This is a genomic window from Mesobacterium hydrothermale (genome assembly GCF_035818635.1).
In the GTDB taxonomy this organism is placed as follows: Bacteria; Pseudomonadota; Alphaproteobacteria; order Rhodobacterales; family Rhodobacteraceae; genus Mesobacterium_A; species Mesobacterium_A hydrothermale.
Genome location: NZ_JAYLLH010000010.1, coordinates 1 through 111,369, shown reverse-complemented (window position 1 = coordinate 111,369; position 111,369 = coordinate 1). Strand labels below are relative to the sequence as shown.

The 111,369-nt window shown below is 62.5% G+C and carries 119 protein-coding genes, 4 tRNA genes and 1 pseudogene (1 of these 124 only partly in view); 85 read left to right on the top strand and 39 right to left on the bottom strand.

Going from position 1 to position 111,369, the window contains the following annotated elements; all coding sequences use genetic code 11:
• A protein-coding gene (locus VK792_RS09460; protein WP_326297224.1) for a phosphoenolpyruvate carboxykinase crosses the window boundary here: on the bottom strand, window positions 1-587 show its 5' end (the start). Its footprint begins 1,012 nt before the window's first position; 587 of the gene's 1,599 nt are visible here — the first part of the coding sequence; its start codon is at window positions 585-587; its stop codon lies beyond the left edge, outside the window.
• A 380-nt stretch (window positions 588-967) separates the two neighbouring features.
• On the opposite strand from VK792_RS09460, the pseudogene VK792_RS09455 reads away from it, so the two are divergent.
• The 7 genes and pseudogenes from VK792_RS09455 (at window position 968) to VK792_RS09425 (ending at window position 6,360) form a co-directional block, all read left to right on the top strand.
• Window positions 968-1,659 (top strand): annotated as a pseudogene (locus tag VK792_RS09455) (response regulator transcription factor).
• 3 nt (window positions 1,660-1,662) lie between these two features.
• Entirely contained in the window at window positions 1,663-3,387 is a 1,725-nt protein-coding gene (locus tag VK792_RS09450; RefSeq protein WP_326297223.1) for a sensor histidine kinase, read from the top strand.
• A 51-nt stretch (window positions 3,388-3,438) separates the two neighbouring features.
• Window positions 3,439-3,828, top strand: coding sequence for an HPr kinase/phosphorylase (locus tag VK792_RS09445; RefSeq protein ID WP_326297222.1), 390 nt, complete (start codon window positions 3,439-3,441; stop codon window positions 3,826-3,828).
• 4 nt (window positions 3,829-3,832) lie between these two features.
• A complete protein-coding gene (gene rapZ / locus VK792_RS09440; protein ID WP_326297221.1) occupies window positions 3,833-4,738 on the top strand; it encodes an RNase adapter RapZ in 906 nt (301 codons plus the stop codon).
• Between the two features lie 15 nt (window positions 4,739-4,753).
• The gene (locus tag VK792_RS09435; RefSeq protein ID WP_326297220.1) at window positions 4,754-5,161 is read left to right on the top strand and encodes a PTS sugar transporter subunit IIA; all 408 of its coding nucleotides are present in this window, start codon (window positions 4,754-4,756) and stop codon (window positions 5,159-5,161) included.
• Complete coding sequence (locus VK792_RS09430; RefSeq protein ID WP_326297218.1) at window positions 5,154-5,432, top strand: HPr family phosphocarrier protein; 279 nt, start codon at window positions 5,154-5,156, stop codon at window positions 5,430-5,432. Before VK792_RS09435 ends, VK792_RS09430 begins: the two co-directional genes overlap by 8 nt.
• A 37-nt stretch (window positions 5,433-5,469) precedes the next feature.
• Entirely contained in the window at window positions 5,470-6,360 is an 891-nt protein-coding gene (locus VK792_RS09425) for a lysophospholipid acyltransferase family protein (protein WP_326297217.1), read from the top strand.
• Between the two features lie 135 nt (window positions 6,361-6,495).
• On the opposite strand, the gene VK792_RS09420 is transcribed toward VK792_RS09425, so the two are convergent.
• Entirely contained in the window at window positions 6,496-7,371 is an 876-nt protein-coding gene (locus VK792_RS09420) for a 3-hydroxybutyryl-CoA dehydrogenase (RefSeq protein ID WP_326297216.1), read from the bottom strand.
• 159 nt (window positions 7,372-7,530) lie between these two features.
• Between VK792_RS09420 and VK792_RS09415 the strand changes: the two genes are divergently transcribed.
• Complete coding sequence (locus tag VK792_RS09415) at window positions 7,531-8,400, top strand: DUF6473 family protein (RefSeq protein ID WP_326297215.1); 870 nt, start codon at window positions 7,531-7,533, stop codon at window positions 8,398-8,400.
• A 25-nt stretch (window positions 8,401-8,425) separates the two neighbouring features.
• Here VK792_RS09415 and VK792_RS09410 read toward each other — a convergent pair whose 3' ends face one another.
• Entirely contained in the window at window positions 8,426-9,352 is a 927-nt protein-coding gene (locus tag VK792_RS09410) for an FAD-binding protein (RefSeq protein WP_326297214.1), read from the bottom strand.
• Window positions 9,352-10,110: an electron transfer flavoprotein subunit beta/FixA family protein gene (locus VK792_RS09405; RefSeq protein WP_326297213.1), complete on the bottom strand. Its 759-nt coding sequence runs from the start codon at window positions 10,108-10,110 to the stop codon at window positions 9,352-9,354. Before VK792_RS09405 ends, VK792_RS09410 begins: the two co-directional genes overlap by 1 nt.
• Window positions 10,111-10,319: 209 nt before the next feature.
• On the opposite strand from VK792_RS09405, the gene VK792_RS09400 reads away from it, so the two are divergent.
• A complete protein-coding gene (locus VK792_RS09400; RefSeq protein ID WP_326297212.1) occupies window positions 10,320-10,796 on the top strand; it encodes a GyrI-like domain-containing protein in 477 nt (158 codons plus the stop codon).
• Here VK792_RS09400 and VK792_RS09395 read toward each other — a convergent pair.
• Both VK792_RS09395 and VK792_RS09390 read right to left on the bottom strand, forming a co-directional pair.
• Window positions 10,793-11,914, bottom strand: a complete 1,122-nt coding sequence (locus tag VK792_RS09395; RefSeq protein ID WP_326297211.1) for a M48 family metallopeptidase — start codon at window positions 11,912-11,914, stop codon at window positions 10,793-10,795. The two genes, VK792_RS09400 and VK792_RS09395, sit on opposite strands and share 4 nt — an antisense overlap.
• Window positions 11,911-13,098 carry a DUF898 family protein gene (locus VK792_RS09390; RefSeq protein ID WP_326297210.1) on the bottom strand — a complete coding sequence of 396 codons (1,188 nt, stop codon included), beginning with the start codon at window positions 13,096-13,098 and terminating at the stop codon, window positions 11,911-11,913. The genes VK792_RS09395 and VK792_RS09390 overlap by 4 nt, the downstream gene beginning before the upstream one ends.
• A gap of 150 nt (window positions 13,099-13,248) precedes the next feature.
• Between VK792_RS09390 and VK792_RS09385 the strand changes: the two genes are divergently transcribed.
• Both VK792_RS09385 and VK792_RS09380 read left to right on the top strand, forming a co-directional pair.
• Entirely contained in the window at window positions 13,249-14,034 is a 786-nt protein-coding gene (locus tag VK792_RS09385) for a hypothetical protein (RefSeq protein ID WP_326297209.1), read from the top strand.
• A gap of 4 nt (window positions 14,035-14,038) precedes the next feature.
• A complete protein-coding gene (locus tag VK792_RS09380; protein WP_326297208.1) occupies window positions 14,039-14,698 on the top strand; it encodes a Fe2+-dependent dioxygenase in 660 nt (219 codons plus the stop codon).
• 35 nt (window positions 14,699-14,733) lie between these two features.
• Here VK792_RS09380 and VK792_RS09375 read toward each other — a convergent pair whose 3' ends face one another.
• Entirely contained in the window at window positions 14,734-17,049 is a 2,316-nt protein-coding gene (locus VK792_RS09375; RefSeq protein ID WP_326297207.1) for a DNA topoisomerase IV subunit A, read from the bottom strand.
• A gap of 172 nt (window positions 17,050-17,221) precedes the next feature.
• Here VK792_RS09375 and VK792_RS09370 point away from each other — a divergent pair, with 172 nt between their 5' ends.
• From VK792_RS09370 to VK792_RS09355, 4 genes are all read left to right on the top strand, one after another.
• Window positions 17,222-17,788 (top strand): SH3 domain-containing protein, encoded by a 567-nt coding sequence (locus tag VK792_RS09370; protein ID WP_326297206.1) that lies wholly within the window; start codon window positions 17,222-17,224, stop codon window positions 17,786-17,788.
• Between the two features lie 37 nt (window positions 17,789-17,825).
• Entirely contained in the window at window positions 17,826-18,659 is an 834-nt protein-coding gene (locus VK792_RS09365) for an SDR family NAD(P)-dependent oxidoreductase (RefSeq protein ID WP_326297205.1), read from the top strand.
• Between the two features lie 69 nt (window positions 18,660-18,728).
• Complete coding sequence (locus VK792_RS09360) at window positions 18,729-18,932, top strand: twin transmembrane helix small protein (protein WP_326297204.1); 204 nt, start codon at window positions 18,729-18,731, stop codon at window positions 18,930-18,932.
• A gap of 20 nt (window positions 18,933-18,952) precedes the next feature.
• Entirely contained in the window at window positions 18,953-19,525 is a 573-nt protein-coding gene (locus tag VK792_RS09355) for a cob(I)yrinic acid a,c-diamide adenosyltransferase (RefSeq protein ID WP_326297203.1), read from the top strand.
• A gap of 4 nt (window positions 19,526-19,529) precedes the next feature.
• Here VK792_RS09355 and VK792_RS09350 read toward each other — a convergent pair whose 3' ends face one another.
• Entirely contained in the window at window positions 19,530-20,894 is a 1,365-nt protein-coding gene (locus tag VK792_RS09350; RefSeq protein WP_326297202.1) for a cytochrome P450, read from the bottom strand.
• Between the two features lie 123 nt (window positions 20,895-21,017).
• On the opposite strand from VK792_RS09350, the gene VK792_RS09345 reads away from it, so the two are divergent.
• The 4 genes from VK792_RS09345 (at window position 21,018) to VK792_RS09330 (ending at window position 24,886) form a co-directional block, all read left to right on the top strand.
• A complete protein-coding gene (locus tag VK792_RS09345) occupies window positions 21,018-21,674 on the top strand; it encodes a hypothetical protein (protein WP_326297201.1) in 657 nt (218 codons plus the stop codon).
• Between the two features lie 151 nt (window positions 21,675-21,825).
• Window positions 21,826-23,001, top strand: coding sequence for an elongation factor Tu (gene tuf, locus VK792_RS09340; protein WP_326297187.1), 1,176 nt, complete (start codon window positions 21,826-21,828; stop codon window positions 22,999-23,001).
• 105 nt (window positions 23,002-23,106) lie between these two features.
• Window positions 23,107-24,102, top strand: coding sequence for a zinc transporter ZntB (locus VK792_RS09335; RefSeq protein WP_326297200.1), 996 nt, complete (start codon window positions 23,107-23,109; stop codon window positions 24,100-24,102).
• Window positions 24,103-24,226: 124 nt separating this feature from the next.
• Entirely contained in the window at window positions 24,227-24,886 is a 660-nt protein-coding gene (locus VK792_RS09330) for a CatB-related O-acetyltransferase (protein ID WP_326297199.1), read from the top strand.
• A gap of 64 nt (window positions 24,887-24,950) precedes the next feature.
• Here VK792_RS09330 and VK792_RS09325 read toward each other — a convergent pair whose 3' ends face one another.
• The gene (locus tag VK792_RS09325; RefSeq protein ID WP_326297198.1) at window positions 24,951-25,193 is read right to left on the bottom strand and encodes a hypothetical protein; all 243 of its coding nucleotides are present in this window, start codon (window positions 25,191-25,193) and stop codon (window positions 24,951-24,953) included.
• Window positions 25,194-25,639: 446 nt separating this feature from the next.
• Between VK792_RS09325 and VK792_RS09320 the strand changes: the two genes are divergently transcribed.
• From VK792_RS09320 to VK792_RS09275, 10 genes are all read left to right on the top strand, one after another.
• Window positions 25,640-25,715 (top strand) — tRNA-Trp (locus tag VK792_RS09320).
• Window positions 25,716-25,823: 108 nt separating this feature from the next.
• Window positions 25,824-26,021 (top strand): preprotein translocase subunit SecE, encoded by a 198-nt coding sequence (gene secE, locus VK792_RS09315; RefSeq protein ID WP_326297197.1) that lies wholly within the window; start codon window positions 25,824-25,826, stop codon window positions 26,019-26,021.
• Window positions 26,022-26,212: 191 nt separating this feature from the next.
• Window positions 26,213-26,746, top strand: coding sequence for a transcription termination/antitermination protein NusG (gene nusG / locus VK792_RS09310; RefSeq protein ID WP_326297196.1), 534 nt, complete (start codon window positions 26,213-26,215; stop codon window positions 26,744-26,746).
• Window positions 26,747-27,024: 278 nt separating this feature from the next.
• The gene (gene rplK / locus VK792_RS09305; RefSeq protein WP_326297195.1) at window positions 27,025-27,474 is read left to right on the top strand and encodes a 50S ribosomal protein L11; all 450 of its coding nucleotides are present in this window, start codon (window positions 27,025-27,027) and stop codon (window positions 27,472-27,474) included.
• A gap of 1 nt (window position 27,475) precedes the next feature.
• On the top strand, window positions 27,476-28,174 hold the full coding sequence (gene rplA, locus VK792_RS09300) for a 50S ribosomal protein L1 (protein WP_326297194.1): 699 nt from the start codon (window positions 27,476-27,478) through the stop codon (window positions 28,172-28,174).
• Between the two features lie 359 nt (window positions 28,175-28,533).
• Window positions 28,534-29,046, top strand: a complete 513-nt coding sequence (gene rplJ, locus VK792_RS09295; RefSeq protein ID WP_326297193.1) for a 50S ribosomal protein L10 — start codon at window positions 28,534-28,536, stop codon at window positions 29,044-29,046.
• Window positions 29,047-29,118: 72 nt separating this feature from the next.
• Window positions 29,119-29,499 (top strand): 50S ribosomal protein L7/L12, encoded by a 381-nt coding sequence (gene rplL / locus VK792_RS09290; RefSeq protein WP_326297192.1) that lies wholly within the window; start codon window positions 29,119-29,121, stop codon window positions 29,497-29,499.
• A gap of 580 nt (window positions 29,500-30,079) precedes the next feature.
• Window positions 30,080-34,216 carry a DNA-directed RNA polymerase subunit beta gene (rpoB, locus tag VK792_RS09285; RefSeq protein WP_326297259.1) on the top strand — a complete coding sequence of 1,379 codons (4,137 nt, stop codon included), beginning with the start codon at window positions 30,080-30,082 and terminating at the stop codon, window positions 34,214-34,216.
• Window positions 34,217-34,317: 101 nt separating this feature from the next.
• The gene (rpoC, locus tag VK792_RS09280; RefSeq protein ID WP_326297191.1) at window positions 34,318-38,559 is read left to right on the top strand and encodes a DNA-directed RNA polymerase subunit beta'; all 4,242 of its coding nucleotides are present in this window, start codon (window positions 34,318-34,320) and stop codon (window positions 38,557-38,559) included.
• Between the two features lie 194 nt (window positions 38,560-38,753).
• Entirely contained in the window at window positions 38,754-39,653 is a 900-nt protein-coding gene (locus tag VK792_RS09275; RefSeq protein WP_326297190.1) for a DMT family transporter, read from the top strand.
• Here VK792_RS09275 and VK792_RS09270 read toward each other — a convergent pair.
• Entirely contained in the window at window positions 39,623-40,429 is an 807-nt protein-coding gene (locus VK792_RS09270) for a glycosyltransferase (RefSeq protein WP_326297258.1), read from the bottom strand. The genes VK792_RS09275 and VK792_RS09270 overlap by 31 nt on opposite strands.
• A 390-nt stretch (window positions 40,430-40,819) precedes the next feature.
• On the opposite strand from VK792_RS09270, the gene rpsL reads away from it, so the two are divergent.
• The 14 genes from rpsL to VK792_RS09200 all read left to right on the top strand — a co-directional run bounded on the left by rpsL (window position 40,820) and on the right by VK792_RS09200 (window position 50,969).
• The gene (gene rpsL / locus VK792_RS09265) at window positions 40,820-41,191 is read left to right on the top strand and encodes a 30S ribosomal protein S12 (protein ID WP_005862801.1); all 372 of its coding nucleotides are present in this window, start codon (window positions 40,820-40,822) and stop codon (window positions 41,189-41,191) included.
• Between the two features lie 12 nt (window positions 41,192-41,203).
• A complete protein-coding gene (gene rpsG / locus VK792_RS09260) occupies window positions 41,204-41,674 on the top strand; it encodes a 30S ribosomal protein S7 (protein WP_326297189.1) in 471 nt (156 codons plus the stop codon).
• Between the two features lie 14 nt (window positions 41,675-41,688).
• Window positions 41,689-43,812 carry an elongation factor G gene (gene fusA / locus VK792_RS09255; protein WP_326297188.1) on the top strand — a complete coding sequence of 708 codons (2,124 nt, stop codon included), beginning with the start codon at window positions 41,689-41,691 and terminating at the stop codon, window positions 43,810-43,812.
• A 90-nt stretch (window positions 43,813-43,902) separates the two neighbouring features.
• Window positions 43,903-45,078: an elongation factor Tu gene (gene tuf, locus VK792_RS09250; protein ID WP_326297187.1), complete on the top strand. Its 1,176-nt coding sequence runs from the start codon at window positions 43,903-43,905 to the stop codon at window positions 45,076-45,078.
• A 148-nt stretch (window positions 45,079-45,226) separates the two neighbouring features.
• Window positions 45,227-45,535 carry a 30S ribosomal protein S10 gene (rpsJ, locus tag VK792_RS09245; protein ID WP_326297186.1) on the top strand — a complete coding sequence of 103 codons (309 nt, stop codon included), beginning with the start codon at window positions 45,227-45,229 and terminating at the stop codon, window positions 45,533-45,535.
• A 15-nt stretch (window positions 45,536-45,550) separates the two neighbouring features.
• A complete protein-coding gene (rplC, locus tag VK792_RS09240; protein WP_326297185.1) occupies window positions 45,551-46,276 on the top strand; it encodes a 50S ribosomal protein L3 in 726 nt (241 codons plus the stop codon).
• Window positions 46,273-46,890 carry a 50S ribosomal protein L4 gene (gene rplD, locus VK792_RS09235; RefSeq protein ID WP_326297183.1) on the top strand — a complete coding sequence of 206 codons (618 nt, stop codon included), beginning with the start codon at window positions 46,273-46,275 and terminating at the stop codon, window positions 46,888-46,890. The genes rplC and rplD overlap by 4 nt, the downstream gene beginning before the upstream one ends.
• Entirely contained in the window at window positions 46,887-47,183 is a 297-nt protein-coding gene (locus VK792_RS09230) for a 50S ribosomal protein L23 (RefSeq protein ID WP_326297182.1), read from the top strand. Before rplD ends, VK792_RS09230 begins: the two co-directional genes overlap by 4 nt.
• Before the next feature lie 353 nt (window positions 47,184-47,536).
• Entirely contained in the window at window positions 47,537-48,379 is an 843-nt protein-coding gene (gene rplB / locus VK792_RS09225) for a 50S ribosomal protein L2 (protein ID WP_326297181.1), read from the top strand.
• A 3-nt stretch (window positions 48,380-48,382) separates the two neighbouring features.
• On the top strand, window positions 48,383-48,661 hold the full coding sequence (gene rpsS, locus VK792_RS09220; protein ID WP_326297180.1) for a 30S ribosomal protein S19: 279 nt from the start codon (window positions 48,383-48,385) through the stop codon (window positions 48,659-48,661).
• Between the two features lie 3 nt (window positions 48,662-48,664).
• On the top strand, window positions 48,665-49,045 hold the full coding sequence (gene rplV, locus VK792_RS09215; protein ID WP_326297179.1) for a 50S ribosomal protein L22: 381 nt from the start codon (window positions 48,665-48,667) through the stop codon (window positions 49,043-49,045).
• Window positions 49,045-49,755, top strand: coding sequence for a 30S ribosomal protein S3 (rpsC, locus tag VK792_RS09210; RefSeq protein WP_326297178.1), 711 nt, complete (start codon window positions 49,045-49,047; stop codon window positions 49,753-49,755). The genes rplV and rpsC overlap by 1 nt, the downstream gene beginning before the upstream one ends.
• Before the next feature lie 13 nt (window positions 49,756-49,768).
• The gene (rplP, locus tag VK792_RS09205) at window positions 49,769-50,182 is read left to right on the top strand and encodes a 50S ribosomal protein L16 (protein WP_326297177.1); all 414 of its coding nucleotides are present in this window, start codon (window positions 49,769-49,771) and stop codon (window positions 50,180-50,182) included.
• A gap of 163 nt (window positions 50,183-50,345) precedes the next feature.
• On the top strand, window positions 50,346-50,969 hold the full coding sequence (locus VK792_RS09200; RefSeq protein ID WP_326297176.1) for a TIGR02466 family protein: 624 nt from the start codon (window positions 50,346-50,348) through the stop codon (window positions 50,967-50,969).
• A 21-nt stretch (window positions 50,970-50,990) separates the two neighbouring features.
• Here VK792_RS09200 and VK792_RS09195 read toward each other — a convergent pair whose 3' ends face one another.
• Window positions 50,991-51,371, bottom strand: a complete 381-nt coding sequence (locus tag VK792_RS09195; protein ID WP_326297175.1) for a hypothetical protein — start codon at window positions 51,369-51,371, stop codon at window positions 50,991-50,993.
• Between the two features lie 261 nt (window positions 51,372-51,632).
• Between VK792_RS09195 and rpmC the strand changes: the two genes are divergently transcribed.
• From rpmC to VK792_RS09045, 30 genes are all read left to right on the top strand, one after another.
• The gene (gene rpmC / locus VK792_RS09190) at window positions 51,633-51,833 is read left to right on the top strand and encodes a 50S ribosomal protein L29 (RefSeq protein ID WP_326297174.1); all 201 of its coding nucleotides are present in this window, start codon (window positions 51,633-51,635) and stop codon (window positions 51,831-51,833) included.
• Window positions 51,834-51,847: 14 nt separating this feature from the next.
• Window positions 51,848-52,078 carry a 30S ribosomal protein S17 gene (rpsQ, locus tag VK792_RS09185; protein WP_326297173.1) on the top strand — a complete coding sequence of 77 codons (231 nt, stop codon included), beginning with the start codon at window positions 51,848-51,850 and terminating at the stop codon, window positions 52,076-52,078.
• Window positions 52,079-52,157: 79 nt separating this feature from the next.
• On the top strand, window positions 52,158-52,526 hold the full coding sequence (gene rplN / locus VK792_RS09180; RefSeq protein WP_007427594.1) for a 50S ribosomal protein L14: 369 nt from the start codon (window positions 52,158-52,160) through the stop codon (window positions 52,524-52,526).
• Window positions 52,526-52,837 (top strand): 50S ribosomal protein L24, encoded by a 312-nt coding sequence (gene rplX / locus VK792_RS09175; RefSeq protein WP_326297172.1) that lies wholly within the window; start codon window positions 52,526-52,528, stop codon window positions 52,835-52,837. Before rplN ends, rplX begins: the two co-directional genes overlap by 1 nt.
• Window positions 52,830-53,390: a 50S ribosomal protein L5 gene (gene rplE / locus VK792_RS09170; protein WP_326297171.1), complete on the top strand. Its 561-nt coding sequence runs from the start codon at window positions 52,830-52,832 to the stop codon at window positions 53,388-53,390. Before rplX ends, rplE begins: the two co-directional genes overlap by 8 nt.
• A 14-nt stretch (window positions 53,391-53,404) precedes the next feature.
• Window positions 53,405-53,710, top strand: coding sequence for a 30S ribosomal protein S14 (gene rpsN, locus VK792_RS09165; protein WP_326297170.1), 306 nt, complete (start codon window positions 53,405-53,407; stop codon window positions 53,708-53,710).
• Window positions 53,711-53,722: 12 nt separating this feature from the next.
• The gene (gene rpsH / locus VK792_RS09160) at window positions 53,723-54,115 is read left to right on the top strand and encodes a 30S ribosomal protein S8 (protein ID WP_326297169.1); all 393 of its coding nucleotides are present in this window, start codon (window positions 53,723-53,725) and stop codon (window positions 54,113-54,115) included.
• A 12-nt stretch (window positions 54,116-54,127) separates the two neighbouring features.
• Window positions 54,128-54,661, top strand: coding sequence for a 50S ribosomal protein L6 (rplF, locus tag VK792_RS09155; RefSeq protein WP_326297168.1), 534 nt, complete (start codon window positions 54,128-54,130; stop codon window positions 54,659-54,661).
• 11 nt (window positions 54,662-54,672) lie between these two features.
• On the top strand, window positions 54,673-55,032 hold the full coding sequence (gene rplR, locus VK792_RS09150) for a 50S ribosomal protein L18 (RefSeq protein ID WP_326297167.1): 360 nt from the start codon (window positions 54,673-54,675) through the stop codon (window positions 55,030-55,032).
• Between the two features lie 137 nt (window positions 55,033-55,169).
• Window positions 55,170-55,745, top strand: a complete 576-nt coding sequence (rpsE, locus tag VK792_RS09145) for a 30S ribosomal protein S5 (protein WP_326297166.1) — start codon at window positions 55,170-55,172, stop codon at window positions 55,743-55,745.
• A gap of 3 nt (window positions 55,746-55,748) precedes the next feature.
• A complete protein-coding gene (gene rpmD / locus VK792_RS09140) occupies window positions 55,749-55,937 on the top strand; it encodes a 50S ribosomal protein L30 (RefSeq protein ID WP_326297165.1) in 189 nt (62 codons plus the stop codon).
• 313 nt (window positions 55,938-56,250) lie between these two features.
• Window positions 56,251-57,459 carry a cytochrome P450 gene (locus VK792_RS09135; protein WP_326297164.1) on the top strand — a complete coding sequence of 403 codons (1,209 nt, stop codon included), beginning with the start codon at window positions 56,251-56,253 and terminating at the stop codon, window positions 57,457-57,459.
• 380 nt (window positions 57,460-57,839) lie between these two features.
• Entirely contained in the window at window positions 57,840-58,313 is a 474-nt protein-coding gene (gene rplO, locus VK792_RS09130; RefSeq protein ID WP_326297163.1) for a 50S ribosomal protein L15, read from the top strand.
• Between the two features lie 112 nt (window positions 58,314-58,425).
• Window positions 58,426-59,793, top strand: a complete 1,368-nt coding sequence (gene secY / locus VK792_RS09125) for a preprotein translocase subunit SecY (RefSeq protein WP_326297162.1) — start codon at window positions 58,426-58,428, stop codon at window positions 59,791-59,793.
• Entirely contained in the window at window positions 59,790-60,431 is a 642-nt protein-coding gene (locus tag VK792_RS09120) for an adenylate kinase (RefSeq protein WP_326297161.1), read from the top strand. The genes secY and VK792_RS09120 overlap by 4 nt, the downstream gene beginning before the upstream one ends.
• A 252-nt stretch (window positions 60,432-60,683) precedes the next feature.
• Window positions 60,684-61,052, top strand: a complete 369-nt coding sequence (rpsM, locus tag VK792_RS09115; RefSeq protein ID WP_326297160.1) for a 30S ribosomal protein S13 — start codon at window positions 60,684-60,686, stop codon at window positions 61,050-61,052.
• 15 nt (window positions 61,053-61,067) lie between these two features.
• A complete protein-coding gene (gene rpsK, locus VK792_RS09110; RefSeq protein WP_326297159.1) occupies window positions 61,068-61,460 on the top strand; it encodes a 30S ribosomal protein S11 in 393 nt (130 codons plus the stop codon).
• A gap of 118 nt (window positions 61,461-61,578) precedes the next feature.
• A complete protein-coding gene (locus tag VK792_RS09105; protein ID WP_326297158.1) occupies window positions 61,579-62,595 on the top strand; it encodes a DNA-directed RNA polymerase subunit alpha in 1,017 nt (338 codons plus the stop codon).
• A 189-nt stretch (window positions 62,596-62,784) separates the two neighbouring features.
• Window positions 62,785-63,204, top strand: coding sequence for a 50S ribosomal protein L17 (rplQ, locus tag VK792_RS09100; RefSeq protein WP_326297157.1), 420 nt, complete (start codon window positions 62,785-62,787; stop codon window positions 63,202-63,204).
• 313 nt (window positions 63,205-63,517) lie between these two features.
• Window positions 63,518-64,588, top strand: coding sequence for a 3-deoxy-7-phosphoheptulonate synthase (locus tag VK792_RS09095; RefSeq protein ID WP_326297156.1), 1,071 nt, complete (start codon window positions 63,518-63,520; stop codon window positions 64,586-64,588).
• Between the two features lie 92 nt (window positions 64,589-64,680).
• On the top strand, window positions 64,681-66,060 hold the full coding sequence (locus tag VK792_RS09090) for a trypsin-like peptidase domain-containing protein (protein WP_326297155.1): 1,380 nt from the start codon (window positions 64,681-64,683) through the stop codon (window positions 66,058-66,060).
• Window positions 66,061-66,064: 4 nt separating this feature from the next.
• Window positions 66,065-67,372: a replication-associated recombination protein A gene (locus tag VK792_RS09085; RefSeq protein WP_326297154.1), complete on the top strand. Its 1,308-nt coding sequence runs from the start codon at window positions 66,065-66,067 to the stop codon at window positions 67,370-67,372.
• Between the two features lie 138 nt (window positions 67,373-67,510).
• Window positions 67,511-67,891: a fluoride efflux transporter CrcB gene (crcB, locus tag VK792_RS09080; RefSeq protein ID WP_326297153.1), complete on the top strand. Its 381-nt coding sequence runs from the start codon at window positions 67,511-67,513 to the stop codon at window positions 67,889-67,891.
• Complete coding sequence (locus VK792_RS09075) at window positions 67,888-68,931, top strand: RluA family pseudouridine synthase (RefSeq protein WP_326297152.1); 1,044 nt, start codon at window positions 67,888-67,890, stop codon at window positions 68,929-68,931. Before crcB ends, VK792_RS09075 begins: the two co-directional genes overlap by 4 nt.
• Window positions 68,928-69,602 carry an HAD-IA family hydrolase gene (locus tag VK792_RS09070; RefSeq protein ID WP_326297151.1) on the top strand — a complete coding sequence of 225 codons (675 nt, stop codon included), beginning with the start codon at window positions 68,928-68,930 and terminating at the stop codon, window positions 69,600-69,602. Before VK792_RS09075 ends, VK792_RS09070 begins: the two co-directional genes overlap by 4 nt.
• A complete protein-coding gene (locus tag VK792_RS09065; protein ID WP_326297150.1) occupies window positions 69,599-70,309 on the top strand; it encodes an ATP12 family chaperone protein in 711 nt (236 codons plus the stop codon). Before VK792_RS09070 ends, VK792_RS09065 begins: the two co-directional genes overlap by 4 nt.
• A 207-nt stretch (window positions 70,310-70,516) precedes the next feature.
• A complete protein-coding gene (locus VK792_RS09060) occupies window positions 70,517-71,536 on the top strand; it encodes an amino acid ABC transporter substrate-binding protein (RefSeq protein ID WP_326297149.1) in 1,020 nt (339 codons plus the stop codon).
• A 152-nt stretch (window positions 71,537-71,688) separates the two neighbouring features.
• Entirely contained in the window at window positions 71,689-72,954 is a 1,266-nt protein-coding gene (locus tag VK792_RS09055; protein ID WP_326297148.1) for an amino acid ABC transporter permease, read from the top strand.
• Between the two features lies 1 nt (window position 72,955).
• Window positions 72,956-74,272, top strand: coding sequence for an amino acid ABC transporter permease (locus VK792_RS09050; protein ID WP_326297147.1), 1,317 nt, complete (start codon window positions 72,956-72,958; stop codon window positions 74,270-74,272).
• An 11-nt stretch (window positions 74,273-74,283) separates the two neighbouring features.
• Window positions 74,284-75,075 carry an amino acid ABC transporter ATP-binding protein gene (locus VK792_RS09045; RefSeq protein WP_326297146.1) on the top strand — a complete coding sequence of 264 codons (792 nt, stop codon included), beginning with the start codon at window positions 74,284-74,286 and terminating at the stop codon, window positions 75,073-75,075.
• A 242-nt stretch (window positions 75,076-75,317) separates the two neighbouring features.
• Here VK792_RS09045 and VK792_RS09040 read toward each other — a convergent pair whose 3' ends face one another.
• From VK792_RS09040 to rpmH, 11 genes are all read right to left on the bottom strand, one after another.
• The gene (locus VK792_RS09040) at window positions 75,318-75,809 is read right to left on the bottom strand and encodes a SixA phosphatase family protein (protein WP_326297145.1); all 492 of its coding nucleotides are present in this window, start codon (window positions 75,807-75,809) and stop codon (window positions 75,318-75,320) included.
• The gene (locus tag VK792_RS09035) at window positions 75,800-76,468 is read right to left on the bottom strand and encodes a ferredoxin (protein WP_326297144.1); all 669 of its coding nucleotides are present in this window, start codon (window positions 76,466-76,468) and stop codon (window positions 75,800-75,802) included. The genes VK792_RS09040 and VK792_RS09035 overlap by 10 nt, the downstream gene beginning before the upstream one ends.
• Window positions 76,465-77,355, bottom strand: a complete 891-nt coding sequence (gene argB, locus VK792_RS09030; RefSeq protein ID WP_326297143.1) for an acetylglutamate kinase — start codon at window positions 77,353-77,355, stop codon at window positions 76,465-76,467. Before argB ends, VK792_RS09035 begins: the two co-directional genes overlap by 4 nt.
• Before the next feature lie 98 nt (window positions 77,356-77,453).
• The gene (yihA, locus tag VK792_RS09025; protein ID WP_326297142.1) at window positions 77,454-78,110 is read right to left on the bottom strand and encodes a ribosome biogenesis GTP-binding protein YihA/YsxC; all 657 of its coding nucleotides are present in this window, start codon (window positions 78,108-78,110) and stop codon (window positions 77,454-77,456) included.
• The gene (locus VK792_RS09020) at window positions 78,107-78,850 is read right to left on the bottom strand and encodes an MOSC domain-containing protein (protein WP_326297141.1); all 744 of its coding nucleotides are present in this window, start codon (window positions 78,848-78,850) and stop codon (window positions 78,107-78,109) included. The genes yihA and VK792_RS09020 overlap by 4 nt, the downstream gene beginning before the upstream one ends.
• Complete coding sequence (gene yidC / locus VK792_RS09015) at window positions 78,847-80,682, bottom strand: membrane protein insertase YidC (protein WP_326297140.1); 1,836 nt, start codon at window positions 80,680-80,682, stop codon at window positions 78,847-78,849. Before yidC ends, VK792_RS09020 begins: the two co-directional genes overlap by 4 nt.
• Window positions 80,683-80,801: 119 nt before the next feature.
• Window positions 80,802-82,337, bottom strand: coding sequence for a bifunctional diguanylate cyclase/phosphodiesterase (locus VK792_RS09010; RefSeq protein ID WP_326297139.1), 1,536 nt, complete (start codon window positions 82,335-82,337; stop codon window positions 80,802-80,804).
• Window positions 82,338-82,398: 61 nt separating this feature from the next.
• Window positions 82,399-83,283 (bottom strand): tRNA 2-thiocytidine(32) synthetase TtcA, encoded by an 885-nt coding sequence (ttcA, locus tag VK792_RS09005; protein ID WP_326297138.1) that lies wholly within the window; start codon window positions 83,281-83,283, stop codon window positions 82,399-82,401.
• Between the two features lie 56 nt (window positions 83,284-83,339).
• A complete protein-coding gene (gene yidD, locus VK792_RS09000; protein WP_326297137.1) occupies window positions 83,340-83,561 on the bottom strand; it encodes a membrane protein insertion efficiency factor YidD in 222 nt (73 codons plus the stop codon).
• Window positions 83,558-83,992, bottom strand: a complete 435-nt coding sequence (gene rnpA / locus VK792_RS08995; protein WP_326297136.1) for a ribonuclease P protein component — start codon at window positions 83,990-83,992, stop codon at window positions 83,558-83,560. The genes yidD and rnpA overlap by 4 nt, the downstream gene beginning before the upstream one ends.
• A 26-nt stretch (window positions 83,993-84,018) precedes the next feature.
• Window positions 84,019-84,153, bottom strand: coding sequence for a 50S ribosomal protein L34 (rpmH, locus tag VK792_RS08990; RefSeq protein WP_005980833.1), 135 nt, complete (start codon window positions 84,151-84,153; stop codon window positions 84,019-84,021).
• A gap of 283 nt (window positions 84,154-84,436) precedes the next feature.
• Between rpmH and VK792_RS08985 the strand changes: the two genes are divergently transcribed.
• Genes VK792_RS08985 through VK792_RS08975 form a run of 3 tightly spaced genes read left to right on the top strand, consistent with a single transcriptional unit; the run spans window position 84,437 to window position 87,996 of the window.
• Window positions 84,437-85,171, top strand: a complete 735-nt coding sequence (locus VK792_RS08985) for a TVP38/TMEM64 family protein (RefSeq protein WP_326297134.1) — start codon at window positions 84,437-84,439, stop codon at window positions 85,169-85,171.
• A gap of 2 nt (window positions 85,172-85,173) precedes the next feature.
• Window positions 85,174-86,604: a dihydrolipoyl dehydrogenase family protein gene (locus VK792_RS08980; RefSeq protein ID WP_326297133.1), complete on the top strand. Its 1,431-nt coding sequence runs from the start codon at window positions 85,174-85,176 to the stop codon at window positions 86,602-86,604.
• A gap of 9 nt (window positions 86,605-86,613) precedes the next feature.
• A complete protein-coding gene (locus VK792_RS08975; RefSeq protein ID WP_326297132.1) occupies window positions 86,614-87,996 on the top strand; it encodes a sensor histidine kinase in 1,383 nt (460 codons plus the stop codon).
• Window positions 87,997-88,086: 90 nt separating this feature from the next.
• Here the strand turns inward: VK792_RS08975 and VK792_RS08970 are convergent, their stop codons facing one another.
• From VK792_RS08970 to VK792_RS08950, 5 genes are all read right to left on the bottom strand, one after another.
• On the bottom strand, window positions 88,087-88,797 hold the full coding sequence (locus VK792_RS08970; protein ID WP_326297131.1) for an alpha/beta fold hydrolase: 711 nt from the start codon (window positions 88,795-88,797) through the stop codon (window positions 88,087-88,089).
• Complete coding sequence (pcaD, locus tag VK792_RS08965) at window positions 88,790-89,578, bottom strand: 3-oxoadipate enol-lactonase (RefSeq protein WP_326297130.1); 789 nt, start codon at window positions 89,576-89,578, stop codon at window positions 88,790-88,792. The genes VK792_RS08970 and pcaD overlap by 8 nt, the downstream gene beginning before the upstream one ends.
• A gap of 14 nt (window positions 89,579-89,592) precedes the next feature.
• Window positions 89,593-90,561 carry a threonine ammonia-lyase gene (locus VK792_RS08960; protein WP_326297129.1) on the bottom strand — a complete coding sequence of 323 codons (969 nt, stop codon included), beginning with the start codon at window positions 90,559-90,561 and terminating at the stop codon, window positions 89,593-89,595.
• Window positions 90,562-90,746: 185 nt separating this feature from the next.
• Window positions 90,747-91,568 carry an alpha/beta fold hydrolase gene (locus tag VK792_RS08955; protein WP_326297128.1) on the bottom strand — a complete coding sequence of 274 codons (822 nt, stop codon included), beginning with the start codon at window positions 91,566-91,568 and terminating at the stop codon, window positions 90,747-90,749.
• Window positions 91,568-92,251 (bottom strand): haloacid dehalogenase type II, encoded by a 684-nt coding sequence (locus VK792_RS08950; RefSeq protein ID WP_326297127.1) that lies wholly within the window; start codon window positions 92,249-92,251, stop codon window positions 91,568-91,570. The genes VK792_RS08955 and VK792_RS08950 overlap by 1 nt, the downstream gene beginning before the upstream one ends.
• A gap of 160 nt (window positions 92,252-92,411) precedes the next feature.
• Here VK792_RS08950 and VK792_RS08945 point away from each other — a divergent pair, with 160 nt between their 5' ends.
• From VK792_RS08945 to VK792_RS08935, 3 genes are all read left to right on the top strand, one after another.
• Entirely contained in the window at window positions 92,412-92,840 is a 429-nt protein-coding gene (locus tag VK792_RS08945) for an FKBP-type peptidyl-prolyl cis-trans isomerase (protein ID WP_326297126.1), read from the top strand.
• A gap of 194 nt (window positions 92,841-93,034) precedes the next feature.
• Window positions 93,035-93,334, top strand: a complete 300-nt coding sequence (locus VK792_RS08940) for a hypothetical protein (RefSeq protein WP_326297125.1) — start codon at window positions 93,035-93,037, stop codon at window positions 93,332-93,334.
• Between the two features lie 25 nt (window positions 93,335-93,359).
• Entirely contained in the window at window positions 93,360-94,625 is a 1,266-nt protein-coding gene (locus VK792_RS08935) for a M24 family metallopeptidase (protein WP_326297124.1), read from the top strand.
• Between the two features lie 55 nt (window positions 94,626-94,680).
• Here VK792_RS08935 and metG read toward each other — a convergent pair whose 3' ends face one another.
• From metG to VK792_RS08920, 3 genes are all read right to left on the bottom strand, one after another.
• Window positions 94,681-96,393: a methionine--tRNA ligase gene (metG, locus tag VK792_RS08930; protein ID WP_326297123.1), complete on the bottom strand. Its 1,713-nt coding sequence runs from the start codon at window positions 96,391-96,393 to the stop codon at window positions 94,681-94,683.
• A 123-nt stretch (window positions 96,394-96,516) separates the two neighbouring features.
• Window positions 96,517-97,740, bottom strand: coding sequence for an MFS transporter (locus tag VK792_RS08925; protein WP_326297122.1), 1,224 nt, complete (start codon window positions 97,738-97,740; stop codon window positions 96,517-96,519).
• 79 nt (window positions 97,741-97,819) lie between these two features.
• Complete coding sequence (locus tag VK792_RS08920; RefSeq protein ID WP_326297121.1) at window positions 97,820-98,701, bottom strand: hypothetical protein; 882 nt, start codon at window positions 98,699-98,701, stop codon at window positions 97,820-97,822.
• Window positions 98,702-98,840: 139 nt separating this feature from the next.
• Between VK792_RS08920 and VK792_RS08915 the strand changes: the two genes are divergently transcribed.
• The 4 genes from VK792_RS08915 (at window position 98,841) to VK792_RS08900 (ending at window position 103,624) form a co-directional block, all read left to right on the top strand.
• Window positions 98,841-98,916: transfer RNA gene (locus tag VK792_RS08915), tRNA-Thr, on the top strand.
• 130 nt (window positions 98,917-99,046) lie between these two features.
• Window positions 99,047-99,457, top strand: a complete 411-nt coding sequence (locus VK792_RS08910; protein WP_326297120.1) for a hypothetical protein — start codon at window positions 99,047-99,049, stop codon at window positions 99,455-99,457.
• Between the two features lie 1,610 nt (window positions 99,458-101,067).
• The gene (locus VK792_RS08905) at window positions 101,068-103,278 is read left to right on the top strand and encodes a DUF4214 domain-containing protein (RefSeq protein ID WP_435404837.1); all 2,211 of its coding nucleotides are present in this window, start codon (window positions 101,068-101,070) and stop codon (window positions 103,276-103,278) included.
• 145 nt (window positions 103,279-103,423) lie between these two features.
• Window positions 103,424-103,624 carry a DUF6324 family protein gene (locus tag VK792_RS08900; RefSeq protein WP_326297118.1) on the top strand — a complete coding sequence of 67 codons (201 nt, stop codon included), beginning with the start codon at window positions 103,424-103,426 and terminating at the stop codon, window positions 103,622-103,624.
• Here VK792_RS08900 and VK792_RS08895 read toward each other — a convergent pair.
• From VK792_RS08895 to rlmB, 8 genes are all read right to left on the bottom strand, one after another.
• Window positions 103,621-104,064 (bottom strand): MmcB family DNA repair protein, encoded by a 444-nt coding sequence (locus tag VK792_RS08895; protein WP_326297117.1) that lies wholly within the window; start codon window positions 104,062-104,064, stop codon window positions 103,621-103,623. The two genes, VK792_RS08900 and VK792_RS08895, sit on opposite strands and share 4 nt — an antisense overlap.
• Window positions 104,065-104,391: 327 nt before the next feature.
• Window positions 104,392-104,715, bottom strand: coding sequence for a hypothetical protein (locus tag VK792_RS08890; protein WP_326297116.1), 324 nt, complete (start codon window positions 104,713-104,715; stop codon window positions 104,392-104,394).
• Window positions 104,716-104,832: 117 nt separating this feature from the next.
• Window positions 104,833-105,402 (bottom strand): HdeD family acid-resistance protein, encoded by a 570-nt coding sequence (locus VK792_RS08885; protein WP_326297115.1) that lies wholly within the window; start codon window positions 105,400-105,402, stop codon window positions 104,833-104,835.
• A 78-nt stretch (window positions 105,403-105,480) separates the two neighbouring features.
• Complete coding sequence (gene nusB, locus VK792_RS08880; RefSeq protein WP_326297114.1) at window positions 105,481-105,957, bottom strand: transcription antitermination factor NusB; 477 nt, start codon at window positions 105,955-105,957, stop codon at window positions 105,481-105,483.
• Window positions 105,954-106,505, bottom strand: a complete 552-nt coding sequence (locus tag VK792_RS08875; RefSeq protein WP_326297113.1) for a 6,7-dimethyl-8-ribityllumazine synthase — start codon at window positions 106,503-106,505, stop codon at window positions 105,954-105,956. The genes nusB and VK792_RS08875 overlap by 4 nt, the downstream gene beginning before the upstream one ends.
• Entirely contained in the window at window positions 106,505-107,647 is a 1,143-nt protein-coding gene (ribB, locus tag VK792_RS08870; protein ID WP_326297112.1) for a 3,4-dihydroxy-2-butanone-4-phosphate synthase, read from the bottom strand. The genes VK792_RS08875 and ribB overlap by 1 nt, the downstream gene beginning before the upstream one ends.
• Window positions 107,648-107,708: 61 nt before the next feature.
• A complete protein-coding gene (locus VK792_RS08865; RefSeq protein ID WP_326297111.1) occupies window positions 107,709-107,990 on the bottom strand; it encodes a hypothetical protein in 282 nt (93 codons plus the stop codon).
• Between the two features lie 10 nt (window positions 107,991-108,000).
• Entirely contained in the window at window positions 108,001-108,783 is a 783-nt protein-coding gene (rlmB, locus tag VK792_RS08860; protein ID WP_326297110.1) for a 23S rRNA (guanosine(2251)-2'-O)-methyltransferase RlmB, read from the bottom strand.
• 138 nt (window positions 108,784-108,921) lie between these two features.
• Here rlmB and VK792_RS08855 point away from each other — a divergent pair.
• Together VK792_RS08855 and VK792_RS08850 are read left to right on the top strand one after the other, a co-directional pair.
• A tRNA-Tyr gene (locus VK792_RS08855) sits at window positions 108,922-109,005 on the top strand.
• 1,043 nt (window positions 109,006-110,048) lie between these two features.
• Window positions 110,049-110,123, top strand: a tRNA-Glu gene (locus tag VK792_RS08850).
• A 196-nt stretch (window positions 110,124-110,319) separates the two neighbouring features.
• Here the strand turns inward: VK792_RS08850 and VK792_RS08845 are convergent.
• Window positions 110,320-111,369, bottom strand: a 1,050-nt coding sequence (locus VK792_RS08845) for a type IIL restriction-modification enzyme MmeI (protein ID WP_326297109.1), incomplete at its 5' end; no start/stop codon positions are given.

Here is a 111,369-nt window from a genome sequence, read left to right as displayed (position 1 = left end):
CCAGCATATTCGGTGCCGCCGATCAGGATCATCTTCTTGTCGAAGTTCATCGCGATGACGGTTTCGGTGCGGCAGTTGTGACGCTCCGGATTGGCTTGGAAGGTGGGGCAGTTGATCACGGTCCAATCGGCGGTGAAGCTGTCCAGATCCTCGCGCGCGGGGCGGCGCATCATGTGGCGGATGAACACGCCATGCCAGGCCAGTTCGGTCACGAAACGCACGTCGATGGCGTATTTCGGATCGGCACCGCCGGTCAGGTCCTGCACGAAGTAGTCCTTGCCGGCCATATGGGTCAGCATGTCTTCGTAAAGCGCGTCAAACCCTTCGGGCGACATCTCGGCGTTGTTTTCCCACCAGATGGTGTCTGCCACGCTGTCGGTCTTGACAATGTGCTTGTCCTTGGGCGACCGGCCAGTGAATTTGCCCGTGGTGACCAGGAAGGCACCGCCCTTGCCAAGCGTGCCTTCGCCTTTTTTCAACGCTGCCTCGATCAGCGCCGGCTCCATCAGGTTGTAATAGACATTGCCCAGCCCCTCGATTCCCTGGTCTTCCAGCCGGAAATTGGGGTTCACCCGTCCAAATGTCATATGCCAAGCTCCTCAAACCGCGCCTTTTGGGCGGCGTTCCGTTATTGCTGGCGCCGATCAGCGCCGCCTTCCGCTGCGTCGTACAGGGGATGGCGCGGTTTGTATCACGGGGCTTTATGACAGGAACAGGGCGCAATAGCGCAGTTAGCGATAGCACGCCGGGTTTAGCGCAACCAAGTTTCGCCTGAGGCGGGAGTGTGCGGCGTAAGTGAGGCAATTTAGCCATTCATTACGAAATTTTCGGTCTGATGGGCGAGCGACTCGACCGTGATTCGCACTTAGGGATTGTTGTAAAGTGAAAAAAGCGGCATAGTGCCAAAAAAATGCTGGCAAATGCCACGCGCAGTGCAGGTCAAAAAGAGCAGTATAAGGAAAATGCCATGTCCAAGATCGCCCTTGTGGACGATGACAGGAATATTCTGACATCGGTGTCTATGACGCTCGAGGCGGAGGGGTTCGAGGTCGACACGTATAACGACGGTCAGGCCGCGCTTGACGCGTTCAACAAGAAGATGCCCGACATGGCGGTCTTCGACATCAAGATGCCGCGCATGGATGGCATGGATTTGCTTCAGCGTGTGCGTCAGAAATCTGCCATGCCGGTGATCTTCCTGACCTCGAAAGACGATGAGATCGACGAGGTGCTTGGCCTGCGCATGGGGGCTGACGACTATGTCAAGAAGCCCTTCAGCCAGCGCCTGCTGGTCGAACGTATCCGCGCGCTGCTGCGCCGTCAGGACGCGATGTCGTTGCCGATACCGAGGAAAGCAAGATCATGGTCCGCGGCCATCTTTCGATGGACCCGTTGCGCCACGCCGTGACCTGGAAAGGTCTGGAAGTATCGCTGACCGTGACGGAATTCCTGCTTTTGCAGGCCCTGGCACAGCGCCCCGGCTTCGTCAAATCGCGCGATCAGCTGATGGACGTGGCCTATGACGATCAGGTCTATGTCGATGACCGGACCATCGACAGCCACATCAAACGTCTACGCAAGAAGATGCGGTCGGTCGATCCGGAGTTTTCGGCGATCGAGACACTGTACGGCATCGGGTATCGTTACAACGAAGAGTAAGCCATGGCGCTGGCCGAAAGGATCAATATGCGCGGTGGTGGCGGACACTCCGATGATGCGGACGTTGTTCTGGGCGACGATTGGGTCGCCCCGGACAGCACCGTGGAAAAGGAAATGCAGGCGCATCGCGCGCGGCGTGGCCTGTTCTCGCTCAACCGCTCTCCGCTGACACGCAAGATCATCACGTTCAACCTGATCGCGTTGAACGTGCTGGTTGCGGGAATCCTGTATCTCAATTCCTCGCGCGACAGCCTGGCGATCCAGCGTGTCGACAGCATGGTGACCGAGGTCGAACTGATCGCCGATGTGTTCGAGGCGCAGTTCCCGGCCAGCCCGCAAGTCAACCTTGGCACCGGCGAAGGCATTGATGTTGACGGTACCCTGCGCGGCATGGACTTGCCGGCCGGGGTGCAAGTGCTGGTTTTCGACACGGCCGCATTCCTGGTGGGCGAAGGCATGGGCCGCCAGATCAAGACGGTAACCGCTGAAAACGATCCCAGCGAACAGCCGACGGTCATTACCGATTTCCTGAACGGCCTTTGGCAGACCGTTGCAGGCCTGTTCAGCCTGTTCGACGACACGCCGCAAATGTCGCTGGAAGAGCGGCTGCGCGACATGATCCAGTCCGGTGATCCGACCTTGACCCGCGTCGAAAGCGGCACTGGCGATCAGGGCCAGACCCTGTTCACCGCCGTTTCCCCGGTGCGGCAGGGCGATGCCATTGTCGGCACCATCGGTCTTGTCGCACCGGCGGCTGAAATCGATGCCGCAGTGCGTGCCGAACGTGAACGTGTCCTGCAGATGTTCATGATCGCCACGCTGGTGTCGATTGGCCTGTCGCTGATCCTGGCGTCGACGATCGCCAACCCGATTTCCGATCTTGCCGACGCTGCCGAAATCGGTCGCGACCGCAACACATCGAACGTGGCCAAGGGCCGTATCCGCATTCCTGACCTGACCGCGCGGCCCGATGAAATCGGACGGCTGTCGGGGGCTTTGCGCGGCATGGTCGGGGCGCTCTACGACCGGATCGACAGCAATGAACAGTTCGCCGCCGACGTGGCACATGAAATCAAGAATCCCTTGGCATCGCTGCGTTCGGCCATCGGCTCTTTGCGCATGGTCAAGAAAGATGAACACCGCGAAAAGCTGATGACGGTCATCGAACATGACGTGCGTCGCCTTGACCGCCTTGTCAGCGATATCTCCAACGCCTCGCGTCTGGACAGCGAACTGGTCAAGGAAGAAGAGGTTGAATTCAACCTGCTCGACATGCTCGACAACCTCAGCCAGTTCCTGGGTGAAGACGCGCGCAAGAAAGGGATTGAGTTCATCACCGATCTGCCCGACCGCCCGATCAACATCCATGGGTTGGAACCGCGACTGGCGCAGGTCTTTGTCAACCTGATCACAAACGCGATTTCCTTCTGCGAGGATGGCGATGCGATCCGCCTGTGGGCGCGGCGCCGGGACAACCGCGTTCTGGTGGTGGTCGAAGACACCGGACCCGGCATTCCCGAAGATGCGCTGGCCAAGATCTTCAAGCGGTTCTACACCAGCCGCCCGGACAGTGACTTCGGTAACAATTCGGGCCTTGGCCTCGCGATTTCGAAGCAGATCGTTGAAGCGCATGGCGGCGTGATCTGGGCCGAAAATATCCGCCCGACAGAGGTCGATGCGACCTCGGAACCGCTGGGCGCACGTTTCGTTGTCGGCCTGCCGGTGTGATCCGGCAGGGTGGCTGACGCCAAGCCCCCTTGTGTCCTTCATGCCAGCGCCGTGGCGCTGAACGACCGTGGCCTGCTGATCCGGGGGGCGTCTGGCAGCGGCAAATCGACCTTGGCGCTGGATCTGATCGCATTGGGCGCGACGTTGGTCTCGGATGATCGGGTGATGGTGTCGCTGCGCGACGGGGCGCCTTGGATGACCGCGCCGCAATCGCTCTCTGGCCTGATCGAAGCGCGCGGTATCGGCATCCTGCGCGCGCCCGCCTGCAGCGGGGCCGCCATTGCCGCGGTTGTCGACATGGACGCCACCGAAACAGACCGATTGCCGCCGTTTCGGAAAACCGCTCTCCTGGGGGTCGATCTGCCCTTGCTTCACAATACCGCGCGCGCCAGTTTTGCGGTGGGTGTGATGCACTACCTTCGATATGGGCGCAAGGCATAGGGCGATGACAGACAATCTGGGCGACCGACAAAGTGTGATCCTTGTCACCGGGCCTTCGGGCGCCGGGCGTTCGACCGCGCTGAATGCGCTGGAGGACGCAGGGTTCGAGACCATCGACAACCTGCCGCTGAACCTTGTGCCGCGCCTGCTGGACGGGCCAAAGATGCCGCGCCCGCTGGCCCTGGGGATTGATGTGCGCAATCGCCAGTTTTCGCCAGAGGCGCTGACCGAACTCTTTGGCCAGCTCAGTGGGCGGAACGATGTTGCCCCCGAATTTCTGTTCCTGGATTGTGCCCCGGACGTACTGCTCCGGCGGTATTCCGAAACGCGGCGCCGTCACCCGTTGGCCCCGCAGGAAACCCCGGCCGAGGGCATCGCGCGGGAATGCGCGCTACTGGAGCCGATCCGTGCCCTTGCTGACGTGCTGATCGACACCGGCCAGATGACCCCGCACGATCTGCGCGCCCGGGTGCAGGAACTCTTTGCCGCTGCCGCCCAGTCGGCCCCCGCCGTATCGCTGATGTCTTTTTCCTACAAACGCGGCCTGCCACACGGTGCTGACGTGGTGCTGGATTGCCGATTCCTGCGCAACCCGTTCTGGAACCCGGGCCTGCGCAGTCTGACCGGGCAGGATCCGCGCGTTGTCGACTATGTTCAGCAAGACGACCGGTTCCAACCGTTCCTTGATCAGGCGCTGGGGTTGGTCAGTTTCCTACTGCCGGCCTTCCAGGAGGAAGGCAAAGCCCATGTCTCCATCGCCTTTGGGTGTACCGGAGGGCAACACCGGTCGGTTGCCGTAACGGAAAAGGTGGCGCATGGCCTTGCACAGCAGGGCTGGCAGGTGTCAATTAGGCATCGAGAAATCGAACGGCGCGGTCAAGCCACCGTCCCGCTGCCGTCCTCAACCTAGCCGGAGCACGCCAGCTTGATCGGGATCGTTATTGTCGCCCACGGAGGCCTGGCACGCGAATACCAAAGCGCGCTGGAACACGTGGTGGGCCAACAGCCAGGGGTGATTGCCATCGCAATCGATGCCGGGCACGACCGTCAGATCAAGCAGCGCGAGATTTGTTCCGCCGCCGATGCGGTGGACAGCGGAGAGGGCGTTGTGATCGTGACCGACATGTTCGGCGCGTCACCTTCGAACCTGTCGCTGATGGCTTGTATGCCCGCCAATCGTCGCATCCTTTACGGCATGAACCTGCCAATGCTGATCAAGCTCGCCAAGAGCCGCCACCTTGCCGTTCCGGACGCGGTGCGCAAGGCGCTGGAGGCCGGGCGCAAGTATATCGACAGCCAGAACATCTCACCGAGCCAGGGCCCGCATGACTGATTCCGTAACGCGAAAGCTGAAGATCGTGAACGAAAAGGGGCTGCACGCACGCGCCTCGGCCAAGCTGGTGGAAGTCACCGAAGGGTTTGATGCAACGGCAGAGGTCTGCAAGGACGGCTTGTCCGCCTCGGGCGACAGCATTATGGGGCTTTTGATGTTGGCAGCCTCGAAGGGAACCTTTATTGAGGTCCAAACCTCAGGTCCCGACGCCCCGGCTCTTGCCGACGCGATCGAGGCGCTGGTGGCAAATCGGTTCGGAGAAGACTGCTAGGGCCCCCCGTGTGCGGGCCCGCAGATGGTGGTGAAACATGGCGGAACGGGGTATCGTGGACAGCGCGCCGCAGAACAGTGCCGGGCATGGCACGGCGCCGGCCAACGCCCCCTATGACAAGCGCAAGCTGAGCTACGCCAACACCTTCACGAACCCGTGGAAGGCCAACACCATCCGCGCGATGGAATGGCTGACCGGCAAGCTGCCGTTGCTGCGCATGGTGCGCAAGTTCGAAAAGATGGGCCCCGCCGAAGGTCAGGCATTCTGGCGCCAGGCGTTGAACATCATGCAGATTGACCTGCAAACCCCGGCCGAACAGATCGCACGCATCCCCGCGACCGGCCCGGTGATCGTGGTGGCCAACCATCCGCACGGGCTGGTGGATGGCATGATCCTGGCGGAACTGATCGGCCGCGTGCGCGAAGACTACAAGATCCTCACCCGTTCCTTGTTGACCGGCGTGAAGGAAATCGAACAGTACATGATCCCCGTTCCCTTCCCGCACGAGCAAGACGCCCGCGAACAAAGCCTGACAATGCGCAAACGCGCGATGGACCACCTGGCAGAGGGCGGCGTGATCGTCCTGTTTCCCTCCGGTGTGGTGGCCTCGTCGGAAACCTGGTTCGGCCCCGCGATCGAGGCAGGCTGGAACCCGTTTACCGCCAAGATGATCCAGCGGTCCGGCGCCACGGTGGTGCCGATCTATTTCCCTGGCCAGAACAGCCGCGCCTACCAGATCGCGAACAAGCTCTCGGCAACCCTCCGGCAGGGCCTGCTGATCCACGAGGTTGTGCACGCATGCAAGAAACCTCAGGCCCCCGTAGTCGGTCAGCCGATCACCGCCGAAGAGGTCAAGGCATTCAAGGGTGGGCAGCGCGAATTCGTGGCATGGCTGCGCGATATTGTCCTGAGCCTCAGAACCAGCTGACACCTCAGGCCGCGCCCGCACCCCTGTCTTTGGTTGCACAAATACCTCGGGGGTTTGGGGGCAGCGCCCCCAACAGGCGCGCTTTCGCAGAAGGCGCTCCCCGGTCGGATCGCGCCGCGATCCGAAACCGAACGGTCAGCGGGTCGGAACCGGCACCTCGCCACGGTAATCATAAAATCCGCGTCCGGTCTTGCGGCCCAGCCACCCGGCTTCGACGTATTTCGTCAGCAGCGGGCAGGGGCGGTACTTGGTATCGGCCAGCCCGTCATGCAGCACGTTCATGATCGCAAGGCAGGTGTCCAGTCCGATGAAATCGGCAAGTTCCAACGGCCCCATTGGGTGGTTTGCGCCCAGTTTCATCGACTGGTCGATCGAATTCACGTTGCCCACCCCTTCGTACAGCGTATAGACCGCCTCGTTGATCATCGGCATCAGGATGCGATTGACGATAAACGCCGGGAAATCCTCGGCGCTGGCTGCGGTCTTGCCAAGCCTTTCCACCACGCCAAGACAGGTCTTGTAGGTTTCCTGATCCGTTGCGATCCCCCGGATCAGTTCGACAAGCTGCATCACCGGCACCGGGTTCATGAAGTGGAACCCCATGAACTTCTCGGGTCTGTCGGTACCGCTGGCCAGCCGCGTGATCGAGATGGATGAGGTGTTCGAGGTCAGGATCGTGTGCGGCTGAAGATGCGGCAGAAGCGCCGCAAAGATCTTGTGCTTTGTCTCTTCGCGCTCGGTTGCGGCCTCGACCACAAGGTCGGTCTTGCCGAGGTCGGGCAGATCCAGCGTGGTCTTGATCCGTCCCATGGCGGCCCGCATCTCGTCGTCAGAGATCTTGCCGCGGCTGGCTTGTCGGGCAAGGTTCCTTTCGATCAGAGAAACGGCATTTTCCAGCGCCTCGGAGCTGATGTCGTTCAGCAGAACGTCATACCCGGCCAATGCCATCACGTGGGCAATCCCGTTGCCCATCTGGCCAGCGCCAACGACCCCGATAGACTGGATTTCCATGTCTGCCCCTCTTGCAATGTCCGCGTCAGCATAGGCAGGCGGACCAGCCGGTTGCAAGGGTGGGTCGCTAAAACGCGAATAGCTTTTTCGCTTTAGCAAATTGGCAAGACCCGTGTCCGATTCTTCCGCGTGTGGGAAACGACAATTCGGGTGGGTGCCATGAACCATGTTGCCGGGGGCCGCGAAGGCCTTGAATACTATCCATGCCGCTATGGCGGCTCGCGTGTGCTGTTCCGCGGCCCACGGCGCAAGCTGGACGGGTCTTTCGTTGCTGTGCTGGGCGGGACGGAAACCTATGGCCTGTTCATCGCCGATCCGTACCCGGCGCTGTTGGAACGGCTGATCGGAAAAACCTGCGTGAATTTCGGCTGTATGAACGCCGGTCTAGACGTGTTCCTCAACGATACAGAGGTGTTGAACGCGGCCAAGGGGGCGGACGTGACGGTGGTGCAGATTCTTGGCGCGGCGAACATGTCGAACCGGTTCTATTCCGTGCATCCGCGCCGCAATGACAGGTTTCTCAGGGCGTCGTCACGCCTGACCGCGTTGTTCCCGGACATCGATTTTTCCCAGTTCAGCTTTACACGCCACATGCTGGGGCATTTGCAGCAGCTATGTCCGCAGCGATTTGCCGAGGTGGTCGAAGAGCTTCAGGTTTCGTGGTTCGCGCGGATGGTGCGGCTGATCGGGCTGTTGCAGGGCCGCGTCGTCCTGGCCTGGTTCGCAGCGCAGCCGATGCCGGACTCTGCAATGCCTGACCATGGGCAACAGGCGTTGTTTGTCACCCGCGAGATGGTCGACAGGCTTACGCCTCGGGTTGATGCCGTGCTGGACCTGACCGCCAGCGACCGGGCCCTTGGGCGCGGCACACGCGGCATGGTCTTTGCCGAAGGCGACAGCCCCGCCGCCGAACGGCTGATGGGGCCGCTGGCCCATCAAGAGGCGGCACAGGCATTGGCTCCGGTGGTCTTGGAGTTGCTGGCCGCAACGCAAAGGCCCGCCACCGGGGCGGGCCTTCGGATTTCATAGGGCGGGTTTTGGCCCGCGTCCGCGCCTACAGCTTCTCGGTCAGTTCCGGAACGGCGTCGAACAGGTCGGCCACCAGGCCAAAATCAGCGACCTGGAAAATCGGCGCTTCTTCGTCCTTATTGACGGCCACGATGATCTTGCTGTCCTTCATGCCGGCCAGGTGCTGGATCGCACCGGAAATGCCGACGGCGACATAAAGCTCGGGTGCCACGACCTTACCGGTCTGGCCCACCTGCCAATCGTTCGGTGCAAAGCCCGAATCGACCGCTGCACGCGACGCGCCAACGGCGGCGCCCAGCTTGTCTGCCAGCTTTTCGATCAGGGCAAAGTCCTCTTCGGACCCAACGCCACGGCCGCCCGACACGACGATTCCGGCCGAAGTCAGTTCCGGACGGTCGCTTTCGGCGACCTTGTCCTCGACCCATTCGGACAGGCCCGCGCTGGCTGCCGTATCGACAGCCTCGACCGGGGCGGAATTGCCGGTTGCGGCGGCGTCAAAGCCGGTGGTCCGGATCGACATCACCTTGACCGGGTCCGAAGATTTCACCGTCTGGAGCGCGTTACCGGCGTAGATCGGACGCTCGAAAGTGTCGGCATCAATGACCGCGGTCACATCGGTCAGCACCATCACATCCAGCAGCGCGGCCACGCGCGGCAGCACGTTCTTGGCGTCGGTCGTGGCCGGTGCGGCGATGTGGCTGTAGTCACCCGCCATGCCGACAATCAGATCGGCAACCGGCTCGGCCAGCATGTGGCAAAAGCCGTGATCGCCCGCGAACAGAACCTTGGACACGCCGGTGAGCGTGGCCGCCTCGGCTGCGGCGGCATCGCCACCCTGACCCGCCACCAGAACATGCACATCGCCCAGGCCCGCAACCGCGGTCACCGCCTTGGAGACGGCATCGGTCGCCAGAGCGCCGTTTGTCACTTCGGCAAGAAGAAGAACCGCCATCAAACCACTCCTGCTTCCTTGAGTTTCGCCACCAGCTCGTCGACCGAGCCTACCTTGATCCCGGCAGCCCGCTCGGACGGCTCGGTGGTTTTCACGATTTCAAGCCGCGGGGTGACATCGACGCCGTAGTCGGCGGCGGTCTTTTCATCCAGCGGCTTCTTCTTGGCCTTCATGATGTTCGGCAGCGAGGCATAGCGCGGCTCGTTCAGACGCAGGTCGGTCGAGATGACCGTGGGCATCTTCACCTTGACGGTCTGCAGGCCGCCATCCACTTCGCGGGTCACCACTGCATGATCGCCGTCCACGTCCACCTTGTTGGCGTACATGGCCTGACTCCAGCCCAGCAGCGCCGACAGCATCTGCCCGGTGGCGTTCATGTCGTTGTCGATCGCCTGCTTGCCACAAAGAACGAGGCCCGGCTCTTCTTCTTTGGCCACGGCGGCCAGGATCTTGGCCACAGCCAGCGGCTCGATGTCCTGGTGCACGTCATCGGCAGCAACCACCAGGATCGCGCGGTCGGCGCCCATGGCCAAAGCCGTGCGCAGGGTTTCCTGGCTTTGCTTCACACCGATGGACACGGCCACGATCTCGGTCGCCTTGCCGGCCTCTTTCAGGCGGATGGCCTCTTCGACGGCGATTTCGTCGAACGGGTTCATCGACATTTTGACGTTGGCAAGATCGACGCCCGATCCATCCGCTTTCACGCGGACTTTCACGTTGTAGTCGATCACGCGTTTGACAGGTACGAGCACCTTCATTTTCGCGTTCCTCTTCCTGGTTTCGCGCAGGCGGGCCTGCGACTCCTGCAAATCTTTCGACGGGTGATACCCAACAGTGGTCCGTCGCAACAGGCCAAAATCGTCACGTTAGCGCCAACCGACGTCGCGTTTTTCGGGAAAGGGGCGACGGTTTGCCCAAACACTGCTAAGATCAGGGGCAACCCAGGTGTGAAACCAAGGGAAAGCTCATGCGCAACATTCCGTCCCCCGAGGTCATCGAGATGCCGCAACGTGTTCTTGTGGGGCAGGGCGACCGGTACACGATGGAAACCCGCGACAAGATTCCCGCCCAATGGGAAGCGTTCTTTGCCGCCGGTTACGACATCGCCAACGCCGTGCCCGGTGCCATGTTTGGCGTCTCGACCGAGGCGGACGGCAACGGCGGGTTTCGGTATTTCGTGGCCCGCGAAGTGTCTGAACTTCCGGCGACCCTGCCCGAGGGCACCTGTGCGGTGACGCTGTCGTCCGGCACCTATGCCGTGCTGCGCCGGTTCGGCCCGATCTTTCGCCTGCCACAGGACTTGGATTGGATGTTTTCCGACTGGCTGCCGGCCTCGGACTATCACCAGCGCGAAGGCGCGGTGTTCGAATGCTATCCCGACGATCCGCGCAATGGCCCGGACGGCATGGCCTATGAACTGTGGGTCCCTGTTACGCCGCGCTAATCGCAGATCCCCTGCAATGCCTGCCATTCACGGTCGGTCAGCACCGGTTCTGTCAGGAACTCTGCAGGCGTTGCGGCCCTGGCCGATGCGATCCGGTCGCCAAGGTCAGGATGGCTGAGGAAGTGTTTTTCCATTTCGGTCGGTTCGGGGCCAAGCGCCCGGAATCGCGCGAACATGTCGGCCAGGGCTGACGGCGCGATGCCCGCGCGGATCAGCAGATCCTGGGCAAAGGTGTCCGCATGCGATTCGGTTTCCTGGCTGTATTGCGCGTCGATCAGACGTTCGGTGAGAAACAGCACCATCGCGCCCCCGGCGAAATCCCCGAACAACAGTCCCAACACCCCGATCGACCCGGCAGACCGCAGCGCGTGTCGGGTGGGATCTCGGCTGATGACGTGCCCCATTTCATGGGCAAACACCGCCGCGACCTGTTCGGCGCTGCCGGCGTTGTCCAGCAGCCCGCGAAAAAACACGAGATATCCGCCCGGAAGGGTAAAGGCGTTGACCATGCCGTGATCCAGGACGAAGACAGTCAGCTCCGGCGCATCCGGCATCACGCTGGTCAGCCGGGTCTCGATCTTCTTCAGTGCGGCGGTGCCATCGACGCTGGTGCAGGTGCGCACACCCTGGAGTCCGGTTTCATCCAGCGCGCTGCGAATCTGGTCCAGCGTGGCCTCCGCCAGGGCGCGTTCGCCTTCAGGGGGAATGAAATTGGCCAGTTGGTTCGCCATGGTCGGCACCAGTACGAAAATGATCAGCGCGACCGACGCCACCGCTCCGAACGCCCAGCCCGTCAGCCGCAGCCGGTTCGTCACCGGGGCGCTTCGGGTGCGGTAGGGCAGGCGAGGGGCAAGTGACCGGTTGCGCAGGATCACCCGACGCAGGGTATTGCCGCGTTCGCGCAGCACCATCATGTCATTTCCGGCCTGATCGGGGATTTCGCGGATGTCCGTCAATAGCCAGCGCACGCGGATGTCTTCGCCGATGATTTCCAGCTTGGCCGACAATTCGTCGATGCGCAGCGTGACCGGGTGCGGCGTGGCGCTGTGGCCATCCAGATATTCGGCGGCCTCTTCGTACGGTTCGGGGGCGATGTCGGTACGAAACAGCGTGCTCATATCGATGCCCCCACATCCAGCGCTTCGGCAAAGCCTTCGGCCTGTTCGGCTGCGTCCCGCGGGCGCTGGGTGATGCTCAGCAGACTGGCTGGTTCAATCAGCGTCAACGTGCGGGCGTAGTGTTTGATCGTTGGCATCGTGACAAACGTATGGGTCAATGCCGACCAAAGCAGGAAAATGCTGAAATACAGCATGGCCGAAACCGCGACCAGCACCCAGCGCGACTGATCTGCCACCCAGCCCCCGGTGCCCAGCGACAGTTCGGCGGCGGTATCGGGGGACTGAACCACCAGCAGCAGGATGAACAAGGCGGTTCCGGGAATGGCGATCACGAATGTGGCCAGCACATAGCCAAGCGCGTAGATGCCCAGCACCGCCCCGGCGCTTGGTCGCATCTCAAGACTGCAGCCGGCCAGGTGCTTGTGCCGGGTCAGTACCGCCAAGCCGTTCACCTTGAAAGCGAAATACCCGTAGAGCAAACCGCCCATGCCAAGGACGGACAGGCCAGTACCCGGGCCGATCTGTTCCGCCACGAACAAAACCGCTGCCACGATCAGCATCAGTACCGAAATGATCAGTGGCCGCATCGGGCGGTAGAGCATTGTCCAGCGCCCGCCCTGGTGCATCCGTTCGGTGCCGAAATAGGTGCGGTCGGTGATGTATTTTTCGAGCCGGAACACCATGAGCGGCGCCAGAATGCCAAGGCTGACAAGGGTCAGCCCCCAGTACAGCAGCGCCCGCCCGGCATAGCCCCAGGCCCCGGGTTCCAGCCCGAACCGCAACCCCATCCAGCGGGTCCGCGCCAGTACGTAACGCCGTGATCGGAACTGCGCGTAAAACCACAGCGGGACCACGCCAACAAAACTGGCGGTATAAGCGACGAAATTGTCCTGGAAGAACGAATAGCTCAGGAACATCAGCAGCAGGTTCACGATGCCGATGTAGAACGCCAGGACTACCACCGCGATCAGAAAGCCCAGCAGTTTTTCGAACGGGTCGCCAACATATTCCAGCGGATAGCCCCCGGGACGGATCGCCGACCAATACCAGCGCCGCAGCCGTGTCTTCATCCAGAACCGGTAAAACCCCAACGTCAGCACGGTCAGCATGCCGGTCTTCAGCGCCAGCCAGAAGACGCGCGATTTCTTACCGACGAACTGTGTACCGACAACGTTTTCGCTCATGCCTGTACAGTGCCGCAATCGTCGCCGCGCGCCAATTGCCACGCGCAGGTTTTTCACGCCCTATGCACGAGGGTCACGATTCGGTGTGTGGATTGACGCCAGCGGGGGAATGAATTACTGACTATTTTAGTCAGCTAATGGGAGCCAATGATGACGGATGACACCCCCCGGACAGTTCGCCCGCGCATGTGGGCCGGACTTGCCCTTGTCGGAGCCGCTGTGACCACGGCAGCCTGTCCGGCCCAAGCAGGCCCCGAAGGTGCCAAGCTTTGGCTTGCGGCCGGGACCGCCGCAAGCGGTGAAGGCGGCGAGGGCGGTGAAGGCGCCGCACCGGAAACAGCCAGCCCCGACGCGGCGTTGCAGATCGAACTCGCCAAGCTTGAGGCGCACATGCTGGCCGTGCGCGCGCTTTACGATGAGGGCGAGGTCGACGAAGCCTCGGCCATCGCCAACCACCCTGAGGCGGAATTCATGGACGGGCTGCGCACGCGGCTGGTGCTGGCGCATGTGCCCGATGCCGTCACCCCTGCCATCGCAGAAGTTACAGAGTCGTTCTACGACGAAGCCGGGGCAGAGGTGATTCACGCGGCCATCGACCGGTCCATCGCGACGATCCGCGCTACGCAGGCCAAAGGGCCTGGTGGAGATCGGGCGCGGTTCGAGGCAATGACCCAGGTGGCCAAGGACGCCGCAGCGGAATTTGCCTATGGTGTCGAACAGTCCGACCCGGTGGCCATGCTGGAAGGCCGCGCTTTCCTGACCTCTGCGCGGTCGCTGGCCGCAGCGATGCCGGACAACCACAAGCCTGCGCAAAAGGTGATTGCAATCTGCGATGAGGTCTTGCCGATGATGGCGGCCGGCATAAAGTCTGCGGACCCGTCCGCTGTTTATGGCGCTGCTGCTCGGATCGAGATCGCCGGGCTGAAGGTGCGCTAGGCCCATGTTTCTGGCCATCGAAAACGTTCTCTGCCCAGCAGAGGTTGCGGCGATCCGGGCAGAAGCCGCAGAGATGACATTCGACGATGGCCGGGTGACCGCCGGGCGCTTTGCGCAACAGGTCAAGGCCAACGCACAGGCCGCCCCGTCGCCAGAGCTGGAGGCCGTGCAGGCCAAGGTACAGGCGGCGCTGATGGCGCACCCGGTCTTTGCCTCTGCCGCGCGTCCGCGGGCGATGACCCGGCTGATCCTGTCGCGCTATCGCGCGGGGCAAACCTATGGGTTGCATGTTGACGATGCGCTGATGCAGGGGGTGCGGACGGACCTGTCGTTCACCTTGTTCCTGTCCGACCCCGACAGCTATGACGGCGGCGCGCTGGAAATCGAGGAGCCGCTGGAAACCCGCGCGATCCGCCTGCCTGCGGGCAGTCTGATCCTGTATCCGTCAACCACGCTGCACCGGGTGTCGCCGGTCACGCGCGGCGAACGGCTGGCGGTGGTTGGCTGGGTGCAAAGCTGGATCCGGTCACCCGGCCAGCGCGAGGTTCTCTTCGACCTCGACCGCGCGGTGCAGCAGGTTCATGCGCAGGACGGCAAGACCGCCCTGTTCGACACGTTGACCAAGACCCGGTCCAACTTGCTGAGGATGTGGGCCGAGGGCTGAGTGGACCGCCCCCAGGCGCAGTTGCGTGGCGGGCGTCAGGTGAACTTGTTGTCCCGGGGGAAGCCGCGCGGCGCCATGCGACCGCTGCTGGCGCGTTTGCCAATCCATTCTGACAGGTCGCTTTCGGTACGGGTGCGCCCCGCCGGATCCAGCCAGGTCAGCCCGTCGGCAAACGTAAAGGTGGTCGCATCGGACAGGCCGCCGTCCTTGTATTTCTGCAACCGGACCCCCTTGCCCCGGCCCATTTCCGGCAGTTCGTCCGCCATGAAGACCAGGACCTTGCGGTTCTGCCCGACAACGGCAACGGCATCGCCATTGACCGGCTTGCACAGCAGCGCGCGCGCGCCATCGCGGACGTTCAGCACCTGCTTGCCCGCGCGGGTCTGCGCCACAACGTCGTTTTCCGGCACAATGAACCCATCGCCCGCGTCCGAGGCAACCAGCAACCGCCGATCGGGTTGGTGAATCAGGAACGACAGGATCTCTGCCTCGTTCGGCAGGTCGATCATCAGGCGCAAGGGTTCACCCATGCCACGCCCACCCGGCAAGTTGGCCGCCGACAGGGTATAGAACCGCCCGTTCGAGCCAAAAACCAGCAGCCGGTCGGTGGTTTCCGCGTGGAAGATGAACCGCGGGCGATCGCCGTCCTTGAACTTCAGGTCCTGGGACAGGTCAATGTGGCCCTTCATTGCGCGGATCCAACCCATCTGCGAACATACAACTGTGATCGGTTCGCGGTCGATCATCGCCTCAAGCGGCACTTCCTCGACCTCACCGGCCTCGGCAAAGGTGGTGCGTCGCGCGCCGCCGGGTGCGTCCTTGCCAAAGGCCTTGCGCACCTCGCGCAGCTGATCGGCAATCGCCTTCCATTGCAGGTCGCCGGAGTCCAGCAGGTCTTCCAGCCCGGCGCGTTCTTCCATCAGCTTGTCGCGTTCGGCGACCAGTTCCATCTCTTCCAGCTTGCGCAGCGACCGCAGGCGCATGTTCAGGATCGCCTCAGCCTGCACGTCGGTCAGGCCCAGTTCGTCCTCGGTCGCGACGGTGGCAGGGGGGACATAGTCGGCCTCTGAAAGGGCGCGGACGTGGTCCTTGCCCCAGTCTTCGCGCATCAAGGCGTCCTTGGGCGACTCGTCATAGCGGATGATGTCGATCACACGGTCAAGGTTCAGGAAGGCGACGATCAGACCTTCCAGCACTTCCAGCCGGTGGTCGATCTTTTCCATCCGGTGTTCGGCCCGCCGGATCAGAACCTCGCGCCGGAAATCAAGGAAGGCGCGCAGCACTTCCTTCATCGAACAGACCTTGGGCGTCACGCCATCGATCAGCACATTCATGTTCAACGAAAAGCGGATCTCCAGGTCGCAATTGCGGTAAAGCATGCCCATCAGCACATCTGGATCGACATTCTTCGACCGAGGTTCCAGTACGATGCGGATGTCATCTGCGGATTCGTCACGTACGTCGGCCAGGATCGGGGTCTTCTTGGTCTGGATCAACTCGGCGATGCGCTCGATCAGTTTGGATTTCTGCACCTGGTAGGGGATTTCGGTCACTACCACTTGCCAGGTGCCCCGGCCCAGGTCCTCGACCTCGTAGCGGCAGCGCAGACGAAACGCGCCACGCCCGGTGGCATAGGCCTTGGCAATCGAGTCCTTGGGTTCGACGATGATTCCCCCGGTCGGGAAATCGGGGCCGGGGACGTAGTTCAGCAACGTCTCGTCGCGCGCATCGGGGGCCTTGATCAGGTGCAGGCAGGCATCCAGCAATTCCCCGATATTGTGAGGCGGAATGTTGGTCGCCATACCGACCGCGATCCCGCTGGAGCCGTTTGCCAGAAGGTTGGGATAGGATGCGGGCAGAACCACAGGTTCCTGCAACCGTCCGTCATAGTTCGGGCGAAAATCGACGGCATTTTCGTCAAGCCCGTCCAGCAACGCCTCGGACATGATAGTCATGCGGGCTTCGGTGTAGCGGCTGGCGGCGGGGTTGTCGCCGTCGATGTTTCCGAAATTGCCCTGCCCGTCGACCAGCGGGTAGCGGATCACGAAATCCTGCGCCAGGCGCGCCATGGCGTCGTAAATCGCGGCGTCGCCGTGCGGGTGGAAATCCCCCATCGTATCGCCGCTGATCTTGGCCGATTTCAGAAACCCGCCGGACGCCGTCAAGCGAAGCCGGCGCATGGCGTAAAGAATCCGGCGGTGGACCGGCTTCAGCCCGTCGCGCGCATCGGGCAGCGCGCGGTGCATGATCGTCGACAGCGCATAGGTCAGATACCGATCGCCGATCGCGCGCCGCAAAGGTTCGGCCACGTCGCGGGGGCCGATATTGGTGTCATTATGCTGCTCGTCCATAGATGCTGTGATACCGTTGCGCAGATGCCCCGGCAAGCGGAGCGGGGAAAATTAATTTCCCTTCACCCTTTGGGCCGTTGGCGGGAATCTGCTAGAAGTGTGGGACGGGACCGCACCCGTCTGCTCGCGGCCCGGTAGAAATGACATGTAAGGTATTGGGGGGTATCGCGGTATGACGCGGTTCATTCTGTTGACGTTCGGGTTCCTGGGCTGGACTTGGTATGAAATGTCCGGCGGGTCTGAATTCGAACCGAAATCGGCCGAGGTTGCCGAGGTCCAGACGGAGGAATTGCAGTCCGTTTCACGAGCATCCAGCACGCTTGACCTGACATCGGTCGCCGTTGTCGAACGTGTCGCAGCACCTGCGCCGGAAAAGGTGGCCGCTGTGGTGGTCTCTGAACCCGCGCCGGTCAGTGCGGACACGGCCGCCGCCCCCGCATCGCAACCTGTGGTGGCGGATGCCGTACCCGTGGTCGTACCTGAACCGGTCGTCGCCATTGCCGAACCCGAACCGGTGACCGCGCCTGCCCCGCTGTATCTTGATTTTCGTGAAATCACGGGCAATCGCGTGAACATGCGCAATGGGCCGGGTACGAACTATGCCGTGCTGGCGCGTTTGAGCCGAGGTGACGAGGTCGTGGTTCTGGACGATTCTGGTGACGGTTGGCTGAAACTGCGCGTTGTGGGCGACAACCGCGTGGGCTGGATCGCCGATTTCCTTGTAACGGCGTCGAACTGATCTTGCAGCTTGCTGCGTGCGCGTTATCAGGGCGCGCATGACACAGAAACCTTCGATCCTTGTCACCGGGTCCTCTTCGGGCATCGGCTATGACGCCATCCACGGGCTGCGCGCACGGGGCTGGCGCGTCTTTGCCTCCTGCCGGCAGGAAAAGGACTGCGACCGGTTGCGGGCCGAGGGTTTCGAAAGCCCGCGCATCGACCACACCGATCCCGCCAGCATCGAAATCGGTCTGGCCGAGGTGCTGGCCGCGACCGGCGGCACGCTGGATGCGCTGTTCAACAACGGTGCCCACGGCACACCCGGCGCGGTCGAGGACCTGCCCGCCGGCGCCTTGCGCGAGATCTTCGAGGCCAATGTCTTTGGCCTGCACGATCTGACCTGCAAAGTGATCCCGGTGATGCGCGCGCAGGGGCACGGGCGGATCGTCAACCATTCGTCGGTCCTTGGGTTGGTGACGCTGCGCTGGCGTGGTGCGTATGTTGCAACGAAATTCGCGCTCGAAGGTCTGACCGATACACTGCGGGTCGAGATGCGGGATACCGACATTCACATCGTTACCCTGAACACCGGGCCGGTCACGTCGAAGATCCGCGTCAATTCGATTCCGCATTTCGAACGCTGGGTAGACTGGCAGCACTCGGCGCGCGCGGACCAGTACCGCGACAGTCTGCTCAAACGCCTGTACGAAGATCGCGGCCCCGACCGGTTCGAACTGCCGCCGTCGGCGGTGACAAAAAAGCTGATTCATGCCTTGGAAAGCCGTCGGCCAAAGCCGCGCTATTATATCACCACGCCAACCTATATCATGGGACTGGCGCGACGGCTGCTGCCGACCCGGCTTCTGGACTGGGTGATCGCCAAGGGCTGATTGCCGCGTTCGCTTTTTGCCCGTGGTCCGCTACATCGTGCCGCCAGGCCACACTGACAGGAGAGTGCCATGAAAGACGATCCGCTGTTTATCCTTGTCGCCGTCTCTATGCTGGCGGTCGTCGGCATTCTGATGTTCGGCATCGCAAGCTTCGCCAAGGGTGGGGCGTTCAACGCCAAGTATTCGAACCGGGCGATGCGCTGGCGGATCATCGCCCAGTTCATCGCGGTGGTTCTGATCGTCGGATTCACCTGGATCCGGCACAAGGGCTGAAACAGGCAAGAGGGCAGGCAATGGTTGTTCTGAACAAGATTTACACCAAGACCGGGGACGCAGGTGAAACCGCGCTGGGCAATGGGGCGCGCGTCGCCAAGCATTCAATGCGCGTTGTGGCCTATGGCACTTCGGACGAACTGAATTCCGTCGTCGGCCTGGCGCGCCTGCACGCGACAGGCGATCTGGATGCCCAGTTGGCGCATATCCAGAACGACCTGTTCGACCTTGGGGCGGACCTGTGCGTGCCCGACATGGAAAAGGACGCTGATCGCGACTACCCGCCGCTGCGCATGGTCGCCGAACAGGTGACGCGGCTGGAACGCGAAATCGACGCGATGAACAAGCGGCTGGAGCCGTTGCGCAGCTTCATCCTGCCGGGCGGGTCGGCGCTGTCGGCGCATCTGCACCATTGCCGCACGGTTGCGCGTCGTGCGGAACGGCTGACCGTCGAACTTGCGACCATGGAAGCGGTGAACACCGAGGCGGTGAAATACCTCAACCGACTGAGCGACTGGTTCTTCGTCGCCGCGCGCATCGCCAATGATGATGGCCGCGCCGATACGCTTTGGGTGCCGGGCGCGAACCGGTAACGGCTCAGACCGGTTCCGCGTTCAGCCAAACCCCGCCTTCGGGGCGCAAAGTGATGATCATCACCGGGCGCGGCTCTTTGCCGGGCACCGGGGTGAAGCGAAATCCCGACAGCAGGCTGGCCAGGATGATGACCGCCTCTTGCAGCGCGAAACTGGCGCCGATGCAGATGCGCGGGCCATCACCGAAGGGCAGGTAAGCAAAGCGTTCGGGCTTGTCCGTCCATCGGTCGGGGACAAAGCTGTCGGGCCGGTCCCACAGCAGTTTGTGCCGGTGCAGCGCATAGATCGGGATCATCACCGTGTCGCCCTTCTGCACCGCGCGCCCGCCCAGCACATCGGGTTTCTGCGCGGTTCGCGACACCAGTGCCGCAGGTGGATAAAGCCGCAGCGCCTCGTCCACGATCTTACGAATGAACGGCAGGTTTTCCACATCCGCGCCATCGGCAATCCGGCCCTTGAGCACGGCGTGCGCTTCGGCGCGGGCGCGGTTCTGGACCTCTTGATCGAAGGCACAAAGGTAGAGCGACCACGCAAGCGTCAGCGCCGTGGTTTCATGCCCGGCCACGATAAAGGTCAGCAGGTTGTCGCGCAGTTCCGCCGTGTTCATCTGCCGTTTGGTTTCCGGGTCTTCGCCCGCCAGCAGCAGGTCCAGCAGATCGGGAATGCCGGCCGGGCCGCGCGCCTTGCGGTCGTCGATGGCGCGGTCTGCCACCTGCTTCATCTCTTTCAGCGGGCCACCGGACATCACCCGCCCGGGGCGCGGCACCCAGTCGGGCATTCCCAGCATGTCAAAAAGCGAGATCTTGCCCGCCGCGGCAATATAGCCGTCGATGGCGCGGTGCACCCCGTCGCGGTCAAACGCCTCTCCTCCGGAAAAGGTCACGTCGGAGATCACCTCGAATGTCGTGGTGACCATCTCATCCGCCACGTTGACCGCGCCCGGTCCAGCATTTGCGATCCGGGAAACCGCGCGGTCGGCGGCATGGCTCATCATCGGTGACAGATTCAGCACGTTGCGCGCCGAAAACACGGGCGCCGCCGCGCGCCGTTGCCAGCGCCAATGCGCGCCCTCGGCAATAAAAAGCGACTCGCCGATTGCGGGACGCAGCAGGTTCTTGGTGACAAGTGACTTGGGGTAGTCGTCCAACTTTTCGATCAGCATGCGCCGGATCGCCTGCGGGTCCATCACCATGTGCCAGCGCGCACCGGTGCGACCAGATATCATGGGCTGTCGTGTGGCCAGTTCCGGGATGATCTCCAACACGTTCTGGCGCACCTTGCGCAGGCTGCCCCACAGCCCCAGCGGGCGCGTGACCAGCGGCACCCTGACGGGCATGACGCGTGCGGTACGCGGCGAAAGATCGTTCATGACAACACCCGTAGGCAACCTGCCCCTAACATAGGGCGCAACCTGGCGGTCGGAAAGACCGGGCCGATTGCGCCGGGCGCACCCTTCGGCTATCCAGACCCGGTTGCCAGAGAGGGGGGCCCGATGCGCCGACTGTTTCTTGTCTTTTCGATGCTGCTTGGCCTTGCCGCTTGCGCAGCATCGACCGACGACCTTGAAAAGCCGGGGGAACCGCTGGGCGATTTCCGTCTTGGACATGCCGGGATCGTGGCGCCCAATCTGGAAAAGCTGCTGGTGTCGCGCGATGCGACGAAAGAGGAATGGATCGCCGCGGTCGACACCGCGGTCGAAAAACGGTTCCGCCGCTTTGAGGGCGACAAGTATTACCACCTGGGGATCAGCGTCGAAGCCTATTCCCTTCCGCCGCCCGTGGTCCCGGGCAAATCGGCGCTGGCGCTGCGGGTCACTGTCTGGGACGACGCCGCTGGCAAGAAGCTGAACGAAGAGACCGAAGTCATCAGCGTCATCAAGGTGTTCGAATCGCGGCTGGCCAACACCCGCGAAGACCAGATTCGCATTCTGGCGGACGATGTCGCGCTGGAACTGGAAAAGTGGATGCGCAAGATGCAGGCCGAAAAGGGCTGGTTTGGCGGGCTTGAGGCCAACGACCGCTTTGGCCAGGTGCCCGCGCTTGTCCCCGAAAGCGTTGCCCCCGAAACGCCAGCAGTGCCCGAAGCCCAGGCGACGGAAACCACCACGCAAGAGCCCGCCGCCCTGCCGGAAACGCCCGCCGAAGGCTAGCCCGGGGCGGCAAGCCGACCCCTGTCGGCGGCGAAGTGATGCGTCGCCGGGAACTGTTCAGGTAGTGCTTGATTTTCCCTGTGTCACCCAATAAACGGCCCGCGATGAAACCCGGGTCAGGGGACCCCCAAACCACGAGGCGTGTGGAGAGATGGCAAAGGAAAAGTTTGAGCGCGGCAAGCCGCACTGCAACATCGGCACGATCGGTCACGTTGACCACGGCAAGACGACGCTGACGGCTGCGATCACGAAGTATTTCGGTGACTTCAAGGCGTATGACCAGATTGACGGCGCGCCGGAAGAGAAAGCCCGCGGGATCACCATCTCGACCGCGCACGTGGAATACGAAACCGACGCGCGTCACTATGCGCACGTCGACTGCCCCGGCCACGCCGACTACGTGAAGAACATGATCACCGGTGCGGCGCAGATGGACGGCGCGATCCTGGTTGTGAACGCGGCTGACGGCCCGATGCCGCAGACCCGCGAGCACATCCTGCTGGGCCGTCAGGTCGGTATTCCGGCGATGGTGGTGTTCCTCAACAAGGTCGACCAGGTTGACGACGAGGAACTGCTTGAGCTGGTGGAAATGGAAGTGCGCGAGCTGCTGTCCGAGTACGACTTCCCGGGCGACGACATTCCGATCATCGCGGGTTCCGCGCTGGCGGCGATGGAAGGCCGTGACCCGGAAATCGGCGAGAACAAGATCCGCGAACTGATGGCAGCGGTTGACGCGTACATCCCGCAGCCGGAGCGCGCGGTTGACCAGCCGTTCCTGATGCCGATCGAAGACGTGTTCTCGATCTCGGGCCGCGGCACGGTTGTGACCGGCCGTGTCGAGCGTGGCGTGATCAACGTGGGTGACACCATCGAGATCGTCGGCCTGAAGGACACGCAGACCACCACCTGTACCGGTGTTGAAATGTTCCGCAAGCTGCTGGACCGCGGGGAAGCCGGCGACAACATCGGCGCGCTGCTGCGCGGCATCGACCGCGAGGCGGTTGAGCGTGGCCAGGTGCTGTGCAAGCCGAAATCGGTGAACCCGCACACCAAGTTCGAAGCCGAGGTCTACATCCTGACCAAGGAAGAAGGCGGCCGTCACACGCCGTTCTTCGCGAACTACCGTCCGCAGTTCTACTTCCGGACCACCGACGTGACCGGGACGGTTGAGCTGCCGGAAGGCACCGAGATGGTGATGCCGGGCGACAACCTGAAGTTCACCGTCGAGCTGATCGCACCGATCGCCATGGAAGACGGCCTGCGCTTCGCCATCCGCGAAGGCGGCCGCACCGTCGGTTCGGGCGTCGTCTCCAAGGTCATCGAATAAGACCTGGACCGCAACGGCCACACCATGTTCCAAGGGCCGCCCGAACCGGGCGGCCCTTTCCTTTTGCTCTAGGCGCGGATTGCCCGTGGTCGTAATCTTGACCGCATGAGCGATATCCATTCCCAGGCAGATCATCCGATTTCCTGTGCCTTCGTGCTGGACGGGGCCGACGCCGGCCAGCCGCTTGAGGGCGCGCGCGTGCCTGACCTGTTGCGCGCCGATACGCTGGCCTGGGTGCATCTGCGGGCCCAGAACCCGCAAACGCCCGACTGGATCGCGGAAAACCTGTCCTATCTCGACGCCAGCATCGTCGATGCGCTGGTGGCCGAGGAAACGCGCCCCCGGGTGACCCGCGTGGGGGACGGGCTGATCGTGATCCTGCGCGGAATCAACATGAACACCGGTCAGGATCCCGAGGACATGGTCTCGGTCCGGCTCTGGGTTGACCCGCACCGCATTGTCAGCCTGTCGCGCCGACGGGTGCATGCCGTCGGCGACATCGCCGAATCGCTGCGCCTTGGCACGGGACCAACCGACGCGGCGGACTTTCTGGTGCGCCTTACGGAACGGCTGAATTTCCGGATCGAGGATTTCTGGAGCGGGCTGGAAGAACAGGCCGACATGCTTGAGGAAGAGGTGCTTTCCGACAGCCCGCCCGAAGACATCCGTCCCCGGCTGATCGAACTGCGCCGTCGCGCGATCATCTTGCGCCGTTATCTTCAGCCGCAGCGGGATGCGATGCGGATGTTGCAGACGGGCTATCCCGACTGGCTGGAACCCGAAGACCTGCGCCATCTCGCCGAGGAACTGGATGCGTTGGAGCGGATCGTGGAAGACGCAGATGCGATGCGCGATCGTATGGCGCTGGTACGCGACGAGCTTGCCTCGCAGTTGTCGGACCGGCTGAACCGAAACATGTACCTGTTGTCGATCCTGTCGGCACTGTTCCTGCCGCTGGGCTTTCTGACCGGCCTGTTCGGCATCAATGTGGCGGGGTTGCCCGGGGCCAGTACGCCCGGCGCGTTCTGGGTGTTCTCTGGCGCGTTGGTTTTGCTGGTGGCGCTGCAGATGGTGATCCTGCGGCGGCTGCGCTGGATCTGACCGGGCCACCCTTTCGGTTTTGTACGTAACCTGCTAAGGTTTCGTCCGAAACCGATGGAGGGTGACATGGACAAGACCGCGATCTGAATCGTTTTTCCGAAACGCTTGCAGACCCGGAGGTCCCATGCCTGCCCAATTTCCTGCGCCGGACGTGCGCAACCCTGTCATCCTGCCGGATGGCACAGCCCACCCGGGCACCGTTTTCCTGAAACCCGTGATTGAGCACCCCCGCATCGAGGTGGGCGACTACACCTATGCCAGCGCGCATCACCCACCCCAGGACTGGGGGGCGACGCTGGCGCCTTATCTTTTTCCGTTCTCGCCGGAAAAGCTGGTGATCGGCAAGTTTTGTCAGATCGCCAGCGGTGTGCAATTCATCACCGCCTCGGCCAACCATCGGTATGACGGGTTCTCGTCTTATCCGTTCGCCATTTTCGATGGTGCCACCGCGCCGGGTCGCCCGTCGATGCCGGGACCGGGCCGGGATACCATGGTTGGTCACGATGTCTGGATCGGTGCCGGCGCCATGATCCTGCCAGGCGCCGAAATCGGCAATGGCGTGATCATCGGCGCGGGCAGCGTTGTGGGCGGACGGATCCCCGCCTACAGCATCGTCGGCGGCAATCCGGCACAGGTGCTACGCCCGCGGTTTGCGCCTGAAATCGTCACAGAGCTGCAAAAACTGTGCTGGTGGGATTGGCCCATCGACCGCATCCTGCAATCCGAAGCGGCGATCTGCGGCGGCGATCTGGACGCCTTGCGCAAAGCGGCGGCCCGTTACTGACGGGTCGCCGCTCTGAGGGATCAGCGCAAGATCGGGAACCTTGCGGCTGGTTGGCCGGAACCTGTTACGAGTGTTCCAGCCAGCCGCGCACGAAGTCGAACTTCTCGCTCTCGGTCCGGCCGGAGTGGATGTACGACAACAGCGTTTCCATGTCCTGCGGGCTCAGGCCCGTGACATCGTCACCGGGGGCATAGTGCTGGATGATCGCCAGGTCACCACTGGTGACATTGACGTCGGACGTTGTTGCGTATGCTACCCCGGTCAGGGTGGCCAGAGCAAGTGCGGAGGTCAGGATGAGGTTTTTCATGGTCTTGGTCCTTTCTGTTTGTGGCCCCGGTCTGGGGGCCGGTAACCATGTTTTTGTCCGTCGGCACTCTGTGTCGGCCACGCTGAAGTGGGGTACGAGCCGCCCGATTTGAAATCACGAATTGCGCGCGCCGGGTCGCGTGACCGTGCCCTTGAACGGAAGCGGGCAGGCACAGGTAAAGCGGATCAGCCGGGCGGGGTGCGGGTTTTAGAGCGACGCAAGACACCCTTTTACCCAATCGCGTGAACCGGCGAGAGCGGAGGTGAAAACCATGTGATCGCGACAGGAAAAAATTTCGTGCTCGCGGAAATTTTCCCGTACCCAGGGCGTGGCTGATCCACCGAAGGCCCAGATCGCCCCGGGCCATATCCTCGGAACCGTGCGAGATTTCGTGTCATGCCCTCTTGATTACCCTTCGGGCATCGGCTAATCCCCGGCTCGGCCTTAGGGGTATAGCTCAGCTGGTAGAGCGACGGTCTCCAAAACCGTAGGTCGCGGGTTCGAACCCTGCTGCCCCTGCCACTTTCAGACATTCGATGTCCGTTTGACCTGTCGCGGGCTTGTTTCCTTGGCGGGGCGCGCGTATATCGCCGCAAACTGATATCCATTCGCGCAACGGAAGGCTGCTCCATGGCCACGAAAAACCCCATCCAGTTCATCCATGAAGTCCGCGCCGAAGTCGCCAAGATCGTCTGGCCGTCGCGCCGCGAGGTCATGCTGACGACGATGATGGTGTTCATCCTGGCCGCGCTGACCGCCACGTTCTTTTCGCTGGTCGATATCGGTATCCGCGAAGGGCTGAAGGCCGTACTGTCAATGCTTGGCTGAGCCTGGCCAACAGGAAGACCGCGGGACGCTCTTGAATTCGCTGCGACCCGCGGGTAGGGACATGCAACTTCCCAAAGCGAGGCGTGCACAGATTCGTGTCGCACGCCGCTTTTCGTTTTGGGTGACCGCGATGGGCGGTCGTAATGACGACAGCCGGAACATACCGGCACAGGACAAGGGTTTGGGACCAGATGGCGAAGCGGTGGTATTCGGTCAGCGTGCTCTCGAATTTCGAGAAGAAAATCGCCGAGCAGATCCGGCAAGCTGTGGAAGAGCAGGGGTTGCAGGATCAGATCGACGAGGTTCTGGTTCCGACCGAGGAAGTGATCGAGGTGCGTCGCGGCAAGAAGGTCACGACCGAACGCCGCTTCATGCCTGGGTACGTGCTTGTGCGGATGGAAATGTCCGACCGTGGCTATCACCTTGTGAACTCGATCAATCGGGTCACCGGGTTCCTGGGGCCGCAAGGCCGCCCGATGCCGATGCGCGATGCCGAGGTCGAGGCGATCCTTGGCCGCGTCGCCGAAGGCGAAGAACAGCCGCGCACCCTGATCCGGTTCGAGATCGGCGAAAGGGTCAAGGTCAACGATGGCCCGTTCGAAGGGTTTGATGGCATGATCGAGGAAGTCGATGAAGACAACCAGCGCCTGAAGGTGTCGGTGTCGATCTTTGGTCGCGAAACCCCGGTGGAGCTTGAATTCACCCAGGTGACGAAGCAGGGTTGATCTGCCGCCAGGACAGACAAGCAAAAGGCGCCGGTCAGGCGCCTTTTTTGTGTCCGGGTTTGTATTCGGGGCCTGTTTGGCGTTGCCACTGTTTCGCCGGGGCCAAGACCCCTTGCGTTTTGGGGCGCGCTGCCCTATTCGGCGCCTTCATGCTGGCCGGGGCGACTCGGGTGGTGTGCCAAACGTGGGAGGCGAGGGTTTCGCGAAACCCGGACCAGACCACGCAACATAACCTGCCCAAGGGACGCGTCCCAAGGGTGTTGTAAAGGAGAACGCCGATGGCCAAGAAGCTCGCCGGCAAGATGAAGCTGCAGATCCCTGCAGGCAAAGCCAACCCGTCGCCGCCCGTGGGCCCCGCCCTGGGTCAGCGCGGCATCAACATCATGGAATTCTGCAAGGCGTTCAACGCCAAGACGCAGGAAATGGAGCCCGGCGCGCCGTGCCCGACCGTGATCACCTATTATCAGGACAAGTCCTTCACCATGGACATCAAGACGCCGCCGGCGTCCTATTTCCTGAAGAAAGCTGCTGGCCTGAAGCCCGTTGGCAAGCGCAACCGTCCGCGCGGTGCCGAAAAGCCCGGCCGTGAAACCATTGCGACCGTGACCACCAAGCAGGTGCGCGAAATCGCCGAGGCCAAGATGAAGGACCTCAACGCGAACGACGTGGAAGCCGCAATGCAGATCATCCTGGGCTCCGCGAAGTCCATGGGCATCGAGGTGAAGTAAGATGGCAAAACTCGGAAAACGCACCCGCGCCGCCCGTGAAGCATTCGCCGGCAAAGACGACCTGACGGTCGAAGAAGCCGTCGCACTGGTGAAGTCCAACGCCAACGCAAAGTTCGACGAAACCGTCGAGATCGCGATGAACCTGGGCGTCGATACCCGTCACGCAGACCAGATGGTGCGCGGTGTGATCGGCCTGCCCAACGGCACCGGTAAAACCATGCGTGTCGCCGTGTTCGCCCGTGGCCCGAAAGCTGACGAAGCAACCGCCGCCGGCGCCGATATCGTCGGTGCAGAAGACCTGATGGAAACCATTCAGGGCGGCACGATCGACTTTGATCGCTGCATCGCAACCCCGGACATGATGCCGATCGTCGGTCGTCTGGGTAAGGTGCTTGGCCCGCGCAACCTGATGCCGAACCCGAAGGTCGGCACTGTGACCATGGACGTGGCGCAAGCCGTCAAGGACGCCAAGGGCGGCCAGGTCCAGTTCCGCGCTGAAAAGGGCGGTGTTGTGCATGCAGGCGTCGGCAAGGCATCGTTCGACGAAGCCAAGCTGGCCGAAAACATCCGCGCCTTCGTCAGCGCTGTTGCAAAGGCCAAGCCGTCGGGCGCCAAGGGCACCTACATGAAAAAGATCGCGCTCAGCTCGACCATGGGTCCGGGTGTGACGATCGCAGTGGACTCGGCCAACGTCGAGTGATCTGCGGATCGCAAACGATCGGGAAGGGCGGGGCGAAAACCCCGCTCTTTTCTTTTTGGGCACAGGTGTTTTTGCAGTGGGCCAGGGGATTTTCCGACATCGCCCCTTCACAATTGAAAGCAAAAGGCCTATTGCGCAGGCACGGGGTTTCGTGACGATTCGCGGAACCCCTATTTCGTCCGAGACGGTGGGTTGGCAAAAGCCTGTAATTCCTGCCTGAGGCGGGACCAGACATTCGTTCCGGGACTTCACTCCGGGGGCGCGTGGCGACGACCCGAATTCGGACCATCAGGTCAGGCCAACCGGTCTGGCTGAAGAGAGCCGGAGGGGTCGCCCCCTCCAATAACTGGAGTGAAACTGTGGATAGAGCCCAGAAAGAGAAAGTGGTCGAGGAACTCGGCCAGATCTTCGAAAGCTCTGGCGTCGTGGTGGTTGCCCGCTACGAGGGTCTTACAGTTGCCGAGATGCAGGATCTGCGCGGTCGCGCCCGTGAGGGTGGCGCTCAGGTTCGCGTCGCCAAGAACAGGCTCGCCAAGATTGCCCTGGAAGGCACCCCCGCTGCAAGCATCGGGGAATACCTGCTGGGCATGACCGTGATCACCTATTCCGAAGACCCCGTGGCAGCTGCCAAGGTGGTCGAGGGCTTCGCCAAGGACAACAAGAAGTTTGAAATTCTTGGCGGCAACATGGGTGGTACCGCACTGGACCGCGCCGGTGTGGAAGCTGTGTCGAAGATGCCGTCGCGCGAGGAGCTTATCGCTACCATCGCAGGCATGATCGGCGCACCGGCTTCGAACATCGCCGGGGCCATTGGCGCACCTGCTTCGAATATCGCCAGCATTCTTTCGACCATCGAAGAGAAAGCTGCGTAAGGCAACTTTGGGAACCGCGTGGGGCAAAAGCCTGGACGTTGGAACACAACTTAGAAACGGAAAGAGTCTGAAATGGCTGATCTGAAAGCACTTGCTGAGCAAATCGTCAACCTGACGCTGCTGGAAGCACAAGAACTGAAAACCATCCTGAAGGATGAGTACGGCATCGAGCCCGCCGCCGGCGGCGCCGTCATGATGGCAGCAGCACCGGGCGCAGACGCCGGCGCAGCTGAAGAAGAAAAGACCGAATTCGACGTCATCCTCGTCGACGCCGGCGCATCCAAGATCAACGTGATCAAGGAAGTCCGCGGCATCACCGGTCTGGGCCTGAAAGAAGCCAAGGAACTGGTGGAAGCCGGTGGCAAGGCCGTGAAAGAGCAGGTTTCGAAAGCCGAAGCCGAAGAGCTGAAGGGCAAGCTGGAAGCAGCTGGCGCCAAGGTCGAGCTCAAGTAATTTCGGTCTTCGGACGGAAATTCGCAGGCGCTCCGGAAACGGAGCGCCTGTTTTCGTTTCCCTGTTTCGGTGTGGTGGGGTGCTGTGCACGCACGCCACAAATGACCTGTCCAGCCCTTTAATTTTACCTCTGGGGGCGTGTTGGGCGGCGCGCAGTCTTGACGTGTGCGGCGGAGTTTGACACCTTAAGCGCACGCAGAAATGTCGCAAATCCCCGGCTGGGGACTTGCGCTCGTGGCGTTCACGGAATATTCGGTAGTCTCTTGCGGGTTCGTTGATTCGAAGCCGCTGTTGTCATTTGAGATATCGGGAGCCCGTCCAGCGCATATATATCCAGCTGTATTCCCCAGATACCTCAGGCAAGGTTCTGAAAAATCAAGGAAATATAGCGATATTCCGACAGTCCCCGGCTTGAAAAGCCCCTTCGCGAAGGGGTTTCTCAAGGCAGGGAGCAAAAAGATCGAGTGGTGCACGGTGGGACGTGTGCCGAGAATGGATCGTGTTGTTTGCCGTCACTGACGAAGCGCGCCGAGCCCGACGACGCGTTTTCTCGACGAGATATCGAAAGGTGACATACGTCATGGCGCAAAGCTTTCTTGGTCAGAAACGTCTTCGCAAATACTACGGCAAGATCCGTGAAGTGCTGGAGATGCCGAACCTCATCGAGGTTCAGAAATCCAGCTATGAACTGTTCCTGAAATCCGGCGATCAGCCCCAGCCCACCGAAGGTGAAGGCATCATGGGCGTGTTCCAGTCGGTCTTCCCGATCAAGGATTTCAACGAAACCGCCGTTCTGGAATTCGTCAACTACGAGCTGGAAAAGCCGAAGTACGACGTCGATGAATGCATGCAGCGCGACATGACCTACAGCGCGCCGCTGAAGGTCACGCTGCGCCTGATCGTGTTCGATGTCGACGAGGATTCCGGCGCCAAGTCGGTGAAGGACATCAAGGAACAGGACGTGTTCATGGGCGACATGCCGCTCATGACTCCCAACGGCACGTTCATCGTGAATGGCACCGAGCGCGTCATCGTTTCCCAGATGCACCGTTCGCCGGGCGTGTTCTTCGATCACGACAAGGGCAAGACGCACAGCTCGGGCAAGCTGTTGTTCGCCTGCCGGATCATTCCCTATCGCGGGTCTTGGCTGGACTTCGAGTTCGACGCCAAGGACATCGTGTTCGCACGCATCGACCGCCGCCGGAAACTGCCGGTGACGACGCTGCTGTATGCTCTGGGTCTCGATCAGGAAAGCATCATGGATGCTTACTATGAGACCGTGAACTTTTCGCTCGAACGGAACCGCGGCTGGAAAACCCAGTTCTTCCCCGAGCGTGTGCGCGGCACCCGACCGCAGTTCGATCTGGTTGACGCCGACACCGGAGAGGTGATCTGCGAAGCCGGCAAGAAAGTGACCCCGCGCGCCGTCAAGAAGATCATCGACGAGGGCAGGATCACTCACCTGCTGGTTCCGTTCGAACACATCGTCGGCAAATACGTCGCCAAGGACATCATCAACGAAGACACCGGCGCGATCTATGTCGAAGCCGGGGATGAGCTGACCTGGACCGTCGACAAGGACGGCGAAGTGACTGGCGGGTCGCTGAAGGATCTGCTGGATGCGGGCATCACCGATATCCCGGTTCTGGACATCGACAACATCAACGTCGGTCCGTACATGCGCAACACCATGGCGATGGACAAGAACATGAGCCGCGACGGCGCGCTCATGGATATCTATCGCGTCATGCGCCCGGGCGAGCCGCCGACCGTCGAAGCCGCATCGGCCCTGTTCGACACGCTGTTCTTTGACAGCGAGCGTTATGACCTGTCGGCCGTGGGCCGGGTCAAGATGAACATGCGCCTGGCGCTGGACAAACCAGACACCCAGCGCACGCTTGACCGTGATGACATCGTGCAGTGCATCAAGGCGCTGGTCGATCTGCGCGACGGTCGCGGCGACATCGACGACATCGACCACCTCGGCAACCGCCGGGTGCGTTCGGTAGGGGAACTGATGGAAAACCAGTACCGTGTCGGTCTGCTGCGGATGGAACGCGCGATCAAGGAACGCATGTCGTCGGTCGAAATCGACACCGTCATGCCGCAGGACCTGATCAACGCGAAACCGGCCGCTGCCGCCGTGCGCGAATTCTTCGGCTCGTCGCAGCTGTCCCAGTTCATGGACCAGACCAACCCGCTGTCGGAAGTCACGCACAAGCGGCGCCTGTCGGCGCTTGGCCCGGGTGGTCTGACGCGTGAGCGCGCCGGCTTCGAGGTGCGCGACGTGCACCCGACGCACTATGGCCGGATGTGCCCGATTGAAACGCCGGAAGGCCCGAACATCGGTCTGATCAACAGCCTTGCCACCTTTGCCCGCGTCAACAAGTACGGTTTCATCGAAACTCCGTACCGTGTGGTGAACGATGGCCAGGTGACCGACGAAGTCCACTATATGTCGGCCACCGAAGAAATGCGCCACACCGTGGCACAGGCCAACGCGACGCTGGACGAGAACGGCAAGTTTATCAACGAACTGGTGTCGACCCGCAAATCCGGTGACTACACCCTCAGCCCGCGCGAAAACGTGGACCTGATCGACGTGTCGCCGAAGCAGTTGGTGTCGGTCGCGGCCTCGCTGATCCCGTTCCTGGAAAACGACGACGCAAACCGGGCTCTGATGGGTTCGAACATGCAGCGTCAGGCGGTTCCGACCCTGCGCGCCGAAGCGCCGCTGGTCGGTACCGGGATCGAAGGCGTGGTTGCCCGTGACTCGGGCGCGGCCATCATGGCCAAGCGCGCCGGGATCATCGACCAGGTCGACGCGATGCGGATCGTGGTTCGCGCCACCGAAGACCTGTCGCCGGGCGATCCGGGCGTTGACATCTATCGGATGCGCAAGTTCCAGCGCTCGAACCAGAACACCTGTATCAACCAGAAGCCTCTGGTGAAGGTGGGTGACAGGGTTGGCAAGAACGAGGTCATCGCGGACGGTCCGTCGACCGACATGGGGGAACTGGCGCTTGGCAAGAACGTCATCGTCGCCTTCATGCCGTGGAACGGCTACAACTACGAAGACTCGATCCTGATTTCCGAACGGATCGCCAAGGATGACGTGTTCACCAGCGTGCACATCGAGGAATTCGAAGTCGCCGCCCGTGACACCAAGCTTGGCCCGGAAGAGATCACCCGCGACATTCCGAACGTCGGTGAAGAAGCGCTGCGCAACCTTGACGAGGCGGGCATCGTTTACATCGGTGCGGACGTAGAGCCGGGCGACATTCTGGTCGGTAAGATCACCCCGAAGGGTGAATCGCCGATGACCCCGGAAGAAAAGCTGCTGCGCGCCATTTTCGGCGAAAAGGCATCGGACGTGCGCGACACCTCGTTGCGGGTGAAGCCGGGCGATTTCGGCACGGTGGTCGAAGTGCGCGTGTTCAATCGTCACGGCGTGGACAAGGACGAACGCGCCCTGCAGATCGAGCGTGAAGAGGTCGAGCGCCTGGCGCGTGACCGCGACGACGAACTCGCGATCCTCGACCGCAACATCTATGCCCGTCTGAAGGACATGATCCTAGGCAAGATCGCGGTGAAGGGTCCCAAGGGCGTCAAGGCGAACTCGGAAATCAACGAAGAGCTGCTCGAAACCCTGACCCGCGGTCAGTGGTGGCAGCTGGCGCTGAAGGACGAGGACGACGCCAAGATCGTCGAGGCCCTGCACGACCAGTACGAAGCCCAGAAACGTGCGCTGGACGCCCGGTTCGAGGACAAGGTCGAAAAGGTCCGCCGTGGCGACGACCTGCCCCCGGGCGTGATGAAGATGGTCAAGGTGTTCGTGGCGGTGAAGCGCAAGCTGCAGCCGGGCGACAAGATGGCCGGCCGTCACGGCAACAAGGGTGTGATTTCGCGCGTGGTGCCGGTCGAGGACATGCCGTTCCTTGCCGACGGGACCCCGGTCGATTTCTGTCTGAACCCGCTGGGCGTGCCGTCGCGGATGAACGTCGGTCAGATCCTTGAAACCCATATGGGTTGGGCCGCACGCGGACTGGGCATCAAGATCGACGACGCGCTGCAGGACTATCGCCGGACCGGCGACCTGACCCCTGTGCGCGAAGCGATGCAGCTGGCCTATGGCGAAGAGGTCTATAACGAAGGTCTCAAGGACATGTCCGAGGACGAACTGGTCGAAGCGGCCAGCAATGTCACCCGGGGTGTGCCGATCGCGACGCCGGTCTTCGACGGCGCGAAAGAGGCTGATGTGAACAACGCCCTGACCCGCGCAGGCTTTGACACCTCGGGCCAGTCGATCCTCTTCGATGGCCGCACCGGCGAGCAGTTCCAGCGTCCCGTGACCGTGGGCGTGAAGTACCTGCTCAAGCTGCACCACCTGGTCGACGACAAGATCCACGCGCGGTCCACCGGCCCGTACAGCCTGGTCACCCAGCAGCCGCTGGGCGGGAAGGCGCAGTTCGGCGGTCAGCGTTTCGGGGAAATGGAAGTTTGGGCCCTGGAAGCCTATGGCGCTGCCTACACCCTGCAGGAAATGCTGACGGTGAAATCGGACGACGTGGCAGGCCGGACCAAGGTCTACGAGTCGATCGTCAAGGGCGAAGACAACTTCGAGGCCGGCGTGCCGGAATCGTTCAACGTTCTCGTCAAGGAGGTCCGCGGCCTGGGCCTCAACATGGAACTCCTGGATGCGGAGGAGGAAGAGTAACGGCAAGGGCGGGGTTTCCCGCCAGCTGCCAGACACTCTCGGCACGGCGGGAACACCCGCCGCGCCGGTCCCCCGCTTCCCTCTGAATTTGTGAGGAACTTATGAACCAGGAACTGACCAACAACCCGTTCAACCCGTTGACCCCGCCCAAGGTCTTTGACGAGATCAAGGTGTCGCTGGCGTCGCCCGAGCGGATCCTTTCGTGGTCCTACGGCGAGATCAAGAAGCCGGAAACCATCAACTATCGCACGTTCAAGCCGGAACGCGACGGCCTGTTCTGCGCCCGTATCTTTGGCCCGATCAAGGATTACGAATGCCTTTGCGGCAAGTACAAGCGCATGAAATATCGCGGCGTCGTCTGCGAAAAATGCGGGGTGGAAGTGACCCTGCAGAAGGTCCGCCGCGAACGCATGGGCCACATCGAACTGGCCGCGCCCTGCGCCCATATCTGGTTCCTGAAGTCGCTGCCCTCGCGCATCGGCCTCATGCTGGACATGACGCTGCGCGATCTGGAGCGGATCCTCTATTTCGAAAACTATGTGGTGATCGAACCCGGTCTGACCGACCTGACCTATGGTCAGCTGATGACCGAGACCGAGTTTCTGGATGCCCAGGACACCTATGGCATGGACGCCTTCACCGCCAATATCGGTGCCGAAGCGATCCGCGAGATGCTGGCCAATATCGACCTGGAATCCGAGGCGGAAACCCTGCGCGCGGATCTCAAGGAAGCCACCGGTGAACTGAAGCCCAAGAAGATCATCAAGCGGCTGAAGGTTGTGGAATCCTTCCTGGAATCCGGCAACCGCCCGGAATGGATGGTTCTGACCGTGATCCCCGTGATCCCGCCGGAACTGCGTCCGCTGGTGCCGCTGGACGGGGGCCGCTTCGCGACCTCTGACCTGAACGACCTGTATCGCCGGGTGATCAACCGGAACAACCGCCTCAAGCGGCTGATCGAACTGCGCGCGCCCGACATCATCGTCCGCAACGAAAAGCGGATGCTGCAGGAATCCGTCGACGCGCTGTTTGACAACGGCCGTCGCGGCCGCGTCATCACCGGTGCCAACAAGCGCCCGCTGAAGTCGCTGTCCGACATGCTCAAGGGCAAGCAGGGCCGGTTCCGTCAGAACCTTCTGGGCAAGCGAGTCGACTTCTCGGGCCGTTCGGTCATCGTGACCGGTCCGGAACTCAAGCTGCACCAGTGCGGGTTGCCGAAGAAGATGGCGCTGGAACTGTTCAAGCCCTTCATCTACTCGCGGCTGGAGGCCAAGGGCCTGTCCAGCACCGTGAAACAGGCGAAGAAGCTGGTCGAAAAAGAGCGTCCCGAGGTCTGGGACATCCTGGACGAGGTCATCCGCGAGCACCCGGTTCTGCTGAACCGCGCGCCCACGCTGCACCGTTTGGGCATTCAGGCGTTCGAACCCACGCTGATCGAAGGCAAGGCGATCCAGCTTCACCCGCTGGTCTGTTCGGCGTTCAACGCTGACTTTGACGGCGACCAGATGGCCGTTCACGTCCCGCTGAGCCTTGAGGCCCAGCTGGAAGCGCGCGTGCTGATGATGTCGACGAACAACGTTCTGTCGCCCGCCAACGGCGCGCCGATCATCGTTCCGTCGCAGGACATGATCCTTGGCCTTTATTATACCACGATCATGCGTGAAGGCATGAAGGGGGAAGGCATGGCCTTTTCCTCGATCGAGGAGGTCGAGCACGCCCTGAACGCAGGCGAGGTGCACCTGCACTCCAAGATCATCTGCCGCGTGAAGCAGATCGACGATCACGGTAACGAGATCTGGAAACGCTACGAGACGACCCCGGGCCGGGTGCGTCTGGGGGCGCTGCTGCCGATGAACGCCAAGGCACCGTTTGACTTGGTCAACACGCTGCTGCGGAAGAAGGATGTGCAGAAGGTCATCGACACCGTCTATCGCTACTGTGGTCAGAAAGAATCCGTCATCTTCTGTGACCAGATCATGGGCATGGGTTTCCGCGAAGCGTTCAAAGCCGGGATTTCCTTCGGCAAGGACGACATGGTGATCCCCGACAACAAGTGGGACATCGTCGAAGAAACCCGCGATCAGGTGAAGGATTTCGAACAGCAGTACATGGACGGTCTGATCACCCAGGGCGAAAAGTACAACAAGGTTGTCGATGCCTGGTCGAAGTGTAACGACAAGGTCACCGAAGCCATGATGTCGACCATCTCGGCGGTCAAGTACGATGATACCGGCGCCGAAATGGAACCGAACTCGGTCTACATGATGGCGCACTCCGGTGCGCGGGGCTCGGTGACGCAGATGAAACAGCTCGGCGGGATGCGCGGCCTGATGGCCAAGCCGAACGGCGACATCATCGAAACGCCGATCATCTCGAACTTCAAGGAAGGCCTGACCGTTCTCGAATACTTCAACTCGACTCACGGCGCCCGCAAGGGCCTGTCCGACACCGCGCTGAAAACCGCGAACTCGGGGTATCTGACCCGCCGTCTGGTCGACGTTGCGCAGGACTGCATCGTGCGTCTGAACGATTGCGGCACCGACAACTCGATCACCGCCGAAGCGGCTGTGAACGATGGGGAAGTCGTCGCTTCGCTGGGCGAACGCATCCTGGGCCGTGTCCTGGCGGACGACGTCCTGCGCCCGGGCACCGAAGAGGTGATCGCCAAGCGCGGTACGCTGATCGACGAACGCATGGCCGACGCCATCGAGGACGCCGGCGTACAGACCGCGCGCATCCGCTCGCCGCTGACCTGTGAGGCAGAGGAGGGCGTCTGTGCCCAGTGCTATGGTCGTGACCTGGCCCGCGGTACGCTTGTGAACACCGGCGAAGCCGTTGGTATCATCGCGGCTCAGTCGATCGGCGAACCGGGTACGCAGCTGACCATGCGGACCTTCCACATCGGCGGCGTCGCCCAGGGTGGCCAGCAGTCGTTCCTGGAAGCCAGCCAGGAAGGCACGATTGTCTTCGACAACACCAATACGCTGGAAAACGTCAACGGTGAAACCCTGGTCATGGGCCGCAACATGAAGCTGCGGATCATGGGCGAAGACGGTGCGGAGCGGGCCAGCCACAAGCTGGGCTACGGCTCCAAACTTTTCGTCACCGAAGGCCAGACCGTCACCCGCGGCGACAAGCTGTTCGAGTGGGACCCCTACACCCTGCCGATCATCGCAGAGGCGGACGGTATGGCCAAGCACGTCGACCTGATCCAGGGCGTGGCCGTCCGGGACGAAACCGACGATGCCACCGGCATGACCCAGAAGATCGTGATCGACTGGCGTGCGGCACCCAAGGGCAACGAACTGAAGCCGGAAGTCATCCTGGTGGGCGAAGATGGCGAACCGGTGCGCAACGCGGCCGGCAATCCCGTCACCTACCCGATGTCGGTCGATGCGATCCTGTCTTGTGAAGACGGCCAGAACGTCAAGGCCGGTGACGTCGTCGCGCGTATCCCGCGCGAAGGCGCCAAGACCAAGGACATCACCGGGGGTCTGCCGCGTGTGGCCGAACTGTTCGAGGCACGCCGTCCCAAGGATCACGCCATCATCGCGGAAATCGATGGGTACGTGCGCTTTGGCAAGGACTACAAGAACAAGCGCCGTATCACCATCGAGCCGGTGGACGAGAACCTTGAGCCCAAGGAATACATGATCCCGAAGGGCAAGCACATTCCTGTGGTCGAAGGCGATTTCGTCCAGAAGGGCGACTACATCATGGATGGTAACCCCGCGCCGCATGACATCCTGTCCATCATGGGTGTCGAAGCGCTGGCGAACTACATGATCGACGAAGTCCAGGACGTCTATCGCTTGCAGGGCGTGAAGATCAACGACAAGCATGTCGAAGTGATCGTGCGCCAGATGCTGCAGAAGTGGGAAATCCTGGACAGTGGCGACACCACGCTGCTGAAGGGCGAACATGTCGACAAGGCCGAGTTCGATCTGGCCAACGCCAAGGCGGAATCCAAGGGCGGCCGTCCGGCTTCGGGCGAACCGATCCTGCTGGGGATCACCAAGGCGTCGCTGCAGACCCGGTCGTTCATCTCGGCCGCGTCGTTCCAGGAAACCACCCGCGTGCTGACCGAAGCGTCGGTTCAGGGCAAGAAGGACAAGCTGGTCGGCCTGAAGGAAAACGTCATTGTCGGCCGGCTGATCCCTGCCGGCACCGGTGGCGCCACCCAGCGCATGCGTCGGATTGCTCAGGAGCGCGACAATGTCGTGATCGAAGCGCGCCGCGAAGAGGCTGAGGCCGCCCTGGCCCTGTCGGCGCCGGAACACGACATCATCGGGGGCGACGAGTTCGACAACCTGGTGGTCGACACGCCGGAAAGCCGCGAGTAAGCGCCTGGTGACAAGACTTCGAAACCCCCGCCCGTCTGGCGGGGGTTTTTTGTTTGGGCGCGCGGCGGGCGGCGCAGGCCTGCCACGCGATGCCGAGGATTGCCGACGTGGGCGAGTGAGTATTTTTGGAAAGATGAAAGCCGGCGACGTTTTCAGGATAGTGTGCCGTCCGGGCGGGTGATAGGCGAAGCGCCATGGGACAGTTGAGTGACAACACGCGTGGCGCGCTTTTGATGATGGCTTCCATGGCCAGTTTCGCCTTTGGCGACACCTGCGTGAAAGCCACAGGCGGCGCGCTGCCGATTTCGCAGCTGCTGGTGCTGCGCGGCCTTCTGTCGACCGCGTTCATCGCTGTCCTTGCCTGGCGGCTGGGGGCACTGCGTTGGGATTTCGGGGGCCGCGACTGGGCGCTGATCGCGTTACGGTCGGTATCGGAAGCGGCGGCGGCCTATTTCTTCATCACCGCGCTGCTGCACATGCCGTTGGCGAATGTGACCGCGCTGTTGCAGGTCTTGCCGCTGGCGGTGACGCTGGCCAGCGCGGTGCTGTTTGCCGAACCGGTCGGCTGGCGCCGCTGGCTGGCCATCGCACTGGGTTTCGGGGGCATGTTGCTGATCGTCAAGCCCGGGGCGGATGGCTTCAATGCCTACACGATCTATGCGCTGATCTCAGTTGTGTGCGTCACGATCCGCGATCTGAGCACACGCCGCATGTCCCGGACCGTGCCCAGCCTGATGGTGACGCTTGCGGCCTCTGCCACGGTATTGGGCTTCGCCGGGATCTGGTCATTGTGGCAGGACTGGGTGCCGCTGACGCCGACGCTGACCTGGCTGCTGCTGGGATCGACCGTTTTTATCGTTGGCGGCTATTCCTTTGCGGTGATGGTGATGCGGGTGGGGGACGTGTCCTTTGTCGCGCCGTTTCGCTACACCGGGCTGCTGTGGGCGATGGTGTTGGGGCTGGTGGTCTTCGGGGATTTCCCCGGACCGACGACATTGCTGGGGGCGGCAATCGTTGTGGCCAGCGGGGTCTATACCCTGCTGCGCGAACGCACGCTGCGCCGTCAGGCGGTGGCGAACGCGCGGCGGACCTGATCGCAATCAATGGCAAAACGGTCGGCAAACAGGCGTTCCGCCTCTGGTCCCAGCGGCAACAGGTTCTCGATCCTGGTCTTGTCCCCCTGGCGCGAATCGTTGAAGCGGTTGTGCCCGCGGACATACATGGCGCTGTCGGTGTAGCTCAGGCTGGGCATGAAACGCGGCATCTTGCTGTGGGCGAAGTTCATGATCGTCTGCCGCACACCGGCATTGACCGCCATGGCCAGCGCAACGCCCCAGAATGGATGCACGGATTCGCTGGCGCAAATCCCGTCTGGTCCCGCTTCGGCAACGAAGCCCCGGTTGAAATCAATGGCGACATGGCGTTCGCGCGCGATCAGCGGAGCCGCATCGCGGGCGGCGGCGCGCAGGCGGGCGACGAAATCCACCGCCACCGCATCATCATCGTCATGCCGGAATTGCAGGCAGGGCGCCCCGGGGGCGCGGGCGTCGTTCAGTACCGTGTTGCAGACCTTGCGATGAGGCATCGGTGGCTGCTGGAGGATCCGCGCCTGCGGGAAGTCGCGGCACAGATCGGTCAGCCGGTCCCGTGCCCAGCCGGGCAGGCTGTCGCCGGTCAGGATCAACAGGGTGAAATCGGGGTCGGTCTGGGCTTTCAATCCGGGCAGGCACAGCGTTTCGAAATGCCGGAACCGATCCTCGAGCCGGGCAGGGTCGTAGAGATAGGCGATGCGCTCTGCGATGCTGTCGTGCGCGACCTGAAATCCGCCTTCGGCAGGATAGGAAAACCGGCACAACCCGATCACTTGCATCTTCCGTCCTTTCATGGTGGTTTGGGTAAAGCTTCGCAAAAGCTTGGCAGGCAGACGATCCGCGGGCAAGCGGCTTCGCTGCTGTTGACAACGACTGCGACTCCCCATATACGCCGCGCTATCTCGGCGATAGGGGGCAATCCCGACGCTGAAATCAGAACTGTAGCGGTCACGATCCGGGCACAGGCCCCGATCCTCTGGGCATCCACCGCGTCGTTCCCGGAATTGGGGACGAATGCGGATTTTTTGCGTCGGCACATGCCGATGTGCCTTGGCGCTTTGGTCCTGAACCATCACCGGTCCGCTTGGACGCAAGCGTGATCCAGAAATTCGAACCGCACGGGACGCCCCGTGCACCACATATGTGAGCTGATACGGGGAAAGAACCCAATGCCAACGATCCAGCAGCTGATCCGCAAGCCGCGGCAGCCGAAAGTCAAGCGCTCCAAGTCCCAGCACCTGGAGCAGTGCCCCCAGAAGCGCGGTGTTTGCACCCGCGTCTATACCACCACCCCGAAGAAGCCGAACTCGGCAATGCGGAAGGTGGCCAAGGTCCGTCTGACCAACGGTTACGAAGTCATCAGCTACATCCCCGGTGAAAGCCACAACCTTCAGGAACACTCGGTTGTCCTGATCCGCGGCGGCCGTGTGAAAGACCTTCCCGGCGTTCGTTATCACATCCTGCGTGGTGTTCTGGATACCCAGGGCGTCAAGGACCGGAAGCAGCGTCGCTCCAAGTATGGCGCGAAGCGTCCGAAGTAAGAGGAATTACAGATGTCTCGTCGTCACGCCGCAGAAAAGCGCGAAGTCCTGCCCGACGCCAAATATGGTGACCGGGTTCTGACCAAGTTCATGAACAACCTGATGATCGACGGTAAGAAGTCGGTCGCGGAACGCATCGTTTACAACGCGCTGGACCGCGTTGAAACCAAGGTGAAGCGGGCCCCCGTGGAAGTGTTCCACGAGGCGCTGGACAACATCAAGCCGTCGGTCGAGGTTCGCTCCCGCCGGGTTGGTGGTGCCACCTATCAGGTTCCGGTCGAAGTGCGCCCCGAGCGCCGCGAAGCCCTGGCCATCCGCTGGCTGATCGCTGCGTCGCGCAACCGCAACGAAAACACCATGGAAGAGCGCCTGGCCGGTGAACTGCTGGATGCGGTTCAGTCGCGGGGTTCCGCTGTCAAGAAGCGCGAAGACACCCACAAAATGGCCGACGCCAACAAGGCGTTCAGCCACTACCGCTGGTAAGAGGACAACTCATCATGGCACGCGAATATCCGCTGACGCGCTATCGCAACTTCGGGATCATGGCCCACATCGACGCGGGCAAGACCACGACGACCGAGCGCATCCTCTACTACACCGGCAAGTCCCACAAGATCGGCGAAGTCCACGACGGCGCCGCGACCATGGACTGGATGGAGCAGGAACAGGAACGCGGCATCACCATCACATCGGCTGCGACCACCACCTTCTGGCAGCGCCAAGAAGACCCGACCGCCGAAGGCACGTCGGACACCAAGGTGCGTTTCAATATCATCGACACCCCCGGCCACGTGGACTTCACCATTGAAGTTGAACGGTCGCTGGCGGTTCTTGATGGTGCTGTGGCCCTGCTGGATGCGAACGCCGGTGTTGAACCCCAGACCGAAACCGTGTGGCGTCAGGCTGACCGCTACAAGGTCCCGCGCATGGTGTTCGTCAACAAGATGGACAAGATCGGTGCCGACTTCTTCAACTGCGTGAAGATGATCAAGGACCGCACCGGCGCAACCCCGGTTCCCGTCAACTTCCCGATTGGTGCAGAAGACAAGCTGGAAGGCATTGTCGATCTGGTCAAGATGGAAGAGTGGGTCTGGAAAGGCGAAGACCTGGGCGCCTCCTGGGTGCGTCAGCCGATCCGCGAAGACCTGCAAGACCTGGCCGACGAATGGCGTTCGCATCTGGTCGAGCATGCCGTCGAAATGGACGACGACGCGATGGAAGCGTACCTTGAGGGCAACGAGCCTGACGAGGACACCCTGCGCAAGCTGATCCGCAAGGGCACACTGTCGCTGTCCTTCGTTCCGGTTCTGGGTGGTTCGGCGTTCAAGAACAAGGGCGTGCAGCCTCTGCTGAACGCGGTTGTCGACTTCCTGCCGTCGCCGCTCGACGTGCCGGCCTATATGGGCTTTGCACCGGGCGACGAAAACGAAGAGCGCAACATCGCGCGCTCGGCAGACGACGAGCAGCCGTTCTCGGCGCTGGCGTTCAAGATCATGAACGACCCGTTTGTTGGTTCGCTGACCTTCACCCGCATCTATTCGGGCGTGCTGAAAAAGGGCGACGGCATCATCAACTCCACCAAGGGCAAGCGCGAGCGCATTGGCCGTATGATGATGATGCACTCGAACAACCGCGAGGAAATCGAAGAAGCGTTTGCCGGCGACATCATCGCGCTGGCAGGTCTGAAGGAAACCACCACCGGTGACACCCTGTGTGACTCCAACAAGCAGGTGGTTCTGGAAACCATGACCTTCCCCGATCCGGTGATCGAGATCGCTGTCGAGCCGAAGACCAAGAACGACCAGGAAAAGATGTCCCAGGGTCTGGCCCGTCTGGCCGCCGAAGACCCGTCCTTCCGCGTGGAAACCGACCTGGAATCGGGTCAGACCATCATGAAGGGCATGGGCGAACTTCACCTGGACATCCTGGTGGATCGTCTGAAGCGCGAATTCAAGGTCGAAGCCAACATCGGTGCGCCGCAGGTGGCATACCGTGAAACCATCGGCCACGAAATCGAGCACGCCTACACGCACAAGAAACAGTCGGGTGGTTCGGGTCAGTTCGCAGAAGTCAAAATGGTCATCTCTCCGACCGAGCCGGGCGAAGGCTATTCCTTCGAATCCCGTATCGTTGGTGGCGCGGTGCCGAAGGAATACATTCCTGGCGTCGAAAAGGGCATCAAGTCGGTCATGGACTCCGGTCCGCTGGCAGGCTTCCCGGTGATCGACTTCAAGGTGGCTCTGATCGATGGTAAGTACCACGATGTGGACTCCAGCGTTCTGGCATTCGAAATCGCTGCGCGTATGTGCATGCGCGAAGGTCTGAAGAAAGCTGGCGCCAAGCTGCTGGAACCGATCATGAAGGTCGAGGTTGTGACCCCGGAAGAATACACCGGTTCGATCATCGGCGACCTGACGTCGCGTCGCGGCCAGGTTCAGGGTCAGGATACCCGCGGCAACGCGATTGCGATCAATGCCTTCGTGCCGCTGGCGAACATGTTCGGCTACATCAACAACCTGCGCTCGATGTCCTCGGGCCGCGCCCAGTTCACGATGCAGTTCGATCATTACGATCCGGTGCCGCAGAACATCTCGGACGAGATCCAGGCGAAATACGCATAAGCCGGGTGGCGGGGTCACGCCCCGCCCTACCCACCACCGTAGGGTGGGGTTTGACCCCACCATCCGACAACGAAAAAAGGAGCCAAATCCATGGCAAAGGAAAAGTTTGAGCGCGGCAAGCCGCACTGCAACATCGGCACGATCGGTCACGTTGACCACGGCAAGACGACGCTGACGGCTGCGATCACGAAGTATTTCGGTGACTTCAAGGCGTATGACCAGATTGACGGCGCGCCGGAAGAGAAAGCCCGCGGGATCACCATCTCGACCGCGCACGTGGAATACGAAACCGACGCGCGTCACTATGCGCACGTCGACTGCCCCGGCCACGCCGACTACGTGAAGAACATGATCACCGGTGCGGCGCAGATGGACGGCGCGATCCTGGTTGTGAACGCGGCTGACGGCCCGATGCCGCAGACCCGCGAGCACATCCTGCTGGGCCGTCAGGTCGGTATTCCGGCGATGGTGGTGTTCCTCAACAAGGTCGACCAGGTTGACGACGAGGAACTGCTTGAGCTGGTGGAAATGGAAGTGCGCGAGCTGCTGTCCGAGTACGACTTCCCGGGCGACGACATTCCGATCATCGCGGGTTCCGCGCTGGCGGCGATGGAAGGCCGTGACCCGGAAATCGGCGAGAACAAGATCCGCGAACTGATGGCAGCGGTTGACGCGTACATCCCGCAGCCGGAGCGCGCGGTTGACCAGCCGTTCCTGATGCCGATCGAAGACGTGTTCTCGATCTCGGGCCGCGGCACGGTTGTGACCGGCCGTGTCGAGCGTGGCGTGATCAACGTGGGTGACACCATCGAGATCGTCGGCCTGAAGGACACGCAGACCACCACCTGTACCGGTGTTGAAATGTTCCGCAAGCTGCTGGACCGCGGGGAAGCCGGCGACAACATCGGCGCGCTGCTGCGCGGCATCGACCGCGAGGCGGTTGAGCGTGGCCAGGTGCTGTGCAAGCCGAAATCGGTGAACCCGCACACCAAGTTCGAAGCCGAGGTCTACATCCTGACCAAGGAAGAAGGCGGCCGTCACACGCCGTTCTTCGCGAACTACCGTCCGCAGTTCTACTTCCGGACCACCGACGTGACCGGGACGGTTGAGCTGCCGGAAGGCACCGAGATGGTGATGCCGGGCGACAACCTGAAGTTCACCGTCGAGCTGATCGCGCCGATCGCCATGGAAGACGGCCTGCGCTTCGCCATCCGCGAAGGCGGCCGCACCGTCGGTTCGGGCGTCGTCTCCAAGGTCATCGAATAAGACCTGGAAACGGTTGCTGCGCCTTCGGGCGCAGCGCAGGAAATACCCCGTGGGGTGGGCAGCAGTGCCCACCCCACACGGTTCGAAGAAGGGGCAGGGTGGTCCTGTGTCTTCCTCTCAACCGCAACGCCAATGAAGGCCAAGATCAATGCAAAGCCAGAACATCCGCATCCGGCTCAAGGCGTTTGACTACCGCGTCCTCGATGCGTCGACGCAGGAAATCGTCAACACCGCCAAGCGGACGGGCGCCCAAGTGCGCGGCCCGATCCCGCTGCCGAACAAGATTGAGAAATTCACGGTTCTCCGTGGTCCTCACGTCGACAAGAAATCCCGCGATCAGTTCGAGATGCGCACCCACAAGCGCCTGCTCGACATCGTAGATCCGACCCCGCAGACGGTGGACGCGCTGATGAAGCTCGACCTCGCCGCCGGCGTGGATGTCGAGATCAAGGTGTAAGGGGGGCATACAGAAATGCGCTCTGGAGTTATCGCAAAGAAACTGGGCATGACCCGGCTGTTCATGGAAGACGGCAAGCAGATTCCTGTGACCGTTCTTCAACTGGACAACCTTCAGGTCGTCGCTCAGCGCACCGCAGATGAGCACGGGTATTCCGCCGTTCAGCTCGGCACCGGTTCCATCAAGGCAAAGCGCGTCTCGAAAGCGATGCGTGGCCACTTCGCCAAGGCGAACGTGGAGCCGAAGCGGAAAGTGGCCGAGTTCCGCGTGGCCCCCGAAAACCTGATCGCCGTGGGTGAGGAAATCACCGCCGATCACTACTTCGAAGGTCAGTACGTGGACGTGTCGGGGACCTCGATCGGTAAGGGGTTCGCCGGTGCCATGAAACGGCACAACTTCGGCGGTCTGCGCGCCTCGCACGGCGTGTCGATCTCGCACCGTTCGCACGGTTCCACGGGTCAGTGTCAGGACCCGGGCCGCGTGTTCAAGGGCAAGAAGATGGCCGGCCACATGGGGGCCGCCAAGGTGACCACACAGAACCTGCAGGTCGTGAAAACCGATGCCGATCGCGGCATCATCATGATCAAGGGCGCCGTTCCCGGTGCCAAGGGTGGCTGGGTGACCATCAAGGATGCCGTCAAGAAGCCTGTCCCCGACAACCTGGTCCTGCCCGCAGCCCTGCGCTCGGCTCAGGCCTCCGCGGCTGAAGAAGCCCCGGCTCAAGAAGGAGGCGAGGCATGAAACTCGACGTGATCAAGCTTGACGGCGCAGCCGCAGGTTCGGTCGACCTGGCCGACGAGATCTTTGATCTCGAACCGCGTGCGGACATCCTGCACCGCGTGGTCCGCTGGCAGCGCAACAAGGCGCAGGCCGGTACCCACAAGGTCCTGGGCCGTTCGGAAGTGTCGTACTCGACCAAGAAGATCTATCGCCAGAAGGGTACCGGCGGCGCACGCCACGGCTCCCGCAAGGCGCCGATCTTCCGCAAGGGCGGCATCTACAAGGGTCCGACCCCGCGCAGCCACGGCCACGACCTGCCCAAGAAGGTGCGGGCCCTGGGTCTGAAGCTGGCGCTGTCGGCCAAGGCCAAGTCGGGCGCACTGGTGGTGATCGACACCCTGGACAGCGACGGCAAGACCAAAACCCTGGCGACCCAGATCAAGAACCTGGGCTGGAAGCGCGCGCTGGTCATCGACGGTGCCGCAGTGAACGAGGGCTTCGCCCGCGCCGCTGCCAACATCGACGGCCTCGACGTTCTGCCCAGCATGGGTGCCAACGTCTATGACATCCTGAAGCGTGACACCCTGGTGCTCACCAAGGCAGGTGTCGAAGCACTGGAGGCTCGACTGAAATGAGCGCGAAAGCAGCACAGTACGATGTGATCCGCAAGCCGATCATCACCGAGAAATCCACCATGGCGTCGGAAAACGGCGCAGTGGTTTTCGAAGTGGCGATGTCGGCCAACAAGCCGGCGATCAAGGACGCGGTCGAGGCGCTGTTCGGTGTCAAGGTGAAGGCGGTCAACACCACCATCACCAAGGGCAAGGCCAAGCGCTTCCGCGGCCAGCTGGGCAAGCGGAAAGACGTCAAGAAAGCCTACGTGACCCTCGAAGAGGGCAACACGATCGACGTGTCGACCGGGTTGTAATCACGCCGGCGGATCGAGAAATCCGCCTCCGGCAAACCGAAAGGCCCCCGCAGAGATGCGGGGGCCTTTTACATCTTTCTACGTACCGAAACCTGGCTGCGTCCGTCTTTCAGCTGCTCGAAGTTTCAGTTTCCTCGTAGCCCTTGACCCCCCACCCAACTTCCCCTAAACGGCCTCATCCGCAGCAGCCCCGGATTCGTTCCGGGGCTTTGCTGTTGTTCGCATCCCGGTGCAGACAGCAGGCGGAACGCCTAACCGGGGACCTTCGGGGCCCTATATCATCGGTCACCTTCGGGGGGCCTCAACATCGCCCCGGGCTGATCCGGGGCATTAGCTAACGGAAGACAGAAAGCATGGCACTCAAGTCGTATAAGCCGACGACGCCGGGCCAGCGCGGGCTGGTGCTGATCGACCGTTCGGAGCTGTGGAAAGGACGTCCTGTCAAGGCCCTCACCGAGGGTCTGACGAAGTCGGGCGGCCGGAACAACACCGGGCGGATCACCTCGCGTCGTCGCGGGGGTGGGGCAAAGCGCCTCTATCGGATCGTCGATTTCAAGCGCAACAAGTTCGACGTGGCGGCCACCGTCGAGCGGATCGAATACGATCCGAACCGGACCGCCTTTATCGCGCTGATCAAGTATGAAGATGGCGAACAGGCCTACATCCTGGCGCCGCAGCGCCTGGCCGTGGGTGACAAGGTTGTCGCTTCGACCAAGGCCGACATCAAGCCCGGCAACGCGATGCCGTTCTCGGGCATGCCGATCGGGACGATCGTCCACAACATCGAACTGAAGCCCGGCAAGGGCGGTCAGATCGCACGCGCCGCTGGCACCTATGCCCAGTTCGTCGGCCGTGATGGTGGCTATGCCCAGATCCGCCTGTCCTCGGGCGAACTGCGCCTGGTGCGTCAGGAATGCATGGCGACCGTCGGTGCAGTGTCGAACCCCGACAACAGCAACCAGAACTACGGCAAAGCCGGCCGTATTCGCCACAAGGGCGTGCGTCCGTCGGTTCGCGGTGTCGCGATGAACCCGATCGATCACCCCCATGGTGGTGGTGAAGGCCGGACCTCTGGTGGTCGTACCCCGGTTACCCCGTGGGGCAAGGACACCAAGGGCACGCGCACCCGCAACACCAACAAGGCGTCGCAGAAGCTCATCCTGCGCTCGCGTCACGCCAAGAAGAAGGGGCGCTAATATATGTCACGCTCTGTTTGGAAGGGCCCCTTTGTCGACAGCTACGTCCTGAAAAAGGCCGAGAAGTCGCGCGAAGCCGGCAAGAACGAAGTCATCAAGATCTGGTCGCGCCGCTCGACGATCCTGCCCCAGTTCGTGGGCCTGACGTTTGGCGTCTACAATGGCCAGAAGCACGTCCCCGTGCTGGTAACCGAAGACATGATCGGCCAGAAGTTCGGTGAATATTCGCCGACCCGGACCTACTACGGTCACGCGGCTGACAAAAAAGCGAAGCGGAAGTAAGTCATGGGCAAGGAAAAGAACCCCCGCCGCGTGGCTGACAACGAAGCGATGGCAAAGCTGCGCATGCTTCGCACCAGCCCGCAGAAACTGAACCTGGTGGCCGCGCTGATCCGTGGCAAGAAGGTGGACAAGGCCCTGACGGACCTGACCTTCTCGAAAAAACGGATCGCGGTTGACGTGAAGAAGTGCCTTCAGTCGGCCATCGCCAACGCCGAAAACAACCACGGCCTGGACGTCGATGAACTCATCGTCGCCGAAGCCTATGTGGGCAAGAACCTGATCATGAAGCGCGGTCGTCCCCGTGCCCGTGGCCGGTTCGGTAAGATCCACAAGCCGTTTTCGGAACTCACCATCAAGGTGCGCCAGATCGAGGAGCAAGCCTAATGGGTAACAAAACCAATCCGATCGGCATGCGCCTGCAGGTGAACCGCACCTGGGACAGCCGCTGGTACGCCGACACCAAGGACTACGGTGATCTTCTGCTGGAAGACCTCGCGATCCGCGATTTCATCCACGAAGAGTGCAAGCAGGCCGGTGTGGCGCGCGTCATCATCGAGCGTCCGCACAAGAAATGCCGCGTCACCATCCACACCGCCCGTCCGGGCGTCATCATCGGCAAGAAAGGCGCAGACATCGAAACCCTGCGCAAGAAAATCGCCGCGATGACCGCAAGCGAGCTGCACCTCAATATCGTTGAAGTGCGCAAGCCGGAACTGGACGCGCGTCTGGTCGGTGAATCGATCGCACAGCAGCTGGAACGCCGGGTGTCCTTCCGTCGCGCCATGAAGCGCGCCGTGCAGAACGCCATGCGTATGGGTGCCCTGGGCATCCGCGTGAATGTGGCCGGCCGTCTGGGCGGTGCTGAAATCGCACGGACCGAATGGTATCGTGAAGGCCGCGTGCCTCTCCATACCCTGCGGGCCGACATCGATTACAGCCACATCGAGGCAACGACCCCTTACGGCATCATCGGGATCAAGGTCTGGATCTTCAAAGGCGAGATCATGGAGCACGATCCTTCGGCACGCGACCGCAAGGCGCAGGAACTGCAAGACGGCCCGGCACCTCGTGGTGCTGGCGGCGGTCGTCGCTGAGGAGGTTTGAAAAATGCTTCAACCGAAACGTACGAAGTTCCGCAAGATGTTCAAAGGGCGGATCAAGGGCGAGGCCAAGGGCGGCTCTGATCTGAACTTTGGTCACTTCGGCCTGAAAGCTCTGGAACCCGAGCGGGTCACCGCCCGCCAGATCGAAGCCGCCCGTCGGGCCATGACGCGTCACATGAAGCGTCAGGGTCGCGTCTGGATCCGTATCTTCCCGGATACCCCGGTCACCTCAAAGCCGACCGAAGTCCGTATGGGTAAAGGTAAGGGCTCCGTTGACTACTGGGCCTGCAAGGTCAAGCCGGGCCGCGTGATGTTCGAGATCGACGGCGTCAACGAAGACATCGCCCGCGAGGCCCTGCGCCTGGCAGCGATGAAGCTGCCGATCAAGACCCGCGTTGTGGTTCGCGAGGACTGGTAAGCGGCGGTGGGTTGTGACCCACGGCATCAAATCAAGGACCCCCGGCGTGCAAGCGGCGGGGGTTTTCTTTTTCTGCGGGGGACGCGACCGCCTTGCAGCGCCATGCCGCAGGGGCTAGGCGATAGGATGACGCGCACCGGACAATGCCACGAAAGCCTTTACCATGCCCACCATCCGTTCCCTCTTTGCCACCCGTCTGTACAAGGCACATCTGTCCGAACACGGCCCCGCCATCGACCCCGAAGAGCTGGAGGCGTCCTGCTATTCGATTGCCGAGGATGACGAAGCCGGTCAGGACTGGTCCGAGGCCAACGATTACCCCGGCTACACCTCTTATGCCTCGCTCACCGATCTGCCCTGGCGGTTCCCGATCTTCGCCGACCTGGTGACAGCGCTTGACGCCCATGTCGCGGCCTTCGCCGCGGACCTGGAGTTCGACCTTGGCGACCGCAAGCTGGTGCTGGAAGACCTCTGGATCAACATCCTGCCTCCGGGCGGCACGCACGCCAGCCATATCCACCCGCATTCGGTGATCTCGGGCACGACCTATGTCGCGATGCCCGACGGCGCTGGCAAGCTGAAGCTGGAAGATCCGCGCCTGCCGTTCATGATGGCGGCCCCGCCGCGCCGCAAAGGCTGCCGTGAAGAGCTGCGCGCCTTTGTTTATGAAGCTCCACAGGTGGGCGACGTGCTGCTTTGGGAAAGCTGGCTGCGCCACGAAGTACCGCTGAACATGGCGGACGAAGACGAACGGATCTCGGTCAGCTTCAACTACAAGTGGGAGTGATCCCGCCGGACCACCCGGCTGTCAAAACGACTTGGTAAACGCAGAGCAGCGCGCCGAAACGTCGCCGGTATCGCCGCCAAGCGCTTCCCATTCTGTCCGCATCTTTTCGATGCGGGCCTCCTCTGCCTTGGTCCAGCTACGCGCGCCCGGCTCTTCTCGTTCGATATACAGGGCGTAAAGCGCAACCGCACGCTTGGTGAAGGTGATTTCGTCCGCGGTGCAGGCCTGCCGTGCCTCTGGTGTATCGAGTTTGGCGTAAATGTCGGTCAGCTCCTGCCGTGCAGCGACGCTCAGCGGCAGGCGATCCAGACTGTCCGCCGTTCCCGGCGTCAGGGGCGTTTCCGTCTTGCAGCCTGCAGCGAACAGGGCGACTGCGCAAAGAACAGGGGCCGGGCGTTTCATCACATCTCTCCTCCGTGGTCGAGACATCCAGCCTGCGGCGAAACCCGGACCGGGGCCTTGATCCACCTCAATCGTCGTGCGGCCCCAAAAGGTGCGGGTGTTTTGGGCCGTTTCCCTTGGCCGCCGGACCGGTTCGGACATTGGCCCTTGCCAACTTAGCGCAACACGCCTATAGCGACCGCTCATCCACCTCCACCGGGAATCAGGGTGACCCACGTAAACGATGGGGCTCTCCGGTGATGTTGCAAAAAGGAATAGGCGATGAAAGCCACCGAACTCCGGGATAAGACCCCGGACCAGCTGCGTGATGAGCTGGTGTCCCTCAAGAAAGAGGCCTTCAACCTCCGTTTCCAGCAGGCCACCGGTCAACTGGAAAACACCGCGCGGATGCGTCAGGTGCGCCGGGCCGTTGCCCGTGTCGAGACCATCCTGAACGAAAAAGCCAGCGCGGCAGCCGAGTAAGAAGGACCACCAACATGCCCAAGCGTATCCTGCAAGGCACCGTGACGTCGACCGCCAACAGCCAGACCGTGACCGTGTCGATCGAACGCCGCTTCAAGCACCCGGTTCTGCAAAAGACGATCCGGAAGTCGAAGAAATACCGCGCTCATGACGAGCACGAAACATTCAACGTCGGTGACACCGTCCGTATTCAGGAATGTGCGCCGAAGTCGAAGACCAAACGTTGGGAGGTGATCGCCGAGTAATCGGCGGCGCCTTTCGGCATTTACGAAACCCCCGGATCAATGTCCCGCAAGGGCGGTCCGGGAAGTCGGGAGTAACCAAATGATCCAGATGCAGACCAATCTGGATGTTGCTGACAACTCCGGCGCTCGCCGGGTTCAGTGCATCAAGGTCCTGGGTGGTTCCAAGCGCAAGTATGCGTCGGTTGGCGACATCATCGTCGTCTCCGTCAAGGAAGCCATCCCGCGCGGCCGCGTTAAGAAAGGTGACGTCCGCAAGGCCGTCGTCGTGCGCACCGCCAAGGAAGTCCGTCGTGAAGACGGCACCGCAATCCGCTTCGACCGCAACGCTGCCGTCATCCTGAACAACGCAGGTGAACCGGTCGGCACCCGTATCTTCGGCCCGGTCGTGCGCGAACTGCGCGCCAAGAACTTCATGAAGATTATCTCGCTTGCCCCGGAGGTGCTGTGATGGCTGCCAAACTCCGCAAAGGTGACAAGGTGATCGTGCTTGCCGGCAAAGACAAGGGCAAGACGGGCACCATCGAAAGCGTTGACCCCAAGGCCGGCAAGGCTGTGGTTGGTGGTCTGAACATGGCGATCCGTCACACCCGCCAGAGCCAGACCAGCCAGGGCGGCCGCCTGCCGAAGGCCCTGCCGATCCAGCTGTCGAACCTGGCCATTGTCGATGCAAACGGCAAGGCGAGCCGCGTCGGCTTCCGCATGGAAGGTGACAAGAAGGTTCGTTACGCCAAGACCACGGGGGACGTGATTGATGCTTGATACCGCAACCTATACCCCGCGCCTGAAGGCGGCATACAAGGAGTCCATCCGCGCCGCCCTGATGGAAGAGTTCGGTTACAAGAACGAGATGATGCTGCCCAAGCTGGACAAGATCGTTCTGAACATCGGCTGCGGTGCCGAAGCCGTCAAGGACAGCAAGAAGGCCAAATCGGCTGTCGAAGATCTGACCCTGATCGCTGGCCAGAAGGCCGTGACCACCAAGGCAAAGAAGTCGATCGCAGGCTTCCGCGTCCGCGAGGACATGCCGATGGGTGCCAAGGTGACGCTGCGCGGCGACCGGATGTATGAATTCCTCGACCGCCTGATCACCATCGCGATGCCCCGCATCCGCGACTTCCGTGGTGTGAAGCCGAGCTTTGACGGCCGTGGCAACTTTGCCATGGGCCTGAAAGAGCACATCGTGTTCCCGGAAATCGACTTCGACAAGGTCGACGAAGTCTGGGGCATGGACATCATCATCACCACCACCGCGAAGACTGACGCGGAAGCCAAGGCGCTGTTGAAGCATTTCAACATGCCGTTCAACGCGTAAGGGGACCCCAGGACATGGCAAAGAAATCCATGATCGAACGCGAAAAGAAGCGGGAGCGCTTGGTGGCCCAGTATGCCGCGAAGCGCGCTGCTCTCAAAGAGATCGCGAATGACGAATCGAAGCCGATGGAAGAGCGTTTCAAGGCCCGCCTGAAACTGGCGAAATTGCCGCGCAACAGCGCCCCTTCCCGCCTTCACAACCGCTGCCAGCTGACGGGGCGTCCGCACGCCTATTACCGCAAGCTGAAAATCAGCCGTATCATGCTGCGTGAACTTGCCTCCAACGGGCAACTTCCCGGTATGGTCAAGTCGAGCTGGTAAGGAGGGTACGATATGAACGATCCTATCGGCGATATGCTCACCCGCATCCGCAACGCACAGATGCGTGGCAAGTCCACCGTGGCGACCCCGGCCTCCAAGGCCCGCGCCCGCGTGCTCGATGTGATGCTGGACGAAGGTTATATCCGTGGCTACGAAAGCACCACGGACGTGAACGGCCATCCGGCATTCGAAATCAGCCTGAAGTACTTCGACGGCACCCCGGTCATCCGCGAACTGAAGCGCGTGTCCAAGCCGGGCCGTCGCGTGTATCTCGGCGTCAAGGACATTCCGCAGGTTCGTCAGGGCCTGGGCGTGTCGATTGTCAGCACGTCCAAGGGCGTGATGACGGATGCAAACGCACGCGCAGCCAACGTTGGCGGCGAAGTGCTTTGCACGCTGTTCTAAGGAGGTCTGGCAATGTCTCGTATTGGCAAAAAACCGGTCGAGCTGCCCGCGGGTGTCACTGCATCCGTGTCCGGCCAGACCGTCGAAGTGAAGGGCCCGAAAGGCACCCAGACCTTCAACGCGACCGACGATGTGACCATCACCGTGGAAGACAACGCCGTGTCGGTGACCCCGCGCGGCAAGTCCAAGCGTGCCCGTCAGCAGTGGGGCATGTCCCGCACGATGCTGGCAAACATGGTTCACGGCGTCCAGAACACCTTCAAGAAGGAACTGGAAATCCAGGGTGTGGGTTACCGGGCAGCCGTTCAGGGCACGACCCTGAAGCTGAACCTGGGCTACTCGCACGATGTGGATTTCGCAATTCCGGCCGGTGTGACCGTGACCTGCCCCAAGCAGACCGAGATCGTGGTCGAAGGCCACGACCCTCAGCAGGTCGGTCAGGTCGCCGCCAACATTCGTGATTGGCGCCGCCCCGAGCCCTACAAAGGGAAGGGTATCCGCTACAAGGGCGAATACATCTTCCAGAAGGAAGGCAAGAAGAAGTAAGGACGCGCAAAATGGCAAACAGCAAAAGAGACCTGTTCCTCAAGCGCCGCCTGCGCGTACGGAACAAACTCCGCAAGGTAAACGCAGGTCGCGTGCGCCTTTCGGTTCATCGTTCGAACAAGAACATCTCGGTCCAGTTGATCGACGATGTTGCCGGCGTCACCCTGGCTGCCGCCTCCTCGATGGAGAAGGCCCTGGGCGTGGTTGGCAAGAACAACGTCGAAGCAGCCGCCAAGGTGGGTGCCGCGATCGCAGAGCGTGCCAAGGCCGCTGGCGTGACCGAAGCCTATTTCGATCGCGGCGGATTCCTCTTCCACGGCAAGGTGAAGGCACTGGCCGACGCCGCGCGTGAAGGTGGCCTGAAAATCTAAGGTCAGGGCGGGGGCAGCCCCGCCTTTCCCATGCAGGCCGGCAACGGCCTCGATGACCGGGGCGCCGGGCCTGACAGCCCGGGCACTGCGGTCGGACAACTCCGGCGCCTTGCGCCAAATGAACAAGGATTTGCCACATGGCAGAACGTGAAAACAGAGGCCGCGGTCGTCGCGACCGTGAAGAACAGGCACCGGAATTTGCTGATCGTCTGGTCGCGATCAACCGCGTGTCGAAAACCGTCAAGGGCGGTAAGCGCTTCGGTTTCGCTGCGCTGGTCGTCGTCGGTGACCAGAAGGGTCGCGTCGGTTTCGGCAAGGGCAAGGCGAAAGAAGTGCCCGAGGCCATCCGCAAGGCCACTGAGCAAGCCAAGCGCAAGATGATCCGCGTGCCGCTGAAAGAGGGCCGCACCCTGCACCACGACATCGAAGGTCGTCACGGCGCAGGCAAGGTCGTGATGCGCACCGCGCCGACCGGTACCGGTATCATCGCCGGTGGTCCGATGCGTGCCGTGTTCGAAATGCTGGGCATTCATGACGTGGTTGCCAAGTCGACCGGTTCGCAGAACCCCTACAACATGATCCGCGCCACGCTGGACGGTCTGCAAAAAGTGCAGTCGCCCCGCAACGTCGCGCAGCGCCGTGGCAAGAAAGTTGCCGACATCCTGCCCAAGCGGGAAGACGCAGCAGCCGAAGCGCAGACCGAGGAGGCTTGATCCATGGCTAAAACCATCGTTGTCAAACAGATCGGCAGCCCGATCCGTCGCCCCGCCAAGCAGCGCCAGACGCTGGTCGGCCTGGGCCTGAACAAGATGCACAAGACCCGTGAGCTCGAAGACACGCCGTCGGTCCGCGGCATGGTGAACTCGATCCCGCACCTGGTTCAGATCATCGAAGAGCGCGGCTGATCCCGCATCGGGGATTCCCCGGCTCTGACAGACAGAAACGCCCCGGGCACGGCCCGGGGCGTTTTTTGTTGTGCCGTCGGTCGGCCGGCCGGTCTGCTTCACGGAAGGGCAGGGCAGCGGCACGCCCCGAACGTTGCCGTTGGTGCGGCACGGACCACCGGCAAGGCGCGCGGCCCAAAGGCAGCAGCATCCCGGCCGTCATGGCGCCCCCGTTTGCGACCAAAGGCAAATCCTTCGGACCGGTAAACCCCTCTCTTGCGCCGGCCTGTCACGTCGCCCACGATGCACAGACAAGCGGAAGGGGGGGCCGTTCATGCCGAAGAACATTGAAGATTTCGACCTGAACGCCATCGACGCCGCGTTCATCGACAACCCGCACCCGGTGCTGCATCGTTTGCGCCAGCACAGCCCGGTGCATCAAAACCCCGACGGCTCCATTCTGCTCACCCGCCACGCCGATTGCCAGGCGGTGTACCAGTCGCGCAGCATGTCTTCGGACAAGACCCGCGATTTCGGGGAGAAGTTCGGGGACTGCCCGCTGTACACCCACCACACCACCAGCCTTGTCTTCAACGATCCGCCGTATCACACGGTGGTGCGCAAGCTGATCGCCTCGGCCTTTACCCCGCGCAAGCTGGCCGAGATGGAGGCACGAATCGACTTCCTCGTGGATCGCCTGCTGGACCACGTCGAAGACCTTGGCACGCTCGACCTGGTGCAGGACTTTGCCAAGGTCCTGCCGACCGAGATCATCAGCTTCATGCTGGGCATTCCTGAAAGCCACCGGGCGCAGCTGCGCGGCTATTCGCTGGCCATTCTTGGGGCACTGGATCCGGTGGTGTCGCCCGAACGCCTGGCCGCCGGCAACGACGCCGTCACCGAGTTTTCTGCCGTGCTGGGAGAGCTGATCGACCACCGCCGCCGCCACCCCGAGGGCGCAGCCCAGGGCGAAGTGCTGGAAAGCCTGATCTTCGGGGATCATGACGGTCGCCGTCTGACACAGGATGAACTAATCCAGAATTGTATCTTCTTGCTGAATGCCGGGCACGAAACCACCACCAGCCTCGTGGCGAATTCCGTGGGCTTGCTGCTCGACAACCCGGACCAGCACCGCCGCTTGCGGGACGATCCCGGATTGATCGACACCACGGTCGAAGAATGCCTGCGACTGGAAAGCCCGCTGCAAATCGGCAACCGGCTGGCGACAGAGGATTTGGCCTTGTCCGATGGCACGGTCATTGCACAAGGCACCTTTATACACATGTCGATTGCCGCCGCGAACCGCGACCCGGCGGTGTTCGAGGCCCCGGACAAGATGGATATTGCCCGGACCCCGAACCGTCATCTGGCCTTTGCAACCGGCATTCATGTCTGCCTGGGGGCAACTCTGGCGCGGATCGAAGGCCGCATCGCGCTGGGGCGCCTGGTGCGGCGGTTCCCGAAACTGCGTGCCAACGGCCCGGCGAAACGCATGCCGCTGGCCCGGTTCCGTGGTTATTCCGACCTTCCGGTGCAGGTCTGAACGCAGCCATGCAGCCATTGCAAGGCGGGCTTGGCGAAACGACGGTGGTTTGTGACAGGGCAGGGGCGTAGTCACCCAGCGAAACTCTGCACAAGATTGAGGCACAAGATGACACTCGCCCTGACCCGTATTTTCCGCACCTGGCTGACCAACCTGCGCACTGCACAGCCAGTGCCGTGCTGGACGGACTATCTGCGCCAGACCACTGACCGCCGCACCTGAACCGCGCCCGCCCACAGGCGTGACAGCAGGCTTGCGCCAACCGCAAGGCCCGGCTATACGCCCCCGGTGGCCGCATCGGCCCGACTCACAACAAGCAAGAAAAGCCGTGTGCCTCTCATGATCGCTTCGGAGGGGATGTCCGGCAAAGGAGAAGCGACATGAAACTGCACGAACTGCGCGACAATCCCGGCGCAACCTCCAAGAAAAAGCGCGTTGCGCGTGGCCCGGGTTCGGGCAAGGGCAAGACCGCTGGCCGTGGTATCAAGGGTCAGAAATCGCGTTCGGGTGTGGCCATTAACGGCTACGAAGGCGGCCAGATGCCGCTGTACCAGCGCCTTCCGAAGCGCGGCTTCAACAAGCCGAACCAGAAGAAATTCGCCGTCATCAACCTGGGCATCATCCAGAAGTTCGTTGAAGCCGGCAAACTGGACGCAGGTTCGGCCATCACCGAAGACGCTCTGGTTGCATCCGGCGCCGTGCGCCGCAAGCTGGACGGTATCCGTGTTCTCGCCAAGGGCGACATCACCGCGAAGATTTCGCTGGAAGTGACCGGTGCCTCCAAGTCGGCTGTCGAAGCTGTCGAAAAAGCCGGCGGTCAAGTGACCATCACGGCTGCGGCAGCGGCAGAATAAAACGGGTTGTGAGCGGCGCACGCGACGCTTACATAGACCCCCAAGTTTTCCCTGAACGCCGTCCGAGCTGGAAAACGCTCCGGGCGGCGTTTGCCTGACAAGAGAGACCCGCATGGCATCTGCAGCAGAACAAATGGCGGCCAACACCAGTTGGGGCGCCTTGGCCAAAGCCACCGACCTGCGCCAACGCATCTTCTTTACTCTCGGACTTCTGATCGTTTATCGCCTTGGCACGTGGATTCCGGTTCCCGGCATCGACGGCATTGCGCTGCGCGAATTCATGGAAGGCGCGGCTGCGGGCATCGGCGGCATGCTGACGATGTTCACCGGCGGCGCGCTGGGGCGGATGGGCATCTTTGCCCTGGGGATCATGCCTTACATCACCGCCTCGATCCTGATCCAGTTGCTGACCACCATGGTCCCTGCGCTGGAACAGTTGAAGAAAGAGGGAGAGCAAGGCCGCAAGAAGATCAACCAGTACACCCGATACGGCACCGTCGTTCTGGCGACGTTCCAGGCCTATGGTCTGGCGGTCAGCCTTGAAACCGGCGATCTGGTGACCGACCCGGGCTGGTATTTCCGTGCGTCCTGCGTGATCACCCTTGTCGGCGGTACCATGTTCCTGATGTGGCTGGGTGAACAGATCACCGCACGCGGCATCGGCAACGGTATCTCGCTGATCATTTTCGTCGGCATCGTCGCCGAAATCCCCGGTGCCCTGATCCAGTTCTTCGAATCCGGCCGGTCCGGCGCCATTGGCCCCGGTGTCATCATCGGGGTGATCCTGATGGTCGTCGCCGTGATCATGTTCGTCGTATTCATGGAACGGGCCCTGCGAAAGATCACGATCCAGTACCCCCGCCGCCAGGTCGGCATGCGCATGACCGAAGCGCAGAACAGCCACCTGCCGGTCAAGGTGAACCCGGCTGGCGTGATCCCCGCGATCTTCGCCAGTTCGCTGCTGCTGCTGCCGGTCACGATCTCGACCTTCTCGGGGGCCGATACCGGCCCGATCATGTCGACGATCCTTGCCTATTTCGGCCCGGGCCAGCCGCTCTATCTGCTGTTCTTCGCCGCGATGATCGTGTTCTTTGCCTATTTCTATACCTTCAACGTGTCGTTCAAGCCCGATGAGGTTGCCGACAACCTGAAGAATCAGAATGGCTTTGTACCCGGCATTCGCCCCGGCAAGAAAACCGCCGAATACCTGGAATACGTGGTCAACCGCGTGTTGGTTCTGGGCGCTGCCTATCTGGCCGCCGTCTGTCTGATGCCCGAAGTGCTGCGCAACCAGTTTGCCATTCCGTTCTACTTCGGCGGCACCTCGGTTCTGATCGTCGTGTCGGTGACCATGGACACGATCCAGCAGGTCCACAGCCACCTTCTGGCGCATCAATACGAAGGTCTGATCCAGAAATCGCAACTGCGGGGTCGCGGCGGCAAGTCGCGCGCCAAGAAGAAAGGTCCGGCACGTCGATGAACATCATTCTGCTTGGCCCGCCGGGGGCGGGAAAGGGAACCCAGGCACGCTTCCTCGTCGAGGACCGTGGCATGACCCAGTTGTCCACCGGTGACATGCTGCGTGAAGCCAAGGACAGCGGCACCGAAATGGGCAAGATCGTCGCCGACGTGATGGCCAAGGGGCAGCTGGTAACCGACGAGATCGTGATCGGCCTGATCCGCGAGAAGCTGGCCGGCGGCGGCACAGGCTTCATCTTCGATGGCTTCCCGCGCACGCTGGCCCAGGCCGACGCCCTGGGGAACCTGCTGGCGGAAATGGGCCAGACCCTGGATGCGGTGATCGAGATGCAGGTCGATGACGCGGCACTGGTTGCCCGCATCACCGCCCGGTCCACCTGTGGCGCCTGTGGCGAGGTCTATAACGACCTCACCAAGCCGATCCCGGCGGATGGCAAATGCGCCAATTGTGGTGGCACCGAATTCAAGCGCCGCGCCGACGACAACGAAGACAGCCTCAAGCAGCGTCTGATGGAATACTACAAGAAGACCAGCCCGCTGATCGGCTATTACTACGCCAAGGGTCAGCTCAAGGCGGTCGATGGCCTGGGCGAAATCGACACCGTCAAGGCAGAGATCGCAGCCGCGCTGGACGCCTGAGCCAGGGGCGGCCGATCGCGCGCCGTTTCCGCAGCACCCGGCATTGTCCGACAAGGATACAAGGGGGGCTTGACGCCAAGGTCAAATCCCCCTAGCTACGCCCATCTCTGGACGAGAATCATTTTGCCAGACGGGTCGCACCCGCGCGGCAGATCACCTGATCAGCGAAGGCCTGAACGCACCTGCGTCAGGCCTTGTGTTGTGAAAAAAGGACCCGGCACTACGGGTTCGCAACGAAAAGGAACGTGAAACGTGGCACGTATCGCCGGCGTAAACATCCCGACTGCAAAGCGGGTTCCCATCGCCCTCACCTACATCACCGGTATCGGACACACCTCGGCCAAGGCAATCTGCGAAGCCGTTGGCATTGACGCAGCACGCCGCGTCAATGAACTGTCGGACGCCGAAGTCCTGGCCATCCGCGAGCATATCGACGCCAACTACACCGTCGAAGGCGACCTGCGCCGCGAAACCCAGATGAACATCAAGCGCCTGATGGACCTTGGCTGCTACCGCGGTCTGCGCCATCGCCGCAACCTCCCCGTGCGCGGTCAGCGTACGCACACCAACGCCCGCACCCGCAAGGGCCCGGCCAAGCCGATCGCCGGCAAGAAGAAGTAAGGGAGGACTGCATCAATGGCACGTGATACCCGTCGCGGAGGCAAGAAAAAGGTCTCCAAGAACATCGCCACCGGTGTGGCGCATGTGAACAGCTCGTTCAACAACACCAAGATCCTGATCTCGGACGTGCAGGGCAACGCAATCGCGTGGTCCTCTGCCGGCACCATGGGCTTCAAGGGCTCGCGCAAGTCGACCCCGTATGCCGCCCAGCTGGCCGCCGAAGACGCGGGCCGCAAGGCTCAGGAACACGGCATGAAATCGCTGGAAGTCGAAGTTCAGGGCCCCGGTTCGGGTCGTGAATCGGCTCTGCGCGCCCTGGCCGCCATCGGCTTCAACATCACTTCGATTCGTGATGTGACCCCGATCGCGCACAACGGCTGCCGCCCGCCGAAGCGTCGCCGGGTCTGATCCGGACCACTGTTATGGTGGGGCCCTGCCGTCGCGCGGGGCCCTGCCTTTCGTCATTTATTGCCTCGGGCGTCCGCGACCTTTGGACATGGGGTCTTGGACTGGAATGGAGGGACGCATGATCCACAAGAACTGGCAGGAATTGATCAAGCCGACGCAGCTTGAGGTGAAGCCGGGCAACGACCCGACCCGCAGCGCAACCGTCGTCGCCGAACCGCTGGAACGCGGCTTTGGCCTGACCCTTGGCAACGCGCTGCGTCGCGTGCTGCTGTCCAGCCTGCAAGGCGCGGCCATCACCAGCGTCCAGATCGACAACGTCCTGCACGAGTTCTCCTCGGTCGCCGGTGTGCGTGAAGACGTCACCGACATCGTTCTGAACCTCAAGGGCGTTTCGATCCGTATGGAAGTCGAGGGGCCCAAGCGCCTGTCGATCAATGCCAAGGGCCCCGGTGTCGTCACCGCGGGTCAAATCGCCGAAACCGCAGGAATCGAGATCCTGAACAAGGATCACGTGATCTGCCACCTCGACGATGGCGCGGACCTGTACATGGAACTGACCGTCAACACCGGCAAGGGCTATGTCTCGGCTGAGAAGAACAAGCCCGAAGACGCGCCCATCGGCCTGATCCCGATCGACGCGATCTATTCGCCGGTCAAGAAGGTCGCCTACGACGTTCAGCCGACCCGCGAAGGTCAGGTTCTGGACTATGACAAACTGACCATGAAGGTGGAAACCGACGGGTCTGTCACGCCGGAAGACGCGATTGCCTACGCCGCGCGCATCCTGCAGGACCAGCTTTCGATCTTCGTCAACTTCGAAGAGCCCGAGTCGGCCACCCGTCAGGACGATGACGACGGTCTGGAGTTCAACCCGCTGCTGCTGAAGAAGGTCGACGAGCTGGAGCTCTCGGTCCGTTCGGCAAACTGCCTGAAGAACGACAACATCGTCTACATCGGCGACCTGATCCAGAAGACCGAAGCCGAGATGCTGCGCACCCCGAACTTCGGCCGCAAGTCGCTGAACGAGATCAAGGAAGTGCTGTCCTCCATGGGTCTGCACCTCGGCATGGATGTCGAGGACTGGCCGCCGGACAACATCGAAGATCTGGCCAAGAAGCTGGAAGACAACTTCTAAGGCTTTCGCGGGCCGGGGATTTTCCCGGCCCGCGACCCGCACGAACCATGCGCATGGTTTGTGCATCGGATGTGCATCGATTGTGCATCCAGCAAAACGGGCAAACCCGCCCCAAGGAGAGCGTCCCCCACGCAAGGGCCGCCAGACAAAGCAAAACGCCCGTAGAGGGCACCATTGGAGTAAAGAAACATGCGTCACGCACGAGGCTACCGCCGCCTGAACCGTACCCACGAACACCGCAAGGCACTGTGGGCGAACATGGCTGGCTCGCTGATCGAACACGAACAGATCAAGACCACCCTGCCGAAGGCCAAGGAACTGCGCCCGATCGTTGAAAAGCTGATCACCCTTGGCAAGCGCGGCGATCTGCACGCCCGCCGTCAGGCCGCATCGCAGCTCAAGCAGGACAAGCACGTGGCCAAGCTGTTCGAAATTCTTGGCCCGCGTTATGCCGAACGTCAGGGCGGCTATGTCCGCATCATGAAGGCCGGCTTCCGCTATGGCGACATGGCACCGATGGCGATCATCGAATTCGTTGACCGCGACGTCGATGCCAAGGGTGCCGCCGACAAGGCCCGCCTGGCAGAGATGGAAGCTGCCGAAGAATAATCTGCTGATATCACGCAGAAAAAGGCCGGTTCCGAAAGGGGCCGGCCTTTGTTTTTGCGTCGGGCAGGGGGCGAAAAAAGAATTCGTGCCCGCCGCGCGAAAACAGGTGACAAGCCCGGAACCTGCCCCTAAGGTCTGCCGCATGACCTATTCGACCGCAGCCTTCTGGTATTACTTTAGCCCGAACCATCCGGCGGTCGGAGGGGTTGACGTGTACTGACACCACACGAACAAACCAAGGAAAACGAACCGCCCCTTCCGGCGGTTTTTTTGTTTTCACCCGCCGGGGGCCTTCCCACAAAGGAACAGACCCATGGCCACGACCACCCAGAACCTGCGCATCACCGCCCTGACCGAACTTGTCACCCCGGCAGAGGTGCGAAAACGCCACCCCGTGACCGATGCGGCGATGCAGACCGTCACCGAGGGGCGCACCGCGATCCAGCGCATCCTGACCGGACAGGACGACCGCGTGATTGCGGTGGTCGGTCCCTGCTCGATTCACGATCCGGTGTCGGCGGTGGACTATGCGCGCAAACTTGTGGCCCTGCGCGAAGACCTGTCCGACACGCTGGAAATCGTCATGCGGGTCTATTTCGAAAAGCCGCGCACCGTCGGCGGCTGGAAGGGGCTGATCAACGATCCGGGGCTGGATGGCAGTTTCCGTATCAACGAAGGGGTCGAAACCGCCCGCACGTTGCTGTTGCAGATCAACGAGATGGGCCTGCCTGTCGGTACCGAATTCCTGGACACCGCAACGCCGCAATACGTGGCCGACCTGGTCAGCTGGGCCGCCATCGGGGCGCGCACCACCGAAAGCCAGATTCACCGCGAAATGGCGTCTGGCCTGTCCTGCCCGGTGGGGTTCAAGAACGGCACGCGCGGCAACCTGCAGATCGCGCTGGACGCGGTGCGCTCCGCCGCCCGTCCGCACCATTTCATGGGCATGTCCGAAGACGGCCGCGCCGCGATCCTGTCGACCTCGGGTAATGCGGATTGCCACGTGATCCTGCGCGGCGGTGGCGGCACGAACTACGACGCCGCCTCGGTCGATCACCTGTGTGATCTGGCGGCCAGCGACGGTGTGCGCCCGCAGGTGATGATCGACGCCAGCCACGCCAACAGCGGCAAGGACCCGGAAAAACAGCCCGAGGTTCTGGAAAACATCGGCCGCCAGATCGCCGACGGCGATCATCGCATCACCGGCATCATGATGGAAAGCCACCTTGTCGGCGGGGCGCAGAAACTGGGCGACGCGCCGCTGGTCTATGGCCAGTCGATCACCGATGGCTGCCTGGGCTGGGATGACAGCGTGACCGCCCTGCGCCAACTGGCCCGCGCCGTGCGCACCCGCCGGGCGCTGAACCTGCGCAAGGCCGGCTGACCGAAACCGGTGCAACGGCGGGTTTTCCGTCGTTGCACTTGACCTTTCCGACCGCGCACAACAGATCTGGCCCGGAAACGAAGGAGGCCCCGATGCTGCGCGCATGTCTTCTGGCTTTGCTTGCCCTTGCCCCGGTTCAGGCCCTGGCCGAGGCGCGGGTGCCGTCCAGCCAGGCGGAAATCACCCTGTCCTTCGCCCCGCTGGTGAAACAGGCCGCACCTGCCGTGGTCAACATCTATGCCAGCCGCGTGGTTCAGGCCCGCAGCCCGTTTGCCGATGACCCGCTGTTCGGCAACCTGTTCCGCGACTTTGGCACGCCGCGTCCACGGGTGCAGAACTCGCTTGGCTCGGGCGTGATCCTGTCCGAAGACGGGATCGTGGTGTCGAACTACCACGTCATCGGGCAGGCGACCGACATCAAGGTCGTGCTGAACGACCGCAGGGAATATAGCGCCACCGTTCTGCTGGCGGACGAGGAAACCGACCTTGCGATCCTGAAACTGGATCAGGCCACCGACATGCCATTCCTCACCTTGCGCGACAGCGACACGGTCGAGGTGGGCGAACTGGTGCTGGCCATCGGCAACCCCTTCGGCGTGGGCCAGACCGTCAGTTCCGGCATCGTCAGCGGGCTGGCGCGGTCCGGCACCGCCACCGGCAATGCCCGCGGCTATTTCATCCAGACCGATGCGCCGATCAACCCCGGCAACTCTGGCGGTGCCTTGATCGACGTGGCCGGGCGGCTGATCGGCGTGAACACCTCTATCCTGACGCGCTCGGGCGGGTCGAACGGCATCGGCTTTGCGATTCCCGCCGACATGGTCGCGCAATTCGTGCGGCAGGCCCGGCAGGGGCTGACCGGCTTTGAACGCCCCTGGGCCGGTATCCTGGGCCAGCCCGTCGACGCGGGCCTGTCCGAGCACCTGGGCCTCAGCACCCCTGGCGGCGTGATCATCGCCGATCTGCACCCCGCCAGCCCGTTTGCGCAGGCCGGACTGATGCCCGGTGACGTGATCACCGCGGTCGATGGTCAGCCGGTCAACACCCCGCCCGAGATGATCTTTCGCATGTCCGTCGTCGGAATCGGAGAGGTCGCCCACGTCACCCGCGTGCGCGATGGTGCGATGGACGAAGTCGAAGTCACCATGATCGCCCCGCCCGACAGCCCCCCGCGCGACGCCACGACCCTGGGCAACCGCGACGTGTTGACGGGTCTGTCCCTGGCCCGCGCCAACCCCGCCGTCATCTCCGAACTTGGCCTGCCGCTGGGCAGTGATGGCGTTGTCGTCACCGATCCCGGCCCGCTGGGCGCGCGCATCGGCCTTCAGCCCGGTGACATCATCCGCGCCATCGGCCGCGACAACATCGACGCCCCGTCACAGGTCGGCCCGGCCCTGCGCCGCGCCGCCCCCCGCATCCTGATCGAGGCACAGCGCGGCGGCCAGCGCCTGATCCTGCGGTTCCGGACCTGATCCTGTGGCCGATCTGTTCGACACCGGTCCCGCCCCTGACACCGCGCCGCGCCCGCTGGCCGACCGGCTGCGTCCACAGGCTCTGTCAGAGGTCATCGGCCAGCAGCAGGTCCTGGGACCAGAGGCGCCGCTGGGCGTGATGCTGGCCAACGGCACGCTCGGCAGCCTCATCCTCTGGGGGCCGCCCGGCGTGGGCAAGACCACCATCGCCCGCCTTCTGGCGCGCGAAACCGACCTGCATTTCACCCAGATCAGCGCCATCTTCACCGGCGTCCCCGACCTGCGCCGGGTCTTCGAAGAGGCGCGGATGCGCCGCAGGCAGGGCAAGGGCACGCTGCTCTTCGTCGATGAAATCCACCGCTTCAACAAGGCCCAGCAAGACGGGTTCCTGCCCCATATGGAGGATGGCACGATCCTTCTGGTCGGGGCCACCACCGAAAACCCCAGCTTCGAACTGAACGCCGCCGTTCTCAGCCGCGCGCAGGTGCTGGTGCTGGACCGCCTGTCGCTCACCGATCTCGAACACCTCGCCCAACGCGCCGAACAGGCACTGGGCCATGCCCTGCCGCTGACAGGCCCGGCCCGAGAGGCGCTGCTGGAAATGGCCGACGGCGATGGCCGTGCGCTGCTGAACCTTGTCGAACAGGTCGCCGGCTGGAAGACCGACCACAAGCTTGACACCGACGCGCTGACCGCCCGGCTGATGAAACGCGCCGCGCAATACGACAAGTCCGGCGACGGCCATTACAACCTGATCTCGGCGCTGCACAAATCCATCCGCGGGTCCGATCCCGACGCCGCGCTTTACTGGTTCGCACGGATGCTGGAAGCGGGCGAAGACCCGCGCTTCCTTGCCCGCCGCCTGACCCGCATGGCGGTCGAGGACATCGGCCTTGCCGATCCGCAGGCGCAGCCCGTCTGCCTCGACGGCTGGCAGAGCTACGAACGGCTGGGCAGTCCCGAAGGCGAACTGGCGCTGGCGCAGGCGGTGGTCTACCTCGCCCTCGCGCCGAAATCGAACGCGGTCTACACCGCCTACAAATCCGCGCGCGCGGCGGCCCGGAAAACCGGCTCCCTGCCGCCCCCGAAACACATCCTGAACGCCCCCACGAAACTGATGAAGGATCAGGGCTACGGCGCGGGCTATGCCTATGACCACGATGCCGAAGACGGTTTCTCGGGACAGGACTACTTCCCCGAAGGCCAGCCCCGCGACGCCTACTACATCCCTGTCGAACGCGGCTTCGAACGCGAGTTGAAAAAACGAACCGACTATTTCGCCCAGTTGCGTCGCAAGCGAAACCAGCCCTGATCCTCATCTTGCCCCAAATATCCCCGGGGTGAGGCCGCAGGCCGAGGGGGTGGAACCCCCTGGCATGATTTTTCGTCGAAAAATCGTGCCCCGCTCCCCGACCTTGACAAGCTCCGAACCTGCGCGCATCACCCCGGCATGACATCCCTGACCCTTCTCCAGGTTGCCCTTGGCGGCGCGATTGGTGCCTCGTGCCGGTTCCTGACCGGCCATGCTCTGCTGCGTCTGCTGGGCTCTGGCTTTCCCTATGGCACCTTTGCCGTTAACGTCATCGGCTCTTTCCTGATGGGGGTGATCGTGGTGCTGCTCGGGCATTTCTCTGCCAACCGCTTCGCCCCGCTTCTGGTCACCGGCTTCCTGGGCGGGTTCACCACGTTTTCGTCCTTCTCGCTGGACGTCGCCACGCTTTATGAACGCGGTCAGACCGGGCTTGCCGCGGTCTATGTGCTGTCTTCCGTCACCCTGTCCATCGCCGCGCTGTTCGCGGCCATGGTGCTGACCCGCGGGGCCTTGCAATGAGCCGAGTACAGACCATAACCGTTGGCCCCGGCGACGGCGACCAGCGGCTTGACCGCTGGCTGAAACGCCTGTTTCCGCACCTGGCCCAGGGGCGCATCGAAAAGATGTGCCGCAAGGGTGAAATCCGCGTCGACGGTGGCCGGGTGAAGACCTCGCACCGGATCGAGGTGGGTCAGCAGGTCCGCATTCCGCCACTGCCCGAACCGGGGCAGGTGGAAAGCGCGCCGAAGCCCCGGGTCAGCGACACCGATACGAAACTGATCCGCGACTGCGTGATCTGGCAGGACGACCACATCATCGCGCTGAACAAGCCGCCGGGCCTGCCGACGCAGGGCGGCAGCAAGCAGACCCGCCATGTCGACGGGCTGGCCGAGGCGCTGACCTTCGGCTACGACGAAAAACCCCGGCTGGTGCACCGGCTGGACAAGGACACCAGCGGTGTCCTGCTGCTGGCCCGCACCCGCGAAATGGCCAAGGGGCTGACCGCTGCGATCCGCCACAAGCAGACGCGCAAGATCTACTGGGCGCTGGTTGCCGGTGTGCCCACGCCCTACGAAGGCGAAATCAAGTACGGGCTGGTCAAGGCCCCCGGTCACGGCAAGGGCGGCGAGGGGGAAAAGATGCTCTGCGTGCATCCCCGCGACCTCGATACCACCGAAGGCGCGAAACGCGCCCACACGCTTTACGCTACGTTGTTCCGGGTTGCCGGCCGCGCCGCCTGGGTCGCGCTGGAGCCGGTCACCGGCCGTACCCACCAGCTGCGCGCCCACATGGCCGAAATCGGCCATCCGATCATCGGTGATGGCAAGTACGGCGGCTCGGGGCAGGAAAATCTGGGCGATGGCTGGGGCGCGCAACTGGGCGGGATCATTTCCCGCAAGCTGCACCTGCACGCCCGCACCATCGGCTTTATCCACCCTGCGACGGGTAAGCCGGTGGTGATCCACGCCCCTCTGCCCGCGCACATGGCAGACACCTGGGAAACCCTGGGGTGGGAGGAATCCTATGCCGACGAAGACCCGTTCGAGAGGGTTCGATGAGCCTGAAACTGGTGATCTTCGATGTCGACGGCACGCTGGTCGACAGCCAGGCGGATATTCTGGGGGCGATGACTCGCAGCTTTGAAACCGTGGCATGCCCTGTACCCTCGCGCGACGCGATCCTTGGCATCGTCGGCCTGTCGCTGCCGCAGGCGATGGCGCGGCTTGCGCCGGACAGCGACCAGGACACGCGGGATGCGTTGGTGGCCGGCTACAAAGAGGCGTATTTCGACATTCGTCGCCAAGGCGGCGCCGACAGCAGCCCGCTTTATCCCGGGATTCGCGATGTGCTGGAACATCTGCATGCGCAAGACGAGATTCTGCTGGGCGTCGCCACCGGAAAATCCCGTCGCGGGCTCGAGGCGCTGCTGGATGCGCGCGATCTGCGCCGGTATTTCATCACCACGCAGGTGGCCGACGATCATCCGTCCAAACCGCACCCGTCGATGCTGTTGACCGCACTGTCGGAAACCGGGGTGGCGGCGGGCGATGCGGTGATGATCGGCGACACGTCCTATGACATCGACATGGGCCACGCTGCGGGCATGGTGGCAATCGGGGTGACCTGGGGCTATCACCCGGCGTCGCAACTGCGCCACGCCCATGCGCTGGTCGACACCACTGATACCATGATGCAGGCCATCGCGCAGATCCAGGGGGGCAGGGCATGAGCAATTGGGCACCCAAGCGGTTCTGGAAACAGGCCGAAGTTCGCGAAGCCGACGGCGGCTTTGCTGTCACGTTGGATGGGCGCGGGGTCAAGACACCCGCGAAGGCGCCGCTGGTCCTGCCGACCCGCGCCATGGCCGCGGCAATCGCCGCCGAATGGGACGCGCAGCATGAAATGGTCGACCCGACGACCATGCCCAATACCCGGTCCGCCAATGCCGCCATCGACAAGGTGGCGCGCCAGTTCGACGAGGTGGCCGAGATGCTGCTGCAATACGGCGACACCGACCTGCTGTGCTATCGTGCCCACAGCCCGGTCGAACTGGTCAGCCGCCAGGCCGCGCACTGGGACCCATTGCTTGACTGGGCAGAACAGACCTTTGGCGCGCGCCTGCAACCGCGCCAGGGCGTGATCCACGCGGCCCAACCCGATGGGGTTCTGGACCGTTTGCGCGGCCCGGTCTTTGCCATGAACCCGTTCCAGATGGCCGCGTTTCACGACCTCGTGTCGTTGACAGGATCGCTGATTCTCGGGCTGGCGGCGACGCGGCGGGCCTGGACGGAAAACCAGCTTTGGACGCTGTCGCGACTCGACGAAACCTGGCAGGAAGAACAGTGGGGCGCCGATGAAGAGGCGACCGAACTGGCCGAAAGGAAGAAATCCGAGTTCCTGCACGCCTGCCGTTTCTACCAAGTTTCCACAGGTTGACGGAGCGCGCAAAATGTCGGGTCTGCCCTCGGATCGGTCATTTGCTGAATCAAACGTCATTTTCCCTGATACTTGGCTTGACGTTCTGGAATGAATCCCTCCAAACTCAAGCCCATCGAAGCGGGGGACCCCCCTGCTTTGTCTGCATCGCTCGTGAAAGGGCGGATCAACGTCCCTGAAGGGGCGGACCAACAGGAAGAGGTAAAGATGAAAAAAACCGTAATTCTCGGCGCGCTGACCGTGGCCGGCATCGCCGCCGGTGCCGCGTCTGGTGCGACGCTGGACGATGTGAAAGCACGCGGCAAGCTGAACTGCGGCGTGTCCACCGGTCTGGTGGGCTTTGCTGCACCCGACGCGAATGGCGAATGGCAGGGCTTTGACGTTGGCGTGTGCCGCGCCGTGGCCGCCGCTGTTCTGGGCGACCCGATGGCCGTCGAATTCGTTCCGACCACCGGTCAGACCCGTTTCACCGCACTGGCATCGGGTGAAGTCGACCTGCTGGCACGGAACACCACCTGGACCTTCTCGCGCGATGTCGACCTGAAGTTCGAATTCGTCGGCGTGAACTACTACGACGGTCAGGGCTTCATGGTTCCGAAGGAACTGGGCGTGTCCTCGGCCAAGGAACTTGATGGCGCCACCGTCTGCATCCAGACCGGCACCACCACCGAATTGAACCTGGCCGACTTCTTCCGGACCAACAACCTGTCGTACGAGCCGGTTCCGATCGAAACCAATGCCGAAGCGCAGCAGCAGTTCCTGGCTGGCGCCTGCGACGTCTACACCACCGACGCATCGGGCTTGGCCGCAACCCGCGCCACCTTTGAAAACCCCGGCGACTTCGTCGTTCTGCCGGAAATCATCTCGAAAGAGCCGCTGGGCCCGCTCGTTCGCCACGGCGACAACGACTGGGGTGATATCGCACGCTGGACCCTGAACGCGCTGATCTCGGCCGAAGAACTGGGCATCACCTCGGCCAACGTGGCAGAGCTGGCAGCTGCGCCGACCAACAACCCGGAAATCAACCGTATCCTGGGCACCGAAGGTGAACTGGGCGGCATGCTGGGTCTGGACAAGGATTGGGCCAAGCGCGCAATCATGGCCGGCGGCAACTACGGCGAACTGTTCGAAAAGAACATCGGCGAGAACACCCCGATTGGCCTGTCGCGCGGTCTGAACGCGCAATGGACCGATGGCGGCCTGCTCTACAGCCCGCCGTTCCGCTAAGAGCTTGACGGAAAGGGCGCGAAGGTCAGACTTCGCGCCCTTTTCACATCAATGTCGCGCAAGCCTGCGCGAAACGAGTTTCCGAGGGTGGCCAGACGCCGGACCAACCGGTGCAGCGGTCAAGGAAGAACGGAAACCACGGGGAGAACAAAATGTCTGTTATGACCGAACCGCCGAGCCAGGGTTTTCGGCTCAGCCAGCTATTATATGACACGCGGTACCGTTCGCTGACGATCCAGGTCGTGGCGATGGTGCTGTTGATGCTCATGCTGTCCTGGCTGTTGTCGAACGTGATCCACAACCTTCAGGAACTGGGGAAGGATTTCGATTTCGGCTTCCTCTGGAGCCGCGCGGGCTATGATATCAACCAGCGCCTGATCGAATACAACACCAGTTGCGAGGTTAATGGAGAGATCGTCAATTCGGTCTGTTCGCACGCCCGTGCGGCCACCGTCGGGATTCTGAACACGCTTCTGGTTGCCGTTCTGGGCTGTGCCCTTGCCACCGTGCTTGGCGTGATCGCGGGCGTCCTGCGCCTGTCGAACAACTGGCTGGTGGCCAAGCTGATGGCGGTCTACGTCGAAGGCTTCCGCAACGTGCCGCTGCTGCTGTGGATCATCCTGATCTTCGCGCTGATGACGGAATCGATGCCGGCACCACGCGCGTTCCGCGGTGACACACCCGAAGCCAGCATGATCCTGGATGCCATCGCGGTGACCAACCGCGGCATTTACATCCCGGGCATCAACTTCGCGTCGCCGTTTTTCGACAGCGGGTATCTGAACTGGCTTCTGATTGTTGTCGTGCTGATCGCCTCGATCTATGCGATCACCCTCATCAACCACAGCGCCACGGTCAAGCAAGAGGCCACCGGCATCCGCCCAACCACCTGGTACATCAACCTTGCGGTGTTCTTTTTGCCCGCCGGTATCCTGATGGTTCTGATGGGCGCGCATCTTAACTTTCCGTACCTGAAGGGCTTCAACTTCACCGAAGGGGTACACCTGCGCAACTCGTTGATAGCCCTGTGGATTGCGTTGTCGCTGTATACCGGTGCGTTTATCGCGGAAATCGTGCGCGCGGGCATCATGGCCATTTCCAAGGGTCAGTCCGAAGCGGCCTATGCCCTGGGCCTACGCCCGGGCACCACGATGAACCTTGTGATCCTGCCGCAGGCGCTTCGGGTGATCATCCCGCCGCTGATCTCGCAATACCTGAACCTGACCAAGAACAGCTCTCTGGCGATCGCAGTGGGCTATATGGACGTGCGCTCGACCCTGGGCGGCATCACCATCAACCAGACCGGACGAGAGCTTGAGGGCATGCTGCTTCTCGGTCTGTTCTATCTGGTCACGAGTCTGGTGATTTCCAGCGCGATGAACTTCTACAACAACTCGGTCAAGCTGAAGGAGCGGTAAGATGAGCGAAACACACGCACAAACCGTCGCCTTCGTGCGCGAAACCATGATCCCGGAGCAGGAACCGCCGCTGACGGAACGTGGTGTCATGAAATGGCTGCGGGAAAACCTGTTCTCGGGCTGGGTCAACATCCTGCTGACCCTGGTCTCGGTCGTCGTGATCTGGGCCGCGCTCAGCCATGTGCTGCCTTGGGCCTTCCGGGGAATCTGGGTGGCCGACAACCTGAACCAGTGTCGCGAAATCCGCGACGCCACCTATGGCCCCGGCGTCGCCGCGGCCTGCTGGGCGGTCATCACCGAACGCTGGCCGCAGCTGATGTTCGGCTTCTACCCGGCCGAACTTTACTGGCGTCCGGTCCTCGCCTTCATCGTGTTCCTGGTCGCGATCCTGCCGGTCCTGTTCACCGAACTGCCGCGCAAGATGCTGTGGTTCTCGGTCGCCGCGCCCTTCATCGCTTACTGGATGATCTGGGGCGGGTCGCTCTGGGGGCCGATCGTCGTCGCTTCCGGGTTCGTGCTGGGCTTCTTCGCCTTCACGATCGGGTCCAGGGTCATCGGCAATCTTGTCGGCGTTCTGGCCGCGATCGTCCTGCCGCTGCTTTACTGGCTGTTCCTGGCCGGCAGCTTGACCGACGCCCTGTCGTCGGTGCTGCCGCTGGCCATCGAACACGTCGATTCCAAGCAGATGGGCGGCTTCATGCTGGCGATCATCATCGGCGTGTCGGGGATCATCCTGTCCCTGCCGCTGGGCATCCTGCTGGCGCTGGGGCGTCAATCGGACCTGTTCTTCATCAACAAGGTCTCGGTCGGGTTCATCGAGATGATCCGCGGCGTGCCGCTGATCGTCTGGCTGTTCACCGCGTCCCTGCTGCTGAACTACTTCCTGCCGCCGGGCACCAACTTCGACCTCATGCTGCGGGTGATCATCATGGTCACGCTGTTCTCGTCGGCCTATATCGCCGAGGTGATCCGCGGTGGCCTGGCCGCCCTGCCCAAAGGTCAATACGAGGCCGCCGATGCGCTGGGGCTGGATTACTGGAAATCCATGCGCCTGATCATCCTGCCGCAGTCGCTGAAGATCTCGATCCCGGGCATCGTCAGCACCTTCATCGGCCTGTTCAAGGACACCACGCTGGTGGTCTTCATCGGCCTGCTTGACCCGATCGGCCTGACGAACTCGATCCGCGCCACCACTGACTGGAACGGCGTGTATTGGGAACTCTTCGTCTTTGTCGGCCTGCTGTTCTTCGTGTTCTGCTTCAGCATGGGCCAATATTCCCTCTTCCTCGAGAAAAAGCTCCGTCGTGAGCACCGTTAAGGAGACCATCAATGTCTGAACTAGCTATCGAGCGCGATATCGACCGCAGCGCAATGACGGTCTCTGACGAGGTCGCGATCCAGATCACCAAGATGAACAAGTGGTACGGGTCCTTCCACGTGCTGCGCGACATCGACCTGACCGTCTATCGCGGCGAACGGATCGTTATCGCGGGCCCGTCGGGGTCGGGGAAATCCACCCTGATCCGCTGCATCAACCGCCTGGAAGAACACCAGGCCGGCAGCATCCTGGTGGATGGCACCGAACTGTCGTCGGATCTGAAGAACATCGACAAGATCCGGTCCGAAGTCGGCATGGTGTTCCAGCACTTCAACCTGTTTCCGCATCTGACGATCCTGGAAAACTGCACGCTCGCCCCGATCTGGGTTCGCAAGATCCCCAAGAAAGAGGCCGAGGCGACCGCGATGCACTTCCTTGAAAAGGTCAAGATCCCGGAACAGGCCAACAAGTATCCCGGCCAGTTGTCCGGTGGTCAGCAGCAGCGTGTGGCCATCGCCCGTTCGCTCTGCATGAAGCCGCGGATCATGCTCTTTGACGAACCCACCTCGGCGCTTGACCCCGAGATGATCAAGGAAGTGCTGGATACGATGGTGGAACTGGCCGAAGAAGGCATGACCATGCTTTGCGTGACCCACGAAATGGGGTTTGCGCGTCAGGTGGCGAACCGCGTGATCTTCATGGATGCGGGCCAGATTGTCGAACAGAACGAACCCGAAGAGTTCTTCAACAACCCGCAGAACGAACGGACCAAGCTGTTCCTCAGCCAGATCCTGGGCCACTAAGGCACGGGACAGACCATCGCGACGCAGTACAAAAGGGGGCCGCTGGCCCCCTTTTTCTATCCTGGCCCATGTGTTGACGAAACTGCGCCATGGTCGGCCGATCGTTAGTCGGTCCCGACGCCGGGGGTTTCGGCGCAGCCGGTCCACAAACGCCTTTCCGGCCGATCAACCCGCTGGCATCCGCCCGCCGCTGCATCGAGCTTGGTGCCCTGCATCGGTCCGACCGCACCGCAGCAGTAGCGTCAGTCCTCAAGCAAGTCGCGCGGTACGACGAAATCCCACACCGTGCCCGTGGCGCAGCGCACATGCGACCAGTCCGGGGCCTCAAAATCCACCACCAGAGTCGCCCCGGTGGGATAGGCAAAGAACCGGCTATGCGCGGGCGGCTGCGCCACGCACCCAGCCGCGAATTCCGCGATGCCGGGATTGTGCCCGACCATCAGCACGGTTTGTCCCGTGGCCTCGGACAGGCTGTCCCACATCACGTTTGGGCTGGCGTGGTACAGCCGGCCCTCGACGCTCACCAGCGCCTCGATGCGAAGCCGGTCCAGTGTTTCGCGCGTGCGCAATGCGCTGGAACACAGCACCTGATCCGGCAGATATCCCTTGCCCCGCAGCCACGCCCCCAACGCCTTGGCGCTTTTCCGGCCCCTGCCGTTCAGCGGGCGGTCATGGTCGTCAAGCCCCGGTTCGGACCAGTCCGATTTGGCATGCCGCATCAGGATCAGTCGCATGGGTCCGTCCCCAGGAAAGCGGCCATGTGAAACGCCGATTGCACCGGCAGGCGTTCGAAATCAACAGCAACAGGACACGCCCGCCGGGCAAGGCAACCGTTGTCCCGGCAGTCGTGGCCGAGGTCGCTGCGCAAATGCGCCTTGCACGCCGCCACATCGTACTCTGCCAGCGACAGCGCGCCGACCGGGCAGGCCGTGGTGCAGGGGGCGGCGTGACAGCTCAGGCAGGGCATCACGCCCACGGGGGCGGCCTGCACCACCTGGGGCAACGCCACCGCCCCGCGATAGCTGATGAACAGCCCTGCCGCGTCGTGGACCAGCAGACCCACGGGGGACACCCAGGCATGGTCACTGTCGCGCGCCCAGGCGATGAACGGGGGATAGGGCGGGCCGTCGGACGGAAACACCGCATGGCCGCCCCACTCCCTCGCCAATGCACCAATCACCCGCTTGGACCAGCGGTCCAGCGGGTCCGGGTTGCCGTCGAAATATTCGTCGCTGGTGGAAAACAGCGGCCAGAACGCGGGTTCATCCGGTCCCAGCAACACAAGCGATGCGCAGCCTTCTGGCGCGCCGTCGCTGTCGGTCACCTCAAGCACGCCGCGCACCCGCAGCCCGGCCTTGGCGGCCGCATCATCCAGCGCGGCCAGCGCGGTCATCGATTCTCGCGCGGGGGCAGGTTCTCGGGCCGGATCAACGACCCCGAACCGTGTTCGGTGAACAGCTCCAGCAAGCAGGCGTTGGGCACCCGACCGTCAATGATCACGACGCCCCGCACACCCTTTTCGATGGCTTGCAGCGCGGTTTCCGTCTTGGGGATCATCCCGCCCGCGATGGTGCCGTCCGCGATCATCCGGTTCACGTCGTCCGGGGTCATCTCGGTCACCACGTCGCCATCCTTGTTCTTGACCCCGGTCACGTCGGTCAGCAGCAACAGGCGATCGGCCTTCAGCGCCCCGGCAATCGCACCGGCGGCGGTGTCGCCGTTGACGTTGAAGGTTTCCAGCGGGTCCATCCCGGTGGCCACAGGGGCCACGACCGGGATGATCCCGGCGGTGAACAAATCACGCAGCACCTGCACGTTCATCTCGATCGGGCGGCCGACAAAACCCAGTTCGGGGTCGTCCGCCTCGCAGACCATCAGGTCGTCATCCTTGCCCGACAGGCCGACGGCGCGGCCGCCTTCGTCCATGATTGCCTGAACGATTCGCTTGTTGACCAGACCGGTCAGAACCATTTCGACCACTTCGACCGTGGCCTGATCGGTCACGCGCTTGCCACGGACAAAACGGCTTTCGATGTTCAGCCGTTTGAGCAAATCGTTGATCATCGGCCCGCCGCCATGCACCACGACGGGGTTCACCCCCACCTGTCGCATCAGAACGATGTCGCGGGCGAATTCGGCCATCGCGTCGGCGTCACCCATGGCGTTGCCGCCGAATTTGACCACGACGATGGCCCCGGCATAGCGTTGCAGATAGGGCAGAGCCTCGGACAGGGTGCGGGCAGTAGCGATCCAGTCTCGGTCCATGTTCTGTCGTCTCATCGTTCTGGCGGGCCTTTCGCGCCGTAGGGGTATACCACTTGTCTGGTCAATCGGCCGGGTCGGTGCAAGATTTTTCGTCGAAAAATCCTGCCCGCGCCCTATACCAGCGTCGCGATGATGGTCCGCAGGGTTTCCAGCCCGTCGCCCTTTTCGGAAGAGGTCACGACGATCTCGGGGAAGGCGGCGGGGTGTTTTGACAGGGCCTTGCGTACCTGTGCCAGCACCTTTTCACGGTCGGTGGCCTTGACCTTGTCGGCCTTGGTCAGCACGCACTGAAAGGTGACCGCGCTTTTGTCGAGCAGGGTCATGATTTCTTCGTCCACGGATTTGACCCCGTGCCTGTGGTCGATCAGCACGAAGGCACGGCGCAGGTTGGTGCGCCCTGACAGGTACTGTTTCAGCAGCGCCTGCCACTTCTGCACCACCGCGACCGGCGCATTGGCAAAGCCATAGCCGGGCAGGTCGACAAGATAATGTTCTTCGCCCGCGGTGAAAAAGTTGATTTCCTGCGTCCGCCCGGGGGTGTTCGACGCGCGCGCCAGTCCCTTGCGCCCGGTCAGCGCGTTGATCAAGCTGGATTTGCCCACGTTTGACCGTCCGGCAAAGCACACCTCGATCCGGTCATCCGGCGGCAGGCCGTCCATCGCGACCACGCCTTTCAGGAACTCGGTTTCCCCGGCAAACAGCAACCTGCCGCGTTCGCGGCTCAGCTCATCGGGGATCTCGGCGATCGGAAACGGCAATTCTTGTGTCACAGCAGGTGTACCCCGTCGCCTATTGCCACCTCGCCGGACCGGACAACCTCTGCCCGAACCGAGAAATCCCGGTGGCCCCATGTGTCCAGGACGCTCAGCGTGTCCGCATCCCTGACCCCGGTGTCGGGGTTGACCGTCGTGGCAGTGCAGCGGTCGGTGCGTTCGCGGACCTTGAAGATCGTGCTGCCGATCTGCACTTCGCGTCCCATCCACTCAAATTCTTCCCAGGGTGCCAGCCCGTCCATCCAGATATTGCCGCGCCAGCGCAGCACCGACAGCGGGCGGCCCATCTTCTGTTCCACCGCCCGGTGCGAAGACATGTTGCACAGCGTCACGCTGGGAAAGTCGCTGTCGGTCATCGCCTGCGCCCGGGCGCGGATCAGCCGGGCAGGCTGCGCCCGGTTTTCCGGCACCAACCCGGCGACCCAGTCCAGCAGTGCTGCGCCGTCGCGGTCGGGCTGGATCGTCAGATCGTCCCGGTCGGGATGCGACAACACGATGGTTTCGCTGTCCGGGTCCAGCCGGGCCGTGATCGCCATCAGGGCAGGTGCCTTGCTGACCCGGCTGAAATGGCCGCAACTTACCCATTCAGACCCGTCAGCATCGGAATTTTCCAGCGCCACCGCCCAGACCCGATCCCAGGGCACGGTCTGCCCGGCCGTCAGCGCCACCCGGTCCAGCGACTCGCGGCCGTGGGACTTGATCGGATGGCGCCAGATCTGGGTGACGCGCGCGGTCATTTCTTGCCGGGCTTACCCGCCTCTTCGGCCTTGGCGTCTTTCGGGGTCTTCTTGAAGCCCGACTTGATGTTGCCAAACACGTCCGGGGTATAGCCCTGGCTGCGCATGATCAGGTACTGCTGGGTAAAGGTGATCGTGTTGTTGGTGATCCAGTACACCACCAGCCCGCTGGCAAAGCTGCCCAACATGAACATGAAGACCCAAGGCATCCAGGCAAAGATCATCGCCTGGGTCTGGTCGGTGGGGGCCGGGTTCAGTTTCTGCTGCAACCACATCGATACGCCCAGCAGGATCGGCAGGATGCCCAGGAAGATGGTCGCCATCAGTGTCCCTGCCTCGGGCGCGGCCCAGGGCAGCAGTCCGAAGGCGTTGAAGATCGACGTCGGATCGGGCGCCGACAGATCCTGGAACGGGCCGAAGAATGGCGCGTGACGCAGTTCCAGCGTGACGAAGATCACCTTGTAGAGCGAAAAGAAGATCGGGATCTGAATGAAGATCGGCAAACAGCCCGACGCGGGGTTCACCTTTTCCTTCTTGTAGAGTGCCATCATCTCTTGCTGCATCTTGGCGCGGTCGTCGCCTGCCTTTTCCTTGATCGCCTGCATCTCAGGCTGCAATTCCTTCATCTTCGCCATCGAGACATAGGACTTGAACGCCAGTGGCAGCACCAGCGCCTTGATCAGGAAGGTCAGCAGGATGATCGACAGACCCATGTTGCCAATCAGGCCATGCAACCAGTGCAGTGCGATGAAGATCGGCTTGGTAAAGAAGAAGAACCAGCCCCAGTCGATGCTGTCGACGAATTTCAGCACGCCCGCCTTCTGGTATTCGCGGATGGTTTCCCATTCCTTGGCACCGGCAAACAGTTGCGTGGTGACTTCGGCGCTTTGGCCGGCGGCGATGGTCATCGTCGGCAGCACCGCTTCGGTCTGATAGATGTCGCGCGCGGCATAGTATTTTTCGACCGATTTGAACGACGACCCCGGTGCGGGAACCAGCGTTGCCATCCAGTAGTGGTCGGTAAAGCCGATCCAGCCGTTTTCCTGAACCTGCTTGACCTCTGCTGGGGCGCCTTCGGCGGCCACCACGGGCAGGTCTGCCATGTCCTCATAGCTGGTTTCAGTCAATTCGCCGTCCGACATGCCGATCACGCCTTCATGCAGCACGAAGAACTTCTTGCGGTCCTTTGGGATGCCGTGGCGTGCAATCACGCCGTAGGGCGCTGCCGACACCTGGGCGCCGGTGGTGTTTTCCACCGATTGCGTCACCGAGAACATGAAATCCTCGTCCACCGACAGGGTACGGCGGAAGATCAGCCCGGCGGGGCTGTCCCAGCGCAGGGTTACCGGCGTGTCCACCGTCAGCGTGTCACCGGTTTCGACCGTCCACAGCGTGTTCGGGCCGGGCACGTCGTCGGCCGTCAGGCCCGCACCGGGGGCCCAGCCGTACAGCGCATAGTAAGCGTCTTCGCTGCCCACAGGGCGCAGCATGTGTACCGTCGGAGAGTCCGGTTCGATGGTTTCGCGATAGTCCTTCAGCAACAGATCGTCGATCCGGCCACCGGTCAACGAAATCGTCCCGCCCAGCCGGGTGGTGTCGATCGGCAGGCGCGGAGCCTCTGTCGTGTCGGCGGCGTTGCCGGCATCGGCTGCCGCGGTTGCCTCGCTCGCGCCTGCGGTCGGCGCCGCGGCTTCGGCCACCGGTGTGGTGGCCGCGACCTCGGGTGCGGTGGCCTGCTGCGGTTCCGGTGGAGGGAACAACAGGAACCAGACCAGGATCACGGCAAAGCTCAGCGCCGTTGCGAGAATGAGATTCTTGTTCTGATCGTCCATGTGGAGCCTGCCACCCAATACATCTTTTTCCGTCAGGTGGGTTCAACAGAGACAGGCGGCAAAGGTCAAGCGGTTTCCGGTCGGGGCGCGCCCGTGTCACGGCCCTGTGCACGCGGGATTCAGCCATTCGCCCCCGCGATCCGCGGAATGGCCGCCAGTTTTGCCGCATGCGCGCGGCACCAGTCGTGCAATTGGTCCCCGGGCATCGGCCGGGCGATTCCGTATCCCTGAAGGTGCGTGCAGCCCAATTGCGCCAGAACCGCGTGTTCGCCATGGCTTTCAACGCCTTCTGCCACGGTTTCCAGTCCCATCCGCTCTGCCAGCCCGATCAGCGCGGCCACCAGCCTGCGCTGCCGGTCGTCGCGGTCGATCCGGGTCACGAACCGGCGGTCGATCTTCAGCCGGTGTACCGGCACCAGTTGCAGCGCCGCGATCCCGGTCTGGCCGGTGCCGAAATCGTCAAGGTCGATGCCGCACCCAAGCTCTGCCAGCGCGTTAATCGAGCGGACAAGGCACTCGTCGCTTTCGGTCAGCAGGACTGATTCCAACACTTCGATGCGCAACCGGTCGCCGCACAGCCCGAACCGGTCCAGTTCCCACGAAACGATTTCGGCCAGGCGGGGGTTGCGCAATTCCACTTCGGAAAAGTTCAGCGACACCGAAGGAATATCCATCCCGGCCCGGTCCCAGGCTTGAAGCGCGACGCAGGCGCTGTGCAGCATGATTTCGCCCAGCCGTTCCATCCCCCCTGCCTGGTCCAGCGCGGGCAGCAATTCGGCGGGGGCGATCACGCCGCGGGTCGGGTGCAGCCAGCGCGCCAGGGCCTCGACCCCGGTCAGATCGGCGCTGCGTGCATCGACGATGGGCTGGTACCATGGCGCGATCCGCCCGGTTTCCAGCGCCTGCAATACCTCTCCCACCAGCAGCGGTTCGGCATCCACGCGGCGCGGCGGATCCGCCATGCGCCGCTGCGCCCGGATACCAGAGGCACCGGCGCGCTGGGCTTCGTCCAGTGCGGCGCGGGCCGCCTGCAGCAGCGCGCCGCCGCCCGCACCCGCACGCAGGCGGCTGCTCATGCCGATGCCGATGGCGGCGGAGAAGTGAAGGTTTTCGCGATCGGCGGGCAGGGCATCCTCAAGCGCGGTTTGCAGCCGTTGTGCCAGCATTTGTACCGCGTTCAGGTCCAGCTTGCCGGGGTGCAGCAGCACCGCGATCTGTCCGTCCGCCGCCCAGGCTGTAAGGTCGCCTTCGCGCAACAGGCTGCGCACCCGTTCCAGAAGCGCCCGGCGCGTCCCGTCGCGAGATGCGGCGACAACCCGGTCCAGCCCGCTGACCGCGATCAGCAGGCAGGCAGTGTTGCGACCACTGCGCCGCGCCAGCGCCATTGCCGCCTCGGCCCGGTCTGACAGGTCGTTCAGGCTCAGCCGGTCTGGTGCGCGCGGCCCGGACAGCGGGATTTCCTTGTTCGGATCGACGCCAATGGCCGCCACCAGCACCGGCAGCCCCAGCGCCACCGCGATCAGCACCGTTTCGCCGCCGAACCAGAAGGCCGCCAGCGACAGCGCCGGCGCAAACGCCAGCAATTGCGGCCCGATCAGCATCTGCCGCAAGCGGCGCCGCAGTTCAGTCACCCAGTGCGAAACCCTGTTCGCCATGATCATACCCCGTTTTCCCTACACACGCGGGCAGGGTCGGGGCATCTGGCTGAACGCGGGCTTAACGCAACTTGGGAATGTCGTTCGGGTTTTCGTCAGTTTCAACGGATCCGCGCATCAGCCCGGCGAAATCGAACAACTTCGGGTCCAGCATGTGGCTGGGCCGGATGTTCATCAGCGACCGGAACATCACCTGTCGCCGGCCGGGACTGTTCTTTTCCCAGCCGTCCAGGATCTGCTTGACCTGCTGGCGCTGCAGCCCGTCCTGCGATCCGCACAGGTCACAGGGAATGATCGGGTAATTCATCGACTTGGCGAATTTTTCGCAATCGGCCTCGGCGACATGGGCCAGCGGGCGATAGACGAACAGGTCGCCCTCTTCGTTGACCAGCTTCGGCGGCATCGTCGCCAGCCGCCCGCCGTGGAACAGGTTCATGAAGAAGGTCTCGAGGATGTCGTCGCGATGGTGCCCCAGCACCACCGCCGAACAGCCTTCTTCCCGCGCAATGCGATACAGATTCCCGCGTCGCAGCCGCGAACACAGCGCGCAATAGGTCCGCCCGGCGGGGACCTTTTGCTTCACGATGGAATAGGTGTCCTCGTATTCCACCCGGTGCGGCACCTGCATCCGTTCCAGGAACTCGGGCAGCACCGTCGCGGGAAAGCCCGGCTGCCCCTGGTCCAGGTTGCAGGCCAGCAGATCCACTGGCAGCAGCCCGCGCCACTTCAGTTCATGCAGGATCGCCAGCATCGTATAGCTGTCCTTGCCGCCCGACAGGCAGACCAGCCATTTCGGCGTCGTGCCATCGGTGCGGCGTTCGACCATGCCATAGTGTTCGACCGCCTCGCGCACGTTCTGCACGATGCGTTTGCGCAGCTTCTTGAACTCGGTGCTTTTCGGGGCTCCGTAGAACAGCGGATGGATATCGTCGGCGTCGTCAAGCATGGAGGCTGCCATAGGCGGTTGCAGCGGCACGGGCAAGGGATTTGGCGTGTGGGCGGTCAGTCCGGCACGTTGTCGATGCCCGACCCGCCCAACGGGTGGCACCGCCCGATCCGCTTGATCGCCAGCCAGCTGCCCTTGATCCCGCCGTGCTTTTCCAGCGCCTCAAGCGCATAAGCCGAACAGGTCGGCTGATAGCGGCAGCCATGGCCCACCCAAGGGCTGCCGATCAGCCGATAGGCCCGGACGGGCAGGGACAGGACATAGGCCAGCGGGGTCATGGTGCAGCACCGTGCAGTTTCTTCAGCGCGTAGCGCAGATCGTTCTGCAGCTCGGAGAACGGGCGTGCTATGGTTGCCTCGGGCTTGCCGATCAGAACATAGTCGAAGCCGGGTTTGCCCAGCTCCGGCAGCACGCTGCGGGCGACCTCTCGCAGTCGCCGCTTGGCCCGGTTGCGGGCCACAGCATTGCCGACCTTCTTGGAACAGGTAAAACCGACCCCGATTCCCGGGCTGTCGTCGCGGCGATCACGCGCCTGCACCAGCATGCCGCCGGTGCCCTGCTTTCTGGCCCGCGCCGCAGCCAGAAACTGCGAGCGCTTGCGCAGCACGTTCAGGGGCGGCGGCGATTCGGTCAAACCGTCGGTCCGACACAATGAAACCGCCGAAGGCAGATTCCCCGGGTGTTGATCGGGGGCCGTCGGCGGTGTCATGTCTAAACCCGAAACGGTCAGCCCTGTCAGGCAGACAGGGACTTGCGGCCGCGTGCGCGACGGGCGTTCAGGATCTTGCGGCCTGCTTTGGTTGCCATGCGCGCACGAAAGCCGTGACGGCGCTTGCGGACCAGGTTCGAGGGTTGGTAGGTGCGTTTCATCGCTCCGTCTCCGTCAGTTCGCGGGCCCTGAAGCGCGGATTCGCGGGGCCGGATGTGTTCGAAGCCCGTGCTATAGGAGCGAAGCCCCGACTTGTCAAACGCTTGCACGGGGGCTTTTGCAACATTTTCGAAGCCGCGCCGCCCCCGAATGTTACAGACCGGCGGGAATCCCCTGCAAAACCGTTGCAAACCTGTCACCGGCGTTCAACCGGGCGTGAAATGCACTGCCCGATCACCGCAGCCCGCCGCATCTGTGTTAGAGCGTTGAGACCCGGAAAGCCCCATGAGCCAGATGACAGACACCCCCGCAACCCGCCGCCTTGGCCGCCACATCCCGCTGATCGTGATCGCGGTTGTCGCGGTGATCGGCTCTTTCACCCTGCGCGACTACCTGTCGTTCGAAACCCTGCGCGACAACCGAGAGGCGCTGCTGGCCTTCCGTGACAGCAACTACCTGCTGGTCGCCGTGGCCTTTGTCGCGCTTTACATCGTGATCGTGGCATTTTCCCTGCCGGGCGCGGCCGTGGCCTCTGTCACCGGGGGCTTCCTGTTCGGTCTCTGGGCCGGGACAGCGCTGAACGTGTTCGCGGCCACCATCGGCGCGGCGGCCATCTTTCTGGCCGCCCGCGCCGGTCTGGGCCGGACGCTGGCGGCGCGGCTCGACACGTCCGAAGGGGCGGTGAAGCGGTTGAAAACGGGGCTGCACGACAATGAAATCAGCGTCTTGTTCCTGCTGCGCCTTGTCCCCGTGGTGCCGTTCTTCGTGGCCAACCTCGTGCCCGCGCTGGTCGGCGTGAAGTTCCGCAACTTCCTGTGGACCACGGCGCTGGGCATCATTCCCGGCGGCATCGTCTTTACCTCGATCGGCGTCGGCGTGGCCGAGATCTTCGACCGTGGAGAAACCCCCGACCTGTCGCTGCTCTGGGCGCCGCAGGTGATTGGCCCGATTCTCGGCCTTGCCGCGCTGGCCGCCCTGCCCATCGTCATCAACGCGATTCGCGGACGCAAGGGGATTTGACCATGGCGCAGCTGAAAACCGATCTACTCGTCATCGGGGCAGGCTCCGGCGGGCTGTCCGTCGCCGCTGGCGCGGTGCAGATGGGCGCCGGCGTGATCCTGCTGGAAGGGCACGAAATGGGGGGCGATTGCCTGAACTATGGCTGCGTTCCGTCCAAGGCCCTGATCGCCGCCGCGACCCAGGCCCACGCGATGACCCATGCCCGGCCCTTCGGCATCACCGGTGCGCCGCCGCAGGTCGACTATGCCGCCGCGATGGACCACGTGGCCCGGACCATTGCCCATATCGCCCCTGTCGACAGCCAGGACCGGTTCGAAGGCCTTGGGGTGCAGGTGATCCGTGCCTATGGCCGCTTCCTGTCGCCCACGCAGGTGCAAGCGGGCGACGACACGATCACCGCGCGGCGAATCGTGATCGCCACCGGCTCGTCGCCGCTGGTCCCGCCCATCCCCGGGCTCGACACCGTGCCGTACCTGACCAACGAATCGCTCTGGCAACTGCGCGACCGCCCCGATCACCTGCTGATCATCGGCGGCGGTCCCATCGGCATGGAAATGGCGCAGGCCCACCGTCGCCTGGGCAGTCAGGTCACCGTGATCGAAGGCGCCACCGCACTGGGGCGCGACGACCCGGAAACCGCCGCTTTCGTGCTCGACCAACTGCGCGCCGATGGCGTGCAGATCGCCGAACACGCGCAGGTGACCCAGGTCTCCGGCAAGCCCGGCGCCATCACTGTCACCACCAGGGATGGCCAGACGGAAGGCCAGCGCTTCACCGGCAGCCACCTGCTGATCGCGGTTGGCCGCCGCGCCAATACCGACCGCCTGGACCTTGACAAGGCGGGCATCGAAACCACCCGCACCGGGATCAGGGTGGACGCCGGCCTGCGCACCACCAACCGCCGCGTCTATGCCATTGGCGACGTGGCGGGCGGGCTGCAGTTCACCCATGTCGCGGGCTACCACGCCGGGGTCATCCTGCGCTCTGCCCTGTTCGCGCTGCCGTCCCGGGCGCAGACCCATCACATCCCCTGGGCCACCTACACCCGCCCCGAACTGGCCCAGGTCGGCCTGACCGAGGCGCAGGCCCGCGACCGACACGGCGACAGGGTCGAGGTCGCCCGCTTCGAGATCACCCACAACGACCGCGCCATTGCCGAACGGGAAAACCGCGGCCTGATCAAGGTCATGGTCCACAAGGGCCGCCCGGTCGGGGTGTCGATCGCCGGGCCTCAGGCCGGAGAATTGATCGCGCTGTGGTCGCTGGCGCTGGCCAACCGGTTGAAAATGTCCCAGGTTGCCGCCATGGTCGCCCCCTATCCGACGATTGCAGAGGTTAACAAACGCGCGGCGGGCGCTTATTTTGCCCCCAGGCTGTTCGAAAACCCGACAGTGAAGAAGGTTACAGGCGCCGTGCAGCGCTGGCTGCCCTAGAAGGACCCCATGCTCAACTCGCTTTCCGGCCGGTTCCTTGTTCTGACAACGGTCTTCGTCATGCTGGCCGAGGTGTTGATCTTCGTGCCCTCTGTCGCCCGCTTCCGAGAAGATTACCTGCTGGGCCACCTCGAACGGGCGCAGATCGCTTCGCTCGCGCTGCTGGCCGATGACATGATCAGCCCCGACCTCGAAAACGAACTGCTGAAGAACGCCGGCGTCTTCAACGTCGTCCTGCGCCGCGATGAAATGCGCCAGCTGGTGCTCTCGGGGCCCGTCCCCGGCGCCGTCGAGGCCAGCTTCGATCTGCGCGACCCGCCCGCCATCACCCTGATCCGCGACGCGCTGGTCCGGCTTCTGGACCCGGAACCGCGGGTGATCCGGGTGATCGGCAACCCAAGGCTCGAAGCCGGGCTGCTGATCGAGGTCACGATGCTGACCACCGACCTGCGCGTCGCGATGTTCGACTACGGGTTGCGCATTCTGCTGCTGTCGGCGGTGATCTCGATCATCACCGCGCTTTTGCTGTTCCTGTCGGTGCGTATCCTGCTGGTGCGTCCGATCGCGGGCGTCGTCGGCCACATGCAGCGCTATGCCGAAGCACCGGAAGACACCCGCAGCATCATCACCCCCAGCGCCAGCGTCACCGAACTGCGTCAGGCCGAAGAAGCCCTGCAATCGCTGCAGACCCAGCTGACCCAGGCGCTGAAACAAAAGGACCGGCTGGCCCAGCTCGGGGCCGCCGTCGCCCGGGTCAGCCACGACCTGCGCAACATCCTGACCGCCGCGCAGCTGTTCACCGACCGGATCGAAGGCTCGAAGGATCCCACCGTCGCCCGCATGGCGCCAAAACTCGTGGGCTCGATCACCCGCGCGGTGTCGCTGTGCGAATCCACTCTGGCCTTCGGCCGCGCCGAAGAACCCGCCCCGATGCTCAGCCGCTTCAACCTCGCCCGCCTGACGGACGAGGTGCTCGACGCCGAACGCCTTGCCATCGGCGACGCCGATATCAGCCTCTCGGCCGACATCCCCGGCACCATGACCGTGCGCGCCGACCCCGAACAGATCTACCGCGTGTTGCAAAACCTCGTCCGTAACGCCCGCCAGGCCATCGCCGGCAGCGGCCAGCCGGGGGAAATCAGCATCAAGGGCTACACCACCGACGACGGCTGGATCATCGAGGTCGCCGACACCGGCCCTGGCCTGCCGCCCAAGGCGCGCGAACACCTGTTCCAGCCGTTCCAGGGCGGCGTGCGCAAGGGCGGCGCCGGGCTGGGCCTGGCCATCGTGGCCGAACTCCTGCGCGGCCACGGCGGTACGATCACGCTCAAGGACAGCGCCGCCACCGGCACCACCTTCGTGCTGCGCCTGCCGATGGGCGACGTCGCCTGACCCGGCGCGCGCCCATCCCCATCATCTTGCCCCAAATATCCCGGGGGTGAATTGGCCGCAGGCCAAGAGGGGGCAGCGCCCCCTCCCGGGCTACCCGCGCGCGATCCGGTCGATCAGCTTCGCCAGCCCCGCCGGGTCCGCCAGGAACGGCGAATGCGATCCGGGCAGGTCGTATACATCCCCCGGTGCCAGCCCGGCCGACATCTCGTCCTGGAACTCCGCCGGGATGGCGCTGTCCTGGCGGCACCGGATGTAACTCTTGGCCACCCCCGCGAACCGGTCGCCCAGCGCGATCTTCGTGTCCTGTGGCGTGATCGGCTGCGGGCGCAGATGCGCCAGCGCAAACGCCACCGCGTCGTCGGAACAATCGTGATACAGCACCTCGCGCGCATGTGCGGGATCAAAGCTGAAACACGTCCCGTCCTCCGACCGCCGCAACGCCTTCAGGATCGGATGGCGCGGCGCGGCCTTGCGCATCTCGACCAGGCTGTAGCCGTCCCACGGCAGGTAGGCGCACAGATACACCAGCCGCGCGATCTTCTCCGGGGCCATTTCGGCGGCCAGCGAAATCGGGAAGCCCGCCATCGAATGCCCGACCACCACCGCCCGGCCCCGGATCGCCGCCAGCACCGCTTCGGCATAGCCCGCCAGCGTCACCGCCTCCAGCGGTGTCGGGTCTTCCCCGTGCGAGGGCAGGTCGATGGCGCGCACGTCGTGCCCAAGCGCCTCCAGCACGGGCGCCACGTCGCGCCAGCACCACGCCCCGTGGCACGACCCATGGATCAGAACGATCTCAGACATGGCCTTGCCGGGTAATGAAATCGCCCAGCACCTGGGCGTATTCCTCGGGGTTTTCCACGCAGGGCAGGTGTCCGGCACCCCGGATCAGGTAAAACTCCGAACCCGGCACCAGCCCCACGGTTTCGCGCACCAGGTCCGGCGGAGTCGATCCGTCCTCGGTTCCGGCGATGCCAAGGGTGGGCAGGCGCAGCCCGCTGGTGGGCGTCATGAAATCCGTCCCCTGGATCGCCGCCGAATAGCCCAGGTAGCCTTCCAGCGGCTGCCGCACCAGCATCGCGCGCCAGGCGTGGAATTCCGCCGTCTGGCGGAAGGCACCGGAAAACCAGCGCTGCATCGTGGCGTCGGCCAGCGCCTCGATCCCGCCGGCGCGGGCATCGGCGATGCGCTGGTCCCAGATCTCGCGCGTGCCGATCTTCGAGCCGGTGTTCGACAGCACCATCGCGCGCACCAGGTCCAGCCGCTTGGCCGCCAGGCCCTGTGCGATCATCCCGCCGATCGACAGGCCGACAAAGATCGCGTCCTTCACCCCCAGGTGGTCCATCAGCATTTCGACGTCGCGCACCAGCGTGCCCATCTTGTAGGGAAAGGGCGTCAGCTCGCTCAGCCCGTGGCCGCGCTTGTCATAGCGGATCAGCTTCAGCCCCTTGGGCAGCAGCGGCACCACCTTGTCCCACAGCCGGAAATCCGTGCCCAGCGAATTGGCAAAGACCACCGGTGCGCCATCCGGGTCGCCGTCGATCCGGTAATGCAGCCGCACCCCTTCAAGTTCTGCCATATGCATCGTCTGATCCTCCCTCAGGCAAAGTCCAAAGCGCGGGCGTACATCGGTGCATCGACGTTGCCACCCGAAATCGTTGCGATCACCGTATCGCCGGTCAGCTCCTTGGCCCGGAACAGCGCGGCGGCCAGTGCCACCGCCCCGCCGGGTTCGGCCACCAGCTTGAGCCGGGCAAAGGCATGGGCCATGGCGCGCAGCGCCTCGTCCTCGGTCACGCTCAGCCCGGCGCCGCACAGCCGCTGCATGATCGGAAAGGTCAGGTGCCCCGGCGCCGGCGTGACGATCGCGTCGCAGATATTGCCCGACAGCGCGGCGTTGCGCTGGATGGATCCGGCTTGCAGCGACCGTTTCACATCGTCGAACCCCTCGGGCTCTACCGGACGTACCGTCATTGCCGGGGCATGGGCCTCCAGCGCCAGCGCGATGCCCGAGGTCAGACCGCCGCCGCCGCAGCAAACCAGCACCTCGGCCTCGGTGATGCCCAGCTCCGCCGCCTGTTCGGCAATCTCCAGCCCGCAGGTGCCTTGCCCGGCGACGACCTGCGGCTCGTCGAAAGGCTTGATCAGCGTCAGCCCGCGGTCAGAGGAAATCCTGTCGCCGATCTCGTCCCGGTCTTCCGTCGCGCGATCGTACAGCACGACCTCGGCCCCCAGCGCGCGGGTGTTGTCGATCTTCATCGCGGGCGCGTCGGACGGCATGATGATGACGGCCGGTACGCTGTGCAACTGCGCGGCCAGCGCCACGCCCTGCGCGTGGTTGCCGCTGGAAAAGGCGATCACCCCCGACTTTCGCACCTCGGGGTCCAGCGCCGACACCGCCGACCATCCGCCGCGGAACTTGAAGCTGCCGGTGTGCTGCAGGCATTCGGGTTTCACGAAAACCCGGCGCCCGGCGATGTCATCCAGGAACGGGGAAGACAGCAAAGGCGTGCGCCGGACATGGCCCTTCAGGCGGTCGGCGGCGGCGTGGATCATGTCGATGTTCATTCGGTCCTCGGGGCGATCTGGAAAACGGGGTCAGTTGTACGAAAAACGGCGACAATCGTACGGGTTTTGGCGGCGACGGGCCTTCGGGGCGCAATATGGCCCGAAACAAGGGGTTTTGTACGGCTCCACCGTACAAGATGTCCGGCATCTGCGTACAAACAGGCTTTGAACCCCGGCATTTCGGGTCATTTCAGCATCTTCAGCCAGCGTTGCAGCGCATCCAGCGCCTCGGGTTCGTCAAGGAAGGGGATATGCCCGCGATCCGGCACTTCGGCCGCGATCATGTCGGGGCGACGGCGGCGCATCTCGGCAAAGGTTTCGGGCGACAGCAGATCGGAATTGGCCCCCCGGATCGCGCACAGGGGCAGACCGGACAACGCGTCGAACAGCGGCCAGAGGTCGGGCACCGGTTGCGCGCCTGCATCCAGAACGGCCTCTCTAAGTGCCGGATCATACGTGATTTTCAGCCCTTCGGGCGTGGCGTGGTAGAGGTGCTGAACCTCTTCGCGCCAGCGGCTTTCGGGGACATTGGCAAAGCCCGCCATGACGCCCGCGCGTTTCGCCACCGCCTCGTCCACCGTTTTCCACGACGGGTTTCGGCCCAAGTAGCCCTTGATCACGTCCAGCCCGGCGGGCGCGATTTCCGGCCCGATGTCGTTCAGCGCGACGCCGATCAGCCGGTCCCTGACCGTCGCCGCCAGCCCCATCGCGATCAGGCCACCCCGCGAAGTGCCCAGAATCGCTGCCTTTTCCAGGCCGAGGTGATCCAGAAGCGTCACCGCATCCAGCCCTTCCTGCGGGATGGTATAGGTCTTTGGATCGCCCCAGTCCGACTGCCCGCGACCGCGATAGTCCATCCGGATCAGGCGCACCCCGTCCAGGTGCGGGGCAAGATAGTCGAAATCCTGGGTGTCACGGGTCAGCCCGGCCAGACACAGCAGCGGGATGCCGTCGCCTTCGTCCAGGTAATGCAGCGACAGGCCGTCATTGGCGGTAAACTTGGGCATCAGGCAATCAGCTCCGGAATGGTGGTCAGGTCGGACAGAACGTGGTGCGGGTCATGCGCAAGCCTGTCCATGGGCAAACCGGTGCGGTTGACCCAGGCCGTGACAAAGCCATATCCAGCCGCGCCCGCCGCATCCCAACCATTTGACGATACGAACAAAACTTCCTTCGGGGTGCAACCGAACCGTTCCCCCACCATGTCGTAGACTGCGCGTGCGGGCTTGAAGATGCCGACGTCTTCGACCGACAGCACAGCGTCCAGATACATGCCGATTCCGGCGCTGCCCACCGCGCCGTCCAGCATGTCGGGGCTGCCGTTCGACAGGATCGCGCAGGTCTTGCCCATCGCCTTGAGCGTGGCCAGCATCCTGTGCACCTCGGTATAGGCGGCCAGTTCCCAGTACAGCGCCAGCAGGTCCTCGCGCAGCACCGGGTCGCCATCAAGGCCGTTGTGTTCCAGCGCCCAGTCCAGCCCGTGCTGGGTGACCAGCCAGAACGGAATATGATCGCCGGTGATCGCCCGCAGCCAGCTGTATTCCAGCTGCTTGCGGCGCCAGTCTTCCGCCAGCTTCTGCCAACAGGCCGCCAGCCGGTCGTGCCCGGGCCGTTCCGCCAGCCGCCGCGCGGCGGAGCCTACGTCGAAAAGCGTGCCGTAGGCGTCGAAAACACATGTGGTGATGGTCATGGCATCCTCCCTGCGGGGGCAGGTTTGCATGGGGACGGGGCAGGGGAAAGGGGGAAGTTTGCATTCCGGCGCCGCGACCGTTAGGCTTTGCCAGAGCCTAGAGAACCCGTGCGCGGCGCGGCCTCTGCAACGAACCCTTCCCACACAGATTGGATACCGCATGACCCAGGTCAAATCGGGTGACACCGTCAAGATTCACTATACCGGCACACTCGCCGATGGCAGCACCTTTGACAGCAGCGCAGGCCGCGATCCGTTGGAATTCACCGTCGGATCGGGCCAGATCATCCCCGGCCTGGACAAGGCGATCCCCGGCATGACCGTGGGCGACAAGAAAGTGGTCGAAGTGCCCTGCGCCGAGGCCTATGGCGAGTCGAACCCCGAAGCCTGCCAGCCTGTGCCGCGGTCGAACATCCCCGACGACATTCCACTGGACCTTGGGATGCAGTTGCAAATGCAGACACCGTCGGGTCAGGTCGTCCCTGTGACCGTCGTCGAAGTAACGGAGACCGAGGTGACGCTGGACGCCAATCACCCGCTGGCGGGCAAAGACCTGACGTTTGCAATCGAGTTGGTCGCGATCGGGTAAAGCCACGCCCTTGCGCAGACAAACGGCCCCGCCTGTGCGGGGCCGTTTTCTTTTGTCGGCACGGGACTCGGTCCCAGCCGTGACTTACGCAGAAGTAATCTGGGGGACAGTCTGAATCGGGGTTCTTTTGCAATCTTGCTGGCCTGTACACCGTCGCGCCAAGCGGCCCGACGATCAAAGGAAAGGAACAGACGATGCGTATCGACGGCCAATACAAACTATCCCTGAAAACCCCTGTCGGTGAACAGCAGGGCATGATGTCTCTGAAAACCGATGGAACAACCCTAAGCGGGAATTTGCAGAACACCAAAGGCGAGGTCGCCTTCAGCGGCGGGTCGGTTCAGGGCAATCAGATCGCGTTTGACACCCGCATCCCCACCCCCATCGGCAAACTCAAGGCGCATGTCACCGGTCAGGTTTCAGGCACACATTTTTCGGGGCTGGCCAAGTTGCCCTTGGGCTCTGCCCAGATCGAAGGCGACCGCATTTCGTAGCACCGAAAAATCAGGAGACAGACCGATGAAAGACATGGTTCAGGAGATTCAGACGATCCCCCGCTTTTCGACCGCAGAACGCGACCGGCGCTGGGGCATTGCGCGGCAGATCATGGACGAACAGGACCTGGAAGGATTGGTCGTGTTCGGATCCCGCGAAGGGGCGTTCCCGGCGCCGTTTACGATGGACACCTATTTCACCAATGACCGGCCCGGGGCGCTGGTTGTATTTCCCCGCCAGGGCGCCCCGCGCGTGCTGGCCTTTGCCTTGGCTGCAAATGACCATATGCAGGCACTGGATCGCGGCGAAGATGTCTGGATCCAGCCCGAACATTTCTATGCGGGCGCGCCCAACGGCCAATTGCTGGCATTGTTGATGCAGGAACTGGGCCTTGGGCAGAAACGGATCGGCGTGATCGGGTTGGACTCTTATCCGCCGTTCTATTTCGGCGGGGCCATTCCCTATACGATGTGGAAGGCAGTTCTGGACACGTTTCCCAAGGCGACCTTTGTTCCGGTGGGTAACCGGTTTTTCGAACTGACCGTGGCGCGCAGTGACGAAGAGCTGGCGGTTTTGCGCTGGTCTGCCAACGTCGGCGAGGCGATGGCCATTGCCTTGCGCGATGCGGTCAGGCCGGGCGTGCACGAAGGTCAGCTTTATTCCGCGGCGATTGCGGCGTGTTCCGCGCAGGTGGGGTTTACCGCTGAATTACTGCTGCAATCTGGCAAGGATTTCATCAGTTTCGGTCCCCCCGGCTGGACCTATCGCCCGCAGGCGCCCCGAGTGATCGAAGACGGTGACGTGATCGCCGGGGAACTGTTTTCATCGCTGGGACTGCTCGAAACCCAACACCAGATTACCGTCGCCGTGGGCAAGGTTCACGCCGACTATGAACGCGCCGCAGAGACGGCCCGGGCATCCTACGAGGCAGGCCTTGCTGCCGCCCGGCCCGGCGTCACCTTTGGCGAGGTGGTCGATGCGATGCAGGCGCCTTTGAAACAAGCGGGTGGGTTCAATGTTCATCCCTTCCTGCATTCGATCAACCCATTCGGTCTGGTCTGCGGCTTTGTTGAAGGGTTCAATCAGCTGGATGGGGCCGAGCGCTATCCGCTTGCGGCTGAGGTGCCGACAATGGGGGCAGATTTTGTGCTGCAACCGGGGATGACTTTTGCCTTTGAGCCAAGCTGTATGTTCGGAAGGCGCTACGCCAATCTGGGGGGCACGGTTGTGATCAGCGACACCGGTGCCATCGAACTGAACAAGGTGACCACGCAGATGATGCGGGCCTGACTTAAAACGCGCCGTTTCCCGGAACGGCGCGTTTTGAATTGTTACTCGGCGGGCTTTAGGTGCGCACCCCTGCAAAACGTTGCTGCCAGTCCTCGCGTTCGGCATCGGTGATCTTGCGGAAGGTCACCTCGGGCACGTCAAAGACATGGCCTGCGGGCAGCAGTTCCAGCGCGGCGGCAACGTCCGTGGGCCAGTCGGTGTTGTCGGTCCGCATCGCGGCCATAAGATCGGCGCTGGCATCGGGGATGAAAGGCGACGACAGTACGGCGTAAAGCCGGATCAGGTTCAGCGCCAGGCGGATCTGCATGGCGGCCTGGTCCGGGTCGGTCTTGATCGTCGACCATGGCGCCACCTCTTGCAGGTATTCGTTGCCCAGCACCCAGATCGCGCGCAGTTCCTGTGCCGACTTGCGGACCTCGATCGCCTCCATCTGGGTCTCGTAGGCGCGAACACGCTCTGTCAGCGCGGCGATCAGTGCGGTTTCGCGCTCGGTCATGGCACCGCCGTCGGGTACGACTTCGCCGAATTTGGACCGGCAGAATTTCGTCACGCGGCTGGCAAAGTTGCCCAGCACGTCGGCCAGATCCTTGTTCACGCTGCTCTGGAAGTTTTCCCAGGTGAATTCGCTGTCCGACGATTCCGGCGCGTGGGACAACAGCCACCAGCGCCAATAATCCGCCGGCAGGATTTCCAGCGCCTGATCCATGAAGACGCCGCGCCCGCGAGAGGTGCTGAACTGGCCGCCGTCATAGTTCAGGTAGTTGAACGACTTGATGTAATCCACCAGTTTCCACGGCTCGCCCGAGCCAAGGATCGTGACCGGGAAAGACAGGGTGTGGAACGGCACGTTGTCCTTGCCCATGAACTGGGTATAGCGCACGTCGTCGGCGCCCTTGTCGGTGCGCCACCAGCGTTCCCAGTTGTCACCCTTGCCGGATTCGACCCATTCGGCGCCGCAGGCAATGTATTCGATGGGGGCATCGAACCAGACGTAGAAGACCTTGCCTTCCATCCCGGGCCAGTCCTTGTCGCCATCCTTGACCGGCACGCCCCAGTCCAGATCGCGGGTGATCCCGCGGTCCTGCAGGCCGTCGCCGTCGTTCAGCCATTTCTTGGCGATCGAGGTGGTCAGGATCGGCCAGTCGGTCTTGCTGTCGATCCAGGCCTCAAGCTGGTCCTTCATCTTGGACTGGCACAGGTACAGGTGCTTGGTTTCGCGCAGTTCAAGATCGGTGGACCCGGAAATTGTCGAATGCGGGTTGATCAGGTCGACCGGGTCCAGCTGCTTGGTGCAGTTGTCGCATTGGTCGCCACGGGCGCTGTCGAAACCGCAGTTTGGGCAGGTGCCTTCGATATAGCGGTCGGGCAGGAACCGGCCATCGGCCTTGGAATACATCTGCTGTTCCGTGACTTCACGGATCAGCCCGTTGGCGTTCAGCTGGCCTGCGAAATGCTGGGTCAGCTTGTGGTTCTGCGGGCTGGAGGACCGGCCGAAATGGTCGAACGACAGACGGAAGCCTTCAGCGATCTTCGACTGAACCGTGTGCATCTCGGCGCAGTATTCAGCCACCGGCTGACCGGCCTTGGCCGCGGCCAGTTCTGCTGGGGTGCCGTGTTCATCTGTGGCGCACAGGAACAGGACCTCGCGCCCCCGCGCACGCTGGTAGCGGGCGAACAGGTCAGCGGGCAACTGGCTGCCGACAAGGTTCCCCAGGTGCTTGATGCCGTTGATGTAGGGAATGGCCGAAGTGATCAGGTGGCGGGTCATGTGGTGTATCCGTCTTGCGCGCGGGTCGTTGCCCCCCTTAGCCGATGTTGTGCGCGGTTGCCAGCGGGGAAGGGCGGCCTTTGCCGCCTTGCGCGCCCGGGACACCGGGAATGCTCGTCGGGATCAGTCGCGGTCGCGCGACCCTTTCAGCAAACGCCCGATCATGAACGACGTGCGCGGCGAATAGACATAGGGCGTGCGCTTGATCGCCGCCGGGCGGGCGCGCATCCGGATCAGGCCAAAAACGACCAGCACCGCGTGCCCTGCCGCAATCAGCAGGAACATGGCCGGCGGGCCGAACAGGCCGATCAGCGACGACGCGACATAGGGGGCGGCGATGGCCCCCACCGCGAACCAGAACATCAGCGCCGCCGACAGTTCGACCCGTTCATGAGGTTCGGCAAAGTCATGCGCGTGGGCTGCCGCAACCGAATAGATCGGAAAGGTTGTCAGCCCGAACACGGCGGCGGAAATCATCACCCCAAGAGTCCCCAGCCCGGTGATCATCGCGATCCCGACGCTGGCGGCGATCGCGGCCAGCGATAGCCAGATCAGAACCCAGCGGCGGTCGAACTTGTCAGCCAGCCAGCCGACGGGATATTGCGCCAGCGCGCCGCCGCCAACAAAGGCGGCCAGGAAAAACGCGATCTGATCGGTTTGCAGGCCTACGCCTTCGCCATAGACCGGGCCGACCATCCGGAACGAGGCCGAGGACAGCGCGGCCACGACGACCCCGGCGGCGGCCAGTGGTGACCGGTCCACCGCAAGGCGGGGGCGCAACCGTGGGGCGTTGGGGGTGCTGGGCTGTTCGACCCGGGTCAGGGTCAGCGGGATCACGGTGGCACAGCACAGCAGCGCGAGGATGTTGTAGGAAACGTAATCCGCCGGTTCGAGAACCGAAATCACCAGCTGCGCCACCAAGGATGCCCCCATATCGACCACACGGTAGACACCCATGGTGCGGCCCCGGGTTTCGTTGGTGACCTTGGCCTGCAACCACGCCTCGACCACGGTATAGCATCCGGCCACGCACAGGCCCGACGCCACACGCATCAGCGCCCAGGCATAGGGATCAAGGATCAGCATATGCGCCAACAACCCAATCGCGCCCGTCGCGGCAAACGCGGCAAAGGCGCGCGAATGGCCAACGCTGCCCATCAGGCGCGGCGCCCACCAGCACCCGATGAAAAAGCCCACGAAATGTGCCGACCCCAACAGACCGATCTGGGTCGTCGTGAACCCCAGCGCGAAACCCGACAATGCATCGAGCGGGCCGACCCCCCCGGAACTGAGCTGAAGCAGGATGACCGAAAGGAACAGGGCGGCGAAGGAAATCAAGAGGCGCATGCGACCAGTTGCGGCGCGCAATCGCCCTTGGTCAATGACGGATGCGACGGGGCCGCGTCGTTTTAGGATGCGGGCGCGGTCAGGCCCCGATCAAGCGCACTCCGAGCATGGCGGCCATCGCATCGACATCGGCGTCATAGATCGCGGTCAACCGGTCGACATAGGCTTCGTCCCAGCCGGGCAGGTCCAGCACCTCTTCCAGTTCTTCGTCCAGCGCGTATTTGTCGAGGAAGGCCATCATGACCCGGCGTTTCTGCGCCTCGTTGATGGTGGGGTGTTCGGCAAGATAGGCCCGGAACCGGCGCATCCCTTCGCTGTCCATGATTTCCGAAAGGAGATCGAACGCACCCACGATCTTGGCCCCCGACTCAAGCCCGGCCAGCGCGCGAATGACCTCTCCCCAGATCAGAGGGGTGTCTTCGTTGCACCAGATGGTGATCGGCATATCGGGAAGCGTTTTGCGCAGCCCGGCAATCAGATGGGACCAACGGAACTGCAATGGGTCCATCCCGCCGAGAAATTCCTCGAAACTGCCGCCGGGGGCAGACCCGAAGCAGGTTGGCAGCAGCGTCGCAGGGTTTCGCAGGCCAAGGTAGAGTTCAAGTTCGTCCCCCGGAAACAGCCGCGCCAGCGCTGCAAGGCGGCTTTCGGCCTTGCGGTACAGAACGCCGCCGGACAGCATGAGCTTTGGGACGCAGAACAGGTTTTCGTGGCTCAGAACCATGCGGTCGACCATGTCCGCGTCTTCCGACAGGATGCGTTCCAATAGAATCTCGCGCGAATCCGGCGCGGGGGTGGCATCACCCAGCTTGTTCAGCGCGTCGCTGAGCAACCCGCGATAGCGACCGGGGCCGGGAATCGACACCGCCCGACCGCGCAAGCCGTCGGCATTGCGCAGAAGCGCCTTCAGCAATCTGTCGTCGTCGGTGCAATGTGCGCCTGCGTGAATCGCGATCCGCATGGGGCTGGCCTGTCTTTGCTTTTGCTCGTTCTCGCCAATGTGTCACGCAAATCAGCATTTTTTAAGGAGAGTTCGTGACGATGCAGCGCCTTCAGGCGCTTGCCGATGCCGAAACCCGCTGCTAAGACGCCTTCACCACGCCGGTATAGCTCAGCTGGTAGAGCACGTGATTTGTAATCTCGGGGTCGGGGGTTCAAGTCCCTCTGCCGGCACCAATTCAGCCTATCACGTTGTCAAAGTGAAACGCTTGCCCCAAGGCGAGTGGTCGTTTGCGCGCGCCTGTCCATCCTTCGGCCGGGGTTCTGAGTCGTCCGAGTCGATCACGCTGAACGACCTGAAGCGCAGGTGCGTTGTCGAGATGGTGAGGCCAAGGACTACGCAGGCGAGATCGAAGCGGCGGGTGATCTGTCCAGGCGGGCGCCAGAGCTGATAGGTATCCATCAGATCGCGACCTCGGATCAGGATTTCGCCCGCCTGTGCAAACTGGTGAGTTTCGCGCGGCGCGAGTCGGGCGATGTCGAGGCGCTGGCCGCCTCGCTTGCCGACGAATTGGCAGCGCGTCTGGTGCCTGTCTGTGCCGGAAGGCTGGATCTTTCTGCCTTCCCGGTGCTGCCCACGGCTCGGCTGTTTGACGACCCAGTGCTGTCCGAGGCATTTCTGACCTTGCCGATTGCCTCTGATTATTTGGCCTGTTTCGACGCCAATGCCGATACCCTTGGGAACGCGAAACATGAAATCTGTCGTACCGGTTGCTGATCGCTCCGTTCGAGGACAGTCTGCAAAAGAAGCGCACGCTGATTTTCGTGCCGCATGGTCCGCCGGACAGCTTGCCCTTCGGGGCCCTTATTGCGGCATCGTCCGGCAGCGAAAGTCCGATTCTTGCCCCGAGGTGCCCGGCTTGACTGGCTGGTGCGGCGGTACGTGTTGGCGCAGGTGCCGTCGCTGGCTGCGGCGACCTTCCTGCGCAGCTAGGGGGAACGGGACCACAGCCAGCAGCGGCCGTTCTTCGGGGGTGGCAATCCTGTGTTTGACGCTTTGCCACCTGTCGAGGAAACCCATTCGGCGCGGGGCCTGTGGCATTATGTCCAGATCAGGGATTTTCGGCTTATTGGCTTGGCATGGCGGCGCAAATCCTGCTCCGGCGCGCCAGTCAATATTGACAGGGAAATCGCACCGATCTTAGGCTTCTCGCATCTATTTTTATGAAGATTGGAGGCATCATGCTGATTTCCAGCCAGCCCGCAGACCTGCTTGCCCCCGTGGGCGTCGGCAGCAACTTCGGTGAAGTGGTTGCACTTCCCGGTGGCGGCTACGTCGCCGTCTGGACCCAGCTTGTCAGTTCGTTGCTCCCCGTGGACGGGGCGACCGACACGGACAGCCAGGCCATTTTCGGACGCCAGTTCAATGCGGACGGCAGCGCCGCCGGTGCAGTCTACCAGATCAACGTTACGACCGACGGGTTCCAGTCAGACCCGGACGTGACCGTTTTGGCCAACGGGAACCTTGTCGTCGCCTGGACCGACGGCCCTGGCCTTGACGGAGAAGTCGACGCCCGTGCCATCGTGATCCAACCCGATGGCACACCGGTGTCTCAGGAAATCCTGCTGGGCACCGATCAAGCCGACGATCAGCGCCTTCCGGTTGTCGCGCCAGTATCAGACGGCGGATTCATCGCAGTCTGGGAAGACGACTCTTTCGTCGACAACTACTGGAATGGACAGCGGTTCGATGCCAGCGGTACGGCGGTTGGTCCGCAATTTCGCACCGTCTTTGGCGCAATCGGGGGCGAGGACGCAAACCTTCTGCCGCTTGGCAACGATCTGTTCACCTTTGTCGGCCCTGAACTGACATCGGGATCAGGCGGAACCTTTGATCTGAACCTGTTCACCTATGAAATTCCGGGTACCTCGCCGACGCTGGAAATCACTGTCCCGTCGAACTCCTTTCGGGGCGCAGACGCCCTGGGCTTTCGGGAAGATGCGGCAACTGTTTTGCGCGATGGCGTGATTGCAACGGTGGATTCGCGCGGGACCGGGTCAATCTTCGACAAGCTGCGCCTTGAAGTGGAGTTCTGGGAAGTCCGCGAGTACAACTATCTGTTGAACAACAATTTCCCCGACTTCGATCAGACATCTCGGCCCGTACCGCAATTTGGCTTGGTCAAAACCAAGACGGTTGAAGTCCTGCCGGTTGATGCCGGGTTCCGTCCGGCCCAGAACCAGTTGCCGGCGGCTGCGGCGGCGGCAACCGCAGACGGCGATCTGCTGCTGGTCTGGGCGCAGAACACTGGCGGTACTTCCGCCGCCCCGGAAATTTCGCTGTTTGCGCAGGTTATCGGCAGTGACGGCGCATTGCTGACGGATCGGATGGACGTGGCAACGGGACTTGTCGGCACCGAACTGGCACCGCCGTTTGTCACGGTCGGGGCCGATGGCCGGGCGTTTATCGGCTGGTCGGTTGACAGCGGGCGCAACGGCGCTGGCAATATCGACCTGATGGGCACCGTGTTCACGCTCGATCTGCCCGACCGATCAGTTTCCACGCCGGGCAACGACTATATCGTTGGCACCAATGAATTGGATGTGTTCCTTGGCTCTGGCGGGGCCGATACGATCATGGGCCGCGACGGAAACGACATTTTTTTCCAGGACGATGAGACCGGCTTGGCCGGGGAGCTGGTCTATGGCATCGACAATGATGTCTGGGACGGCGGTGCGGGTGACGATCACTTCGTGATCCATACACTGGGGTCCAGCAACGAAGTGCCGCTGCGCACGCTGACCTATGGCAGTGGCAGCGACACGCTGGACTATTCCGGACTGTCGCACGGGATCAGCAGTACACAGAATGTCGTGCGGCCGACCCAAAGCACCTATACCCCGCAAAAGGTGATCGGCAGCCGATTCAGTGACGTGTTGCTGTACGATGTTCAACTGGCGGGTCAGGTGCTGAACGACAACCAGGAGCTGGATACGACAGAGATCTTGCTTCATGCCGAAAGCGGCGACGATACCATCTATTTCTATCCGCGATATGCGATCGCAACCGACCTCTACTTTTCTTTGCCGCAAGTGGATTACGTTATTGATGGCGGTGCAGGCTTCGACAGGCTCGACCTGACGGACGGCGCGTCAGCTTCCAAAACCAGCGCCGATTTCACGCTTGTCCGCGACGGCGACCACTATGTGATCACAAGTCTTGTCGATGACGGGACAGGGGGCGTTGTTGCAGATGTCGAGGGTGCCGTGATCCTGCGTGGGATCGAAGAAGTGGTGTTCTCTGACCGGACAATCGCGCTGGACCCGACGCCGTCGGGCCCATCCGGTGCGTTGGGCCGGACATCCGGCGGCGGCGCTCTGTCCGAAACCGGGACCTCGGGTGATGACCTGCTGTTGGGGGGCGACAACGCCGACACGCTGTCGGGCGCGGCCGGCGACGACACGCTGATCGGTGGCGCGGGTGGGGATCGACTGAACGGACAGGCGGGCAGCGACCTGATCGACGGCGGAGCGGGCAACGATTTTCTGTATGGCGACGGGATCAAGGTGGCCTTTACCCCGGTTGCGTCGGCGCAGGTCTATCGGCTGTATCAGGCGACGCTGGGCCGCGAACCCGATCACGGCGGCCATCAAGACTGGACCCAGAAGATCTTTGAAGGTGCGATCGAAGTCTCGGCCGCCGCGGCAGGGTTCGTCAACTCGGCAGAGTTTCAGTCGATCTATGGCGCGCTCGACAATGCGCAATTCGTCGAGTTGCTGTACCAAAACGTCCTTGGGCGGGCCTCTGATCCCGGCGGTTTGCAGGGGTGGTTGACGACACTGGCGAACGGGGCGACGCGCGCGGATGTTGTTGTCGGGTTCTCGGACAGCACGGAATTCATCAATGCGACGCGGGATGCGGCGGCAACCTTTGCGCTGGCCCATACCGACAGTGTGTGGTCCGATGATGTCTATCGCCTGTATCAGGCGACGTTGAACCGCGCGCCGGATCTGGGGGGCTTCATGGACTGGGTGGCGCGGCTTGGGTCTGGCACCCCGTTCCTCAACGCGATCACCGGGTTCACCAACAGCACGGAATTCCAGAACACCTATGGCGCGCTCAGCAATGAAGGCTTTGTCAACCTGCTCTATCAAAACGTGCTGGGCCGTGCGGCGGATGCCGGCGGGCTTGCCGATTGGTTGGGGCGTATCGACAGCGGCATGACCCGGGCCGAGGTGGTCAAGGGCTTTGCGCAAAGCGGGGAATTCGTGGCCGCCACAGCGGCTCCGCTCGAGGCATGGATGCGTGGCCATGGCACCGATGACGTTCTGAACGGCGGCGAAGGGGCGAATACCCTGACCGGCGGCCTGATGAGCGACACCTTCGTCTTTGACCAGTCCGACGGTGGGCAGAACTGGGTTCTGGATCTCGAGGCATGGGACAGTCTGGATTTCCGTGGCTTTGGGTATACCGACGCCGCCGATGCGCTGGCCCATATGACGCAGGTGGGCGGCAATGTTTCCTTCACCGATCAGGGCGTAAGCGTTCTGTTTGTCGGGGCCAACCTTGGCATGATCGACAGTGACATGATCCTGTGACCGCAGGCACCCCCGGCAAGTTGCTGAGTTTCGGCGGTGCTTTTGCCAAACTGCCGCCGAAACACCGTGACTGACATTGACATCTGTCACGCTCTGCCGTCACCATCTGCCGCGTTTCAAGGCCGACAGGCACACAGAGGACAGCATGGGTATCAACGACGAACGCGACATCGAGGCAAATCTTCAGATCGGGCCAACCGATCAGGGCATGGTGCGGCTTTTCGTGGTTTCCGAGACGTTCGAAGTGCCGATGGATTTTGAGCCTGACGAAGCCGAGGAAATCGCCGAGGAAATCCTTGCCGCAGCCAAGACTGCGCAAAAAATGAAGCCCAAGGGCAAGCGTTAGCCCCAGATCACCGCGTCGGGGTCGCGCAGCGCCTGCAGGCGGCGCGCGGCATGGGTGGCGAATTTCTGGATCAGAACCTTGCGCCGCGCTGCGGGCAGCTTGGCTTCGGGGGCCATGCGCAGGATTTCCGCGTCATAGGCATCGGCGATGATCAGGCCGGTTTCTGCTGGCAACAGTTCGGTCGGGAAATCCTGGTCGACGGCCCAGAAATACCTGTCACACCAGTCAAGGTACCCCTTCCACTTCGCGTCGCCCATGAAATCGGCGCGCGAGGACTTGCATTCCACCACCCAGATTTCGCCCTTTGGCCCCAACCCCATCACGTCGACACGCAGGCCCCGGTCCGGCACAAATTCCTCAACCGAGACGAAGCCATGGCTGGCCAGGTGGCGGGATACGCCACGCGCCAGAAGCTGTCCGGGTTGCAGAAGGTCGCTCATGTCAAAAAAATGAACAAAGTGTGAACAAATGGCAAGTGAAACGCCGCGAAGACACAAAAAGAAATGCGCTTTCCCCTTGCCACAACGCGTCCTGCGGCTTAGCTCAGGGTTTGGCGGGTTCTGCCCTTCCTGTGCATGGTTGCATTCCGGTGGCCTTAAGCAATTCCGAGGGAGTTGGCTCTGTCCGGGCCGTGGTCCGGTTACCTGACGCCCACCTGTATATACAGGTCCTCGGGAATGAGATAACCCCACGCTAGGTGTGGTTCCCGCCGCAAACAAAAAGCGCCACGATCGGGGCGCTTTTGTCATTTCAGGCCGCAGGAACGTTCAGTTGCGCGGGCTCAGAACATTGCGCTTGGTGTCGACCTTGGCAAGGACCGGTTGCGGTTCCAGTCGCACCTTGGGGCCACCCGCGCCCGGATCGATTTCCTTTTCTTCCATCCGCATGATGGAAATCGCAAACTGCACACCGGCAAAGACGATGCCGTTGAACAGCCACAGCAGGAACACCGCCAGCGGTCCGGCAGAGGTGTGCGTTACCAGATACCACAGGCGCGCCACATCGAACCACAGCAGCATCCCGACGAAAGCGGTCGACAGGGCAAAGCCCACGAAGCTTTGCATGATGTAAAGTTTGACGAGTTTCGGCATCGGTGCCCCCGATAGAACTGGTGTTTCCGTTTATATTCAGAGTAGGCGATTTTTCGGTGAAGTCCACCGGATAGCGCGAATTTGACGCCAATGCCGCAGGTTCACGCGGCAAACCGCCTAGAACTTTGACGCGGCGTTCGCCAGAACGACAAAGGAAATCCCCGACGTCAGGAAGTTGATCCCCAGAAACAGCCCCAGCGCCCAGAGTGCGGTTCCCGGCAGTCCGGCCAGCAGCATCAGTCCCAAAACGATGGTGACCGCTGCCGACAGGCCCATCCAGGCCCAGCCGGGGCCCGCGTTGCCGTGGCCCGGGCGGTGCTGCCAGGCCATTCCGGCCTCAAGCGCGCCCTGAAACAGGAACACGATGGCCATCAGCATGGTCAGCCCGATCAACCCGGTCAGGGGAAAGAAGGCGAGATAAACGCCGATGGCCAGGTGCACCACCCCCACAAGCCCGGACAACAGGGCCGAGCTCCAGTCCCGCGCCTGAAAGGCATGCCACAGTACGGCGCCACCGGTCAGCAGGAAGAACCAGCCCAGCAGAACCTTGATCGCGATAGAGGCAAACAAAGGAAACAGGATCGCGGCAACACCCAGCACGATCAGCGCGATGCCAAGCGTGCGGAACTGGCGTATGTTGTCCTGAATCGCGCGTTTGAGGTCTGAGGGAATGTTTGGGTCGTCCATGGCACGGCTCCTTGCTGCAACGGCGTGACGTGACCGGAACGTAGGCGTCGATACGTCATGCTGCAAGGCGGTGCCGGATCAGAACGCCTCTGGCCGGGCTTCGCGGGCCATGTGGTCCAGCACGGCATTCACGAATCGCGGCTCTTTCCCGTCGGGGAAGAATGCCTTTGCGATATCGACGAATTCATTGATGACCACCTTGGGCGGCGTCTCCTGTTCGAATTCGGCGCCGGCGGCGCGGAACAGCGCCCTCAGGGTCGGGTCGATGCGTGCAATCGGCCATTTCGCCACCAGCGCGCGGTCGGTCATCTGGTCGATCTTGGCCTGCAGGTTCACCGCCGTATCCACCAACTTGGCAAACAGGTTGGGATCGCCCTCGGCCATCTCTTCGCCCTCGTAGACGGCACCGAACCGATAATCGAGGAATTCGTTGATTACCTTGTCGGCGGTCTGACCCGTCTGTTCCATCTGGAACAGCGCCTGCACGGCATAGAGCCGGGCGGCGGATTTCATCTGGCGTTTGGTGCCGGATTTGTTGGCGGGTTGCGTGGTCATGCGGTGGTCGGGCCTTTGGATTGACCGGCGATCTGATATTCGTCGGGAGAGGGGACAAAGCCAACGCCTTTGCGTTGGGCGCCCCACTTACGGCTGAGCGCGATCAGATGCAAGGCTGCCGCAGCCGCGCCGCCGCCCTTGTTCTGGCCCTGCACATCGGCGCGCACATCGGCCTGCGCCTTGTTCTCGACCGTCAGGATGCCGTTGCCAATGCACAAGCCCTGAAGGCCCAGCAAGGTCAGCCCGCGGCTGCTGTCGTTGCAGACGGTGTCGTAATGCGTGGTTTCGCCCCGGATGATGCAGCCCAGCGCGACATAGCCGTCAAAGCTGGACATCCGCTCGGCAATGCCGATGGCGGTGGGGATTTCCAGCGCTCCGGGCACCTCGATCAGATCCCAGGTGCCGCCCACGGCTTCGATTTCCGCCTTGGCACCGGCAATCAGGTTGTCGGCCACGTCCTTGTAATAAGGCGCGACGACGATCAGCAGCTTGACCGGCTTGTCAAAGGAGGGGCGCGGGAGGGTGTAATGTTCTTCGTTCGCAGCCATCAGTCTGTCTCCGGGATTTTGCGGGTGCCGGTGATCTCAAGCCCGTAGGCATCAAGGCCAACGACCTTTGGCGTCGGCGAATTTGTCAGCAGGATCAGTTGCGACAGGCCGAGAGACGACAGGATCTGCGCGCCCAGCCCGTACTGGCGCAGGGTCTTGGGGCTGACCCCTTCGCTTGCGTCCAACTTCATCGAGGTGTCGCGCAGCAGCACGACGACGCCGCGGCCTTCGCGGGCGACGGCCCGCATCGCGTTGTGGAATTCCGCCGCGCGGCCACGGGGGCCGGTGCCGATAATGTCCAGCATCGGGTCCATCGTGTGCATCCGGACAAGAACCGGATTGTCGCCCGACAGGTCGCCCTTTGTCAGCACGATATGTTCGTCGCCATGGGCGGTGTCCGCGTAAATCCGCATGTTCCATTCCCCGCCGAATTCCGAGGTAATGGTGTCTTCGTTGCTGACGCGCACAAGGTTGTCGTGGCGGCGGCGATAGGCGATCAGGTCGGAAATCGTACCGATCTTCAGCCCGTGACGCTGCGAAAACGCGACCAGTTCGGGCAGCCGCGCCATGGTGCCGTCATCGTTCATGATCTCGCAGATCACGCCCGATGGGTTCAGCCCGGCAAGCCGGCTGACATCGACCGCGGCCTCGGTATGGCCGGCGCGAACCAGTACGCCGCCATCCTTTGCACGCAGCGGGAACACGTGACCCGGCGATGCGATATCCTGCGGGCCCTTCGACGCGTCGATGGCCACGGCAACGGTGCGCGCCCGGTCAGCAGCGGAAATGCCGGTGGTCACGCCTTCGCGTGCCTCGATCGAGATGGTGAACGCGGTTTCGTGCCGCGACGAGTTCGAGATCGACATCAGCTGCAATCCCAGCTGCTCGATCCGCTGCGACGTCATCGACAGGCAGATCAAGCCACGACCATGCGTGGCCATGAAGTTGATCGCGTCGGGCGTCGCCATCTGCGCGGGAATCACAAGGTCCCCTTCGTTCTCGCGGTCTTCGTGATCGACAAGGATGAACATGCGCCCGTTGCGCGCGTCCTCGATGATCTCTTCGATGGAAGAGATCGCGTCCTTCCAGTCTTGTTCGACCGGACCGGGTTTTTCGTAATCGGCCACTGTCGCCTCCGTCATTCGTCAGGGGCGGGATAGTCGAACACCGCCGACTTTGCCAGCCCCCTTGGCAGCCGCGCAATCAGTCGAAGATATCGTCGATCACGTCGAATGCTTCTTTCAGAAAACGCTGTCCAAAGGACTGACGCTTGCGCGGCTTGCCGTCCTTCTTCTTTTTGCGCGTCCCCTGATGTGCCATCTGTGCGGCTCCGGTCTGCCCGGCAGGGGCCGATTTCAGCCGCTTCAGATCGTGCAGGGGGGCGCCGCAGGAACTGCACGAAAGTTCGTGCCGGTCCGCGGTCAGAACCAGCGCAGCACGGGTGCCGCAATAGCAGCACGTGGCGATCTTGGTGTTGCGATGCATCGAAATCCTTTCATCGGGGTAATGATGCATATAGGGCAACTGCTGCCGCGTTGGAGACATTGAGAGAGCCAAAAGCGCCTGCAAACGCGATTTTTACCAGCCGGTCGCAAGTCTCCTTTGTCTTGGGGCGCAGGCCCGGGCCTTCGGCGCCCAGCACCAGCGCGACGGGCCGGTCGCGTTTGCCGTCCAGCGCCTGTTCGATTGTCGCGTCGGCTTCTCCGTCCAGACCGAGGATCAGATAGCCCATGTCTCGTAGCCGTTCCATCGCGTCCGCCAGGTTCCGCTCGCGCAGATAAGGTTGCCGTTCCAGAGCGCCGCTTGCGGTCTTGGCCAGCGCCCCGGTTTCGGGCGCCGAATGGTGCAGCGTGCCGACCACGGCGCAGGCGCCGAACACCTCGGCCGAGCGCAGGATGGCCCCGACGTTGTGCGGGTCGGTCACCCGGTCCAGCAGAATCACTCTGGGGGGGCGGGTGCCATCGCCAAGGGCAAGGTCTTCCATCTGGCCCCAGTTCAGTGGCTTGACCTCTAGCGCGGCGCCCTGATGCACGGACTGCGGGTCGATGGGCGCGGCGAATTTGCGCGGGTCGCTCATCTCGGGCGCGATTCCCGCCGCGGCGACCGCCGGGGCCAGCTTGTCCAGCGCGTTGCGCGTCACCACAAGCCGCAGCTTTTCGCGCGCCGGGTTTTCCAGCGCGTCGCGCACGGCGTGCAGGCCGAAAAGCCAGACGGTTTCTGCGGCAGATGCCTTTTTCGCCTGTTCTTTCTCGATCACCCATTTGGGTTTCTTGACCATGGATCCGCCCCTGTCTGTCAGAGGCGGGACAATGCTTTGCACCGCGTGGGCTTGCAAGGGATTTTCCTGTTGACGCCGCAAAAGGCCGACTGTAATCAGCGGCCCACGTTCCGGGGCCAACGCCCCGAAGGTGAAAGTGGGCGACAGGCCGCAAGGTGTGGCAGGGGACTGTAACTCCCTCGCGGAGACGCACGCCTGGTTCGATTCCAGGGTCGCCCACCATTCCACCTTGATTTTCAAAGAAAAAATGGCTTTCCGACGCTTCTGCCTAAGTATCGCCTAAACGGATTTACCTGTGCGCAGGCACGGCGAACGCTCACGGATTCGTGATGTAACTCTTCGTCTCGGCACTTCCGGCATTCGACGCATTGCACAACTCGCCTCAGGCAAGCATTTTGGTTCACGCAATACACCGCAGCGAAGAGAGTAGCCCATTGGCGAAAGTTGTTTCAGTAGCCGACGTGTTCATAGACACGAATATTTTGAAGTTTTCCGCAGTTAAGAAGCATGTATTCCGTCCGAGGAAAGACAAGATCAACTGGGGCGGCATAGAGTAGGAGACTGTGGTGCACGACATGTTCACCACGAATGACCTACACAAAATCAAGAACGAGACGCAGAAACGCGACGCGGTTTTCCTCGGAATGCTTGCCTATGCGGGAATCTCCGGCCAACTCACGTTTCATATTCACCGAGAAGGGAACCCTGTCCGCACGGGGGGAGGGTGACGCAACTATCGGGGATCGGGGGGACTACCCAGGAACGCGGAGGTGTGCCGCGTGATCCGCCTCAAGACCAAACCCAAGCGCACACGCATCGACCTGCTGACAGAGTGGCAGGCCGACACGCTGGTGGTGCCTGCGGGGCCGTCACGCGGTGAGCCTCTGGTGAGCCTGCCTTTCCAGCGTGACTTTCTGGCGGATCGGGGGCGATTGGGACGCCGCCTCGCAGTCCCAGTCGAATCTTTGTCTTTGCGCTGCAGGTGCCCCGATGCTTGTCGGCCCGCTGCACCGTATCGAGGTCCGGCTGGCACAGGAATCTGTGTCAACCCGCCTTCATTTCAGGGCTGGATTCATTGCGCTTTTGATGGCGATAACCTTCGGAAGATATGAAGAAATTCCACGTTCTCTGACCCTGTTGAACGGGCCGGGCCGAACGCGCGAAAGCGGTGCCGGACCTCTTTCTTCCCAGAGCAAATGTTTTTTTGAATTTTCTGCTTGCACGGGCTCGGCGCTTTGCGTAGATAGCGCCTCACGCAGCAGCGTGGCCCGTTCGTCTATCGGTTAGGACGCCAGGTTTTCAACCTGGAAAGAGGGGTTCGATTCCCCTACGGGCTGCCACTTCACCCAAAATTGATACTGAAAATCAATAACTTAAGGGTGATATGGAAAATCTGACCCCCAATTTGACCCCCAACTCACGCCTTGACCCAAAGCCTCGATTCCCTCGCTTCTTTGGCGCTTCGTGGAGTAGCAGAGAATACGTTGGATGCGGCTTCGAGAACCGCCCCCAACGCCCGCGTAAAGGCACAAGCGATCACTTGGCCTGCTTCGCCGCGCGCTCTTGGTTGAGCTTGAACAAGCGGGCAAGGATTTCATCATCGGTCAGGATACCGGCGCGCCAGTCATCGCCCCAGCCGTAGGCTTCGGCAACAGCTTCATCCAAGGCGCGGTGGGCATGATCCAGCCAAGCCGGACGCGTACTGTAGAGGTTGGTCAAGGTGCGCTTCTTGAGTTCCTTCGCCGCTGCTTCGTCTTTGGGCAGGATGCGGTCAGGAAGGCCGGGTACCACCTCTGGCGCAAAATCAATCAGGTCGGCTGGATTTAACCAGTTTTCGCGAAGCTCATTGAGCTTGGCAGCGGCGGCTGCAATCGCCTTTGCTTGAGCGTCGGTAGCATACTTCACCGAAGGTATGTTCGGGGCGAATTTCTTGGGGAAAGGAAATGTCGCAAACGTAGAGGTATGCGTGTAGCGGGGACGGTCTTGAAGGTCAGACCCTTTCCTAAGTGACCAGACTTCGTGAAATCTAGAATGTAGAATCCCGAAAGTCGTATCGTCTGAGCGCGGGACAACAATCAGATTCTTGTCCGCCAGAATGGGATGGGTCAACCAAACAAATATTCGGTGCTGCGCGGTTTCAGGCGTGACAATGTATCGTGCTACGTCTGCAATCCGCCTCCGCATCTCCGGGCGTGGCCAATGCGGTTCCCACCATCTTGGTCCAGCACGGTCGCCCAGATCGGCACGAAGTTCTTTGACGGTCTTCCCATCATCGTCTTTCGCGTCGGAAATATGGGCGAACGGTGACACATACAGCGAGGCGTCGGCTTCGGTCAGCCCCAAGGGCAAATCAATGAACCAGTAATCTCTTGGGCGGCCCGTCACATCGTCCCCATTCCAATATGGCCGTAGGATTTTCTGGTTCAGTTCGGCGTTTGGGTTTGCGGGTTCCTGCATCCACTTCCGGGCTAGTTCGCCCGGAACATCAAAGGGGCCACTTTTTTGGATACCTAGTGGATTGAATCCAACATTTGGAACCCTCGATTTCTTGCGGCGATGATGTCGTTGGGGTCTGCCCGCCAAACG

Bases quoted from the DNA above. Each gene is read 5' to 3' on its own strand.
- VK792_RS09410 (WP_326297214.1), bottom strand. From the start codon at position 9,352: ATGGCGGTTCTTCTTCTTGCCGAAGTGACAAACGGCGCTCTGGCGACC.
- VK792_RS09050 (WP_326297147.1), top strand. From the start codon at position 72,956: ATGAGCGAAACACACGCACAAACCGTCGCCTTCGTGCGCGAAACCATG.
- rplX (WP_326297172.1), top strand. From the start codon at position 52,526: ATGGCTGCCAAACTCCGCAAAGGTGACAAGGTGATCGTGCTTGCCGGC.
- secY (WP_326297162.1), top strand. From the start codon at position 58,426: ATGGCATCTGCAGCAGAACAAATGGCGGCCAACACCAGTTGGGGCGCC.
- rplQ (WP_326297157.1), top strand. From the start codon at position 62,785: ATGCGTCACGCACGAGGCTACCGCCGCCTGAACCGTACCCACGAACAC.
- VK792_RS08975 (WP_326297132.1), top strand. From the start codon at position 86,614: ATGCTCAACTCGCTTTCCGGCCGGTTCCTTGTTCTGACAACGGTCTTC.
- VK792_RS08885 (WP_326297115.1), bottom strand. From the start codon at position 105,402: ATGGACGACCCAAACATTCCCTCAGACCTCAAACGCGCGATTCAGGAC.
- ribB (WP_326297112.1), bottom strand. From the start codon at position 107,647: ATGACGGAGGCGACAGTGGCCGATTACGAAAAACCCGGTCCGGTCGAA.
- VK792_RS09360 (WP_326297204.1), top strand. From the start codon at position 18,729: ATGAAAGACGATCCGCTGTTTATCCTTGTCGCCGTCTCTATGCTGGCG.
- rpsE (WP_326297166.1), top strand. From the start codon at position 55,170: ATGGCAGAACGTGAAAACAGAGGCCGCGGTCGTCGCGACCGTGAAGAA.
- VK792_RS08865 (WP_326297111.1), bottom strand. From the start codon at position 107,990: ATGCATCGCAACACCAAGATCGCCACGTGCTGCTATTGCGGCACCCGT.
- VK792_RS09380 (WP_326297208.1), top strand. From the start codon at position 14,039: ATGTTTCTGGCCATCGAAAACGTTCTCTGCCCAGCAGAGGTTGCGGCG.
- yidD (WP_326297137.1), bottom strand. From the start codon at position 83,561: ATGACCCCGCTGGCCTATGTCCTGTCCCTGCCCGTCCGGGCCTATCGG.
- VK792_RS09270 (WP_326297258.1), bottom strand. From the start codon at position 40,429: ATGCAAGTGATCGGGTTGTGCCGGTTTTCCTATCCTGCCGAAGGCGGA.
- rplF (WP_326297168.1), top strand. From the start codon at position 54,128: ATGTCTCGTATTGGCAAAAAACCGGTCGAGCTGCCCGCGGGTGTCACT.
- rapZ (WP_326297221.1), top strand. From the start codon at position 3,833: ATGACAGACAATCTGGGCGACCGACAAAGTGTGATCCTTGTCACCGGG.
- rpmH (WP_005980833.1), bottom strand. From the start codon at position 84,153: ATGAAACGCACCTACCAACCCTCGAACCTGGTCCGCAAGCGCCGTCAC.
- VK792_RS09195 (WP_326297175.1), bottom strand. From the start codon at position 51,371: ATGAAACGCCCGGCCCCTGTTCTTTGCGCAGTCGCCCTGTTCGCTGCA.
- VK792_RS09065 (WP_326297150.1), top strand. From the start codon at position 69,599: ATGAGCAATTGGGCACCCAAGCGGTTCTGGAAACAGGCCGAAGTTCGC.
- VK792_RS09450 (WP_326297223.1), top strand. From the start codon at position 1,663: ATGGCGCTGGCCGAAAGGATCAATATGCGCGGTGGTGGCGGACACTCC.
- rpsN (WP_326297170.1), top strand. From the start codon at position 53,405: ATGGCAAAGAAATCCATGATCGAACGCGAAAAGAAGCGGGAGCGCTTG.
- VK792_RS09375 (WP_326297207.1), bottom strand. From the start codon at position 17,049: ATGGACGAGCAGCATAATGACACCAATATCGGCCCCCGCGACGTGGCC.
- rpsQ (WP_326297173.1), top strand. From the start codon at position 51,848: ATGCCCAAGCGTATCCTGCAAGGCACCGTGACGTCGACCGCCAACAGC.
- VK792_RS09010 (WP_326297139.1), bottom strand. From the start codon at position 82,337: ATGGCGAACAGGGTTTCGCACTGGGTGACTGAACTGCGGCGCCGCTTG.
- VK792_RS08945 (WP_326297126.1), top strand. From the start codon at position 92,412: ATGACCCAGGTCAAATCGGGTGACACCGTCAAGATTCACTATACCGGC.
- VK792_RS09230 (WP_326297182.1), top strand. From the start codon at position 46,887: ATGAGCGCGAAAGCAGCACAGTACGATGTGATCCGCAAGCCGATCATC.
- rpsH (WP_326297169.1), top strand. From the start codon at position 53,723: ATGAACGATCCTATCGGCGATATGCTCACCCGCATCCGCAACGCACAG.
- nusB (WP_326297114.1), bottom strand. From the start codon at position 105,957: ATGACCACGCAACCCGCCAACAAATCCGGCACCAAACGCCAGATGAAA.
- tuf (WP_326297187.1), top strand. From the start codon at position 21,826: ATGGCAAAGGAAAAGTTTGAGCGCGGCAAGCCGCACTGCAACATCGGC.
- VK792_RS09040 (WP_326297145.1), bottom strand. From the start codon at position 75,809: ATGCGACTGATCCTGATGCGGCATGCCAAATCGGACTGGTCCGAACCG.
- VK792_RS09105 (WP_326297158.1), top strand. From the start codon at position 61,579: ATGATCCACAAGAACTGGCAGGAATTGATCAAGCCGACGCAGCTTGAG.
- rplK (WP_326297195.1), top strand. From the start codon at position 27,025: ATGGCCAAGAAGCTCGCCGGCAAGATGAAGCTGCAGATCCCTGCAGGC.
- VK792_RS09395 (WP_326297211.1), bottom strand. From the start codon at position 11,914: ATGAGCACGCTGTTTCGTACCGACATCGCCCCCGAACCGTACGAAGAG.
- VK792_RS09075 (WP_326297152.1), top strand. From the start codon at position 67,888: ATGAGCCGAGTACAGACCATAACCGTTGGCCCCGGCGACGGCGACCAG.
- VK792_RS09415 (WP_326297215.1), top strand. From the start codon at position 7,531: ATGAACCATGTTGCCGGGGGCCGCGAAGGCCTTGAATACTATCCATGC.
- VK792_RS09035 (WP_326297144.1), bottom strand. From the start codon at position 76,468: ATGACCGCGCTGGCCGCGCTGGATGATGCGGCCGCCAAGGCCGGGCTG.
- VK792_RS08895 (WP_326297117.1), bottom strand. From the start codon at position 104,064: ATGAGCGACCTTCTGCAACCCGGACAGCTTCTGGCGCGTGGCGTATCC.
- VK792_RS08940 (WP_326297125.1), top strand. From the start codon at position 93,035: ATGCGTATCGACGGCCAATACAAACTATCCCTGAAAACCCCTGTCGGT.
- rplR (WP_326297167.1), top strand. From the start codon at position 54,673: ATGGCAAACAGCAAAAGAGACCTGTTCCTCAAGCGCCGCCTGCGCGTA.
- metG (WP_326297123.1), bottom strand. From the start codon at position 96,393: ATGACCCGCCACCTGATCACTTCGGCCATTCCCTACATCAACGGCATC.
- VK792_RS09070 (WP_326297151.1), top strand. From the start codon at position 68,928: ATGAGCCTGAAACTGGTGATCTTCGATGTCGACGGCACGCTGGTCGAC.
- rpsS (WP_326297180.1), top strand. From the start codon at position 48,383: ATGTCACGCTCTGTTTGGAAGGGCCCCTTTGTCGACAGCTACGTCCTG.
- rnpA (WP_326297136.1), bottom strand. From the start codon at position 83,992: ATGACACCGCCGACGGCCCCCGATCAACACCCGGGGAATCTGCCTTCG.
- rplL (WP_326297192.1), top strand. From the start codon at position 29,119: ATGGCTGATCTGAAAGCACTTGCTGAGCAAATCGTCAACCTGACGCTG.
- VK792_RS09275 (WP_326297190.1), top strand. From the start codon at position 38,754: ATGGGACAGTTGAGTGACAACACGCGTGGCGCGCTTTTGATGATGGCT.
- VK792_RS09385 (WP_326297209.1), top strand. From the start codon at position 13,249: ATGACGGATGACACCCCCCGGACAGTTCGCCCGCGCATGTGGGCCGGA.
- VK792_RS09390 (WP_326297210.1), bottom strand. From the start codon at position 13,098: ATGAGCGAAAACGTTGTCGGTACACAGTTCGTCGGTAAGAAATCGCGC.
- VK792_RS09020 (WP_326297141.1), bottom strand. From the start codon at position 78,850: ATGACCGCGCGCGTCACCCAGATCTGGCGCCATCCGATCAAGTCCCAC.
- rpsC (WP_326297178.1), top strand. From the start codon at position 49,045: ATGGGTAACAAAACCAATCCGATCGGCATGCGCCTGCAGGTGAACCGC.
- VK792_RS09055 (WP_326297148.1), top strand. From the start codon at position 71,689: ATGTCTGTTATGACCGAACCGCCGAGCCAGGGTTTTCGGCTCAGCCAG.
- VK792_RS09200 (WP_326297176.1), top strand. From the start codon at position 50,346: ATGCCCACCATCCGTTCCCTCTTTGCCACCCGTCTGTACAAGGCACAT.
- VK792_RS09370 (WP_326297206.1), top strand. From the start codon at position 17,222: ATGACGCGGTTCATTCTGTTGACGTTCGGGTTCCTGGGCTGGACTTGG.
- VK792_RS09420 (WP_326297216.1), bottom strand. From the start codon at position 7,371: ATGGAAATCCAGTCTATCGGGGTCGTTGGCGCTGGCCAGATGGGCAAC.
- rpsJ (WP_326297186.1), top strand. From the start codon at position 45,227: ATGCAAAGCCAGAACATCCGCATCCGGCTCAAGGCGTTTGACTACCGC.
- rplV (WP_326297179.1), top strand. From the start codon at position 48,665: ATGGGCAAGGAAAAGAACCCCCGCCGCGTGGCTGACAACGAAGCGATG.
- VK792_RS08985 (WP_326297134.1), top strand. From the start codon at position 84,437: ATGAGCCAGATGACAGACACCCCCGCAACCCGCCGCCTTGGCCGCCAC.
- VK792_RS09425 (WP_326297217.1), top strand. From the start codon at position 5,470: ATGGCGGAACGGGGTATCGTGGACAGCGCGCCGCAGAACAGTGCCGGG.
- ttcA (WP_326297138.1), bottom strand. From the start codon at position 83,283: ATGCTTGACGACGCCGACGATATCCATCCGCTGTTCTACGGAGCCCCG.
- argB (WP_326297143.1), bottom strand. From the start codon at position 77,355: ATGAGACGACAGAACATGGACCGAGACTGGATCGCTACTGCCCGCACC.
- nusG (WP_326297196.1), top strand. From the start codon at position 26,213: ATGGCGAAGCGGTGGTATTCGGTCAGCGTGCTCTCGAATTTCGAGAAG.
- VK792_RS09405 (WP_326297213.1), bottom strand. From the start codon at position 10,110: ATGAAGGTGCTCGTACCTGTCAAACGCGTGATCGACTACAACGTGAAA.
- VK792_RS08935 (WP_326297124.1), top strand. From the start codon at position 93,360: ATGAAAGACATGGTTCAGGAGATTCAGACGATCCCCCGCTTTTCGACC.
- rpmD (WP_326297165.1), top strand. From the start codon at position 55,749: ATGGCTAAAACCATCGTTGTCAAACAGATCGGCAGCCCGATCCGTCGC.
- VK792_RS08905 (WP_435404837.1), top strand. From the start codon at position 101,068: ATGGACGTGGCAACGGGACTTGTCGGCACCGAACTGGCACCGCCGTTT.
- VK792_RS08900 (WP_326297118.1), top strand. From the start codon at position 103,424: ATGGGTATCAACGACGAACGCGACATCGAGGCAAATCTTCAGATCGGG.
- pcaD (WP_326297130.1), bottom strand. From the start codon at position 89,578: ATGCATATGGCAGAACTTGAAGGGGTGCGGCTGCATTACCGGATCGAC.
- rpoB (WP_326297259.1), top strand. From the start codon at position 30,080: ATGGCGCAAAGCTTTCTTGGTCAGAAACGTCTTCGCAAATACTACGGC.
- VK792_RS09060 (WP_326297149.1), top strand. From the start codon at position 70,517: ATGAAAAAAACCGTAATTCTCGGCGCGCTGACCGTGGCCGGCATCGCC.
- rlmB (WP_326297110.1), bottom strand. From the start codon at position 108,783: ATGGTCAAGAAACCCAAATGGGTGATCGAGAAAGAACAGGCGAAAAAG.
- VK792_RS09330 (WP_326297199.1), top strand. From the start codon at position 24,227: ATGCCTGCCCAATTTCCTGCGCCGGACGTGCGCAACCCTGTCATCCTG.
- rpsK (WP_326297159.1), top strand. From the start codon at position 61,068: ATGGCACGTGATACCCGTCGCGGAGGCAAGAAAAAGGTCTCCAAGAAC.
- rplD (WP_326297183.1), top strand. From the start codon at position 46,273: ATGAAACTCGACGTGATCAAGCTTGACGGCGCAGCCGCAGGTTCGGTC.
- rpoC (WP_326297191.1), top strand. From the start codon at position 34,318: ATGAACCAGGAACTGACCAACAACCCGTTCAACCCGTTGACCCCGCCC.
- tuf (WP_326297187.1), top strand. From the start codon at position 43,903: ATGGCAAAGGAAAAGTTTGAGCGCGGCAAGCCGCACTGCAACATCGGC.
- VK792_RS08960 (WP_326297129.1), bottom strand. From the start codon at position 90,561: ATGAACATCGACATGATCCACGCCGCCGCCGACCGCCTGAAGGGCCAT.
- fusA (WP_326297188.1), top strand. From the start codon at position 41,689: ATGGCACGCGAATATCCGCTGACGCGCTATCGCAACTTCGGGATCATG.
- rpsL (WP_005862801.1), top strand. From the start codon at position 40,820: ATGCCAACGATCCAGCAGCTGATCCGCAAGCCGCGGCAGCCGAAAGTC.
- VK792_RS09325 (WP_326297198.1), bottom strand. From the start codon at position 25,193: ATGAAAAACCTCATCCTGACCTCCGCACTTGCTCTGGCCACCCTGACC.
- VK792_RS09430 (WP_326297218.1), top strand. From the start codon at position 5,154: ATGACTGATTCCGTAACGCGAAAGCTGAAGATCGTGAACGAAAAGGGG.
- VK792_RS09350 (WP_326297202.1), bottom strand. From the start codon at position 20,894: ATGAACGATCTTTCGCCGCGTACCGCACGCGTCATGCCCGTCAGGGTG.
- VK792_RS08970 (WP_326297131.1), bottom strand. From the start codon at position 88,797: ATGTCTGAGATCGTTCTGATCCATGGGTCGTGCCACGGGGCGTGGTGC.
- VK792_RS08920 (WP_326297121.1), bottom strand. From the start codon at position 98,701: ATGCGGATCGCGATTCACGCAGGCGCACATTGCACCGACGACGACAGA.
- VK792_RS09355 (WP_326297203.1), top strand. From the start codon at position 18,953: ATGGTTGTTCTGAACAAGATTTACACCAAGACCGGGGACGCAGGTGAA.
- VK792_RS09095 (WP_326297156.1), top strand. From the start codon at position 63,518: ATGGCCACGACCACCCAGAACCTGCGCATCACCGCCCTGACCGAACTT.
- rplE (WP_326297171.1), top strand. From the start codon at position 52,830: ATGCTTGATACCGCAACCTATACCCCGCGCCTGAAGGCGGCATACAAG.
- secE (WP_326297197.1), top strand. From the start codon at position 25,824: ATGGCCACGAAAAACCCCATCCAGTTCATCCATGAAGTCCGCGCCGAA.
- VK792_RS09135 (WP_326297164.1), top strand. From the start codon at position 56,251: ATGCCGAAGAACATTGAAGATTTCGACCTGAACGCCATCGACGCCGCG.
- rplN (WP_007427594.1), top strand. From the start codon at position 52,158: ATGATCCAGATGCAGACCAATCTGGATGTTGCTGACAACTCCGGCGCT.
- VK792_RS09365 (WP_326297205.1), top strand. From the start codon at position 17,826: ATGACACAGAAACCTTCGATCCTTGTCACCGGGTCCTCTTCGGGCATC.
- VK792_RS09090 (WP_326297155.1), top strand. From the start codon at position 64,681: ATGCTGCGCGCATGTCTTCTGGCTTTGCTTGCCCTTGCCCCGGTTCAG.
- rplC (WP_326297185.1), top strand. From the start codon at position 45,551: ATGCGCTCTGGAGTTATCGCAAAGAAACTGGGCATGACCCGGCTGTTC.
- VK792_RS08890 (WP_326297116.1), bottom strand. From the start codon at position 104,715: ATGCCGAAACTCGTCAAACTTTACATCATGCAAAGCTTCGTGGGCTTT.
- VK792_RS09345 (WP_326297201.1), top strand. From the start codon at position 21,018: ATGCGCCGACTGTTTCTTGTCTTTTCGATGCTGCTTGGCCTTGCCGCT.
- crcB (WP_326297153.1), top strand. From the start codon at position 67,511: ATGACATCCCTGACCCTTCTCCAGGTTGCCCTTGGCGGCGCGATTGGT.
- VK792_RS08980 (WP_326297133.1), top strand. From the start codon at position 85,174: ATGGCGCAGCTGAAAACCGATCTACTCGTCATCGGGGCAGGCTCCGGC.
- VK792_RS09335 (WP_326297200.1), top strand. From the start codon at position 23,107: ATGAGCGATATCCATTCCCAGGCAGATCATCCGATTTCCTGTGCCTTC.
- rpmC (WP_326297174.1), top strand. From the start codon at position 51,633: ATGAAAGCCACCGAACTCCGGGATAAGACCCCGGACCAGCTGCGTGAT.
- VK792_RS08875 (WP_326297113.1), bottom strand. From the start codon at position 106,505: ATGGCTGCGAACGAAGAACATTACACCCTCCCGCGCCCCTCCTTTGAC.
- rplO (WP_326297163.1), top strand. From the start codon at position 57,840: ATGAAACTGCACGAACTGCGCGACAATCCCGGCGCAACCTCCAAGAAA.
- yidC (WP_326297140.1), bottom strand. From the start codon at position 80,682: ATGGACGATCAGAACAAGAATCTCATTCTCGCAACGGCGCTGAGCTTT.
- VK792_RS08955 (WP_326297128.1), bottom strand. From the start codon at position 91,568: ATGCCCAAGTTTACCGCCAATGACGGCCTGTCGCTGCATTACCTGGAC.
- rplB (WP_326297181.1), top strand. From the start codon at position 47,537: ATGGCACTCAAGTCGTATAAGCCGACGACGCCGGGCCAGCGCGGGCTG.
- rplA (WP_326297194.1), top strand. From the start codon at position 27,476: ATGGCAAAACTCGGAAAACGCACCCGCGCCGCCCGTGAAGCATTCGCC.
- VK792_RS09400 (WP_326297212.1), top strand. From the start codon at position 10,320: ATGCGCAACATTCCGTCCCCCGAGGTCATCGAGATGCCGCAACGTGTT.
- VK792_RS09045 (WP_326297146.1), top strand. From the start codon at position 74,284: ATGTCTGAACTAGCTATCGAGCGCGATATCGACCGCAGCGCAATGACG.
- VK792_RS08950 (WP_326297127.1), bottom strand. From the start codon at position 92,251: ATGACCATCACCACATGTGTTTTCGACGCCTACGGCACGCTTTTCGAC.
- VK792_RS08925 (WP_326297122.1), bottom strand. From the start codon at position 97,740: ATGCGCCTCTTGATTTCCTTCGCCGCCCTGTTCCTTTCGGTCATCCTG.
- rplP (WP_326297177.1), top strand. From the start codon at position 49,769: ATGCTTCAACCGAAACGTACGAAGTTCCGCAAGATGTTCAAAGGGCGG.
- rpsG (WP_326297189.1), top strand. From the start codon at position 41,204: ATGTCTCGTCGTCACGCCGCAGAAAAGCGCGAAGTCCTGCCCGACGCC.
- VK792_RS09120 (WP_326297161.1), top strand. From the start codon at position 59,790: ATGAACATCATTCTGCTTGGCCCGCCGGGGGCGGGAAAGGGAACCCAG.